Source organism: Haloactinomyces albus (assembly GCF_031458135.1).
Classification (GTDB): Bacteria; Actinomycetota; Actinomycetes; order Mycobacteriales; family Pseudonocardiaceae; genus Haloactinomyces; species Haloactinomyces albus.
On sequence record NZ_JAVDXW010000001.1, the window covers coordinates 4,519,939 to 4,635,281 of the forward strand.

85 protein-coding genes and 6 pseudogenes (1 of these 91 running past the window's edge) are annotated in these 115,343 nt (G+C 67.3%); 37 read left to right on the forward strand and 54 right to left on the reverse strand.

All coding sequences use genetic code 11. The annotated features are described in order from the left end of the window. On the forward strand, positions 1-1,029 hold the 3' portion of the coding sequence (locus JOF55_RS21265) for a LacI family DNA-binding transcriptional regulator (protein WP_374727320.1). 114 nt of this gene lie to the left of the window's left edge; 1,029 of the gene's 1,143 nt are visible here — the last part of the coding sequence; its start codon lies off the left edge, out of view; its stop codon occupies positions 1,027-1,029. On the opposite strand, the pseudogene JOF55_RS21270 reads toward JOF55_RS21265, so the two are convergent. The 8 genes and pseudogenes from JOF55_RS21270 to JOF55_RS21305 form a co-directional block, all read right to left on the reverse strand. Further along, positions 973-1,599 (reverse strand): annotated as a pseudogene (locus JOF55_RS21270) (sulfite exporter TauE/SafE family protein); the annotation flags it as partial. The gene JOF55_RS21265 and the pseudogene JOF55_RS21270 overlap by 57 nt on opposite strands. 2 nt (positions 1,600-1,601) lie before the next feature. Further along, positions 1,602-2,993 (reverse strand): amidohydrolase family protein, encoded by a 1,392-nt coding sequence (locus JOF55_RS21275; RefSeq protein ID WP_310277315.1) that lies wholly within the window; start codon positions 2,991-2,993, stop codon positions 1,602-1,604. Further along, the gene (locus JOF55_RS21280) at positions 2,990-4,276 is read right to left on the reverse strand and encodes a uracil-xanthine permease family protein (RefSeq protein WP_374727574.1); all 1,287 of its coding nucleotides are present in this window, start codon (positions 4,274-4,276) and stop codon (positions 2,990-2,992) included. The genes JOF55_RS21275 and JOF55_RS21280 overlap by 4 nt, the downstream gene beginning before the upstream one ends. Before the next feature lie 377 nt (positions 4,277-4,653). Continuing rightward, a complete protein-coding gene (locus tag JOF55_RS21285; RefSeq protein WP_310277321.1) occupies positions 4,654-5,769 on the reverse strand; it encodes an NAD(P)-dependent alcohol dehydrogenase in 1,116 nt (371 codons plus the stop codon). Between the two features lie 96 nt (positions 5,770-5,865). Then, positions 5,866-7,056, reverse strand: a complete 1,191-nt coding sequence (locus tag JOF55_RS21290) for a DUF1015 family protein (RefSeq protein WP_310277324.1) — start codon at positions 7,054-7,056, stop codon at positions 5,866-5,868. Further along, positions 7,053-8,123, reverse strand: coding sequence for a 3-phosphoglycerate dehydrogenase (locus JOF55_RS21295; RefSeq protein ID WP_310277327.1), 1,071 nt, complete (start codon positions 8,121-8,123; stop codon positions 7,053-7,055). The genes JOF55_RS21290 and JOF55_RS21295 overlap by 4 nt, the downstream gene beginning before the upstream one ends. 329 nt (positions 8,124-8,452) lie before the next feature. After that, on the reverse strand, positions 8,453-9,313 hold the full coding sequence (locus tag JOF55_RS21300) for an NAD(P)-dependent oxidoreductase (RefSeq protein WP_310277330.1): 861 nt from the start codon (positions 9,311-9,313) through the stop codon (positions 8,453-8,455). A gap of 69 nt (positions 9,314-9,382) precedes the next feature. Continuing rightward, a complete protein-coding gene (locus tag JOF55_RS21305; RefSeq protein ID WP_310277333.1) occupies positions 9,383-9,610 on the reverse strand; it encodes a hypothetical protein in 228 nt (75 codons plus the stop codon). A 153-nt stretch (positions 9,611-9,763) separates the two neighbouring features. On the opposite strand from JOF55_RS21305, the gene JOF55_RS21310 reads away from it, so the two are divergent. Beyond that, the gene (locus tag JOF55_RS21310; protein ID WP_310277336.1) at positions 9,764-10,192 is read left to right on the forward strand and encodes a PPOX class F420-dependent oxidoreductase; all 429 of its coding nucleotides are present in this window, start codon (positions 9,764-9,766) and stop codon (positions 10,190-10,192) included. A gap of 90 nt (positions 10,193-10,282) precedes the next feature. Beyond that, positions 10,283-11,011, forward strand: a complete 729-nt coding sequence (locus JOF55_RS21315) for a GPR1/FUN34/YaaH family transporter (RefSeq protein WP_310277339.1) — start codon at positions 10,283-10,285, stop codon at positions 11,009-11,011. Between the two features lie 168 nt (positions 11,012-11,179). Here JOF55_RS21315 and JOF55_RS21320 read toward each other — a convergent pair whose 3' ends face one another. Beyond that, complete coding sequence (locus JOF55_RS21320; protein ID WP_310277342.1) at positions 11,180-13,789, reverse strand: plasma-membrane proton-efflux P-type ATPase; 2,610 nt, start codon at positions 13,787-13,789, stop codon at positions 11,180-11,182. Between the two features lie 190 nt (positions 13,790-13,979). On the opposite strand from JOF55_RS21320, the gene JOF55_RS21325 reads away from it, so the two are divergent. From JOF55_RS21325 to JOF55_RS21335, 3 genes are all read left to right on the forward strand, one after another. Beyond that, positions 13,980-14,948 (forward strand): NAD(P)H-dependent flavin oxidoreductase, encoded by a 969-nt coding sequence (locus JOF55_RS21325; RefSeq protein WP_310277344.1) that lies wholly within the window; start codon positions 13,980-13,982, stop codon positions 14,946-14,948. A gap of 97 nt (positions 14,949-15,045) precedes the next feature. Next, complete coding sequence (locus JOF55_RS21330) at positions 15,046-15,492, forward strand: hypothetical protein (protein WP_310277349.1); 447 nt, start codon at positions 15,046-15,048, stop codon at positions 15,490-15,492. A gap of 142 nt (positions 15,493-15,634) precedes the next feature. Next, positions 15,635-19,846: a cation-translocating P-type ATPase gene (locus JOF55_RS21335; RefSeq protein ID WP_310277352.1), complete on the forward strand. Its 4,212-nt coding sequence runs from the start codon at positions 15,635-15,637 to the stop codon at positions 19,844-19,846. 66 nt (positions 19,847-19,912) lie between these two features. Here JOF55_RS21335 and JOF55_RS21340 read toward each other — a convergent pair whose 3' ends face one another. The 6 genes from JOF55_RS21340 to JOF55_RS21365 all read right to left on the reverse strand — a co-directional run bounded on the left by JOF55_RS21340 (position 19,913) and on the right by JOF55_RS21365 (position 26,136). Next, positions 19,913-20,470: a DnaJ family domain-containing protein gene (locus JOF55_RS21340; RefSeq protein ID WP_310277355.1), complete on the reverse strand. Its 558-nt coding sequence runs from the start codon at positions 20,468-20,470 to the stop codon at positions 19,913-19,915. A 125-nt stretch (positions 20,471-20,595) separates the two neighbouring features. Beyond that, complete coding sequence (locus tag JOF55_RS21345; protein WP_310277358.1) at positions 20,596-21,450, reverse strand: SMP-30/gluconolactonase/LRE family protein; 855 nt, start codon at positions 21,448-21,450, stop codon at positions 20,596-20,598. Continuing rightward, positions 21,447-22,934, reverse strand: a complete 1,488-nt coding sequence (locus tag JOF55_RS21350; protein ID WP_310277361.1) for an aldehyde dehydrogenase (NADP(+)) — start codon at positions 22,932-22,934, stop codon at positions 21,447-21,449. The genes JOF55_RS21345 and JOF55_RS21350 overlap by 4 nt, the downstream gene beginning before the upstream one ends. A gap of 64 nt (positions 22,935-22,998) precedes the next feature. Next, complete coding sequence (locus JOF55_RS21355; RefSeq protein WP_310277363.1) at positions 22,999-24,024, reverse strand: zinc-dependent alcohol dehydrogenase; 1,026 nt, start codon at positions 24,022-24,024, stop codon at positions 22,999-23,001. Then, positions 24,021-25,178, reverse strand: a complete 1,158-nt coding sequence (locus JOF55_RS21360; RefSeq protein ID WP_310277367.1) for a mandelate racemase/muconate lactonizing enzyme family protein — start codon at positions 25,176-25,178, stop codon at positions 24,021-24,023. Before JOF55_RS21360 ends, JOF55_RS21355 begins: the two co-directional genes overlap by 4 nt. Before the next feature lie 25 nt (positions 25,179-25,203). Further along, the gene (locus JOF55_RS21365) at positions 25,204-26,136 is read right to left on the reverse strand and encodes a U32 family peptidase (protein WP_310277370.1); all 933 of its coding nucleotides are present in this window, start codon (positions 26,134-26,136) and stop codon (positions 25,204-25,206) included. Positions 26,137-26,303: 167 nt separating this feature from the next. Between JOF55_RS21365 and JOF55_RS21370 the strand changes: the two genes are divergently transcribed. After that, positions 26,304-27,071: an IclR family transcriptional regulator gene (locus tag JOF55_RS21370; RefSeq protein ID WP_374727575.1), complete on the forward strand. Its 768-nt coding sequence runs from the start codon at positions 26,304-26,306 to the stop codon at positions 27,069-27,071. Positions 27,072-27,095: 24 nt separating this feature from the next. On the opposite strand, the gene JOF55_RS21375 is transcribed toward JOF55_RS21370, so the two are convergent. The 3 genes from JOF55_RS21375 to JOF55_RS21385 form a co-directional block, all read right to left on the reverse strand. Further along, positions 27,096-28,151 (reverse strand): aldose 1-epimerase family protein, encoded by a 1,056-nt coding sequence (locus JOF55_RS21375; protein WP_310277375.1) that lies wholly within the window; start codon positions 28,149-28,151, stop codon positions 27,096-27,098. Positions 28,152-28,266: 115 nt separating this feature from the next. Then, positions 28,267-28,566: a hypothetical protein gene (locus JOF55_RS21380; protein WP_310277377.1), complete on the reverse strand. Its 300-nt coding sequence runs from the start codon at positions 28,564-28,566 to the stop codon at positions 28,267-28,269. A gap of 46 nt (positions 28,567-28,612) precedes the next feature. Beyond that, positions 28,613-30,280 (reverse strand): sodium:solute symporter family protein, encoded by a 1,668-nt coding sequence (locus JOF55_RS21385; RefSeq protein WP_374727576.1) that lies wholly within the window; start codon positions 30,278-30,280, stop codon positions 28,613-28,615. Positions 30,281-30,674: 394 nt separating this feature from the next. Between JOF55_RS21385 and JOF55_RS21390 the strand changes: the two genes are divergently transcribed. From JOF55_RS21390 to JOF55_RS21400, 3 genes are all read left to right on the forward strand, one after another. Continuing rightward, positions 30,675-33,236, forward strand: coding sequence for an alpha-L-arabinofuranosidase family protein (locus JOF55_RS21390; protein ID WP_310277382.1), 2,562 nt, complete (start codon positions 30,675-30,677; stop codon positions 33,234-33,236). 114 nt (positions 33,237-33,350) lie between these two features. After that, entirely contained in the window at positions 33,351-34,334 is a 984-nt protein-coding gene (locus JOF55_RS21395; RefSeq protein WP_310277385.1) for an arabinan endo-1,5-alpha-L-arabinosidase, read from the forward strand. A gap of 83 nt (positions 34,335-34,417) precedes the next feature. Continuing rightward, on the forward strand, positions 34,418-35,902 hold the full coding sequence (locus JOF55_RS21400) for a family 43 glycosylhydrolase (RefSeq protein ID WP_310277388.1): 1,485 nt from the start codon (positions 34,418-34,420) through the stop codon (positions 35,900-35,902). A 104-nt stretch (positions 35,903-36,006) separates the two neighbouring features. Here the strand turns inward: JOF55_RS21400 and JOF55_RS21405 are convergent, their stop codons facing one another. Continuing rightward, positions 36,007-36,888, reverse strand: coding sequence for a DUF72 domain-containing protein (locus JOF55_RS21405; RefSeq protein WP_310277391.1), 882 nt, complete (start codon positions 36,886-36,888; stop codon positions 36,007-36,009). A 92-nt stretch (positions 36,889-36,980) separates the two neighbouring features. Then, positions 36,981-37,649: a GntR family transcriptional regulator gene (locus tag JOF55_RS21410; RefSeq protein ID WP_310277394.1), complete on the reverse strand. Its 669-nt coding sequence runs from the start codon at positions 37,647-37,649 to the stop codon at positions 36,981-36,983. Positions 37,650-37,805: 156 nt separating this feature from the next. On the opposite strand from JOF55_RS21410, the gene JOF55_RS21415 reads away from it, so the two are divergent. The 9 genes from JOF55_RS21415 (at position 37,806) to JOF55_RS21455 (ending at position 47,283) form a co-directional block, all read left to right on the forward strand. Further along, positions 37,806-38,618: a sugar phosphate isomerase/epimerase family protein gene (locus JOF55_RS21415; protein WP_310277397.1), complete on the forward strand. Its 813-nt coding sequence runs from the start codon at positions 37,806-37,808 to the stop codon at positions 38,616-38,618. Between the two features lie 61 nt (positions 38,619-38,679). Then, on the forward strand, positions 38,680-39,447 hold the full coding sequence (locus tag JOF55_RS21420) for an SDR family NAD(P)-dependent oxidoreductase (protein WP_310277400.1): 768 nt from the start codon (positions 38,680-38,682) through the stop codon (positions 39,445-39,447). Between the two features lie 132 nt (positions 39,448-39,579). Further along, positions 39,580-40,917 carry a GntP family permease gene (locus tag JOF55_RS21425; protein ID WP_310277404.1) on the forward strand — a complete coding sequence of 446 codons (1,338 nt, stop codon included), beginning with the start codon at positions 39,580-39,582 and terminating at the stop codon, positions 40,915-40,917. 40 nt (positions 40,918-40,957) lie between these two features. Then, the gene (locus JOF55_RS21430) at positions 40,958-42,676 is read left to right on the forward strand and encodes a dihydroxyacetone kinase family protein (protein WP_310277407.1); all 1,719 of its coding nucleotides are present in this window, start codon (positions 40,958-40,960) and stop codon (positions 42,674-42,676) included. Beyond that, the gene (locus JOF55_RS21435; RefSeq protein WP_310277410.1) at positions 42,669-43,142 is read left to right on the forward strand and encodes a ribose-5-phosphate isomerase; all 474 of its coding nucleotides are present in this window, start codon (positions 42,669-42,671) and stop codon (positions 43,140-43,142) included. Before JOF55_RS21430 ends, JOF55_RS21435 begins: the two co-directional genes overlap by 8 nt. Before the next feature lie 186 nt (positions 43,143-43,328). After that, entirely contained in the window at positions 43,329-44,117 is a 789-nt protein-coding gene (locus tag JOF55_RS21440; RefSeq protein ID WP_374727577.1) for a transketolase, read from the forward strand. Next, positions 44,114-45,097 carry a transketolase family protein gene (locus JOF55_RS21445; protein WP_310277416.1) on the forward strand — a complete coding sequence of 328 codons (984 nt, stop codon included), beginning with the start codon at positions 44,114-44,116 and terminating at the stop codon, positions 45,095-45,097. Before JOF55_RS21440 ends, JOF55_RS21445 begins: the two co-directional genes overlap by 4 nt. 244 nt (positions 45,098-45,341) lie before the next feature. Next, a complete protein-coding gene (locus JOF55_RS21450) occupies positions 45,342-45,710 on the forward strand; it encodes a hypothetical protein (protein ID WP_310277418.1) in 369 nt (122 codons plus the stop codon). A 94-nt stretch (positions 45,711-45,804) separates the two neighbouring features. Then, positions 45,805-47,283, forward strand: a complete 1,479-nt coding sequence (locus tag JOF55_RS21455; RefSeq protein WP_310277421.1) for an SDR family oxidoreductase — start codon at positions 45,805-45,807, stop codon at positions 47,281-47,283. Between the two features lie 163 nt (positions 47,284-47,446). Here the strand turns inward: JOF55_RS21455 and JOF55_RS21460 are convergent, their stop codons facing one another. The 4 genes from JOF55_RS21460 to JOF55_RS21475 all read right to left on the reverse strand — a co-directional run bounded on the left by JOF55_RS21460 (position 47,447) and on the right by JOF55_RS21475 (position 51,746). After that, positions 47,447-47,851 (reverse strand): OsmC family protein, encoded by a 405-nt coding sequence (locus JOF55_RS21460; RefSeq protein WP_310277424.1) that lies wholly within the window; start codon positions 47,849-47,851, stop codon positions 47,447-47,449. 138 nt (positions 47,852-47,989) lie between these two features. Then, positions 47,990-48,766, reverse strand: a complete 777-nt coding sequence (locus tag JOF55_RS21465) for an SDR family NAD(P)-dependent oxidoreductase (protein ID WP_310277427.1) — start codon at positions 48,764-48,766, stop codon at positions 47,990-47,992. 37 nt (positions 48,767-48,803) lie between these two features. Then, positions 48,804-50,588 carry an FAD-dependent oxidoreductase gene (locus JOF55_RS21470; protein ID WP_310277430.1) on the reverse strand — a complete coding sequence of 595 codons (1,785 nt, stop codon included), beginning with the start codon at positions 50,586-50,588 and terminating at the stop codon, positions 48,804-48,806. Positions 50,589-50,681: 93 nt separating this feature from the next. After that, positions 50,682-51,746, reverse strand: a complete 1,065-nt coding sequence (locus JOF55_RS21475; RefSeq protein WP_310277432.1) for a Gfo/Idh/MocA family protein — start codon at positions 51,744-51,746, stop codon at positions 50,682-50,684. 177 nt (positions 51,747-51,923) lie between these two features. Between JOF55_RS21475 and JOF55_RS24590 the strand changes: the two are divergent. From JOF55_RS24590 to JOF55_RS21490, 3 genes and pseudogenes are all read left to right on the forward strand, one after another. Then, positions 51,924-52,067, forward strand: a pseudogene (locus JOF55_RS24590) (zinc ribbon domain-containing protein); the annotation flags it as partial. A 30-nt stretch (positions 52,068-52,097) separates the two neighbouring features. Next, positions 52,098-53,849, forward strand: a complete 1,752-nt coding sequence (gene fxlM / locus JOF55_RS21485) for a methyltransferase, FxLD system (protein ID WP_374727578.1) — start codon at positions 52,098-52,100, stop codon at positions 53,847-53,849. Between the two features lie 4 nt (positions 53,850-53,853). Next, the gene (locus JOF55_RS21490; protein ID WP_310277434.1) at positions 53,854-54,963 is read left to right on the forward strand and encodes a hypothetical protein; all 1,110 of its coding nucleotides are present in this window, start codon (positions 53,854-53,856) and stop codon (positions 54,961-54,963) included. 139 nt (positions 54,964-55,102) lie between these two features. Here JOF55_RS21490 and JOF55_RS21495 read toward each other — a convergent pair whose 3' ends face one another. From JOF55_RS21495 to JOF55_RS21505, 3 genes and pseudogenes are all read right to left on the reverse strand, one after another. After that, positions 55,103-55,819, reverse strand: a complete 717-nt coding sequence (locus tag JOF55_RS21495; RefSeq protein WP_310277437.1) for a sulfite exporter TauE/SafE family protein — start codon at positions 55,817-55,819, stop codon at positions 55,103-55,105. Positions 55,820-55,911: 92 nt separating this feature from the next. Continuing rightward, positions 55,912-56,172 (reverse strand): annotated as a pseudogene (locus JOF55_RS21500) (DUF6444 domain-containing protein); the annotation flags it as partial. A gap of 234 nt (positions 56,173-56,406) precedes the next feature. Then, a protein-coding gene (locus tag JOF55_RS21505) for an IS5 family transposase (RefSeq protein WP_374727321.1) occupies positions 56,407-57,232 on the reverse strand; the annotation gives its coding sequence in 2 pieces (ribosomal slippage) (positions 56,407-56,860 and positions 56,859-57,232; 828 coding nt in all). A 619-nt stretch (positions 57,233-57,851) separates the two neighbouring features. Between JOF55_RS21505 and JOF55_RS24595 the strand changes: the two are divergent. The 3 genes and pseudogenes from JOF55_RS24595 to JOF55_RS24600 all read left to right on the forward strand — a co-directional run. Next, positions 57,852-58,127, forward strand: a pseudogene (locus JOF55_RS24595) (transposase family protein); the annotation flags it as partial. 192 nt (positions 58,128-58,319) lie between these two features. Beyond that, on the forward strand, positions 58,320-58,631 hold the full coding sequence (locus JOF55_RS21515; RefSeq protein WP_310277440.1) for a hypothetical protein: 312 nt from the start codon (positions 58,320-58,322) through the stop codon (positions 58,629-58,631). A 239-nt stretch (positions 58,632-58,870) separates the two neighbouring features. Then, positions 58,871-58,978, forward strand: a pseudogene (locus tag JOF55_RS24600) (IS5/IS1182 family transposase); the annotation flags it as partial. A 104-nt stretch (positions 58,979-59,082) separates the two neighbouring features. On the opposite strand, the gene gabT reads toward JOF55_RS24600, so the two are convergent. Further along, a complete protein-coding gene (gene gabT / locus JOF55_RS21520) occupies positions 59,083-60,429 on the reverse strand; it encodes a 4-aminobutyrate--2-oxoglutarate transaminase (protein WP_310277442.1) in 1,347 nt (448 codons plus the stop codon). A gap of 139 nt (positions 60,430-60,568) precedes the next feature. Here gabT and JOF55_RS21525 point away from each other — a divergent pair, with 139 nt between their 5' ends. The 8 genes and pseudogenes from JOF55_RS21525 to JOF55_RS21560 all read left to right on the forward strand — a co-directional run. Next, positions 60,569-62,086 (forward strand): PucR family transcriptional regulator, encoded by a 1,518-nt coding sequence (locus JOF55_RS21525; RefSeq protein WP_310277445.1) that lies wholly within the window; start codon positions 60,569-60,571, stop codon positions 62,084-62,086. A gap of 26 nt (positions 62,087-62,112) precedes the next feature. Then, on the forward strand, positions 62,113-63,534 hold the full coding sequence (locus JOF55_RS21530; protein WP_310277448.1) for a PucR family transcriptional regulator: 1,422 nt from the start codon (positions 62,113-62,115) through the stop codon (positions 63,532-63,534). Between the two features lie 173 nt (positions 63,535-63,707). Beyond that, the gene (locus JOF55_RS21535) at positions 63,708-65,216 is read left to right on the forward strand and encodes a purine-cytosine permease family protein (RefSeq protein ID WP_310277451.1); all 1,509 of its coding nucleotides are present in this window, start codon (positions 63,708-63,710) and stop codon (positions 65,214-65,216) included. A gap of 63 nt (positions 65,217-65,279) precedes the next feature. Beyond that, the gene (locus JOF55_RS21540) at positions 65,280-66,569 is read left to right on the forward strand and encodes a flavin monoamine oxidase family protein (RefSeq protein WP_310277454.1); all 1,290 of its coding nucleotides are present in this window, start codon (positions 65,280-65,282) and stop codon (positions 66,567-66,569) included. A 23-nt stretch (positions 66,570-66,592) separates the two neighbouring features. Beyond that, complete coding sequence (gene speB, locus JOF55_RS21545; protein WP_310277457.1) at positions 66,593-67,537, forward strand: agmatinase; 945 nt, start codon at positions 66,593-66,595, stop codon at positions 67,535-67,537. Then, a complete protein-coding gene (locus JOF55_RS21550; RefSeq protein ID WP_310277459.1) occupies positions 67,537-68,961 on the forward strand; it encodes an aminobutyraldehyde dehydrogenase in 1,425 nt (474 codons plus the stop codon). The genes speB and JOF55_RS21550 overlap by 1 nt, the downstream gene beginning before the upstream one ends. A gap of 211 nt (positions 68,962-69,172) precedes the next feature. Next, positions 69,173-70,612: an aldehyde dehydrogenase family protein gene (locus tag JOF55_RS21555; protein ID WP_310277462.1), complete on the forward strand. Its 1,440-nt coding sequence runs from the start codon at positions 69,173-69,175 to the stop codon at positions 70,610-70,612. Between the two features lie 956 nt (positions 70,613-71,568). After that, positions 71,569-71,882, forward strand: a pseudogene (locus JOF55_RS21560) (heavy metal translocating P-type ATPase); the annotation flags it as partial. Between the two features lie 18 nt (positions 71,883-71,900). Here the strand turns inward: JOF55_RS21560 and JOF55_RS21565 are convergent. From JOF55_RS21565 to JOF55_RS21655, 19 genes are all read right to left on the reverse strand, one after another. Then, entirely contained in the window at positions 71,901-72,908 is a 1,008-nt protein-coding gene (locus JOF55_RS21565) for a sugar phosphate isomerase/epimerase family protein (RefSeq protein WP_310277467.1), read from the reverse strand. 31 nt (positions 72,909-72,939) lie between these two features. Beyond that, positions 72,940-74,352, reverse strand: coding sequence for an alkaline phosphatase family protein (locus tag JOF55_RS21570; protein ID WP_310277470.1), 1,413 nt, complete (start codon positions 74,350-74,352; stop codon positions 72,940-72,942). Beyond that, entirely contained in the window at positions 74,349-75,518 is a 1,170-nt protein-coding gene (gene eboE, locus JOF55_RS21575) for a metabolite traffic protein EboE (RefSeq protein ID WP_310277473.1), read from the reverse strand. Before eboE ends, JOF55_RS21570 begins: the two co-directional genes overlap by 4 nt. A 4-nt stretch (positions 75,519-75,522) precedes the next feature. Next, positions 75,523-76,395 (reverse strand): TatD family hydrolase, encoded by an 873-nt coding sequence (locus tag JOF55_RS21580; RefSeq protein ID WP_374727579.1) that lies wholly within the window; start codon positions 76,393-76,395, stop codon positions 75,523-75,525. After that, positions 76,395-77,075, reverse strand: coding sequence for an EboA domain-containing protein (locus tag JOF55_RS21585; RefSeq protein WP_310277479.1), 681 nt, complete (start codon positions 77,073-77,075; stop codon positions 76,395-76,397). The genes JOF55_RS21580 and JOF55_RS21585 overlap by 1 nt, the downstream gene beginning before the upstream one ends. Next, positions 77,072-77,992, reverse strand: coding sequence for a sugar phosphate isomerase/epimerase family protein (locus tag JOF55_RS21590; RefSeq protein ID WP_310277482.1), 921 nt, complete (start codon positions 77,990-77,992; stop codon positions 77,072-77,074). Before JOF55_RS21590 ends, JOF55_RS21585 begins: the two co-directional genes overlap by 4 nt. Next, positions 77,989-78,867: an SCO3242 family prenyltransferase gene (locus tag JOF55_RS21595; protein ID WP_310278497.1), complete on the reverse strand. Its 879-nt coding sequence runs from the start codon at positions 78,865-78,867 to the stop codon at positions 77,989-77,991. The genes JOF55_RS21590 and JOF55_RS21595 overlap by 4 nt, the downstream gene beginning before the upstream one ends. After that, complete coding sequence (locus tag JOF55_RS21600) at positions 78,867-80,054, reverse strand: inositol-3-phosphate synthase (RefSeq protein ID WP_310277485.1); 1,188 nt, start codon at positions 80,052-80,054, stop codon at positions 78,867-78,869. Before JOF55_RS21600 ends, JOF55_RS21595 begins: the two co-directional genes overlap by 1 nt. Before the next feature lie 129 nt (positions 80,055-80,183). Beyond that, the gene (locus JOF55_RS21605; RefSeq protein WP_310277489.1) at positions 80,184-80,849 is read right to left on the reverse strand and encodes a 3-keto-disaccharide hydrolase; all 666 of its coding nucleotides are present in this window, start codon (positions 80,847-80,849) and stop codon (positions 80,184-80,186) included. An 84-nt stretch (positions 80,850-80,933) separates the two neighbouring features. Further along, a complete protein-coding gene (locus JOF55_RS21610; protein WP_445352017.1) occupies positions 80,934-82,460 on the reverse strand; it encodes an OmpL47-type beta-barrel domain-containing protein in 1,527 nt (508 codons plus the stop codon). Between the two features lie 299 nt (positions 82,461-82,759). Continuing rightward, positions 82,760-85,747, reverse strand: a complete 2,988-nt coding sequence (locus tag JOF55_RS21615; RefSeq protein ID WP_310277494.1) for a ThuA domain-containing protein — start codon at positions 85,745-85,747, stop codon at positions 82,760-82,762. 134 nt (positions 85,748-85,881) lie between these two features. Then, complete coding sequence (locus JOF55_RS21620; RefSeq protein ID WP_310277497.1) at positions 85,882-86,892, reverse strand: multicopper oxidase domain-containing protein; 1,011 nt, start codon at positions 86,890-86,892, stop codon at positions 85,882-85,884. Positions 86,893-87,083: 191 nt separating this feature from the next. Continuing rightward, positions 87,084-91,421, reverse strand: a complete 4,338-nt coding sequence (locus tag JOF55_RS21625) for a ThuA domain-containing protein (protein WP_310277500.1) — start codon at positions 91,419-91,421, stop codon at positions 87,084-87,086. Positions 91,422-91,670: 249 nt separating this feature from the next. Further along, complete coding sequence (locus JOF55_RS21630) at positions 91,671-92,540, reverse strand: sugar phosphate isomerase/epimerase family protein (RefSeq protein ID WP_310277503.1); 870 nt, start codon at positions 92,538-92,540, stop codon at positions 91,671-91,673. Positions 92,541-92,582: 42 nt separating this feature from the next. Then, the gene (locus JOF55_RS21635) at positions 92,583-93,737 is read right to left on the reverse strand and encodes a Gfo/Idh/MocA family protein (RefSeq protein ID WP_310277506.1); all 1,155 of its coding nucleotides are present in this window, start codon (positions 93,735-93,737) and stop codon (positions 92,583-92,585) included. Between the two features lie 60 nt (positions 93,738-93,797). Next, positions 93,798-94,871, reverse strand: coding sequence for a substrate-binding domain-containing protein (locus JOF55_RS21640; protein WP_310277510.1), 1,074 nt, complete (start codon positions 94,869-94,871; stop codon positions 93,798-93,800). A 55-nt stretch (positions 94,872-94,926) separates the two neighbouring features. Then, positions 94,927-95,961 (reverse strand): ABC transporter permease, encoded by a 1,035-nt coding sequence (locus JOF55_RS21645; RefSeq protein ID WP_310277513.1) that lies wholly within the window; start codon positions 95,959-95,961, stop codon positions 94,927-94,929. Beyond that, on the reverse strand, positions 95,958-97,469 hold the full coding sequence (locus tag JOF55_RS21650) for a sugar ABC transporter ATP-binding protein (protein WP_310277516.1): 1,512 nt from the start codon (positions 97,467-97,469) through the stop codon (positions 95,958-95,960). The genes JOF55_RS21645 and JOF55_RS21650 overlap by 4 nt, the downstream gene beginning before the upstream one ends. Positions 97,470-97,477: 8 nt before the next feature. Continuing rightward, on the reverse strand, positions 97,478-98,677 hold the full coding sequence (locus JOF55_RS21655; RefSeq protein WP_310277521.1) for an ROK family transcriptional regulator: 1,200 nt from the start codon (positions 98,675-98,677) through the stop codon (positions 97,478-97,480). Between the two features lie 746 nt (positions 98,678-99,423). On the opposite strand from JOF55_RS21655, the gene rox reads away from it, so the two are divergent. Next, positions 99,424-100,851 (forward strand): rifampin monooxygenase, encoded by a 1,428-nt coding sequence (gene rox / locus JOF55_RS21660; protein WP_310277524.1) that lies wholly within the window; start codon positions 99,424-99,426, stop codon positions 100,849-100,851. 372 nt (positions 100,852-101,223) lie between these two features. Here rox and JOF55_RS21665 read toward each other — a convergent pair whose 3' ends face one another. From JOF55_RS21665 to JOF55_RS21675, 3 genes are all read right to left on the reverse strand, one after another. After that, on the reverse strand, positions 101,224-102,486 hold the full coding sequence (locus tag JOF55_RS21665) for a cation:proton antiporter domain-containing protein (protein WP_310277527.1): 1,263 nt from the start codon (positions 102,484-102,486) through the stop codon (positions 101,224-101,226). A gap of 171 nt (positions 102,487-102,657) precedes the next feature. Then, entirely contained in the window at positions 102,658-103,062 is a 405-nt protein-coding gene (locus tag JOF55_RS21670) for a PepSY domain-containing protein (RefSeq protein WP_310278500.1), read from the reverse strand. Between the two features lie 100 nt (positions 103,063-103,162). Beyond that, a complete protein-coding gene (locus JOF55_RS21675) occupies positions 103,163-104,536 on the reverse strand; it encodes an MFS transporter (RefSeq protein WP_310277530.1) in 1,374 nt (457 codons plus the stop codon). Between the two features lie 306 nt (positions 104,537-104,842). Here JOF55_RS21675 and JOF55_RS21680 point away from each other — a divergent pair, with 306 nt between their 5' ends. After that, entirely contained in the window at positions 104,843-106,219 is a 1,377-nt protein-coding gene (locus JOF55_RS21680; RefSeq protein WP_374727580.1) for an SLC13 family permease, read from the forward strand. A gap of 31 nt (positions 106,220-106,250) precedes the next feature. Here JOF55_RS21680 and JOF55_RS21685 read toward each other — a convergent pair whose 3' ends face one another. Then, positions 106,251-106,955 carry a FadR/GntR family transcriptional regulator gene (locus JOF55_RS21685; RefSeq protein WP_374727581.1) on the reverse strand — a complete coding sequence of 235 codons (705 nt, stop codon included), beginning with the start codon at positions 106,953-106,955 and terminating at the stop codon, positions 106,251-106,253. A 176-nt stretch (positions 106,956-107,131) separates the two neighbouring features. Between JOF55_RS21685 and JOF55_RS21690 the strand changes: the two genes are divergently transcribed. Further along, positions 107,132-108,358 carry a CaiB/BaiF CoA transferase family protein gene (locus tag JOF55_RS21690; protein WP_310277539.1) on the forward strand — a complete coding sequence of 409 codons (1,227 nt, stop codon included), beginning with the start codon at positions 107,132-107,134 and terminating at the stop codon, positions 108,356-108,358. Next, positions 108,355-109,113, forward strand: coding sequence for an enoyl-CoA hydratase/isomerase family protein (locus JOF55_RS21695; protein WP_310277542.1), 759 nt, complete (start codon positions 108,355-108,357; stop codon positions 109,111-109,113). Before JOF55_RS21690 ends, JOF55_RS21695 begins: the two co-directional genes overlap by 4 nt. A 21-nt stretch (positions 109,114-109,134) precedes the next feature. Here JOF55_RS21695 and JOF55_RS21700 read toward each other — a convergent pair whose 3' ends face one another. The 3 genes from JOF55_RS21700 to JOF55_RS21710 form a co-directional block, all read right to left on the reverse strand. Next, positions 109,135-111,978, reverse strand: coding sequence for a TIR domain-containing protein (locus JOF55_RS21700; RefSeq protein WP_310277544.1), 2,844 nt, complete (start codon positions 111,976-111,978; stop codon positions 109,135-109,137). A 142-nt stretch (positions 111,979-112,120) separates the two neighbouring features. Then, a complete protein-coding gene (locus JOF55_RS21705; RefSeq protein ID WP_310277547.1) occupies positions 112,121-113,020 on the reverse strand; it encodes a DUF4231 domain-containing protein in 900 nt (299 codons plus the stop codon). A gap of 89 nt (positions 113,021-113,109) precedes the next feature. Continuing rightward, positions 113,110-115,257, reverse strand: coding sequence for a UvrD-helicase domain-containing protein (locus tag JOF55_RS21710; RefSeq protein WP_310277550.1), 2,148 nt, complete (start codon positions 115,255-115,257; stop codon positions 113,110-113,112). Positions 115,258-115,343 lie beyond the last annotated feature (86 nt).

The following is a 115,343-nucleotide window of genomic DNA, read 5'->3' on the forward strand; positions in this document are numbered from 1 at the left end:
CAGCGGGTGCAGGACGTGGCTGCCGAGCTGGGATACCGGCCGAGTCTGCGGGCACAGCGGCTGCGCCGCGGTGAGGCACGCACGATCGGCTTGGTCTCGTCCATGCCCTTCGCGGTTGCCGGCGGCCCCTCGCGACTGGGCTTTTTCATGGAGGTCGCCGCCGCCGCTGCCGAGTCGGCGCTGCTGCACGGCTTCGGATTGGTGCTGGTCCCGCCCCTGGAGTCGGATCCGCCGCTGGACTCGCTGGACATCGACGGTGCGATCGTGGTGGAACCGGAGGAGAACGACCGCACCACCGGGCGCTTGCAGGCTCGTGGACTGCCGGTGGTGGCTCTGGGCAGGCAACCGGAAGCCGAGTTGGCCCATGTGGACCTGGATGCTCCTTGGGTGGGACGGTTGCTGCTGCGGCATCTGCACGAGCAAGGGGCGCGGCACATCGCCCTGCTCATCGGCAACAGCCGTCGTCATTCCTATGTGGACATGGAATCGACTTACCGGGATTTCGTGGTGCGGCACGACATGCCCGCTGTCGTGCTGCGGGCGGAGGAGGCCGGTGGTGAGGCAGCCGGGTACTCGTCCGGTATGGAATTGCTGTCGCAGTACCCGGAGGTGGATGCCGTCTGTGCCACGGTGGATGCGTTCGCCGTCGGAGTCGTGCGAGCCCTGCGCGAGCGGGGTTGTCGTGTTCCCGACGACGTGCTCGTGGCCACCCGCTACGACGGTCTCCGTGCTCGTACGTGTGACCCGCCGCTGACTGCGGTCGATCTGCACCTGGATCAGGCAGCGGCGAGTGCGGTGGAACTCCTGCTGGAGCGGTTGCGGGGCGACTCGAGCCGGGAGACGATCGCCCCTCCGGAACCGGTGCTGGTGGCCAGGAAGTCCTCGGGAGCCGGATCATCCGGCGAAGAGCAGGGTCAGTCCCGACACGAGCGCGAAGGCCAGGACGACGCGCCGCATCCAGGCACCGTCGAGACGGTGATGGACATAGCGGCTCAGCACAGCACCCACCACGAGCGCGGGCAGCAGTAGTGCGGCGCTTCGAAGCTGCTGAGCCTGCACCGTGCCGGTGGCCAGGAGCAGGCTCAGCGAGATCACTTCACCGGCGACGAAACAGATCGCCACGGTCGAGCGCAGCACGGGCGCGGGCCGGTGCTGGTACACCAGTGCCAGCGGAGGCCCGCCGACGCCGGTCGCGGTTTCGGCCACACCGGTGATCGCTCCGGCCGTGACGAACGCACGCCTGCCCGGTGTGAACGCCGGCGCCAGCAGCGTGATCAGTACGGCGAGCACGGTTGCCGTACCGATGAGCAGGTTCAGTTTGCCCATCGGAATCACGGCCAGGACCCACAGGCCACCGAATGTGCCGACGAACCGCCCGCCGGTGACCCAGCCGGCGCCGCTGGTGTCGAGAGAACCGCGCTCGCGCCAGGCGATGTAGGCGTTGAGCGGGATCATCAGCATCAGCAAGAACACCGGGAGCAGATTCGGCTGCAGAATGCCGATGACCGGAGCCAGGATCAGGGCGAATCCCAGCCCGGTGGTGCCTTGCACGAAGGAGGCGACGGTGACGGCAACCGCCGCCACGGCCAGAGCGGCCATGCTCACCTGTCACACCCCCGGCCGTTGCTTGTCCGCCGGTGTTCGACCGATGTGGAATGGACGCGTTGCAGGGGGGCTTGTTCGAGCACTTTCCCTCCGATGTCGGCGGCATGTTCGACGAAGGCGGGGCCGTCCCAGTCCGGTGGCCACCCCTTCCACAGGCGGAGTTGTCCACCGATGACCACGGCGGTGATCTGATCCCGGTTGGCCAGCCGGACCAGTTCCCAGGGCAGGTCCCGGGACGGCTGCAGTTCGGGGACGTTCGTATCGACGAGGAGGAAATCGGCGGCCTTGCCGGTGGCGATCTCACCGGTGAGTTCCTGCAGGCCCACGGCGGCGGCGCTGCCTGCGGTGGCGTGCTCCAGCCAGGACCAGCCGCCACCACAGGACGAATCGCCCGTGTCCAGGCCGTATGCGAGGCGCTGGGCGAATTCGGCGGCGTCGGCAAGCCGGAATCCGTCGCCGCGCGTGCCGTCGGTGCCGAGACCGAACCGCACGCCCAGTGTGGCCAGCATGTGTGCCGGTGCGACCGCATTGCCCTTCCAGGCGCTGGCGACCGGGTTGTAACTGATCGCGGCGCCGCTGTCGGCCAGCAGCCGCATCTCCGGCGGTGTGAGCAAGGTGGTGTGGGCGGCCAGCGTGTGCGGACCGAGGGCTCCGATGTCGTGGAGATGCTCCAGCGGTCGGCGTCCGTGCCGCTCCAGGGAACGTTCGACAGCGGCGAGATGCTCGTTGACGTGGATCTGGAACACCGTTCCGGCATCGGCGCACAGTCGCGCGGTGTCCCGCAGTGTCTCCGCGGTGGCGATCTCCGGGATGGGGATCGCCAGGGAGGGGTGGATCAGCGTGGCATCGTCCCAGCGTGCCAGATGCTGCTCGCCGTGATCGGGTTCCTCGTGGCAGACCATCCCGAGTACACATCGGATACCGGTGTCCTGGGTCGCTGCCGCGACCGTGGCGACGTCGACGGGAGCTCTCGTGCCTGCTTCGGTCACGGTGGTGAATCCGCCGCGCAGTGCCTCCAGGGCGGCGAGTTTCGCGGCGACGTAGGCTGTTTCCTCGTCGAGACTGTGCTCCAGCGGAATCCAGATCCGCCGGAAGATTTCCGAGGGTTCGCCGAATCCTGCGGCCTTGCCGAAGCTCTGCGTGAGGTGGTGGTGGGCGTCGATGAAGCCCGGCATGAGGATGTGGCCGGGCAGGCGAACCGGTTCGAGGTCGCTGCGCGCGGCGAGGACTTCCCGGGCCGGCCCGACGTGCTGGAAGATTCCGTCGGCGATAACCACGGCGTACTCGTGTGCGGGACCTTCGGGCAGGAGGAGCGCCTCCGGCAGGAGAAGCAACTCATCGTGGGCGAACAGGTGCTGCATGGTCTCGCTTTTCGGTGATGGGGTCATGATGCGGCTGCCGTCTCGGTGTTTTCGCGTGGGGAGGGGGCCCGGAGATGGTGAAACACGACGTTGAGAACCGCGGCGACGAAGGCACCGACGGCGACGCCGCTGTCGAGCAGGATGCGCACGTTGGCCGGGAACTGATCGTAGATGCCGGGAACCAGGATCGGTAGCAGTCCGAGGGCGAGCGCGACCGCGCAGATCACGATGTTGGTGTGATCGGACAGATCGACCTGGCGCAGCATCTGGATACCGAGCACGGTGATCACGGCGAACACGACCAGGGCCGTACCCCCGACGACCGCGGCGGGAATACCGGCCATGAGCTGTGCGATCGGGGTGAACAGGCCGATCAGCACCAGCACGATCCCGGCGATGACGGTGACGAACCGGCTACGCACCCCGGTGACCCGGACGATGCCCACGTTCTCCCCGCTGGTGACCATCAGCGACGTGCCGAAGAGACCGCCGCACAGTGAGACGAGGGCATCCCCCCGGATCGTTTTCGGAGCGTCCCGGCGAGTGTCGATGTCCTTGCCGACGATCTCGCCGTTGAGCACGGTCTGCCCGGTGGCCTCGGCCATCGACGCGAGCGCGAAGAGCATCAGCGGAACGGCGGCGATGAGACTGAATTCGGGCGGACCGAAGGGCAGCGGTTCGGGCAATGCGAACAACGGGCCCGTGCCGACCTCGTCGAAGTGGGTCGCTCCCAGCAGTGCGGCCAGCACGGTGCCCGCAACGAGCCCGAGCACGACTGCGAGCTGGCGCAGCATGCCGGTCAGCAGGCGGAAGAACAGGACCGTGCAGCCGATCGTGGCCAGTCCGAGCAGGAGAGCGCGGGGATCTCCGAATCCCGGTGTCCCCGGCTTGCCGGTGACCAGCAGGCCGCCGACCTTGATCAGATTCACGCCGATGATCACGATCATCGTGCCGATCACGACAGTGGGGAAGAACTTCAGCAGTCGGGTGAACAGCGGAAGCGCCACCAGGTAGAAGACCGCTGTCAGGATCACCGCTCCCGACGCCGTGGGCAGACCGTGTTCCTGGGCGATGGCCACGAACAGCACGATCGGTGCTCCACCGGGCAGCATCACGAACGGCAGCCGGACGCCGATCCTGCCGGGTCCCAGGGACTGCACCAGGGTGCCCACGCCGGAGAACACGAAGGCTGCCGCAAGCAGCTTGACCGTCAGGTCCTCGGACAGGCCGAGGGTCTTGCTCACCAGGAACACGCTCGAAATCGGGGTCGCTGCCATCACCAGCACGTGCTGGAGGCCGAACGGAATCATCCTGGCGATCGGCCGATATTGGTCCACCGGGTGTCGCTCTGTCGATACGGACACAACAAGCCTCCTCGCTGTGAGGTCGGCGAAGGGCCACTCGTGGCCCCGTGACGGACGTGCTCGGGCTGCTGTTCGCAGCAGAGCGCTCGCCCCAACCCGAGGTCGGGGACCGACTCGATCCGGAAGGCCTCGCGCTGTGGACGCGGTAGCCAGCGGACAAATCGATTTGCCCGTGTATATTGTGACGCCGATCTCCCGATGTCAAGAGCTTGTCGAGACCGCGGGTGGACAATCCGCCTTACCGCGTGCGGCAGGCTCGCGTGTCCCGTGCGGGATGCCGCACACTCGGTTCGGAAGAGCAGTGCGCCCTCGACGCCGGTGTTTCAGCCGGACTCGAAGGTGAGGACCGGTTTGAGGGTGCTGCCGTCCTTGACCGCCGCGGCCGCCTCGTTGATGGCGGTGAACTCGTAGGTCCGAACCAGCTTCTGCAGGGGGAACCGGCCTTGTCCGATCAGGTCGACCAGGGCGGGCAGGAAGATCTGTGGTGTCGAATCACCTTCGGTGACGCCGATGACCCGTCGACCGTTGAGCAGAAAGTTCACATCGACCTCGACGGTGCTGCCCGCCGGTGGCGCGCCGATGGCGGCGCAGACGCCCAGGGGTGCGAGTGCGTGGACGGCGGTGTGCAGCACCCCGGTGTTGCCGGTGCTGTCGATGGCGTAGTCGATGCCCCTGCCGCCGGTGATCTCCGCCAGGGCGGCGGCGACATCGGTCTCGCGGGAGTTCACCGTCGCGGTGGCTCCCAGCTCGTGGGCCAGTTCCAGACGGTCGGCGACGAGGTCGACCGCCACGATGTTCGTGGTGCCCGACAGCGCTGCTGCCATGATCGCGGACAGCCCCACCGCCCCGGCGCCGAACACGGCCAGGACCGATCCGGGCTCGGGCTTGAGGGAGTTCCACACCGCTCCGGCGCCGGTCTGGACTCCACAGCCCAAGGGGGCGAGCAGGGACAGGTCGGCATGCGGATCGACCTTGGTCACTCCGCGCTCGTCGGCCAGTGCGCAGGTGGCGAAGGAGGATTGGGCGAAGAAGTGTCCGTGCAGTTCACCGGACGGGCCGGAGAGGGTGGTGCTGCCATCGGCTCGCTGCCCGCCGAGCAGGTTGCGGGACAGGAACGTCTCGCAGTACGCGGGATGGCCCGTTCGGCAGTTTCGGCACGATCCGCAACTGGTGAACGACAGCAATACCTGGTCGCCGGGCTGCACGGAATCGACTGTGGCACCGACGCGTTCGACCACTCCTGCTCCCTCGTGGCCGAGGACACCGGGAAGAGGAAACGGGATATGGCCTTCCTGCACGCCGACATCGGTGCCGCAGAGGCCGGTGGCGACCATGCGCACGAGCACTTCGTCGGGGCGGGGCTCGTCGAGGGAGACCTCCCGGAGCTCGAAGTCCTCGCCCACGCCGGAGAGCACGGCAGCTGTTGCGGTGATGCTCATCGCTGGAGCTCCTCCATCCTCGCCCCGCCCTCTCGACATCGAGGGCCGGTTTCCCTCGCCGGTGCCCATCGTGCCGGTCGACGGCGGCCGCAGGCTTCAGCCGGCACGAGTGCGGCCGGAAGAGACCGAACACAGTTCCCGTGCGAACAATCCCGCGCTGGCTTTGGGATCGAACCACGTTGACTTCGGCGGCATGAGCAGACCGGCGTCCGAAACGGCCATGACCTGCTCGACGCTGGGCGGGTGCGGGAAGAAGGAGAGTGCCTCCCGCTCGGCGCACCAGCATCCGGTGCCGCCCGCGCCGCCGCCGTGCGTCGGTGTGGCCCGGTCCCCGGAGTCGGCGCCTGCCATGTCGAGCACCGCGGGAAGGAGCTTCTCGTCGAGCGCGACAGCGTCGAGTGAAGCGCGAACCTGGTCGGCATCCCACGGGGCACGCAGCCACAGCCGGTAGCATCGCCCATCGACGCGCACGCCGACGACTCCGGGTGCGGGTTGTGCCGCTTGAGCGGAGTCGCATTCCTCGATGCGCGCCGTCACGGGGTGTGCGGCCAGTACCTCGAGTACGTCCGCAGCGGAGGTACCCTCCGGCATGGGCAGGCAGCGGTGATAGCCGAGGATGCGCATCTCGCTGCTGGGAAAAAGGGCAGCCAGTGTGAACGCGTGGGCGTGCTCCCCGTTGAGGCGGCTTCGCCTGCGCGCATTGCGTTCCGCGGCCACCATCCGGTGGTGTCCGTCGGCGATGTACAGCGTCTCGATATCGCCGATCTCGTCCTGGACTGTTTCCGCCAGCTCGGCATCGTGACGAATCCAGACGGTGTGCGTGATTCCGTCGGCCGAGTTCAGACGCACATCGGGTTCGTCCACCGTGATCCCGTCGAGCAGTTCACGCAGCCGGGGCCGGTCCGGATGAGCAAGTGTCACCGGCATCTGCTCGATACCGCCGCCCACCGTGAGCTGCTCGATTCGACGCTCGCGCTCGGGACTGGTGGCCTCGTGGCAGCGAATGCGCCTGTTGCGGTAATCGTCGATCGACACCTCGACCACGACCCCGGTTTGCCGGTGCCTGCCGGCTTCCAGCCGGTACACCACCACGGCCGGTACGGAGGGGCGCGTGTATCCGCCCGCGTCGAGGAGTCGGCGCACCCGTGTCGGGTCGATGGTCCCGTCCACCGTCTCGGTCCGCCGTGGGTCGATGACCAGCACCTCCGGCGGACGTACCGTGATGCCCGCGGGATGCCCGGAGAGCTCGCGTGCGGGGGTGGTTTGCTGTGCTTGCGAGCCGTTCATGAGCCACCGCCGGAACGGAGCGGCGTCGCGAACCCGGTGGGCTGTGTTTCGGGCTGCGTTTCGGGCTGGGACCCGGGTTGCGTTTGCTGTGTCGGCAGCACGGTGTCGAGGTTCACGCAGTGCACCACGTTGCCCGCATCGAAGGCATCGATCATCCGTACGACCTCGGCGGCGACTGCGTGCTGCGCCTGCTCGGTCGAGGCTCCGATGTGATGGGTGCCGTAGACGTTCGGGTGTTTGGCCAGCGGGGAGTCGATGCTGCCGGTGCTCGTGTCCGGTTCGTCCGCGCACACGTCGATGCCCGCGCGCACGTCCTTGGCTTCCATCGCTTCGATGAGCGCGTCCTCGTCGACGAGCTCTCCGCGCGAGGTGTTCAGGATGATCGTGCCGGGTTGTACGTGGGCGAGCAGGTCACGGTTGAGCAAGTGCCGGGTGGATTCGGTCGCCGGTACGTGCAGTGACAGGACATCGCAGGTCCGTGCGAGTGTCTCCAGGCTGTCGACGAAGTGTACCCCGATGGCGTGGGCACGGTCCCGTGTCTGTTGATCGCGCTGTGTATTGGCCACGGCGTGTACTCGGGCGCCGAATGCCGCGGCCCGCTCGGCGAATTCGAGTCCGATTTGCCCCAGCCCGATCACGCCGACTCGGCGACCGTGAATTCCTCGTGCCCGGGCGTAGCGTTTCTTGTCCCAGTGGCCCGCGCGCAGGTCGATGACGTTGTCGGCGATGTTGCGGTCCAGCGCCAGCAGCAGACCGAAAGCGAGCTCGGCCACTGCGACCGAGTTGCGTCCCGGCACGTTGCAAACGTGGATTCCTCGCTCGGAGGCTGCTTCGCAGTCGATGGTGTTGGTCCCGGAACCCGCACGGATCACCAGACGTAGCGCATCGGCTTCCGCGAGGACCGAGGCGGGGACCTTGGTACTTCGTACGACGAGAACGTCGCATCCCGCAAGCTCGCCGGAAAGCTGCTCGGTGGTCGTGTCCGGCTTGTGAATACAGTCGTGGCCGAGTTCGGCCATCTCGGTCAGGGACGATTCCGGGAAAGCATCGGCGACAAGGACCCTCATCGGCCACTCCCTTGCGCTCGGTGGGCCCGCCCCGGCAGTCCCCTCCGCATGCCGCACGTCGGTGTCCGGGGCGAGCCGCGATCGTTCCTCGCGCGGCACCATGAACAATAGATCGACTGTTGCTCATTACGCATATGATTGCTTATGGCGCAATAGTGACGTCGTCGTCGGAGGACGTCAACAAGCCACGTTGAGTGGACGGCCGAACTCGCTCGACAGCGTGAAGATCACCTCCCATACTGTATACTGTGCGCTCGCCACGGTGCTTGCCTCTCCGGTCGAGCGGTCGGTGCCGAGTTACTCGACCAACTCGGCACACCGCGCGGACGTCAGTGCTGCAGAGCGTGTATCACCGCAGCCATGTCCTCCGCGCCGTGCCCTGCATCGGCTGCTGCCTGGAACTGCCGATGCAGTGCCTGCATCAGTTGTTCGTCGGTGCCACCGGTGCGCATCGCCTCGGCGATCAGCGCGGTGTCCTTGACCGCCCCGCCGAGGGTGAACGCGGGCGGGAACTCCTCTGCGATCATCGCCTTGCCTTTGATTTGGGCATAGGCACAGTCGAGCGGCCCTCCGGAGATGGCATCCAGAAACAGTTGCGGATCGAGCCCCACATTGTCGGCCAGCCCGACGGCCTGGGCCGTGGCGCCGACGACCGAGAGCACCCAGGAGTTGGCGGCCAGCTTGAGCCGGTGCCCGTCACCGGGTTGCTCTCCCACCCACACCGTGCGCGAGCCGATCGCCTCGAAGACCGGCGTGACGGTGTCGCGCAGTTGTGCTGAACCACCGGCGAGCACGATGAGCGACCCCTGCTCGGCAGGCTGTTTCGTGCCCAGCACCGGTGCATCGACGAATCCGACACTGTGCTGCTCGGCCAGGTCGGCGAGCCGGGCGGTGCCACCGAGCCCGACCGTGCTGGTCTGCACCCAGATCGCCTCCGAGTCGGTGGCGGGCAGAGCACACTCCATCACCTGGGCGACGGCGTCGACGTCGAACAGCATGGTGATGACCACGTCCGCGCCCGACACGGCGCGGGAGAGATCCTCGGCGACGGTGGCGCCCGCCTCCGCGAGCGGGCGCGCCTTTTCCACGCTGCGATTCCACACCGTCACGTCGAGTCCGGCACCGGCCAGGTTCCGGGCCATTCCGGCTCCCATCAGCCCGGTCCCCAGTACGGTCACAGCTTGCGCCACGGCGTCCTCCGATCCTTGCGGCTTCCCGGAAACACCCGGTTACCCGATCACGGAAGCAATCATGCTCGGTCATCGGAATGGGCAACCGGAGTGCTCGACGAGATCGCGTGGGCGGCGAGCCTCGCGCTGCTGTCTGCCGAGCAGCACTCGGACATCGGCCGAGAGCCGTACGGTGCGCTCGTCGACGACCTCGGCACGGGTGCGGTGATCGATGTTGAAGTGGGTGCCGGTCGGATGTGGCGCGGTCCAGCGGATCTGCTCGTCGAACGCCTGGCGCTCGGACTTTTTCCGATGCACGGCTGGCGCGATGATCCTTTCTGCGGGTCGCGAGTGATTCCGCCGGAGTGGATGGCCGGAAGTCACCGAGGAAGCAGATCCTGCACATGTGCGGTATGACTGACTCCGGACGGCTTTGTTCGCGAGGATGCGACGCACGGAGGGAGAGCAGCGATGGCGGACACGAAGAACGGTCCGGATTTGCACCCGGTGACCGAGGAATTGGCAACCGGAAAGAATTTCGCCTCGATTTCGACCCTGCTGCCCAACGGCGCGATCCAGACCCAATTCATCTGGGTGCATGCCCAGGACGGCAAGATCGTCCTGAACACCGAAACCCATCGCACGAAGTACCGGAACATCACAAGTGATCCGCGGATCACCGTCCTGATCCGCGACGAGAACGACCCGTACCGGTATGCCGAGGTCCGCGGCGAGGTCACGGCGACGACCACGGGCCCGCAAGCACGCGAGCAGATCGACGAGTTGGCCCGGAAGTACCTCGGCAAGCAGTATCCGCCGGAAGGTATCAAGTCCGAGCGTGTCATCCTGTGGATCACGCCCGCCCGGCAGACCATCGTCGAGCAGAACAAGAGCACGTAAGAGGTACTTGCACTGCGGTGAGTCCACACGCGAGAACCCGGCCCGTGCCTCGCATTCGCCTGCAGGAATGGGACTCTCCAGGATTGCGGCGTGGGAGCGCTCGTACGCTTCGACGGGCACGAGGACGGGTATGCACAGAGGATGGCCTCCACGCCCCCGCAGCAGTCGTTCAGTCACATTTCCTTGCGTCCCTACGGAAACCCGCTCCCGCTCGGATTGTTCTCCTTCGGCATCGGCATGGTGCTGCTCGCCGGGATCGCCTTCCAATGGATGCACGGTATGGAAGTACGAGCAGCCGGGATCCTGATGGCTGCCTTTGTCTTTCCGCTGGAACTGCTGGCTGCAGTGCTCGCCTTCCTGGCCAGGGACACCGGCGCCGCCAGTGCGCTGGGTCTCTTCGCGACGTCGTGGCTGGCGCTGGGCCTGTTGCACGTCGTCTTCCCGACGATGCGGACCAGCTTCGCGGCGGGCCTGTTCCTGGCGGCGTTCGCGGTCATGCTGATCCCGCTGGCGGTTGCGGCGAGCCTGGGCAAGCGTCTCCTCGCGCTCGTTCTCTCCGTGTCGACAATCCGTGCAGGATTGGCTGCCGCCTATCAGTTGGGGGCCCCGCACGCTGTCGCTCTGGCTGACGGGGCCGCTGCGCTTGCGTTGTCCGTGCTATCGCTGTACGGGGGAACCGCTTTTCTTCTTGAGGATATCCGGCAACGAACGCTGCTTCCGGTGCTGCGCAGTGGGTCCGGCCTGCGAGCGATCAACGCCGAGCTCGGAGACCAGTTCAGACGGCTACCGCAGGAGCCCGGTATTCGACAGCAACTTTAGAGGCTCCGGCAGCAGGAACTGTCGGGCTCGCGGCGCCCGGGCGGCACCTCGCGGCGTTGTCGTGGAGTCGACGTGGCTCCGCCACGCCTCCTTCCTCCTAGCAAGACCCGATGCGAGGCATCCACCTGGCCACCGCTCCCTGATCCAACGCCCCACCGCCGGAGCCTCTTAGCCACGTTCCTGCGTGCGGTGCGAAGAGGGGTCCTGAGCGCGGTCGGTGCCGGCTTCGGTATTTCCCGGATCCTGATCCGTTGCCAACCGTCGATTGAGGAGTACTTTGGTCGCGTCGATGGCGAACAGCCAGATGACGGACCATCCCCAGGCGAGCCCGACCTGCGACCAGCCGATGGACGGCATGAGAAAGCCGGTCAGCGCGATGGTGGTGGCCAGGATCTGGGTACCGATCACAGCAGCCAGGACGATCGCAGTGGGCCAGGAGGACCAGAAGGGGCCGCGGGTGCGCGCCGCGAAGTAGGTCAGATGGCCCGCCACGGACAGCTTGAGGTAGACCAGCGTGGTGATGGCGGGGCCGGTGATGCCGAGCGGGCCCTGGGCGAGCACGACCAGCACGAATGAGGACACCACGCCGACGAGCCCGAGTGCGGAACCCACGCCCAGCACTTGGCGCATCCGCCATCGTGCGGGTTTGCTTGCCGGTTCGGCTCGGTCATAGGCGATGGACAGGATGGCCAGGTCGTTGAGCAGCGCCAGCAGGATCACCTGAATCGGGTTGATCGGGAAGATGCCGAGCGCTGCGATGGCCACCGTGACGAACACGACGATGCGGATCGTTTCGCTGATGCGGTAGATGGTGTAGTTGGTCATTCGCCGGAACGTCTCCCGGCTGCGGCGCAGCGCCTCGACGATGACCGACAGTCCGGGCTCGGTGAGTACGACCTCGGAGGCCGCTCGGGCGGCATCGGTCGACCCCGCCACGGCGATGCCGACCTCGGCGCGCCGCAGCGCGGGGGTGTCGTTGACGCCATCGCCGGTCATGCCCACGATCTGATCGCGGTCCTGCAAGGCGGCGGCTATGCGGTACTTGTCCTCGGGCACCACCTGGGCAAAGCCGCTGACCGTGTCCACCTGCTCGGCGAGTTCGCGTTCGTCGGCGGCATCCCGGACGGCTTCGGCTTGTCGGACGTCATCGCCCAAGCCGACCTCGCCTGCCACCTGCTTGCCGATCTCCACTCGGTCACCGGTGAGCATGCGCACCTGCAGACCGAGATCGGCTGCCTGTTCCAGTGTCTCGGCGGCGTCCGCGCGCGGTGGGTTACGCAAGGCCAGTACTCCGAGGAAGCGCCAGTCGCCGTCGTCGTCGGCGCGCGCGACGGCCAGCGTGCGCATGCCCTGCTCGCCGAATCCGCGTGCCTGCTCCTCGACCTGTTGACGCAGATCGCTGCCCGCCTCGGCCAGGTCGGTGATCGCCTGCACAGCCCCTTTGGCCACATGGAATTCGTGACCGTCCGGCCCTCGCGCGCGGCCCCGGGTGCGTTTGAGTTGCGGGTCGAACGGTGTGAAGTCGAGCAGTTCGTACCTGGCCAGCCATTCCTCCTCGGTTGCGTCGAAGATGGCCAGATCGATGGGGTCCCTACCGTCCTGCTGGGAGGCGAGCGCGGCGGCGAGCAGGATCTCGTCCGAGCCGGCGGCATCCCCGCTTCCGGTGTCCACACCGACCGCATCGTGGACGGTGATTTCGTTGCGGGTGATCGTGCCGGTCTTGTCGACCAGCAGGATCTGCATCCCGGCCAGTTCCTCCAGTGCGGGCAGTCGGCTGACGATGGCTTTCCTGCGGGCGAGTGCGCGAGCACCGGCGGCCATCGTCACCGACAGCACCGTGGGCAGCGCCACCGGCACCGAGGCGATCGTGACGACCAGAGCGAGCTCGAGGGTTGTGGCCAGCGGATTGCCGCGCAGCAACGACACGGTGATAATCACGGTGACCAGCACCAACGACAGCGCGATGAGGTAGCGACCGATCCGCAGCACCGCCTGCCGGAAGTGCGACGGTGGTGCCTCGCCCTGCACCAGTTCGGCGGTGTGTCCGAAGCGTGTGCGCAGCCCGGTGGCGGTCACCCGCACATGCGCATCCCCGCGCGATGTCGATGACCCGGAATACACCGCATCGCCCGGTTCTTTGCCGACCGGCAGGGATTCACCGGTCAGTGCCGACTCGTCCGCGGAGATACCGCCGGCCAGCAGCCGCCCGTCAGCCGGGACGATCTGGTCCACACCCACGTGCGCGAGGTCCCCCGGGACCACCTCCCGCGCGGGGATCTCGTGCCAATCGCGGCCTCGTTTGACCCGGGCGTGCACGGCCACCTGCTGCTTGAGTGCTTCGATCGCCCTACCGGCCTGGTGCTCCTGCCAGAAGCCCACCACACCGTTGATCAGCAGCAGCACCAGGATGACCGCCAGATCCGGCCACTTCCCGCTGGCGGCGGAGAGCACGGCGGCCGCCTCGATCATCCACGGGATCGGCCCCCAGAAGTGCCGGAGAAACTCCACGATCGTGGAACGGTTTTGCTCGCCGAGCTCGTTCGCGCCGTAACGCTCGAACCGCCGGGCCGCCTCGTCGCCGGACAGGCCCTCCTCGGAGCCGAGACCCTCGTCGGCACGCCGGTCCTCATCGTGCCGCGCGTCGGGCGGCCCTTCGCTCTGCTCCTGGTCATGCTGCTCCTGGCCGGTGTCACCGTCCTGCTGCTCGGGGGTGTCCGCATGATCGACCCCGTGCGTCCGAGAGCGAGCCGTGCTCTTCGAGTCGCGGTGCTCGCTCATGAACGCTCGGTCTTTCTCCGTGATGTGTCGAGAAAAGCCACTACCCGGGTGTACCCGTCATCATCCGGCACACACTCGTACGTCGTGCGCTTGCGATCCCGACCACGATCGCAAGCGCACGGGTGTGGGCGTGGTCGGGTCGGCGATAGGCTCGGCCGGTACCCGCAAAGAAGGTGGTGAGGGAGTCCGGATGCCGATCACGACGCGAGCGACCGAGCTTCTCGGTATCGAGCACCCGATCGTGCTGGCTCCCATGGACGACGTCGCCGGTGGTGAACTGGCAGCGGCCGTCAGCCGCGCAGGCGGGCTCGGCATGATCGGGGGAGGCTACGGCGATGCGGATTGGTTGTCCGGTCAGTTCGATGCCGCCGACGGTGTCCGTGTGGGCTGTGGGTTCATCACCTGGTCTCTGGCGCGGCAACCGGCCCTGCTCGATCGTGCTCTGCAGCGCAGCCCGGCAGCTGTCATGCTCTCGTTCGGTGATCCGGTGCCGTTCGCGGAGCGGATCAAAGCCTCCGGCGCGCTGCTGCTGTGCCAGGTTCAAAACCGTGAGCACGCCGAACGCGCGCTTGAGGCGGGAGCCGACCTTCTCGTGGCACAGGGTAATGAGGCCGGCGGCCACGGGTACGGATCTCGCACCACGCTGACACTGGTCCCGGAGATCGCCGATCTGGTCGCCCGGCGCGGCCTCGATGTCGCTGTTCTGGCCGCGGGAGGGATCGCCGACGGCCGAGGAATGGCGGCCGCGCTGACCTTGGGGGCTTCCGGTGTCCTGGTCGGCACCCGCTTTTACGCGGCCGCGGAAGCCTTGAGCACTCCACAGGCGCGCGACCGCGCGGTGGCCGCCGCGGGAGAGGACGTGCGCCGGACCACGGTCTACGACATCGTGCGAGGTCATCCTTGGCCGGACGGGCATACCATCAGCGTGCTCGGCAATGACTTCGTGTCCCGGTGGCACGGTGCCGAGCCCGAGCTCCACCGCAACCTCGAATCCGCCACCGCGGACTACCGGAGCGCCGTCGACAACCGCGACTACACCGTCGCCAATGTCACCGTCGGTCAAGCGACGGGTCTCGTCGACTCCGTCCTGCCCGCCGCCGACATCGTCACCGCCATGGCCGAGCACGCCGGCACGACGCTGAGCGTGCTCGCTCGGTAAGGTTAGCGGCCCGCTGCGGGTGCTTTCAGCGCTCATAACTCGGTTGACCGTCGTACACTGGTGATTTCAGTCGTACCAGCGGACTTGAGGAGGGCTCGTGGCTACGGCGAGGAAGACGCAATCCGGGAAGGCACAGTCCGGGAAAGCACAATCCGGCGGTGCCCGGTCCACGGGTTCGGCGCGCGGCTCGCAGGCGAAGACGACGAGTCCCGCGGCCGAGTCCGATTCTTCGGCGACGACGGTGCACCTGCCCTACGTCACGGCCGAATTCCACCGCCCCGAAATGCCCGAGATCCACGTTCCCGACCGGACGGAGATCTCCGGGGCTCTCGAGACCGTTCGGGAGAACATGCCGTCGCGGGAACAAATGGCCTACTTCGCGGGATTGGGGATGCTGGTCGGGTTCTCGGTGATCGAGTGGCCGGTGGCCGCGGCGATCGGCGTGGGAACGGTGGTGGCCCAGCGTGCGGCCGGTGGCTCCTCGTCCGGATCCGATACATCGAGGGGGCAGGACCGGTCGCGGTCGGGCTCGGCGAGCGCTTGATCCCGCGATGCTGTCGAAACTGGGTGCAGTTGTCTCGCAGCTGTTGGCGCCGGTAGCGGGCGCGGTTCGTACGGTCGCCCGGCACGGTGGTTCCCGAGCCACCTGGTCGTCGAACGGTCGAACCCACATCGCGGTGCGCGGAGTGCATGATCCCCGGAACGCGGAGCAGGGCGGGCTCGTCTCCGAGCACCTGCAGGGCCTCGCCGGGGTGCGGCGGGCGGAAGTCAATGCGGCACTGGGGTGCGTGGTCGTCAGTCACGACTCGGAGTGGATCGACGTAGCCGAGCTGATCGATGCGGTGGACAAGGTCGAGGACGCCGGCGGGTTGGCGGACGAGCCCTATGCCGAGGCCAGTGCCATCCACCCGGCGAATCCCGGCAACGCTCTCGGTCACGCCGTCGTGATCGGAGCGAATATCAGCGGACTCGGTTATGCGGCGGTCACCCGCGCACTGCCGGTACCGGCCCTGCCCGAGTCGATTCCCGCCATGCTGACCACGGCCGATTCGTCACCGAAGGTTCGCGGGACGTTGGAGTCGCACCTGGGGAGAGCCGGAACCGACCTGTTGTTCAGTCTGGGTAATGCCGCGGCCCACACGCTGGCCCAGCAGCCGACGAGCCTGGTGACCGATTCCGCATTCCGGTTCTGCCTGCTGCGCGAGTCCCAGGCTGCGCAGCGCAGCTGGGTGCGGTGGGACAAGGAGTTCGGTGCCCATACCGACGCGTATCGCAACGCAGCCCAGCACGTGGAGGACCGCCCTGGCTCGCTGCCTTCCGGGCCGGTCGAGCGCGCCGCCCACAGCTCGCTGCTGGCCGGGCCCGCCGCTTTCGCCGCTGCGCTCGGTGCGACGTGGAATCTCCAACGTGCGCAGGGTTTTCTGGTGGCGGCCGCACCGCGTCCGGCACAGCTCGGCAGGGATGCGTTCGCCGCGCAACTGGGATTCGGACTCGCCGAAAGAGGTGCGCTCGTCCTGGATCCGCGTGCTCTGCGCACACTGGACCGGATCGACACGGTGGTGATCGACGCCGCCTCGCTGCCAACCGGGCGACGGGCCGTACAGGATCTGGTTGCGCTGACCGACGACGTCGACAGCGCGGAGTTGTGGGAACGCGCGCACGCGCTCATCGGTGCCGAGGAGGAAAATGCCCCCTCGCCCGACGGCTGGACCATCCACACCGTGCGCAGCCGCTCCGACCTGCCGGAACACTGGCGGGACAGTCTCCGGCTGCCCGCCACACCGGGTGGACAGGTCGTCGCGCTGAACCGGAACGCCGACACGGTCGCCGTGCTCGAAGTGGTGGATGAGCTGGATCCGCTCACCGACGAGCTGGTGGCTGCGTCCCGTGCGGTCGGATCGGTGCGGATCGCGGGGCGCGGAAGTCGCCTGGCCGAACGGCTCGATGTGGAAGACGCGGTCCCCGGGGGAACACACCTGGCGTGGTCCGTGCGCGAGTTGCAGGCCGAAGGCAGAGGTGTCGCCGTCGTCTCGTCGCACGGAGGCACGGGCCTTGCCGCCGCCGATCTGGGCATCGGGATCGCGCGAGGGACGGCCCCGCCGTGGGGGTCGCACGTGTTCAGCGGACCCGGCATGGGAGAAAGCTGCGCTTTACTCCGCTTGATTCCGTTCGCGCGCACGGTGAGCCTGCGTAGTGCCCAGTTCGCGACCGCGGCCTCGGTCGGTGGGGCGCTGCTGGCTCTGCTCGGGCCGGCCTCGCGAAGTCAGGCACGAGCCGGGATTCCCGTCTCCACCGCGAGTGTGCTCGCCCTCGGTGCGGGCACGTGGTGGGGTATCCAGGCCGCGCGGCGTCCGGTCCCGCATGTCGCCCCGCGCACTCCCTGGCACGCCATGTCCTCCTCCAAGGTGCTGGAGCGTTTGGACAGTTCCCCGGCGGGACTGTCCGATGAGCAGGCACGGCATCGCATCGCGGACCGGGGAGAACGGCCGGAGCACCAGCGGGTGGGATTGCTCCACGCGAGCCTGGAAGAACTGGAAGGACCGTTGACTCCGGCATTGGCAGGCGGTGCCGCGCTCTCGGCGGGTATCGGGGCCATCACGGACGCCGCCGTGATCGGTGCGGTCCTGGGCATGAATGCCCTGATCGGCGGCGTTCAGCGACTCAAGGCCGACCGTGCGCTGGGTGAACTCCTCCAAGCGAGCACGATTCCCGTTGCGCTACGCCGTAACGGCACCCAGGCCGACGTGGCCGCGGACGAGCTGGTGCCCGGCGATGTGGTCGATCTGGTTTCCGGAGACTCCGTACCGGCCGATTGCCGGCTGCTCGAGGCCGAGGGAATCGAGGTCGACGAGTCCAGTCTCACCGGGGAATCACAACTGGTCACCAAGACCGAGGCCGCGACACCCGCTGCGGCGGTGGCGGATCGGCGCAGCATGCTGTACCAGGGCACGGCCGTCGCCGCTGGGCAGGCGAGTGCGGTGGTGGTGGCGATCGGCTCGGACACCGAGGCCGGCCGGGCGGTGGGCACCGAGGACGGCCGAACTCGAACCGGCGGCGTGGCGGCACGGCTGCGCTCGCTGGCCAAGACCACGGTGCCGCTGTGCGCGGGCGCCGGAGTCGTGCTGCTGATCGCGGACCTGCTGCGTGGCCGAGCCATGGGAGTGGCGGTGGGGCGCGCGGTGAGTTTGGCCGTCGCCGCGGTCCCGGAGGGGCTGCCGTTCGTGGCCACCGCCGCGGAGTTGGCCTCGGCGCAGCGGCTGTCCCAGCGCGGGGCCCTGGTGCGCAACTCCTCGACCATCGAGGCTTTGGGGCGCGCCCAGGCGTTGTGCTTCGACAAGACCGGCACGTTGACCGAAGGGCGGATCTCGCTGCGCTACGTCTCGGACGGCACCCACAGCCTGCCCGTCGAAGAAGCGGAGGAGGCACAGCGCACCGTGGTCGGTGCGGCGCTGCGGGCCAGCCCGGCAGGGGAAAGCGGGGAAGCTCTGCCGCATCCCACGGATCGCGCCGTGGTCGAGGGAGCTCAGGAGCTCGGTGTGCCGCCGGAGGAGGGCATGCCGGGATGGCGGCGGGTCGAGGAGCTGCCGTTCGAGCCGTCCCGGTCCTACCATGCCGTGCTGGGGTCCTCCGACCAGGGACAGCTGCTCAGCGTCAAGGGTGCCCCCGAAGTCGTGCTGGCCCAATGCACGCACTGGCGCGCCGACGGTGGGCGAGTGCTGCTGGACGATGCCGCCCGACAGTCCATGACGGAGGAAATGGACCGGTTGGCGCGCATGGGTTTTCGGGTGCTCGCCGTTGCCGAGCGGCCCGCATCCGACCGGCGTGATCTCGACGAATCCCGGATCCGCGACCTGACTCTGTCCGGCATGATCGCCTTGGCGGACACGATTCGGCCCACAGCAGCCGAATCCGTGGCACAACTGCAGCAGGCCGGTGTCCAGATCGTCATGGTCACCGGCGATCACCCCAGTACGGCCCAGGCCATCGCCGCCGATCTGGGCGTGCTCAACGGGCATCGCGTGATCACCGGCCCGGACCTGGATTCCCTCGATGACGGGCAGCTGTCGGAGGTGGTCGGCGATGTGGCCGTGTTCGCGCGTGTCACTCCCGAGCAGAAGGCACGGATCGTCCGAGCATTGCAGAGCATCGATCGCATCGTTGCGGTGACCGGCGACGGTGCCAACGATGCACCCGCGATCCGGCTGGCCGACATCGGCATCGCCCTGGGAGCACACGCCACTCCGGCTGCACGCGAAGCCGCCGACCTCGTGGTCACCGACGATCGCATCGAGACCATCGTCGATGCCATCGTCGAAGGCCGTGCCATGTGGGCCTCCGTGCGTGATTCACTGGCGATCCTGCTCGGCGGCAACCTCGGCGAGATCGGCTACACCGTCATCACCGGACTCGTCACCCCCCAAGGGGGGATGAACGCACGGCAACTGTTGCTGGTCAACGTCCTCACCGATGTCCTGCCCGCGATGGCGATCGCGGTGCGTCCGCCACCCCAGGTCACCCCGCAAATGCTGCTGGCGGAAGGACCGGAGGCATCCCTGGGCTCCGCCCTGACCCGGGACATCTACCGCCGGGGAGCGATCACCGCCGGTGCCGCAACGGCGGCGTGGTTCCTCGGCCGCATGACGGGCACGGCCCGGCACGCCAGCACCGTCGCCCTCGTTGCTCTGATCAGTGCACAGCTCGGCCAGACCCTGGTCATCCGGGGACGTACGCCGCTGGTGATCGGATGCGCACTTGCCTCCGTGGCCGCCCTTGTCGCGGTCGTGCAAACCCCCGGCCTGAGCCAATTCTTCGGTTGCACCCCGATGTGGCCGCACGGCTGGGGCATCGCGCTCGGCGCCACCACTGCTGCGACCCTGGTCAGCTTGGCCTTCCAGTAACCGTGCAACCGGCGGTAGGGGCGCACGGCTTTCGCGGGAAAGCCGGCACCTCCTGCTCGCTTCGGCTCAGCCGGATTTGCGGTGTCGGCGGACGATCCGGTGCCACCAGCGGGTTCGTGGCGAGGATGGCCGTTCCGTCGTTGTCTGCTCGGCAGGTGCCACCGCAGCGACCCCAGGGGCCTCGGAATCCTCCGCTGCCTCAGCGGCAGCGGAGGCAGCGGCCTGCCGATCCGCGCGCCACTGCCGCACCACGTTCTCGGTGTTCACCGGGCCGACCGGTACCTGCGGGCCCGACGGCGCCCGCAGCCAGTCCACGATTCGCAGGTTGAGCTCCTCGGCGACGTCGCGCACCGCCTGCTCGGAAGTCAGCCTGCGGACCGTGTCGGGCAGCCGTTCGATCTCCTTGCGCAGTTGCAGCGGCGTGGGCAGCAGTGCCTCGGTCGACAAGCCCTCACGGTGTGCTTTCTGCTTGATCCACCACAGTTCGTCGTGGGCCTTGTCCAGGTCGGGGAGGGGTTTGCCCGCGCCGGGCAGGTCGTCGAACTCACCACGTTCCGCCGCCTCACGGATCTGCCTGTCGATCCACGTCTCGAAGGTGACGCCGGGTGGCTTGCGGTCTGTCATGGTTCCATTGTCGCGCAGGTGTCGGGCTGTGCCGGTTTTCGGCCAACCTGCACGCCCCTGTGCCCGGGGGAGAGGGTTGAAGTTCTCGGGAGAACTTCAACCCCACCAAGACCAACCGGACAGGCCTACCCCAGGTAGGGGAGCGGGGGCAGACCCGGCACCGTCCGGGAAACCCGGAACACCGCCCCGGCCTCGGGGTGGGCCTTGACGTCGGTGTCGACGCGGGATGTGGTGATGTAGAGCTCGTCGAGCTCGGGGCCGCCGAAAGTGCAGGCCGTGACACGCGGCACGGGAAGCTCGACGATATCGAGCAGCTCGCCCCGGGTGGTGTAGCGATGGAGTGCTCCGCCACCCCACAAAGCAACCCACAGAGCTCCTTCGGAATCCACGGCCAACCCGTCCGGAGCACCGGCTTCGGGATCGATGTGTACCACCGTCCGTCGGCCGGTGAACTCGTCATCGGCGTGGTCGAAGGCGTCGATTCGCTGCGTGGGTGTGTCCACATAGTACGCAGTGGTTCCGTCGGGACTCCACGCCAAACCGTTCGAGATGGTGACGTCGGTGCGGACGGTGTGCACCTCGCCCGCGGGATCCAGGCGGTAGAGAGTCCCGGCGCCCGGCGCGGCATCGTAGGCCATCGACCCACAGTAGAAACTGCCGTTCGGGGAGCAGCCTCCTTCGTTCATCCGGATGCCGGGATCGTTCCACAATTCGCCGAGGGGGCGAATGTCGGTGAGCTCGTCATCGGCGAGGGCGAATCCGCGCTCCAGGGCCAGAACCGCGCCCCCGCCGATGCGTGGCCGCAACGCCGCCACGGCAGTACCCACGTGTCGTCGTCGGACGAGACCCGAGTCGGAGTCGCGGGTCAGGACATCGCCTGCGAGCATGTCCACCCAGCGCAGTCCGCTCCAGTCGGCGTGCCACACGGGGCCTTCACCGTGGTGCGCGCATGGCTCCGTGATCTGCTCGGCAGCGGTCACGAGCGTGGCTCCGGCAGTTCGAGATGGCCGTTGACCCGTCGCGGGATACCGAGCGGGTTCTCGTCGAGCAGTGCTTCGGGAAGGACCGCGCTCGGTGTGTTCTGGTAGCAGACGGGACGCAGGAACCGTTCGATGGCGGCAGTACCGACGGAGGTGTGCGTCGGGGCCGTCGTGGCGGGGTAGGGGCCGCCGTGCTGCATCGCGTGGCTGACGCTGACACCGGTCGGCCACCCGTTCCAGATCAGGCGGCCCGCTCGCTTGCGGAGCTCGGTGAACAACTCCGGCACGATCGCTTCCCCCTCCGCTCCGTGGACGGTGGAGGTCAGCTCTCCCGTGAACAGTCGGACCGCTTCGAGGAGTTCCTGCTCGTCCGAGTAGCCGACGAGGATGGACACGGGGCCGAAGCACTCCTGCGTGAGCGGCTCGCGATGCCGGATCAGCTCCTCGGCACTGGTCCGCAGCAGGGTCGGGGTGGTGCCGTCCTCCGTGCTGTCGCCGGATACGAGGGGACGGATCGACTCGTGTCCGCTGATCGGTTCCAGGGCGTCCCGGAATGCTTGTTCGAGCCCGGCGTTGAGCATCGGCGCGGCCGCCCGCTGCGCCACCCCGGAAACCAGGGTCCGCTCGAAGGCATCGATTGCTTCGGAAGGCACGAACAGCAAGCCCGGCTTGGTGCAGAATTGCCCGACGCCTGCGGTGAAGGAGTCGAGGTAGCCGTGGGCGATGTCCTCGGCACGTTCGGCGGCCGCATCCGGGGTCACGAAAACCGGGTTGACGCTGCCCATCTCGGCGTAGAAGGGGATCGGGTCCGGCCGTGCGGAGGCGAGGTCGAACAGGGCGCGACCGCCGCGTGCGGAACCGGTGAACGCACCCGCGCGCACCCGGGGGTCCGTGATCGCGTCGCGGCCCGCCTCTTCCCCGTGGATGAGCGCGAAGGTGCCGTGCGGAGCTCCGGCACTTGCCAGGGCCGCGGTGATGATCTCACCGGTGCGCTGCGAGAGTTCGGGGTGACCCGGATGTGTCTTGAGGATCACGGGACACCCCGCCGCCAGCGCCGCGGCGGTGTCGCCGCCTGCCACGCTGAATGCGAAGGGGAAGTTACTGGCCGCGAACACCACCACCGGCCCCAGCGGAAGCGACATCCGCCGCATGTCGGGACGGGCGCCGGTGGGCCAGTCCTTCTCGGGCGGGTCGATGGTGACCCCCAGGTAGGCGCCTTCGTCGATGACGTCACCGAACAACCGCAGTTGGAAGGTCGTGCGGACGAGTTCGCCCCGCAGCCGCGATTCGGGCAGGTGGGATTCCCGTCGGGCCGGTTCGATCAGTTCCTCTCCCGCCTTGTCCAGTGCGTCGGCGACCTGGCGGAGGAATTCCGCTCGTTGGGCGGGCCGCAGGTGGGCGAGAGGTTCGGCGGCACGTGCTGCCCCGTCGAGTACCGCTTCGAGCTCTGCGGCACTGGTGGGAGTCTGCTCCGTCGTTGTCATGGGAGTGGGTTTTCCCCTCGTCGGGATGGCGAATTTTCGGAGATGGCCGGTTTCAGGACCGGTTTCAGGGATGCAGCAGGATTTTCACGATTTTGTCCCGCTCTTCGTCGAGCAGCCGCAACGCCTCCGGTGCCTCGTCCAGCTCGAGCTCACGGCTGATGATCAAGCCGGGATCGAGCACGCCGGAGGTGAACGCCCGAACCGCCTGCGTCCAGGCGCGGGGTGGCGCGCCGAAGACCGTGTGCACCGTGATCTGGGAAACCACGAGGTGCGCAGGCGAGGGAGGCTGTCGATCGTGCGGCGGGACGCCGGTGAGCGCCACCCGGCCTCCCGGACGGGTCAGACGGGTGGCCAGGTCGGCGGTACCGGTGGCGCCTGCCGCTTCGAGTACGGCATCGTAGCGGCCGAGGTGTTGCTCGGCCTCCTCGGAAGTGATCAAGGAGGTGGCACCGCACGCGGCGGCGAGGTCCGCCCGGTCGCGGCGAGTGTGCACGAGGGTCAACTCGGCGGGAGACACCGCGGCCAGTAGCTGTGTCGCCAGCAGCCCGAGGCTGCCTCCGCCCACGACCGCCACGCGCTCGCCGGGCACGGTCGCGAGTTTGAGCGTGGCGGCTGCGGTGCAGGCCGCGGGCTCCAGGGCGGCGGCTTTGCGGAGGTCGGCTGCTTCGGGCAGGACGTGCAGCAGGTGGGCGGGCAGGGTGAGGTGGTTCGCCCAGGCCCCGGGCCGGGTGAAGCCGGTTTCGTCGTAGTCCGCCGCGCACAGGTTGTTGTCCCCTCGGCGGCAGGCCGCGCAGGCTCGGCAGGAGCGGAATCCCTCGCCCACGACCGGCTTGCCGATGATCTCAGCCGGAACCCCGGCGCCGACCTCGGCGACCGTGCCGGACCATTCGTGTCCGGGAATGACCGGATAACGCACGAATCCTTCCGGACGGCCGCCGGTGAACACTTCCCGGTCCGATCCGCAGATGCCACTCCAGGCCACCTCGATCAAGGCCTCACCGGGGCCGGGCGCGGAGGGCTCGTCGGGGACCACGCGCAGTTTTCCCGGCTCGTCGATGAGTACCGCGCGTGGTGCTCCTCGTCCTGTCATGCGTCTTCCTTGGTGCCGCGGAACTGCCAGTCGTGGGCGTAGAGGTCGAAGTGGGCCCCTTGGGAAGGGTGCGCGCGGACGAAGTCGACGTCCAGGTCCACCCCGAGGCCGGGGGCTTGGGGCAACGCGAAGTACCCGTCGATGACCTCGGGCAGGCCGGGTGCGGCCTGCTTGACGTGCTCGTCGGCGAAGTCGTTGAAGTGTTCCTGGATCTTGAAGTTGCCGGTCACCGCCGCCAGATGCAGGTTCGCCGCGGTGAGCACGGCTCCGCCGACATTGTGCGGAGCGAGCAGGACGTAGTGGGTTTCCGCGGTGGCGGCGACCTTGCGGGTCTCCAGGATGCCGCCGAAGTGCCCGATGTCCGGTTGGATGACATCGGCCGCCTGCCGGGCGAAGAGCTCGCGGTACTCGATGCGGTCGTGCACCCGTTCGCCGGTGGCCACCGGGATGCCGACCTGCCGGGACACCTTCGACAACGCCTCGAAGTTCTCCGGCGGAACCGGTTCTTCGATCCAGTCCGGTGCGAACTGCTCCAGCTCACCGGCAATGCGGACGGCTTCGGCGGGGGTGAAGCGACCGTGCATCTCGACCAGGATCTCCACATCCGGCCCGACCGCGTCCCGCACTGCCTCGACCAGTTCCACCGAGCGCCGTCGCTCGGCCGGTTCCAGTTCCCACCTGCCCGGCCCGAACGGGTCGAACTTCAGCGCGCGGTAGCCGCGGTCGACGACCGTGCGCGCCGCCGCGTGGAACTCCTCCGCCGTGCGCTCGACGGTGTACCAGCCGTTGGCGTAGGCCTTGATCCGATCGCGGACCTTGCCGCCGAGGAGGCGCCAAACCGGCTGGCCCAGTGCCTTGCCGAGGATGTCCCAGCACGCCATCTCCACACAGGCGATCCCGGACATCGCGATCTCACCGGCGCGTCCGTAGTCGCCGTGTTTCATCCGCCATACCAACGATTCGATGTCGAAGGGGTCGGATCCGACGATGTGGTTCGTGCTCGCTTCGCGCAGATAGCCCAGCAGCGCCTCGGTGTGCCCGAGCATGCGGGTCTCGCCGATGCCCACGAGGCCGTCGTCGGTGTGCAGCCGCACATAGGTGAGGTCTCGCCACGGCGTGCCGAGTACGAAGGTCTCGAGATGGGTGATTTTCATCGTTGATCACGCACCGTTTCTGATCTCAGGAGGATTTCGGCTGCGGAACCGCCAGGCCGGCGGCGGGCAGGGTCGAGTCCTTGGCATCGGGAAAGTACCGCTGAAGCAGGTCGAGACCGATCCGCGCTCGGCGCACGCGTTCGCGTCCCAGGGCCACTGCGGTGGGGGTGAGGTGGGTGCCGCTGGGGTAGATGTTCGGTGCGTTGCGCAGTCCGAACTTGACGTACACCGGCGCGGCCACCCGGACGATCTCCGCGATCTCGTAGTGTCGCACGAAACCGCCGAGGTCGTCGGGGGATTCGATGTAGACGTCCAGGGGGAGATCGGTCGCCGCCCGGATCGCGGCAAGCTGTCCCACTGTGAGGTCGGTCGGGACGTTGTAGGTGTCCGCACCGAGGTCCTCGGCGATGCGCACCGAGACGGGATTGGCCAGTCCCATCTGGACACTGATCTTGAATTGCATGTCCGGTGGCAGTTCACCGGCAGCGCGCATCCGCGCCGCCACGGACAGCACACCCAGGTCGGTGATCAGCACGCTGCGGATTCCGGCCTCGGCGCTGCGGCGGACGTCCTCCAGAACGTGGACCAGTTGCTCGGTGCCGCGTGCCTGAGCGGCGATCGGACCTCCGCCGGAGGCGGTGACCATCGCGCCGGTGTCCCAGGCGGCCACCGGCCGGGCGAACAGGCTCAGCTCGACCGACTGCTTCGCGGCGGTGGTGGCCATCGTCCGCAGTTCGTCGTCGGTCAGCAGCATCCCGCCGCTGCCCTGGGAGACGCGGTGGACGCCGACGGACCGTGCAGCAGACTCGGCGAGCACGGCGTCCAGGACCTCCGGGCCTTCCGTGCTGGGGATCTCCACCCGGTACTGCGCTCCGTCGGGAAACCGTTTCGTGCTGGTGGCAGGGGCGTCCCCGTCGGGAAACTCCTGCGACCTCAGAAATGCTCGTGTTGGCAACACCGGAAAACTCCGTTCGGTATCTCGGACATTGTTCGAGACATTAGACCGAGGTGAGCGGCCAGTCAACCGGGCATCGAGGCCGGTGCTCGGCGACCGTCAGGTACCCTGTTCGAAATACCGGTCAAGCGTTGGACGCGTCGACCGGCCGTGATGACGAGGAGAACCCGGTGGCACGAGCGGTACCTGCCCTGGAGAGGGCGTTCGACATTCTCGAACTGTTCCTGGACGAACCCGAGATGAGCACGCCGGAGATCACCGCGAAGCTGGGTCTGCCTCGCACGACCGTGCACGAGCTTGTCGGCACGTTGCTGGCCCGGGGCTATCTGGCTCCCGCGGGCCGGGACGGGAACCGCTTCCGACTCGGTGTTCGCGGATTCCAGCTCGGCTCGGCCTACGCCGACCGACTGGACGTCGCCCACGAGGGGCAGCTGGTGGCCGGGGAGATCGCCGAGCAGTGCCACGAAACGGTCCATATCGGCGTCCTGGAGGGCACCGACGTCCTCTACATCGCCAAGGTCGACAGCAGCCACCCGGTGCGGATGGTCTCGGCCATCGGCCGCAGGCTTCCGGCCCACTGCACCGCTGTGGGAAAGGCACTGCTGGCCGCCCTGCCGCGAACCAGGTTCAAGGAGCTCTACGCGGACACGACCTTCACCAAGATGACCGAGAACAGTCCCGGAAACCGCACGGTACTGCGCAAGGAGCTCGACCGGATCACGGCCAACGGTGGACTCGCTCGTGAATACTGCGAATCCAACGACGCGGTCGCCTGCGTGGCGGCCCCCGTCTACGATCGGTCGGGTTCGGTCACCGCCGCGATGAGCATCGCGGTACCCACCGTCCGTTGGAGCGACGACGCCGAAATGCGCCTGGGCGAACTCGTGCGCGAGGGCGCGGCGAGGCTTTCCGAACGGCTCGGTCACCGGGCGGGCTGACGCCACCCGGTGACCGGCCGACGGTCATTCGGCAACGCGGTAACCCCAGCTCCCGCGGTGCTGCTGTCCTGGGCGTAGCACGATCACGCCCTCACCGGTGACGAACGCGTTCGGCGGGCACGTCATCGGCTCGACCGTGACTCCCGAGCGTGCCCGCTGCGGCCGTTCGGCACTCGGCGCGTCGTCGGTGTAGACCTGCAGGTAGTCGTGCGTTTCATCGACCCACATCTCGACGTTCTCGCCGCCGGGGCGCCCGAAGCGAACGACGGCGGTGCCGTCCCGCCGCCGGGTGAGGTCGGTGAAGGCCGTGTCCATTGTGGTCGATCCGATCCGCCGAGCGGTCCGGAAGTCGTATTCGGTGCCGTCGACCGGCGAGGTACCGACCGGGATCAACCGGTCATTGGTCCGATAGTACGTGCTCGCGGGAAGTTCGAGCTCCATCGAGTTGATCTTCCCGGCGCTCGCGGCAATGTAGCCGTGTGTGGCAGTACCGAAAGGCGCGCTGGTACTGCCTGCGTTCCGGGCGATCAGCGTGCTCCGCACCCCGTCCCCGGTAACGGCGTACTCTATTTCGAAGGCCAGCGAGAACGGGTAGCCGTAGTGCGGGTACAGCAGAGAGCGCAGCACGACACGGTCCCGAGCGTGCTCGACGAGTTCCCACTCCGCGAAGTTCATCAACCCGTGCAGTGCCGCGTTGCGCTTCGGTTCGTTGACCGGAACCTGCAGCTCCTGGCCGTCGAAGGAATAACGACCCCGGTCGATCCGATTGGGCCAAGGCAGGATGGTCTTGCCCTGGTAGCCTTCGCCCATCTCTTCGGCGGGATGCGTCAACAGCAGTTCGGTACCATCGACCTGCCAGGACAGCAGGGTCGCCGCCACACCGGCGATGACGACACGGTGGCGCCCCGAGCGGATCTCGTGAAGACGTCCGTTGGCGGACCGCTCGCAAGACGTCGGGGACGGGTTCGGCCGCTGTGCGGCGGCACCGGTGGCCGTCGCGGCCAGCACCGTGGACCCCAACACCGCGGTACCCAACGCTCGCCGCGTCCACGCACGCTGGCTGTGCTGCTCACTCGACATGCTCGCTCCCTGTGATGATGGCATTGTGATACACCGCGTGGCGGCCACAGCCGCTGCCGTACTGTGACCGCCACGACGTTGCGGTGTTTTCTCCGCGTGCTCTACACGGCGGTGTTCATGCCGTTTTGTCGACCGCTCGGGGGTTGAGCGGCCGGAGTTTCAACCACAGCAGGAACGCGCCGCTCACGGCCAGCATCGCCAGCCCGGTCCACAGGTTGATGTTGACTCCTTGAGCCTTTTCCAGGCCCTGCTCGGTGGGAAACATTCCCGCACCCGAGAGCAGCAGACCGTAGACCAGGAACAGGCCACCGATCACCATTCGAATGTCGAACAACGTCGCTGCGGTGCGCGACTCCTTTTTCTCGTCGAGGGCATCGGAGGTGCTCGCCGCCGATTCGACAGTCCCGTCCGTCATCTCGAACCTCCTTCTACTGATTGCTCACAGGAAACGTCGCCGGTTTCTAAAAGGAGAACGGGAGATAGCACAGCACGGCCAGCACCATGGCACCCCATCCCAGGAGCGCCGGCCTGCGGTACCAGGCGTCGTCACCCGGCTCGGTCTCACCCTCCGCACGGGCGAGAGTGCGGCTGTAAACGAGACCCTCGAGTTCGGCGTCGGTCTTCGGCCTGGTGGCCAGACTGACCGGGACGGCGACGGCGACGGTCACGGCGAAGGCGATGATCGCCGCTGTCATGTTGGCAGCCTGGGCGGAATTCATCGCTACCATGCCGCTTTGGTACGACACGTAGAAGCAGACCGGCGCGACCGTGCCCAGCAGGAGCCCCCAGAATCCCGCCTGGGCCGTCATCCGCTTCCAGAACAACGCGAGGATGAATGCCGCGAACAGCGGCACGTTGAAGAATGCGAACAGGGTCTGCAGGTAGTTCATGATGTTGGAGAACGATGCGGCGATGAACGCCGTTCCCATGCCGACCACGACTCCGCCTGCCGTCGCGATCCGACCCACCGACAGGTAGTGCGCATCGGGCATTCTCGGCTTGATGTAGGCCTGCCAGATGTCGTTGGTGAACACCGTGTTGAAGCTGGAGACGTTGGCGGCCACACCCGCCATGAACGCGGCCATCAGACCGGTCACCGCGAGCCCGAGCACCCCGTTGGGCAACAGGCGGCTCATCAGCAGCGGAATGGCCTCGTTGTACTCATAAGCACTGCCGGGACCTCCGATGCTCGGGGCGATGACGAGCGCGATCAGACCGGGCAGCACCACGACGAGCGGAATGAACATCTTCGGGAACGCCGCGATGAGCGGAGTGCGCCGTGCGGCGGAGAGATTCTTCGCCGACATCGATCGCTGCACCTCGGCGAAGTTGGTCGTCCAGTAGCCGAAGGAGATCGCGAAACCCAGGCCGAGTGTGATCGTCAGCCAGTTCGTGCCGAGCGGGTTCTCCTGACCGAATCCGGTGCCGCTCCAGGCGCTGAGGAACTGTGCTCCCTGGCTCGCGGTGACCTTGTCGATCAGCCCGCCGAGACCACCGACACGCACCAGTCCGAGTACGGTCAGCGGCACCAGGGCCGCGACGATGACGAAGAACTGCAGCACCTCGTTGTAGATGGCCGAGGTCAGCCCGCCGATGATGATGTAGGCCAGCACGAATACACCCGCCACCAGGATGGACAGCGCCAGTGGCCAACCGAGCAGCGCGCGCAGGATGATCGCGAACGCGAACAGGTTCACACCCGCGATGAGCACCGAAGCGATCGCGAAGAGGCTTGCACTCAGCAGGTGCGAGGACGAACTGAACCTCTTCAGCAGGAACTCGGGGACGCTGCGCACCTTGGAGTTGTAGTAGAAGGGCATCATGACCAGGCCGAGGAAGACCATGGCCGGGATCGCACCGATGAGATACCAGTGCAGGGTGTAGGCCCCGTACTGTGCGCCGTTGGCCGCCATCCCCAGAATCTCGATGGCTCCCAGATTCGCCGACACGAATGCCAGTCCCGTCACCCACGCGGGTAGGGAACGACCGGACAGGAAGAAGTCCAGACTGCTCTTGACACTGGTCTTCGCCGCCAGGGCGACGCCCAGCACCACGGCGAAGTAAAGGATCAGTATCAGTATGTCCAGCCAGTTCATCGACAGGCGTAGCCCGTCCGCCAAAATGAGCATGGTTCTCGTTCCGTCGTCGTCGTTGGCCAGGTCCGGCCGCGGTCCTACACCCGCGTGGGTGAACGTCGAGTCGATGTTCGACTGGCCGGACATTGTTCGAGACAATAAGTCACGAGTGTGAGGGGGTCAACACTCGGGCGGCGGAGTCCGGGGGAACTGATCATCTTTCGAGTCCTGTGCCGGGTTGACCGCCCGATGACCGAAAGATAACTTTGTTCAACATCACGTTAATCGTTCGGTATTTCAGACACTGTGGATCATGAGGGATCCGGCGAGGTCGCTCGGCGGGTGCTGTCCGAACCAGTGCCACGGCCGAAGCGTCACGGCCGAAGCGGGCATGGCCGCCGGTGACGTACGGGCACTGAAACCACCTTCTGCATAGGAGTGCATCCTGATGAACGATTTCTCCCGGCGCGACGTTTTACGCATCGCCTCCGCATTCGGCGTGACGTCGGCTTTGGCACCGTTGGGAGTTTCGGCCGCCACAGCCGCCGCCGACGCGAGCGGCTACTCACTGAGCATCGATCCCACCCGCAGGGGACCGGCGATCAGCGACACGATGTACGGGATCTTCTTCGAGGACATCAACCGCGCTGCCGACGGTGGGATCTACGCGGAACTCGTCCAGAACCGCTCGTTCGAGTATTCCCCCGTCGACAACTCGTCGTACACGCCGCTGACAGCGTGGACGACCACCTCGATCGGCGGAGCGACCGGCACCGCCGAAGTCATCGACGATGCCGACCGGCTGAACGAGCGCAACCGCCACTACCTGCGGCTGGACCTCGACGGCAACGGTGGTGCTGCAGGGGCCTACGGCGTCACCAACGCAGGCTACAACTCCGGCATGTGCCTGGAGCGGGGGAAGAAGTACGACTTCTCGGTCTGGGCCCGCACCGACCGGGAACGAGGAACACCGCTGACGGTGACCCTGTCGGACGAGTCCGAAGCCTCACTCACCGCCAAGCCGCTGCGGCTCGAGCTCCGCGGCGACCGCTGGGTCAAGTACACCGGAACGTTCGTCGCGCGTGCCTCGAGCACCACGGGCCGGCTCACCGTGGCCGCGGGCGGCGCCGGAACGGTGCGCCTCGACATGGTGTCCCTGTTCCCGCGCGAGACATACCTGAACCGACCGAACGGAATGCGCAAGGACCTGGCCGAAAAGATCGCCGCCCTCGAACCGGCATTCCTCCGGTTCCCGGGCGGCTGCATCGTCAACACCGGCAGCATGTACCCCTACGAGGCACCGGACTGGGAAAGGTACCGCTCCTACCAGTGGAAGGACACCATCGGTCCGGTCGAACAGCGGGCGACCAACGCCAACTTCTGGGGGTACAACCAGTCCTACGGGCTCGGCTACTACGAGTACTTCCGGTTCGCCGAGGACATCGGTGCGATGCCGCTGCCGGTCGTGCCCGCGCTGGTCACCGGATGCGGCGAGAACCACGTCACCGAGGACCCCGAACTCCTGCGGCACTACGTCCAGGACACCCTCGACCTGATCGAGTTCGCCAACGGCCCGGCCACGTCCACCTGGGGCCGCAAGCGGGCCGAGATGGGGCACCCGGAGCCGTTCGGCCTCACCCACATCGGCGTCGGCAACGAGGAGAACCTGCCCGAGGCGTTTTTCGAGCGCTTCACGCAGTTCCGGAAGGCCATCGAGGCCGAGTACCCCGAGATCACCGTGATCAGCAACTCCGGTCCCGACGACAGCGGCCCGATCTTCGAGCGCGCGTGGGAACTGAACCGCTCCGCGAACGTCGACATGGTCGACGAGCACTACTACAACAACCCGCAGTGGTTCCTGGCCAACAACGACCGCTACGACTCCTACGACCGCAACGGTCCGCAGGTCTTCCTCGGCGAGTACGCCTCGAAGGACAACCGTTTCTTCAACTCACTCGCCGAAGCCGCCTACATGACGGGACTCGAGCGCAACGCCGACATCGTCAAGCTCGCCTCCTACGCCCCGTTGCTGGCCAATGTGGACTACGTGCAGTGGCGACCCGACCTGATCTGGTTCGACAACCGGACATCCTGGGGTTCGACCAGCTACGAGACGCAGAAACTGTTCATGACCAACGTCGGCGACGAGGTCGTGCCCAGCGATGCTTCATCGACCCCCGCCCCGGAGACCCCGATCACCGGTGCCATCGGCCTGTCCACCTGGGCGACCAGCGCCGCCTACGACGACGTCACGGTCACCGCCGCGGACGGCCGCACCCTGTTCGACGACGACTTCTCCGGTGGCGACGCGCGGTGGACGAGAGCCACCGGGCGCGGCTCGTGGAGCGTCGAGAACGGTGCCTACATCCAGCACGACACTGCTGCCGAGAACACCATGGTCACTGCGGGCGATCCCACCTGGAGCAACTACGACCTGCATGTGACGGCAACGAAACGCTCGGGCAGCGAGGGATTCCTCGTCGCCTTCGGTGTCACCGACACCGGTAACTACTACTGGTGGAACCTCGGGGGCTGGGGCAACACCCGCTCCGTCGTGGAAAAGGCCACCGGCGGTACCAGGCAGACCCTCGTCGGAGACGACACCCGGATCGAGACCGGCCGCGAGTACGACCTGCGGATCGAGATCCGCGGACGGCAGGTCACCCTCTTCCTCGACGGGAAGAAGTGGGGCGGCTTCACCGACGACAAGGTCGCCGAACCCTTCCGGCAGGTGGTCACGCGCGACCACGACACCGGTGAGCTCATCGTCAAGGTCGTCAACGCCCAGGACTCCCAGGCTCGCACCCGGATCGATCTCGGCAAGCAGGTACGGGTCGCTCCCGTCGCGCGACTGACCACCCTGCAAGGCGATCCCGACGCGGTCAACACCGTCGACGCGCAGCCGATCCGGCCCAGCCAATCGACGCTGCCCGGGGTGAGTAACTCCTTCACCCACACTTTCCCCGCCCACTCGATCACGTTCATGCGCATCAGGGTCAAGTCCGCGTAGCGGTTGCCGCCGGGCGGTTACCGCTTGGAGGTCGCCGACCTCGCTCTCGCCATCGAATCGCGAGGACTCGAAACACGAAAGTGCCGACCAGGTCCACGGGCCGGAGAGTGAACCATGATCCGATTACGTCGACGACTCGTCCACGCCGCCGTGGCCCTGGGCACGGTGTGCGCCACGCTCGGCGCCGCTCACCCCGCCGTCGCCGACTACCCGGGCCCCGGGTATGTCACCGGCGACGTGGCGGCACACGACCCCTCGATGATCCGTACACCGGACGAGTACGTCCTCTACTCCACGCACAACCGCGTAGAAGCACGCACCTCACCGGATCGAATCGACTTCACCCGCGCAGGGTCGGCCCTGAACACCGTGCCCGGCTGGGTGTACCAGTACAACTCCGCAGGGGACGTATGGGCTCCCGACGTCTCCTACCACGGCGGGCGTTACTGGATGTATTACTCCGCGTCGAGCTTCGGTTCCAACCACTCGGCCATCGGTCTGGCCACCAGCCGGACGGGGCGTCCGGGCAGTTGGGTCGATCGGGGCGTCGTCCACAGTTCCGATACCGGAGACGACTACAACGCCATCGATCCCGCCCTGCTCGTCGACAGTCAGGGGAAGTGGTGGCTTTCTTTCGGATCGTTCTGGAGCGGTATCCGGATGATCCGGCTCGACCCGTCGACGGGCAAACTCTCACCACAGGACGACACGCTCTACCACCTGGCCACGCGTCCGGCCGCCCCGCATGCTGTCGAGTCCCCGCACATCGTCGAGCACGGCGGTTACTACTACCTGTTCGTCTCCTTCGGTCTCTGCTGCCGTGGCACGGACAGCACCTACCGGGTGATGGTCGGCCGGTCGCGCAGTCCCACAGGTCCTTATGTGGACAGAAGCGGCACGCGGATGCTTGCGGGCGGTGGCACCGAAATCCTTGCCACGCACGGAACCATCATCGGTCCCGGCGGCCAGAGCGTGCTCGGTGACAGCGATGGTGACCTCCTCGTCTACCACTACTACGACGGTAATGCGGGCGGAGCCCCTCGGCTCGGTCTGAACCGTCTCGGCTGGGACGAGCAGGGGTGGCCGTACGTGTCCTGACCAACAGCCCGAGCAGCACGGGAAATTCCACGTCGTTACTCCATTCTTCCGTTTTCAGCAGCACGTTTCGAGAGGAACCGACCATGAACGATTCCCTGGATCGCCGCAGCCTGCTGCGTCGCGGTGGCCTCGTCGCCGCCGGAGCCGCCACCGCCGCACCGCTGGCCAGTACGGTCGCCACCCCCGCAGCAGCAACGGGCAAGCCCTCGTCTTCCCACGTCACCGAACTCACCACCCGCAACCCGCTCATCGAACAACGGGCAGACCCGTGCATCACCCCGCCGGTCAACGGCATGTACTACATGACCGGGTCCGTGCCGGAGTACGACCGCATCGTCGTGCGGGGCGCCCCGACGATCGACGGCCTGGCCCACACCCGCGAACGCACCATCTGGCGGCGCCCGAAGTCCGGCCGCATGGGCGGCTACATCTGGGCCCCGGAGCTGCACCGCATCGACGGCCGGTGGTATGTCTACTTCGCCGCGGGCGATGCCGACGACAAGTTCCGGATCCGGATGTACGTCCTGGAATCCGCGGCCGCCGACCCGCGCGAGGACGCCTGGAAGTTGCGTGGTCAGGTCACCACCGCGTGGGACACCTTCGCTCTGGACGCCACCACCTTCGAGCACCGCGGGAAGCGCTACTACGTGTGGGCGCAGAGTGAGCCCGGTATCGACACCAACAGCAATCTCTACATCGCCGAGATGAGCTCTCCGCTGGCTATCAAGGGCGATCCGGTCCGCATCGCCGTGCCGACCCGTGACTGGGAGACCCGAGGATTCGCGGTGAACGAGGGCGCGGCGGTGCTCGTCCGCAACGGAAAGGTCTTCATGACGTTCTCGGCCAGTGCGACCGACGCCAACTACTGCATGGGTCTGCTGACCGCCGACGCACGGGCGAACCTGCTCGACCCGAAATCGTGGAGCAAGTCACCGCAGCCGGTGTTCACCACCAACGAGCACACCGGCCGGTTCGGACCGGGGCACAACACGTTCACCGTGGGAGAGGACGGCGAAACCGACGTCCTCGTCTACCACGCGCGCTCCTACCGCCACATCGACGGCGATCCGCTTTTCGACCCCAACCGGCACACCCGGGTACAACGGCTCTACTGGAACGACGACGGCACACCCGGCTTCGGCGTACCGGTGGGCGAGGGCGGGACCGCGGTGCGGCTCTCGCCCATGGACGCGCCCCGCGCGTACGTGCGCCACCACGAGTACGACCTGCGCGTCGACGGCGACGTCCGCCAACTCGCCGATACGCAATTCCGGTTCACGCCGGGATTTCTCGGACCGGATCGAATCGCGCTGCAGTCCGTCGATTTCCCCGATCGCTATATCCGTGTCCGCGGTAATTCCCTGCACATCGCCCCCTACGAGGACAGCGACGATTACGGGAGCACGACCGGCTTCATCCGGACACGGGGGTTGGCGGATCACCGAGGGATATCCCTGCGGCTGTCCAGCGACCCGGATACGTACATCGTCCACGACAACGGGCGGTTGACGACCGGCCGTCCTCGTGGGCGCGCCGAGCGTGAAAGGGCCACCTTCCTGCTCAGTTGATTGCGGTGACCTCGGATGGGGTGAAGTTTTGCCGAAAACTCCACCCCCTCCCAGGGCACAGGGGGTACCCAGCTTGCCGAAAACCGGCACGCCCCTTCTCGAAGTCAATCGGCGTGCAGGAGATCGGCCAGTTCCGCGGCGTTGGTGTGGGCGTGGTCGCGATAGCAGTTGTTCATCACCACGTGCGTCGTCGTGGCCGAATCGGCCAGTTCGCGAAGCTTCGGTGCCCACTCGGCAAGTTCGCGGTGCGAGTATTTGTAGCCGAATCGTTCACCGATGTCGCGGCTGTTCCACTTGTCGGAATGCCCGTGAAACCGTACGACCGCGAGATCGGCGGTGGCGGCGACCACCGGTGGGATTGAACTGGTGTATCCCTGTGGCATGTCCACCACGACATACGGTAGGTCGTGGCTGGACAGGAACTCCAGCGTCTCTGCACGGTTGCGCTCCTGCATCCACGTGTGGTTGCGGAACTCGACGCACACCGGCATCGGTGCCGCGCGGTCGCGGCATTCCAGGACGTACTCCTTGTTGGTTCGGCCGATCGGAAACCACGGTGGGAACTGCAGGAGGATCGCGCCCAGTTTGCCCGCCTCGTGCAGCGGCGTGAGTGTGCCCAGGAATCGTTGCCAGAGTTCATCGACGACGCGCGGATCGAGGTCGTGGAGGTAGACGTTCGATCTGTTGATGTCGTCGGTCGCGGACCGCAGATCCTCGGGCAGCGCGGAGGGCTTGGTCGGGTGCCGGGTGAACAGGCTGAATGCCTTGATGTTGAAGATGAAGTGTGCCGGTGTGCGCTGCGTCCACAACCTCGTGGTCCGCTCCGCGACCAGGCTGTAGTAGGTCGCGTCGACCTCGACCAGTGAGAACGTGTCGGCGTAGAACCCGAGACGTTTGGCCGGGGTGTCGACCCCGGGCGGGTACCAACCCGAGTCGATCAGACTTCTGTCGGTCCAGCCCGCGGTGCCGACCAGGAGCTTGCCCATGCCCGCAGGGTCGCATCATCGTGCGGGCATCGCCTGCCCTGCTGGCTCGCCGCGGGCGCCGCGAGCCCGACAGTTCCTGCTGCCGGAGCCTCCTACTCTTCGAGGAGCGCGACGATCCGCTCGGTGGTTTCCCGCATGTGCGAGCGCACCACGTCGCGAGCGCGGTCGACATCACCGGCTTCGATGGCGTCGACGATGGGGACGTGACGCTTCCAGTCGATGTTGCGCAGGGCCAGTTCCTGGCCGGATCGGCTGATGGTGGCTCTGGTGAGCCCGGAGATGTGCTGCCACGACTGCACCAGTGTTTCGTTGCCCGTGAGCTGACACAGGTGCCGGTGGAAACCGAGGTCGGCTTCGACGAGGTCGGCCAGGTTCTGCTCGGTGTCCCGAAGTTTGTTCAGCGATTCCCGTAATGCCTGCACGACGTCGCCGCGTTCGGGCATCTCGCAGAGCGTCTCCACGGCGAGGGTCTCGAGCGATCGGCGTACCGCGAAGATGTCGCGAATCTCGGAGGGCGTCAGCGCCCGCACCAGAAGCCGTCCCCGTTCGCCGGACACGACCAGCCCTTCCTGGACGAGGTGACGCAAGGCTTCCCGCAGCGTGCCCCGGGACACGGAGAGGGCGTCGCTGAGTTCGGTCTCGATGAGCCGAGTGCCCGGGGCGAGCTGACCACTGCTGATGGCTTCGCGCAGTTTGTGCAGGCTCTGTTCGCGCAGCGTGTTGCGGTCTACGCCATCCAGGGCGGGGACGTCGAGGGCCAACGGATACTCGCCTTTCGTCTCGGACGGAGCGTGCGTCGTTCAGTCTAGCCCACTGCGTCGTTGCCTGTTTTCAGTTGACTGTTGACAGTCAACTGGTGACGGGGTTCACTGTGTGCCACCTAACGAAGGAAGCGCCTGGTGCATGGGAGTCAACTGATGAGTGAACTGGGTTGCTCGACGATCTCGTTCTGTCACAGGCCGCTGCCGGAGGCGTTGGCAGCGATCTCGGCGCTCGGGATGTCGGGCATCGATCTCGGTGGGCTTCCCGGAGTGTGTGAGCACATTCCGACCCCGCTGGACCGAGATCCCGACGACATCGTGGAAGACGTCCGGACCGCACGTCTCGACACCTGGGCCATCAACGTGGACCCGGGGCCGCTGAACGATCCGGCACTCGACGACGAGGCACTCGTGCACACCGGGACGGGACTGGTTTCGCTCGCAGCTCGGCTCGGTGCCGCCCTCATCGTGCCGTGCGGCGCCCCGTCACGAACTCCGTTCGTCGACGAATCCGCCGACCTCGCCCGCATGGCGAACAGGCTGCGGCTGCTGGGCAACGTGGCTGCCGACAGCGATGTCCGCCTGCTTGTGGAGGGCTTGCACCACCACCGGTTCTGCCACAGTGCCGAGCGGGCGCGTGCGCTTCTCGACCTGACTCCCGTCGAGGTGGCCGGGTTCGTCTTCGACGTCAGCCACGTCGTCGCAGGCGAGATCGACGAGGTCGCTCTGGCACGCGAATTCGCCGAGCGCATCGAACACGTACACCTCCGCGATGCGGAGCCCGGCGAGATCAACCTCAGCATCGGTCGCGGCCGTGCCGACTTCGCAGGCGTGGTGCGCGAGTTGAGCGCCCAGGGCTACACGGGCCGCTACGTCCTCGAACTCGAAACCCATGACGTCGACGAGGGCGACCGCGTCGAGGTCGCAGCGCAGGCGCGCGAGACGATCTCGGCCCTGCTTCCCACCTGATGGAACAACGCCTGACGGCACAACGCCCGACGGAACAACGACAGCAGTACAGGAGACGTAGATGTCCGCGAACACGCCACGGACGGCAGTGATCACCGGTGCCGGCTCGGAACGAGGCATCGGCCGAGAAACGGCTCGGCATCTGGCCGCGGCCGGATTCGACATCGCCGTCCTCGATATCGACGGGGCCGCAGCCGAGCACGCCGCGGCCGCTATCGCCAAGGAGCACGAGGTCGAGGCCCAGGGCATCGCCGCCGACGTCACCGAAGCCTCCTCGGTCGACCGGGCGATCGGGGCGATCGAGTCCTCGAGCCTGCCCCCCATCGGTGTGCTGGTGAACAATGCGGGGATCACCCGCCCGACCCGGTTCCTCGACATCGAGAAGGACGAGTGGGAGCTGGTCTTCGATGTCAATGTCACCGGCACCTACCTCGTGACCCGGCGAGTGCTGCCCGGGCTTGCCGAGCGCGGTTACGGCCGTATCGTCAACGTCTCCTCGGTCAGCGGCGAGCGTGGCGGTGGTGTGTTCGGCGGTACGCACTACTCGGCGGCCAAGGCGGCGGTTCTCGGCCTCACCCGTGCGCTGGCCAGGGAAGTCGGTGAGCACGGGGTGGTCGTCAACGCGGTCGCACCGGGGCTCATCGACACCGATATCACCGGTGGGTTGCTGAGCGGGGAGCGCAAGCAGCAGCTCGTCGCCGACATCCCGGTCGGCCGTAACGGGAGTACCGCCGACGTGGCGGCCACGATCACGTTCCTGGCCGGAGAGAGCGTCGGCTACATCACCGGCGCCACTTTCGACATCAACGGCGGCTCGCACATCCACTGAAGGCGGGCGGCCAAGCCCGGCGGAGCCGCACACTCACAATCACGGGCTCCGAGAATTCTCACCGCACTCCAGGAGTGGCGGTGCCACTGTTCACCCCTCCTCAACGATGAGGCCCACGGAAAGACATGTGGTATGCCTGATTCGCTCATCCTGCTGCACACCGCTATCGCGGTGGTCGGCATCGTGCTGCTGATCGTCGTGGCACGCATCAACCCGGTCATCGTCCTGGTGCTGGGCTCGTTGTACCTCGGCCTTGCCACCGGCCTCGGCTTCGAGGACACCACTGCCGCCGTCGCCCAAGGATTCGGCGACCTCATGGCGGAAGTGGGCTTGATCATCGGATTCGGCGTCCTGCTCGGTTCGCTGCTGTCCACGACGGGAACGTTGCAGCGCATCGTCGAGCTGTTCCTCCGGGTGTGTCGACCCGGCAAGTCGCCCTACGTGCTCGGACTGTCCTCCGGCATCGTGTTTCCGGCCATCTACTTCGACGTGGCGCTGGTGATGCTGGCACCGATCGCCAAGTCGGTGGCCGTGCGAACCGGGGTCGGTATCGCCGCGGTCGGCGGTGCCCTGGCCATCGGTCTCGAGGTCGGCCTGCTCATGGTGCTGCCCGGAGCGGCGGCGCTGGCCAGTGCGGGCACCCTGGAAGTTTCCCTGGGCACGATGCTGCTGTTCGGCATCCCGGTGGGCATCGTGTCCATCGTCGTCGGTGTCTTCCTGCACAGCGCCCTGATGCGGCGAACGTGGAAGCCGGCCAAGGACGAAAACACGCTCAACGGTGGCGTGGACGGCATGACCGTGGCGGAGGCCGAGACACCGCGGCGCAGGCTCTCCCTGCCCGTGACCCTGCTGCCGATCCTGGTCCCGCTGGCACTGATCGTCCTCGGCACCTTCGCCGAGACGACGGGGACGAGCAGCGCTGTGCTCGGGTTCCTCTCCGATCCGGTCGTGGCCCTGCTGATCGGCCTGCTGATCGCCGTCGTGGTGACGGTGTACATGCTCTCGCGTGATGCCGTGGAAAAGGCACTGAGCAAGGGCGCGGCCACCAGCGGGACCATCCTGCTGTTCACGGGTGTGGCCGGTTCGCTCGGAGAAGTGATCAGCCGAACCGGGATCGGAGACATCATCTCGGGCCTGTTCCAGGCCAGTTCGTTCTCGCCACTGCTGCTGGCGTGGGTCGTGGCGGCACTGCTGCGGCTGGCACAGGGATCGGGCTCGGTCGCCGCGATCACGGCCTCGACTCTGCTGGCGCCGGTCATGGGAGGACTGGACGCGGCTGCTGTCCTCGTGCTTCTCGCCGCGGCAGCGGGGGCGAGTTTCGGTGGTCACGTCAGCGACAACACGTTCTGGATGTTCCGCACCCTGCTCGGGCTTTCCACGCGAGGAACCTTCCAGGTCTACACCCTGGCCCAGTCGATCATGTCGGTTGTCGCCCTGGGCCTGGTTCTCGGGCTCAGCGTGTTCGTCTGACCATTCGATTCTTTCGACCATGACATTTCTGTGAGCAGCAATGACACTTCTGTACAACGATCCGGCTAACTTCACCGAAGACGCGATGCTGGGATTCTGCGATCTCCATCCGCAGTACGTCCGAGCCGTGGACGGGGGCGTCGTGCGGTCCGCTCCGGGAGCGGACGGCAAGGTGGCCGTGGTGATCGGGGGTGGCTCCGGGCACTATCCGGCGTTTTGCGGCGTGGTCGGCTCCGGGTTCGCCGATGCGGCCGTGGTCGGCAACATCTTCACCGCACCTTCCGCGCAGCAGGCCTACTCCGTGGCCAAGGCCGCGCAGCGCGGCGGCGGTGTCCTGTTCGGCTTCGGCAACTACGCCGGGGACACGATGAATTTCGGTGCCGCGCAGGAACGCCTCCGCACCGAGGGCATCGATTGCCGCACGGTCGTCGTGACCGACGACATCGCCTCGGCCTCCCGGCAGGAAGCGCACAACCGACGGGGTATCGCGGGGGACTTCGCCGTGTTCAAGGTCGCCTCGGCGGCTGCCGAGGAAGGCCGGTCACTCGACGAGGTCGAACGGGTGGCGACCCGCGCCAATGAGCGGACCCGGACTCTCGGTGTCGCCTTCGACGGCTGCACACTGCCCGGACAGCACCATCCCCTGTTCACCGTTCCCGTCGACAAGATGGGCCTGGGCCTGGGCATCCACGGTGAACCGGGTGTCTCCGACGTGGACATGCCGTCCGCGAACGAGCTCGCGGACACCCTCGTGGACGGAGTGCTCGCCGAAGCACCGTCCACGGATTCCGGCCGACTCGCGGTGATCCTCAACGGGCTCGGGACCACCAAATACGAGGAGATGTTCGTCGTGTGGTCCCGCGTGGCCGAGCGGTTCCGCGATGCCGGGTACACGGTGATCGACCCCGAGGTCGGCGAGCTGGTCACGAGCCTGGACATGGCCGGGGTATCACTGACCGTGCTGTGGCTCGACGAGGACCTGGAGCGCTGCTGGCGCGCGCCTGCCGAGACACCGGCTTACCGCAAGGGGCAGGTGAGTCCTGGCGACGCTGCCGGCGAGAGGGAACCGCAACCAGCCGACCGTGCCGGTGCCGAGCTCGCGGGGTATCCGAACGCGAGCAGCGAATCGCGGATGTGTGCCGCCACTGTCGTGGAGGTCCTTGCTGCGGTGCGCCGAGCTGTCGAGGACAACGCCGAGGAACTCGGAAGCATCGACGCCGTCGCCGCCGATGGTGATCACGGTCGCGGCATGGTGAAGGGGGCCACGGCCGCTCAGGAGGCCGCGGCAGTGGCGCTGGATGCCGGTGCGGGAGCACTGTCCGTGCTGGCCGAGGCAGGAGAGGCGTGGGCAACCCGTGCCGGTGGCACCTCGGGTGCCCTGTGGGGTGCCGGTCTGCGCGCCTTCGCCGAGTGCCTGGGCGATGACCGGCGCCCCGGCACCGCGGATCTCGTCGCCGGGGTGGAGGGATTCGCCGCCGCGATCCGGCGGCTCGGCAATGCCGAGATCGGCGACAAGACGATGGTGGACGCGCTCGTTCCCCTCGCGCGCGAGTTCGCCGCCGAGGCGAGCTGGCGAAAGGCGGCACGTGCTGCCCGAGCGGCAGCGGACAGCACAGCCGAGCTCACCCCCAGGACCGGGCGCGCTCGCCCGTTGGCGGAGCGCAGCCTCGGCACCCCCGATGCGGGTGCCGTCTCGCTGGCGCTGATCGCCGAGGCGGTCGCGGAAGTATTGGAAAAGGAGGTACACAGCGATGAATGATCCGCAAGGATGGCGCATCGTCGTCGGTTCCGACGACGCGGGCCTGGAGTACAAGGACGTGTTGAAGACCGACCTCGAAAGCGACCCGCGGGTGAGCTCGGTCATCGACGCCGGGGTGAACCAGGACGAAACGACCGCCTACCCGCACATCGCGACCACTGCCGCCGAGATGGTCTCCCGCGGAGAAGTGGATCGTGCGCTGCTCGTCTGCGGTACGGGTCTGGGGGTGGCCATCAGCGCCAACAAGGTGCATGGCGTGCGGGCCGCCACCGCCCACGACAGCTTCTCCGTGGAGCGCTCGGTGCTGAGCAATGACGCACAGGTGCTCACCTTCGGTCAGCGGGTCGTCGGTCTGGAACTGGCGCGCAGGTTGGCCAAGGAGTGGCTGGACTACCGCTTCGACCCCTCGTCGCCGTCGGCGGCCAAGGTCGAGCTGTTGTCTTCCTACGAAAAGCGTTCCTGCTGAGTCGGCATTGCGGAAAAGAAAGGTCACCACCGGACAGCACCGTTTCTCCGGGAAAAGTCGAATGGAGAATCATTCATGACGGAACAAACCGTTCATCCGGTCCCTCGCGGTGTGCGTGGACACGCGGAACCCGCTCCTGCCTCCTGGCAGGAACGAGTATCCACGGTCGCTGCCTCGGCCCACCGCATGCGGCATCACATCATCGACATGGGGGAGGCCCAGGGGCAAGGCTATGTGGGACAGGCACTCGGCGTGACCGATCTCCTCGCTGCCGTGTACCGCGATCAACTCCGGTATCACCCGGAGGATCCGCACTGGCCCGGGCGGGATCGCTTCCTGCTGTCGATCGGCCACTACGCCATCGCACTGTATGCGGCACTGGCCGAAGCCGGCGTGCTCGAGGTCGAGGAACTCGCCACCTACGGTGCCGATGAGAGCAGACTGCCCATGTCCGGTATGGCCTCCTACACGCCCGGCATGGAGATCTCGGGGGGCTCCCTCGGGCACGGTCTGCCGGTCGCGGTCGGTATGGCCCTGGGCCTGCGGCACCGGGGAAACGACGCACTGGTTTACAACTTCCTCTCCGACGGCGAGCTCAACGAGGGCGCGACCTGGGAGGCCGCGATGGGCGCGGCCCATCACGGCCTCGGCAACCTGGTCGCCGTGGTCGACATCAACGCGCTGCAGGCGGACGGGCCGACCGCATCGGTTCTTTCCGTCGATGCGTTGGTGGAGAAGTGGCAGGCCTTCGGTTGGCACGCTGTCCGCGTCGACGGCAACGACATCGCCGAGCTGCTGCACGCGTTCGACCGGCTGCGGGACTGCGAAGAGCGGCAGCCCCGAGTGCTGCTCTGCGACACGACGATCGGAAAGGGCGTTCCGCTGCTGGAGAACCGGGAAAGGGCCCATTTCATGCGGGTGGACGAGCACGAATGGCAGATCGCTCGGGAGCAACTGGACGGGAGCGCACGATGACGAAGAAGCGACTCACGACATCGGCGATGATCGCCTCCTTTGCCGAGGAGGGGCAACGCACCACCGCAGCCCCGTTCGGGCATGCGCTGTCCGGACTGGCAGCGCAACGCGACGAGATCGTCGGACTGACCGCCGACCTCGGCAAGTACACCGATATGCACATCTTCGCCGAGTCCTTTCCCGCCCGCTACTACCAGATGGGCATGGCCGAGCAGCTTCTCTTCGGAGCGGCGGCCGGTATGGCCGAGGTCGGACTGGTGCCCTTCGCGTCGACCTACTCCGTATTCGCCACGAGAAGAGCCTATGATTCCCTGTGCCTGGACATCGCCGAACCGGGTCTCAACGTCAACATCGTCGGCGGACTGCCGGGACTGACCACCGGATACGGACCGAGCCACCAAGCCACCGAGGATCTCGCGATTCTGCGTGGCGTACCGGGACTCACCATCGTGGACCCGTGTGATTCGGTGGATATCGAGCAGGCCGTGCCCGCCCTCGCCGACTCGGCCGGGCCCACCTATCTCCGGTTGCTGCGAGGTAAGGTTCCCACGGTCCTCGACGAGTACGACTACCGCTTCGAGCTGGGCAAGGCCGCGGAACTGCGCAGCGGAGGCGATGTCGTTCTCGTCTCCAGCGGGCTGATGACGATGCGCGCGCTGGATGCGGCGCAGAAGCTGGCCGAGCACCGGGTCGACACCGCCGTCGTGCACTGTCCGACCATCAAACCACTGGATACGGAGACGATTCTTCGCGTCGCCGATTCCGGCCGGATGCTGGCCACGCTGGAAAATCACAGCGTCGTCGGCGGCCTGGCGGAGTCGGTGGCGAGCACACTGGTCACCAACAATGCCACCAGAGGAGTGGTTCCGATCGGTCTCCCCGACGAGTTCCTCGCCGCCGGTGCCCTGCCGACGCTGCACGACCGCTACGGGCTGTCCACCGACCGCATCGTGAAACGCGTACTCGAAGAACTCGGCTGATACGCCCTGCGGTGCGCAACCTCGGAAAGCGGGGAGGGCGGGGCGGGCCGCTTCGAGCGTGGTACCGATGTGTCGGGCGCGCCGAAGCGGTACCGGCGGAGCTCGACACGGACCGGTTCACCATGACTGTGCTCGGGCGGGCGGTCACGGTTTCGCCTCCTCGGTGATCGGTGGCCGTCCTGACGGGGCGATGTTTGGATGGTGATCGAGCGGGAACTGTCCGCACGGCAAAGGAGTCTTCGACATGAAGTGGTTTCCTCGCCTGCTCGGCGTCGCCACGATCACCTTTGGGCTCGCGGTCACCGTCCGCCCGAAGCTTCTCGCCTCGCCCTGCGGGCTCACCGATGCCCGGGGGAGACTCGCCGGGGACGTTGCGGTGCTGTGCCGTGGGATCGGTATTCGGGATGTGCTGTCCGGCCTGGCGATGACGGCGGCGCACAGTACTCCGGCACTGCGACGGGCGATCGCGGTTCGGATCGCGGCCGATCTCGGGGACGCAGCGCTGTTCGGCACGCTCCTGCCGGATACGCGAGCGCGCGGCAAGGCCGCGGCGGCAGCCATGACGTGGGCGAGCCTGTGTGCGCTCGGCATGGCGGCCGCACGTGGCAGGTAGCGGCCCGATCACGGGCCCGGACGGCCCCTGCGTGCGGTCTCCGCATCCTCCGGAATCGGTCTTCGGAGCATAGCGCGATTGGCGGGAGTGCAGCATGTTGTGTCTGGTCACCGGAGCAAGTGGTTATATCGGTGGCAGGCTGGTGCCACGGCTGCTGGCAGCGGGCCATCGGGTGCGATGCATCGTGCGCGATCCCGATAAGCTCCGCGATGTTCCCTGGCGCGACGAGGTGGAAGTGGTGCGCGGGGATCTCTTGGCGGAGCGCAGCATTGTCGAGGCGTGCAGCGACGGGGACGTGTTGTACTACCTGGTGCACTCGATGGCGCAGTCCGACTTCGCCGCCGTTGACCGCAAGGCTGCCCTGCGGACCTCGCAGGCCGCCCGCGAGGCCGGAATCAAGCGCATTGTTTACCTCGGCGGTGTGCATCCCGACGATGGCGCGTTGTCGGAACACATGGGTTCGCGCGCCGAGGTCGCGGAGATTTTCCTTCGCAGCGGAGTCCCGACGGTGGTGCTGCAGGCCGCGGTCATCATCGGTTCGGGGTCGGCGAGTTTTGAAATGCTTCGATATCTCACGGAGCATCTGCCGGTGATGGTCACCCCCCGATGGGTTCGCAATCGAGTCCAACCGATCGCGGTGCGCGATGTGCTGCACTACCTGGTGGCCGCGGCCGAGCTCCCAGCCGGTTTGAACCGAACTTTCGACATCGGTGGTCCGGAGATACTGACCTACGCGGACATGATGCAGCGCTATGCGGCAGTCGCCGGGCTTCCCCGCCGGGTCATGCTCCCTGTCGGAGTTCTGTCTCCTCGACTGAGCTCCCACTGGATCAACATCGTCACCCCCGTGCCGAAGCGCATCGGTGGTCCACTGATCGAGTCGCTGGTGCACGAGGCGGTGTGCAGTGAGAACGACATCGACGAGTATCTCGCACGGCCACCCGGCGAGCTCACCGATTACGATCGTGCGGTCGAGCTGGCACTGCACAGGATCCGGCATGCCCAGATCGAAACCCGCTGGTCGGATGCCTCGCCGCTCGATACCCCGGCCGATGCGTTGCCCTCGGACCCGAACTGGGCCGGTGGCAGCGCCTATACCGACACGCGGGTACGCACCAGCGCGGTTCCCGCCACCGAAGTGTGGCGCGTGATCGAGGGAATCGGCGGCAGGCACGGCTGGTATTCCTCCCCGCTCGCTTGGGCCGCTCGGGGTTGGGCGGACCGACTGATCGGTGGGGTGGGACTGCGACGCGGACGTCGGGATCCGCACCGGCTGCGGGTCGGTGAAGCTCTCGACTGGTGGCGCGTCGAAGAGCTCGACGAGGGACACCTGCTCCGCCTGCGCGCGGAGATGAAGGTGCCCGGCCGGGCGTGGCTGGAGCTGAGTGTCTCGTCCGCGGCAACACGGGGATCGACGATCTACCACCAGCGTGCGGTTTTCGTCCCGCACGGCCTGGCCGGCCACGTCTACTGGTGGGCTGTGGCGCCCTTCCACGGGCTGATTTTCGGTGGTATGGCTCGTAACGTCCTGCGCACTGCCGAGAAAATGCCCCGTTCCACCTCGAAGGCATAGCGGGCTGCCGAGGGATACTCGCCGAGCGCTGCGCACGGTGCTTTCCCGGTGCAGCCCTTCCGCCGGGTACCAGATGAGCGCCGGAACAATCCGATAAGTACGGAGGAGGCCCCGGCACATACCTCGCACATACCCTGCGGTTGTGCCGCCTGGGCTGGGGCACTCACCGGTCCGATGTGCTGATCTCGACGCCGTTGACGAGCGGGCAGGTTGCCATGGCTTCGGAGCGCACACGTGCTGCCGTGTTCTCGTCGACGTCGGGCAGCTCGATGGTCACCTGGGCCTGCATGCCGAAGCGCTGGCTGCCGTTGTGGGTGAGGTCGACCGTGGCGTGTACCTGGCTGCCGTCCGTGGCGGCCCCGATCTTGGTGGCCTCCACGGCGATGGCCTGATGCAGGCAACTGGCCAGGGAAGCGGCGTAGAGCTGCTCGGGACTCAGTGAGTCGGTCTCCGCGGCATCCGGGGTGCTGACGGTGAACACGAGGTCATCGCGTTCGTCCACACGTACCCGGCCCGGAACGTGCGTGGAGACGGCTCGGCTCGTGGTGACATGGTGAACATCGGTCATGGTGTTCAGCGTGCGTGGCATTCGACCATCGCGCATCTCGTGACCGGTCCGCGAGTGCAGCGCGTACGACGCAGGGGCAGGCCAGTGCAGCTCCCGGGCGCGGGCGCCTTTTCGCCGAACTGGCCGGCCTGGTCGGACTCAGGCTGCGGACCACCCGCCGTCAGCAGGCAGGACGGCGCCGTTGACGAACGAGGACTGCGGGGAAGCCAGGAACAGCGCCACATCCGCTATGGCCTGTGGCTCGGCCTGCTGCTCACCGAGGGCGAGAACCGGCGACAGCCGCCTGATCCCGTCGGTATCGAATGCCGCCCTCCCGTCGTCTCCCGCGACGTTGGTGTTCACCGGGCCGGGACAGATGGCATTGCACCGAATTCCGTCACGAGCGTGCGCCCAGGCGAGATTGCGGGTCAACCCGACCACTCCGTGTTTGGAGGCGGTATAGGCGGCACCGGCCGCGCCGCCTCGGAGGCCCGCTTCGGAGGCTGTGTTGATGACGCAGCCGTACTCATTGGTCAACATGTGGGGGAGTACGGCACGGGTGAGCAGGAACGGACCGGTGAGGTTGATCCGCATAACCCGTTCCCACATCGCGGTCGGGATGTTCTCGGGCAGCGCCATGGTGTCCATGATCCCGGCGTTGTTGCAGAGGACGTCGATGCGCCCGTGGGTGTCGACGACCTCGTGCACGAGTGCGTTGACGGCGGCCTCGTCACCGATGTCGGCAATGGCGGGCATGGCCCGACCACCGTTCTGCTCGATGGTCCGGACGGTTTCCCGCGTGTCGTCGGCTGCGATGTCGGCCACGACAACGGTGGCCCCGGCCGCGGCGAGGGTGGTGGCCATGGCGCGGCCGATCCCCGATCCCGCCCCGGTGACGATGGCTACCTGGTTGGCGAGAGTGGTGGATGTGCTCAATCCGTGTTCCCTGTGGAGGTGAGGCTGCCGAGCATGATCAGTCGTGCTCCACCGTACTCGGCGAGTTGTCGCGTGCGGTGTTCTCGTACTCCTGCACCCCGGCTGCGTGGCGCCCGGCGACGTAGCCGAAGGTCATCGCGGGGCCGATGTTGACGCCGCCGGAGGGGTAGTGTCCGCCCATGACGTTCGACTGGTCGGTGCCCGAGGCGTACAGGCCCTCGATCGGTTCGCCGTCGGCGTTGAGCACGCGCGCGTGTCCATCGGTCCTCAGTCCCGCGAACGTGCCGAAGCTGCCGGGAAAGACCTTGATCGCGTAGAACGGGCCCCTCTCGATGGGGGCCAGCGAGGGGTTCGGCCCGTGCGCGTGGTCACCGGAGCCACGGTTGAACGGGGTGCTGCCGCGGCCGAATTCGGGATCCTCGCCCCGGCGCGCGTGCCGGTTGAATTCCTCGACCGTCCGCCGCAGCCGGGCGCCGTCGATGCCGCAGACCCGGCCCAGCTCCTCGAGGGTGCGCCCGCGCTTGAGGTAGCCGGAGCGCAGATACGGCCACTGCGGGATCGGGAAGGGCTTGGCCATGCCGAAGGGGTAGCGGCGCTGGAAACGGTGATCGCAGATCAGCCAGGAGGCGACCTCGTCCCCCTCGGGGGTCGCATCGATCATCGCGGTGACGTAGTCGTAGTAACCGTCGGCCTCGTTGACGAAGCGACGACCGTCGCGCAGCACACCGATGAGGCCGGGCTTTCCGCGGTCGACGATGTGCGGGAAGGTGCCGACCCGGCCGCTGGGCAGGCGGACGGGGGAAACGGGGCACCAGGCGGCGGGAGAGGCCCCGGAGGTGTCGAGCTGCCCGCCGGCCTGTTCGGCCAGGCTGATTCCGTCACCGGTGGTGGACGACGGGGCCAGCGTCTTGTGGCCCTCGCCGGTACCGCGGGGAAAGTGGGTCCGGCGCCGCTGCTCGTCGTGCGGGAAACCGCCCGCAGCCAGGATCGTGCCGTGCCGGGCCCGGACGGCGACGTCTCCGTTCGGGGTGGACACGACGGCGCCGCGGACGGCATCGCCGTCGGTGATCAGGTGCTTGGCGGGCGAGTTCACGTACATGCCCACACCCAGGTCCTCGGCGGACTTGGCCAGCCGGGCGATCAGCGCGGGACCGTTGACCAACTGCATGCCCCGCTGGTGCGTGAGCAGGTCCAGGACGTGGAAGGCGGTGCGCCATGCGGCGTGGAAGAAGCCTTTGACCGTGGTGTTCGCGTGCAGGAAGGACTGCAGGTCCGGTCCCGCCATGATGCCCATGCCGAGGAAGGAGGTCTCGTACATCTGCGGACGCAGCTTGCGGCGCAGGGACTTGGACAGGCGCCGACCGTTGATGGGCTTCGGGCCGACCTGGCGGCCCCCGCTGACCGCGCCGGGCTGATGGGCCTGGATGTCGGCGATCTTGCCGCCGTTGACGAACTGCAACGCGGTGTGCTCATGGAAGAACCCGACCATGTGCGGAGCGGCTTCGAGGAAGGCGTTGACACGGTCCTCGTCGAAGTTCTCGCCGAGAACGCTCTTCAGATACGCACGCGGCTGATCGATGCTCTCGACGAAGCCCTCGGCTCGGGTGAGGGGATGGCGGGGGGTCCACATCCAGCCGCCGGACCAGGCGGTGGCCCCACCACAGACCTCGTCCTTCTCGACGAGGACGACTTTCCGACCGTGGTGGGCCGCCGCGACCGCGGCGGACAGACCACCCGCGCCGGAACCGACCACCAGCACGTCGCAGTCGATCCGCTTCGCCGCCTGCTCTGCCGCGGACGGGGTCGAGGGGTTCGCACCCATTGCGCTGTCTCCTCTCGCCGGGTTCTCCGGCGTGTTCATCGGCTCTCGTTGTCTGCCGCTGTTCGGGCAGCGGTCGTGCCGCCTTGCCGGCTGTCAGGGCGCACTCGCCACGGCGGGCGGAGACACCGCTTCCGTGGCACCCGATTCCGCCGCACGCCCTGCGGCCTCGATCACCGCGAGGGTCCGCGCGGCATCGGCGATCGGCACGGCCGGTGCCGCCTCGCCACGGACGATCTGCAGAAAGTGCTCGAGCTGGTTGGTGTAGGACTCGCCGGTTCCCTTGGCCTCGTAGCGGAGGCTCAACGGCTGCATCCAGTCGGATGTCCCCGGGTGGTAGTAGTGCGCCAACTGCGGGAAGGACAGCGATCCGGTGGTGCCCGCGATCGAGTAGCAGGAGCTGTCCGGGCGGTACGGGAAGGTCGGATCGTCTTCGGTCGCCTGGTCCCAGCCCCACGGCGCCACCACGCTGTCCGAGATGAGGAACGAGCCCAGCGCCCCGTTGTCGAACTCCACGATGACGCTCGCGGTGTCCTCGACCGCGTATCCTCGCACGCTGTTGCTCGTGCGCGCCTGTACCGAGACGATTTCGCCACACAGGTGGCGCAGCAGGTCGAGATCGTGCACCAGATTGATGAGCAGCACGCCTGCGCCCTTTTCGCGGCGCCAGGACTGTTCGAAGTAGGCGTCGTCCTTCTTCGTCAGCCACAGCCCGTTGACCGCGACCAGGCGGCCGATGCCGCCGCGGATGGTTTCCCGCGCGGCCGCCACCGCCGGGTGGTGACGCCGGTGGTGTCCCACCAGCACGGGCACGCCACTGGAGGCTTCGGCGTCGATGAGCTCGGCCGCCTCCGTGGAGGATGTGGCCACCGGCTTCTCCAGCAGCGCGGGAACGCCCGCCGCGATGCAGTCCAGCGCGGTACTCACGTGCGCCTGGTTCGGATTGGCGATGACGACCCCGTCGATCCCACGCATCGCCAGTAGGTCCCGGTGGCTCGGCACGGAGGGGACGCCGTGCTCCTCGGCCGGCGTGCTGCTGTACGGGTCGGCGATCCCGGCGAGCGTGGCGCCCTCCGCGCGCGCGATGAATCGGGCGTGCTCGGTGCCCATCCGTCCGGCGCCGATGATGCCGAGGCGGAGCGGGCGGTTGCTTTCGGACATGGAAGTCCTGTTCTCTCCGATGTCTCTGCGTGCGTGCTTGTCTCTCGGCGTCTTCTCGGCGTCTCGGGATCGAGCTCCACTGGGCTCGCCCATGAATGACTACGTAGTCATCATGTTGCGTAGCAAGTTAGCGATCCGGGAGGAAGTCGTCAAGGACCGCAGGTCGCCCGCTGCACGGGCACCCACATCGTGAAGATCCCCGCTGCGTACACGTCTCAGACGTGCTCGGCATGCCGTGCTGTGGCCCCGAAGCCGCGTGAGAGCCAAGCGCGGTTCCGGGGCACCCGGTGCGGCCATGCCGAGCACACCGACGTGAACGCCGCGAAGAACATCCTCGCCGCCGGGCAGGCGGTGACAGCCTGTGGAGACCTCCCCGATGGGCGGTCTGCGAAGCAGGAATCAGCGTTCCCGCAGGGTGAAGCGCACCAGCCAGCGCTAGAGCTGGTTGGAATCCCCGGCTTTAACCGTGGGGAGGACGTCAACAGCGCATTGCAGCAGGGCGCGGGCCTGGACTGGTACGAGAAAGGCGACGTGTGGGCGAAATTCGCCTGCCACCGCCAACCCGGTACTCAGGTTCTCTCCGGTGAGCAGCAGCGCCGGAAGATGTACCGACTGCTGGCCACCGACCCGATGTGGCTTGCAGACAACGGACCGCTCAGCCCGGTCCGACAATGGGTCCACGCGTACGCCTCAGCAGGCAAGGATCTCGCCGAACTCGCCCACCACGGGCGGTTGGACCGAGGATTGCGTGCTGTCCTGGCCCACCACGTCCTTTTCGCGTGGAACCGCCTGGGCCTGCCCTACCAGGACCAGAAAACACTGTCCGAACTCGCACGAGAGGTTGTGTTCACAGACCCCATGACCACCGACCAGACCACCACCGCCACCAGCGATGCCGGCAGCACGGATGACGAGGCCCGGCGACGGCGCAACGGGCTCGTGGATCAGCTCCGCGAGCAGGGTCGCATCAGCGACGACCGGGTCGAGCAGGCGGTACGGGAGACGCCGCGTCACCTGTTCGTCCCGAACACCCCCTTGACCGAGGCGTACACCAACGATGCCGTCTACACCAAACACGACGACACCGGCGCGATCAGCGCCGCGTCGCAACCCGGCATCGTGACCATGATGCTCGAACAGCTCCATGTCACAGAAGGTCGGCAGGTCCTGGAGATCGGTGCGGGAACCGGCTACAACGCCGCCCTGCTGGCCCATCTGGCGGGCCCGGACGGGCATGTCACCACCATCGACGTCGACGACGACCTTGTGACCGACGCCCGCACCCACCTCGCGAACGCCGAGGTCGACAACGTCGAGGTCATTCTCGGAGACGGCGCCTTGGGGCATCCGGACGGCGCACCGTATGACCGTGTTATCGCCACGGTCGGTGCCGCGGGCCTGCCCGAGGCGTGGCGGAACCAGACAGCCCACTCCGGCCGCCTCGTCGTTCCGGTCCGGATCGCGGGCAGCGTGGCGAGGTCCATTGCCTTCGAGCGCTGCGGAGACCATTGGACCTCCGTCGACAGTCAGTTGTGCGGGTTCATGCCGCTACGGGCCGGCGTGGCCGACGACCCTCGTCGAATTCTGGAGATCACCGAAGACGCCTCGGTGCAGCTGTATGCTCACTGTGAGCAGGACATCGATGCCCGTGCTCTGGCCGGCGTGCTGGATACCCCGGCTCAGGAGGTATGGACGGGGGTGGAGTTCGTCAAGGCTGAGCCCTTGGACCCGGTGTGGCTGTGGCTGGCCTGCGCACTGCCCAACTCGCTGTCCCGGATGCCGGTACACCCCAACGCCATCGACTCGGGTCTGGTCAGCCCCATGCTGGGATGGGGCTCCATGGCCACGGTCGACGGCAGCAGCCTGGCCTACCTCACCATGCGGGTCGACCAAGGCCGTCACGAGATCGGAGCGATCGGGCACGGGCCCGCCGGTACGTCCCTGGCCGAAACCATGGCCCACGAAATCGCGACGTGGAGCCAATATCGATCGAGATCGCTCGGGTTCGCATTCCATTCCCGCGGCACGGCACCCGAACCGGGGCCAGGCCAGCATGTGATCACCCGCCCCTCCGGCAGCTTCACCGTCACCTGGCAGGCATAGCACGGTGGATATCGAGCGGGTCGCTTCCCGGTTCCCGCTGGCCCCTCGGACTCGCCCGGCCGGGAAGCGACTCAGCGAACGCGTGGACGATCTCGCCGCGACCGCACGAAACCTGGAGACCGATACCCGACCGGGCACCCTCGCTGCGGCGTCACGGGTGCACAACCAGGCGGCATTGATCGCCAGCGACGCCGGACTGCACGCACGAGCGCATCGCCTGTGCTGGGATCAGGCTGAGCTCTATCGGAAGGTACTGCCGTTGGATACGAGCACGGCACGTCTGGCCCTGGAACCTATCGTGAACCTGGCCCGGCTGTTGATCCGTAGCGGCGATGGCGCTGCTGCTTCCCGCCTGCTCGACACGCTCTACGAGGCGGTGAGCTCAGCCGCGTCCGTCGTGATCGACGGGCGCGAGTTGCGACTGGACCATCTCACCGCCACTGACGCCGACCAACAGGAAATCGCCCGGTGGGTCTGGAACGTTCGCCTGGCGGATGGTGTGCGTGCCTTGGCCGCTGCAGGTCAGTGGAACAGGGCCGCCACCCAGGCCCAACGCTGCGGCGGAGTTGGCCGGCGACTGCTCGACGGGCGACAAGCCATCGTCCTCGCCCGGTTGGTGTCCGGGCACAGCGAGGCAGCCCTGGACATGGTGCAACGCAGCGCCTCCTCGGAACCGTGGGAGCAGGCGGTGCAGTCCTGCCTGGACCTGCTCTGCCGCCTCGCCGGCGGTATGCCCACCAGGAACGAATCCGAGGAGGTGCTTTACCGCTACCACGGGATGCCTGACCAGCTCGGACTGATCGTTTTCCACACAAGGCTCGGGTTGACCGCCGTGGACCTCGCTGACGCCGCCGGGAATGCCGAGAGCGACCGACTGGTCACCCGGTTGGCCGACCGGGCAACGGCTGCCGCCGATGGCTACGCTGCACGCGAGATTCTGTTCGGCCACCGGAACAGGTTGCCCAGCAGGCAGACAACGGCGCTGGAGTCCGTGGTGCAAGCGTCCGGGTTGGATGCGGGCACGATCCCCGACACGCTCATGACAGAGATCATCACAGCACTGGAGACCAGTAGGCACACGATGACGCAGATTCTCGGCACCAGAGGTACGTGATCACTACATTGTCGGCGGGATTCCGGAACGCGTGCAGTCCGCGCAGTGAGCACAGGTAGGTGCGGCCGTGGTCGGCTGTCATCGGGTGGTGCTCGTCTGCGCGGGCGAGCTCATCACGTACTGATGGATCGCGATATGTCTAGAGTGCTGCCTTGAGCAGTAGGACCAGGGCACTCAGGCCGGCCACGATCAGCAGCGCGGGCCTGGTGCGGCCCGCATCGAGCAGATGGCGCAGGGGACCGGAGATCAGGAAACCGACCAGGGCGAACGGGAGCAGGATCACTGCCGCGAGCAGTTGGTCACCATGGATCTGGCCGCCCAGTGCGAGTCCCAGAATCGACAGCACCGAGCCCGCGGCGAAGTAGGCTCCCAGCGTGGAACGCACCGCCGGACCGGCGGTGTGCTGGTAGACCAGGGCGATCGGAGGGCCCCCGATCGCGGCGGCGGTACCGAAGGTGCCGCTGGCCATCCCCGCGGTGAACAGCGCAGGTCGCGTCGGCCTGGGGCGCCAGGCCAGCAGGGACAGCGCCACCGACACGAGCACCACCACACCGATCAGGATCGCCACCCACCGCGCCGGAAGCAGCGCCAGCGCCGCCACTCCCAGCGCCGTACCGGGCACCCGGCCGAACAGGCCCCAGCGCACACCGCGCCAGTCCGTGTGCCCTCGCTCGCGCAGCACGGGCAGCAGTGCGAATGCCGAGGCAACCAACAACAGCGGTACGGGTACCAGGGTCGGATCGGCGATCGCCAGCAGCGGTGCCGCGATGAGATTCATGCCGAATCCCACGGAGCCCTGCACGACCGCGCCGGTCAGCACGATCATCCCGGCGAGCAGCAGCATCCACACGGTCACGATTCTCCTCGACTGGTGCCTGCCTCGACCGGGTTCGGACATTACTGCCGTCGGCTGCGCGGCCACCCGCGCCGGTGCCGGAGCGCACGTGCTCACCCCGCAACCGCCGCAGGAGTCCGGCTCATGCCGAGCCACCTCGTCGGGATCGGCGACCTGTTCCCATGTCGCACCCGGGTGCCCGGCCTACCCACCGACTTCCGCGTGCTCTGGCCTCGCTGTAACTTCGGCACTGGTTTGACCAGCTCATCCGACGACGGCGGCCTCGACGAGTTGCCCGAATTCTGCCCCAGCTGCCGCCGCAACTCCGCGTTCTCCGCAGCCAGCCGCGCATTCTCCGCCTCAAGTGCCGCTACCGCGCCGTCAACTGCTCAATGACCGAAGCCTGACGCTCCACCAGCGCAGTAAGCTCCTCATAGGACAGAGACCGGTCAGCAGGCACGATCTTATGATCCACATAACGTTCACGAGATTAATTTGCCACGCCGACCACCATCTGACCAGTTACTCAATGAGGTTTTCCTGGTAGTGGAGTACTGAGTGGCTGGCGACCCGGGAATGGAAGGGCGTAGGTCCCCTTAGAGCGTGTCTCATGTGGCGAGTTTTTTGTAGCAGGTGAGGGCGGCGGCGAGGGTGAGAAAGGCGCTGAAGAGGTCGGCTCGGCGTTCGTAACGGGTGGTCAGGCGGCGATAGCCGGACAACCAGGCCAGGCTGCGTTCGACCATCCACCGATAGCGACCGAGTCTTTCGCTGGAGTCGATGCCTTTGCGGGCGATGCGTGGGGTGATTCCTTGCTGCCGCAGCCAGCAGCGCAGCTGGTCGTAGTCGTAGCCTTTGTCGGCGTGCAGTTTGGAGGGCTTGCCCCGCCGTGGTCCCCGTCGGGAGCGGATTTTCGGAATGGCCTTGACCAAGGGCTTCAGGCCGTGGCTGTCATGGGTATTGGCTGCCGAGATCGCCACCGCCAGCGGCAACCCGGCCTGGTCGGCCAGCAGATGGATCTTCGAGCCGGCCTTGCCGCGATCGACCGGGCTGGGGCCGGTCATGGCCCCCCTTTTTGGCGCGCACCGTGGCCGCATCGACCACTGCACGAGTCCACTCGATCTCACCCTGAGCACCGAGCTCATCCAGCACGGCCTGGTGCAGCGTGCGCCACAGTCCCGCTTCGGTCCACTGTTGAAACCTCCGATGCGCCGTGGGAACGGTGACCCCGAACGAGGGCGGCAAGTCCCGCCACGCGCACCCACTGGTGAGCACGTACACGATCGCGGTGAACACCGCACGATCATCGGCCGGAGCCGTGCCTCCACCCTGCCGACGCTGCTGAAACTGCGGGATCAGCGGTGCCACCAGCTCCCACAGCTCGTCCGGCACCAATCGCTGCGACAACCGATCAACCACAACCCCCGAGCATGCCATCACCACACAACCACATGAGACACGCTCTTAGTAGGACTGGATTTGTGAAGATCAACTCCGAACCAAAAGGCTCTACGTGGTTACCGATCTGTTGCCACGCTCGATGTGCCCCGCAACGTGCCTGGTCCCTGGCCCGCCTGCTGGGTACTGACCAGCGCGAATGCGGTACCCGCAAGGGGCGCAGGGCGTTGACGGTGTTCTGGCATGCGATGCTGACGCTGCGCTGGTTCCGTGACGGCACGCGGTTGGCATAACTGGCCGTCGATACCGGAAATCGGGATCTTCACCGCCTACCGTTATCTGCACGAGCCCATCGATGTGTAGGCAACGCGAGCACCCGATCTCCCCGACGTGCTCGACGAGTGCCTGTAGGAGGGCATGCCCAGTGTGGTGCAGGATGGCAAGTTCGTTGCCAGCAATCGCGTGGCCGTCCGCACCGATGGTGGCCACTATCGGCGATACTCCGGTCAGCACCACCAGTCCGGCGGGAATATGCAGTTTCTGGCCCGTCCGGACGGGTTTTCCCTCTGGAGTTCGTCGGTATGGCCCGACTCGGCGATGGATTTGCCCGCCGCCACCAGCGAGGCACCCGGTGCCCTCTATCGTGCCGCCTGTCAGGGGGCTTGCCACCTTGGCCGACACGGGATACCAAGGCGCCGGAATCGGCATCCACACTCCGGTCAAAAACCCCCGCAGTGGCCATCACCTCGACGTCGACAACTGCTGCTACAACATGCTTTTGACGCGCCTCCGGTGCCTCGGCGAATGCGCCATGGTCATGCTGATCACTCGCTGGAAAGCCCTGCACCGCATCACACTGTGCCCCTGGCACATCGGCGACATCGTCCGCGCTGCACTCGTACTCACCCACACCGAGCACGGAAAACCCTACTGAGAAAACCTCAATAGGTACGCTCAAACGTAGCAACCTATGCCGCTAGGAGAGTAGAAGCTACGTGGCGAGTCGGGCTGGGATGCTTCCATATCGCGCAGCGATCCTATACGGTACCCTAAAGTAAATGGGCCAGCTCGAACCTCGGAGGGATAGCAATACAGCTAACGCCGGTTCGATTCCGGATTCGAGCACGTGGACAAACAAAAAGAAAATCGATTGATAGCCGCATATAAAGAATATCGAAAGATATCAGAAAGGCAGGAACAGACAGCTGCAAGCAAAAGAAGAAAAGCGGAATTGGTTCAGATTTTGCAGAAAATCACCAAAGAAGTCAACCGCAAAGATGCTATCCGGGTGGCGCATCAGTATGCTACCACACAGATTCCAACAGAGAGAAGAAAGAAAGACAGGCGGGCTAAGAATAATAACCCTAAACGCGCTGCGCCCATAAAAATAACCAGTGTGGTTGTTAATCCAATCGAAAATGGAAAAAATAGCCGGTGAGGTTTTCTCGGCAGTGAATCGCTGTTGTATGCTAAACAAGCGTGAAACCTCTGGTGCGGATTGTTCCGACCAAGGATCAACCCGATACACCAGAGGATTCACGTGATTACTGATCTACTGCCAAGCTCGATGTGCTCCGGGAACTGGTCTGGTAACTGGGCCGCTGCGTGCTGAACAGTGGTAACGCGGCACCCGGGAGGGATGCCAGGTGTTGATGGTGTTCTGACAGGCGGTGCTGGCCGCTGCGCTGGTTCCGCGAGAGCACGTGTGTGGAACAACTGGTCGTGGATACCGGGGTCGGACTCTCCACCGCCTACCGTTACCTGCACGAGGCCATCGACGTGTTGACAGTGTAAAGGCCCGAAACCCCGCCTACTGAGAAAACCTCATTTTCCTCTTGTTTCCCGGTGGTTTACCGAGTGGCCGTGCGGTCACTGTCGCGCCACCGGTGTCAGCGCGCGTGCTCGTCGACGGCCGCCTCGAGGACCCGAATGCCCTCGTCGAGCAGCGTGTGGCCGATGACCAGTGGCGGAAGTAGACGGATGACGTTTCCGTGGGTGCCACAGGTGAGCACGACAACGCCCTGTTCGTGGCACCGTCGAGCGATCCGGGCGGTCAGCTCGGGATCCGGGTCGCTGCTGCCGGGCCGGACGAACTCGATGGCCAGCATCGCTCCGCGCCCTCGGACGTCGAAGACCACGTCGGTGCGGTCGGCCAGTGCGCGCAGCCGCGGTCGTACGAGAGCCTCGATCTCCTGCGCCGCCCCGGCGAGGTCTCGCTCGCGCATCGCCTCGATCGTGGCCAGCGCGGCCGCGCAGGCCACGGGATTGCCTCCGTAGGTGCCGCCGAGGCCACCGCCGTGGACGGCGTCCATCGCCTCGGCGCGGCCGGTCACGGCGGCCAGCGGCATGCCCCCGGCGATGCCCTTGGCAGTGGTGATGAGGTCGGGAACCACGTTCTCGTGCTCGGAGGCGAACCAGGCTCCGGTCCGGCAGAAGCCGGTTTGGATCTCGTCGGCCACCAGCAGTGCGCCACTGTCGCGGCACCACTCGGCGATGCCGGGCAGGAATCCGGGAGCGGGCTCGATGAAGCCGCCTTCGCCCTGGATCGGCTCGATCACCACGGCGGCGACGGAATCGGCGCCGAGCTGCTTGTCGATCCGGGACAGGGCGTGGTGTGCGGCCTGGGGGCCGGTGAGCCCGTCGCGGGCCGGATACGACATCGGAACCCGGTAGACCTCCGGGGCGAACGGCCCGAATCCGTGCTTGTAGGGCATGGCCTTCGCGGTCAGTGCCATGGTGAGGTTGGTGCGGCCGTGGTAGGCGTGCTCGAAGGCGACCACGGCGTGGCGCCCGGTGGCGTGGCGGGCTATCTTGACGGCGTTTTCCACCGCTTCGGCGCCGGAGTTGAACAGGACGCTGCGTTTGTCGTGCGTGCCCGGTGTCAGCTCGGCCAGTTCCTCGCACACCCGCAGGTAGTTCTCGTACGGCGTGGTCATGAAGCAGGTGTGGGTGAAGTCGGCGACCTGCTGCCGCACGGCGTCGACGACCTCGGGGGCGCTGTTGCCGACGTTGGTCACCGCGATTCCGGAGCCGAGGTCGATCAGCGAGTTGCCGTCGACGTCGACGAGGACACCGCCCGAAGCCCGGGTCACGTAGACCGGCAGTACGCTGCCCACACCACCGGCCACCGTCGCGGCGCGGCGCTGTTGCAGGTCGCGGGAGTGCGGGCCGGGGATCTCGGTGTGCAGCCTGCGGGCCTGCTCGACGGGCCGGGTGGGGTCTGCGGTGGTGGTCATACGGGCCTCCTGTCGGGGACGGAATGGGGTTCCTCGGTTTCTGTCGGGCATCAGCCTGCGGCCTCTTCCCCGTCCCGGTGCAGTGGCCAATATGGTGCGTGTGCCATCCGACGATGGACATTGTGGCAGGGAGTGGACGATGCCGTTGACGTTGCGCGACCTTGTCGCCGATCCGGAACTGCGGTTGACCGCGCATGCTGCGCAGGACGTGCTGCATCATCCGATCACCTGGGTGCACACCAGTGAGCTCGATGATCCGACTCCGTTCCTGGAAGGCGGTGAGGTCCTGTTGACCACGGGATTGGGACTCTCCCCCGATCCGGAGGCCTGTCAGGATTACGTCGATCGGCTTGCCGCCGCAGGGGTGGCCGGACTCGGATTCGGCGTCGGGATCAACCATCGGGAGATACCGCGGCCGCTCGTCGACGCGGCCTGCCGAACGGGCCTTCCGCTGCTGGAAGTTCCCCGGGAGGTCCCGTTCATCGCCATCAGCAAGTCGGTCTCGCGTGCCCTGGCCGCCGAGGAGTACGCGGAACTGCGCCACACCGGCCGCGCCCAGCACGAACTGGCCAGGGCCGCCAGTGGTGCCCACGGGTTGCCTGCGCTGATCGACAAGCTCGCCGGGCTCGTCGGCGGATGGGCTCTGCTCCTCGATCCCGCGGGTATGCCGCGACACGCCAGTCCGCAGGCGGCGGCGAGCGCGTCCGAGGAGCTCGGCCCGGAGGTCGCCCGGCTGCTTCGCAAGCGGGGACTGGCCACCTCCGTGGTCTCCCTGCGCGGTGCGGAGATCAGCCTCCAGGTGCTGGGCACCCGGGCACGAGGAGTGCTCGCGGTGGGACGTGCCGAGCCGTGGACCACCACGGAGCACCACATCGTCAACTCGGCCGCCTCGCTGCTGACGCTGGCGCTGGAACAGCAGCACGTCGTCGGCGACGCACGTCGCCGCCTGCGTGCCGGAACCTTCGAACTCCTGCTGCGCAACGCGGGCGAACTCGCCCGCAGGCCACCGAGTGAACTGCTCACGGAGTTTCCGGTGGGAGAACTGCGCGTATTCAGCGTGGCCGGTACCGCCGATACCGACACGGTCCTGGACATGCTGGAAGCCGAGACCGCTGCGCTGGCTCACCCGCCCTTCCTGGCCGACCACGACGGTCGCGTGGTCGCCGTGGCCGCCGATGCGAGCCAGGGTGCCGACTGGCTGACCGGTCTGCCGCAGCGGGACGCGAGCCTGCGGGTGGGCATCTCCGAACCGTGCACTCTGGACGGTCTTGCCACGGCGTACCGGCAGGCGGTGGATGCCGCTCGCCACGCCACGGGCGCGGCGGTTCGTTTCTCCGAGCTCGCCGGGCACGGTCTGCTGCGTCTGGTGCCCACCGAGGACGCCCGTGCCTTCGCCGGATCGCTGCTGGCGCCGTTGCGGGAGCACGACGCCGGTACGCGTCGTGGTGGGGCGGGTGATGGTCTGATGAGTTCCCTGCGGGAATGGTTGGCCCAGCACGGGCAGTGGGACCCGGCGGCGAGCAGGCTGGGCGTGCATCGTCATACCCTGCGCAATCGCATTCGCAAGGTAGAGGGACTGCTCGGGCGCAGTCTCGATCAGCCGGGAGTGCGCGCCGAACTGTGGTTGGCATTGCAGGTCATCGAGCAGGACACGTGATCACGTGCCCGTGAGGAGGTGTGGTCGTGCTCGTGGAGGACATGGTCGCCGACCCGGCGTTGTCGCTGGATCTGCGGGTCCGGGGACGGTTGGACCGGCCCATCCGGTGGGTGCACACGATCGAGATTCCCCGGCCGGGTCGTTTCCTGCGTGGGGGTGAGGTCGTGCTCACCGCCGGGGTATGGCGCAACGCGGGCACCAGGCCGGAGTCCTTCATGGCCGATCTCGCCGATGCCGACGTGGCCGCGGTCGGATTCGGCCTGGTGCCGCCGGAAATCGAGGTCCCCGAGGCGTTCGTCGACGCCGCACGCACGTACGGGCTGACCTGTTTCGTCGTCCCCGTGGAGGTGGCCTTCATCCAGATCGTGGAGTCCTTCGTCAGCTCCAAGCGCCGGGAGTGGGAGAAGCCGCTGCGGCGGCATCTCGGCCAGCATGACGCGATCGTGGCAGCACTGCGCGTCCGCCGGGGTGTCGACAGCGTGCTCGACGTACTCACCGGGCAGCTCGGTCTGCCTGTGGCGGTGCGGGCCGCGGGCGGACTCGTGGAGGGCACCGTGCCGGACCCCGCCCACCCCCTCCCGCTGATGGGCGAGGGGATCGCCGATGCGGAGCTCGTGTTGCCGCACCCGATGGAGGAGCTCGACGTCGAGCAGCATGCCGCCGTCGTCCAGGCGATGCCGTTCATCGCCCTGGAGATCGAGCGCAGCCGTGCGCTCCGCGCCACGGAGCTGCGGTATGCGGGGGAGTTGTTCGAGTGGGTCTATGGCGGAAGTGCCGGGATCGCCGCGCTGCGCACGCGTCTGCACGCGCTGAGTCTGCCTCCGGAGGGACCGTTGGCCGGGGTTGTTCTGCGCACGCCACGGCCGGAGACCGCCGCCGTGCGGCTGAGTGCGCTGTTGGGTACCGACGGGGTCGCGGTCGAGCGAGGTGGCACGGCGGTCGCTTTCGCCCGGATCCGGCACAGCGCCGCCGAGTGCGCGCGGCGCGTGCACGCGGAGTTCAACCGGGAAGGCAGCGCGGCGACGTATGTCGGCGTGGGTGAGCCCGGTTCGGTGGCGGAGCTGCGGGTGAGCCTGTTGCAGGCCGCGCATGCGGCCGAGGCGGTCTCGGCGCAGAGCTCCAGTGGGTGGATGACCCACGATCAGCTCAGCAGCCCGACCCTGTTGCTGTCGACGCAGGACCCCGAGCTGCTGGCTGCGACCTCGCGCGCGCTGCTCGGTCCCGTGCTGGAACACGACGAGCGGCGCGGCAGCGAGCTGCTGCCCTCCCTGGAGGTCTTTTTGGACACGGGTGGGCGCTGGCGTGAGTCCGCCCAGCGGCTGCACGTGCACATCAACACACTGCGGCACAGGATGAGCAGGGTGGAGGACCTGACCGGCCGCAGCCTCGCGCACACCCCCGACCGGGTGGATCTCTTCCTCGCCTTGCGAGCGCTGCGCGCGGGCTGATTCGTGCCGCCTGCACTACGGCGTTGTTCGATCCTCCAACGGTGGTTGTGTTCGTTGGAGGATCGGTGACTGACGTTCGTACGGTGACGGCGACCACCCTGGGGCGGACCGCGCGGAAGAAGTCTTCCCACGCCGGAGCCACCCGGCCCGGCACGCAGCCAAGGAGGTCACCGATGACCCCGCAACCGCCGCCGACGGCCTCCGCGTCCGAAGGGGCTGTCGGTATCGAGACGCACGGGGTGGACACGATCCCCGAACCCGACCGCACCGGCCGACCCCGGGATGTGGTGACCATCCTGATCGGCTCGAATCTGGCCCTCGGCGTCGTGATCTTCGGCTGGCTCCCGGTCTCGTTCGGACTGGGATTCTGGGCCGCCGCCAGTTCGATGGTGGCCGGGACCGTGCTGGGGACACTGCTGGTCGCTCCCCTGGCCCTGGTCTCGTGGCGGACCGGGACGAACCTGTCCACCAGCAGCGGCGGCCATTTCGGCGTGCGCGGCCGGTTGGTCGGCTCGGCGATCGGGCTGCTGCTGTCGCTGGGCTACGCGGCACTGACGTTGTGGACCGGGGGTGCGGCGGTGGTCGGGCCGCTGCATCGATTGCTGGGGCTGCCCAGCGGCGCGGTCAGCTACACCGTGGTCTACACACTGCTGGCGGTGTTGACCGTGTTCGCCGCGATCTTCGGCTACCAGTTGCTGACCCGCATGACGCGGTGGCTGGCCATCGGGATGAGCGTGCTGATGCTGACCGGCGTGCTCGCCTACGCCGATCAATTCACCACCAGCCCCATCGTGGACAGCTACCTGCTCGGTGACTTCTGGACCACGTGGGCGCTGTCCACCGTCGCGGCGGGGTTGAGCGGGCCGATGGCCTTCATCACCCTGCTCGGCGACTACACCCGCTACGTCTCACCACGGAGCCACTCGTCCGGGCGGGTCGTGCTCGGCGCGGCGGGCGGCATGATGCTGGGCCTGCTGATTCCGCAGCTGTTCGGAACGTTCACGGCCTTCGCCTCCGGAGCCGACGAGGACTACGTCGGTTCCCTGGTCGCGGCCGCGCCGCTGTGGTTCCTGCTGCCGCTGCTGATCAACGGAATGTTCGGCACGGTCGGCAACGCCGGGATCCTCATCTACAGCATGGGCCTCGACCTGGACGCGATCGTGCCGCGACTGTCCCGCCTGCAGGCCACCGCCCTGGTCTCGGTGGTCTCGACCGTGCTGGTCTTCCTCGGCTATTTCGTCTGGGATGCCCAGAACGCGGTGACGGCTTTCGTCCTGCTGCTCACCGCGGTCGGAACGCCGTGGGCGGTGATCACGCTGATCGGCTTCGTGCGCTGCGGTGGTCGTTACGACCCGGATGCGCTGCAGGTCTTCAACCGGCGTGCCCGGGGCGGCATCTACTGGTATCGCGGCGGCTGGAGTATCGCGGCGACCGCGGCGTGGGCGGTCGGCTCGGGTGTGGGGCTGCTGTCGGTGGACACCGCGCTGTACCGGGGGCCGCTGCTGAGCTTCACCGGCGGCATCGACCTGAGTTTCGTCCTCGCCGCCGCCACGACGGCCGTGGCGTACCTGCTGTTCACCCGGGGAAGCCGTCAGCCCATGCCCGAGGACGCCGCCCGTGGCACCCCCGAGGCACGAGCGGCCGCACGGCCGCGGAACTCCGCGGCGACCACGGGCACATGATTCCGCGCGGGATGCCCGACCGCTGCCTGTCCAAGCACAGTATCGAGAGGAAAAGCTTCGATCATGGAAACCTACGACGTCGTCGTCATCGGTGCCGGATTCGCCGGCCTGACCGCAGCCAGGGACCTGCGCGCGGCGGGCAGCAGTGTCCTGGTGCTGGAGGCGCGTGAGCGCATCGGCGGTTCCACCTGGTACCAACCGGACGCCTTCGACGGTTTCGGCCTGGAGATGGGCGGCACGTGGATCGTTCCGCAGCAGAGCCACGTGTTCGCCGAAGTGCGGCGCTACGGTATCTCCGTCACCGACAGCGAACTGCCGGACCGCATGACGTGGTCCGACCACGGCGAGGTCCTGGATACCCTGCTGCCCGTGTCGCCGCAGGAGTACGGCGAGCTCGAACACGCCCTGCGGGCGCTGGTCGCCGCAGGTGAACGGATCGATCCGCTGCGCCCGCTGACCGAACAGGACCTGGCCGATCTCGACGTGCCCATCAGGCAGTGGGCCACCGAGGCCGGACTCGGCGGCAACGCCCGCGAACTGCTGATCTCGTGGTTCTGCGGCTGCGCCAACGCCCACGAGGACACCGCATCGGCGCTGGACGTCATCCGGTGGCTGGCGGCCATGGACAACTCCCTGTGGGGGATGGTGCAGGCCAGCGTCCTCGGCTACACCTTCACGCACGGCACCGCCTCGCTGGCGCGGGCGATCGCCGAGGACAGCGGCGCGGAGATCCGGCTGTCCAGCCCCGTCGAGAAGGTGCACGCCGAGGACGACGGCGCCACGATCTCCTACCGGGACGGCCGGGTGCGGGCCGGGCGCGTGCTGGTGACGGTGCCGATCGGGGTGCTGCGCGACATCGACTTCACCCCGCGGTTGCCCGCGGACAAGCTCGCGATCTCCGCGGAGAACCACGCCGGGCAGGGACAGAAGATCTGGGCGCTGGCCCGCAACGTCCCCGAGGACCTCAGCGGATTCGGCTGGGGAACCGACTTCGACTACGTCGGGGCGATGGGCACCATCGAGCGCGGCGTGGTGCTGGTGTGCTTCGCCCCGGAGCACGACCGTGTGGACGCCGATGACCTGGCCGACGTCCAGCGCGCGGTGCGCGAATTCGCTCCGCACGCCGAGGTCGTCGACGCGCACACGCACCCCTGGGTCCACGACGAGTACTCGAAAGGCACCTGGGCGACCTTCCGTGCCGGGCAGTTCGCCAAGTACGAGCTGGCCGTCGGACGCCCCGAGGGGCGAGTGCACTTCGCGGGCTCGCACACGGCGCGGCGCTGGCGCGCCTTCATCGACGGCGCCATCGAATCCGGAAAGCGCGCGGCCGCCGAAATCCTCGCCGAGGCTTGACGACCGTTTTTCGAGGAGAGGACATGAACGACCCGATCGGACCGGTGGATTCGACCCGGATTCCCCGGTATGGCGGCGACACCACCTTCGCCCGCCTGCCACGGCTGGCCGAGGTGACCGATGCCGACACGCTCGTGTGGGGCGTCCCGTTCGACACCGGCGTCAGCTACCGTCCCGGTGCGCGGTTCGGACCCAACCACGTCCGGCAGAGTTCCCGGTTGCTGCGGCCCTACAATCCGGCGCTGGCCACCGAGCCCTTCGCCACCCAGCAGGTCGCCGACGCCGGTGACGTGGGCGTGAACCCGTTCGACCTGAACGAGGCCATTTCGGCCATCGAATCCGGCGCCCGCGAGCTTTCGGGCACCCGACGCAGGCTGGTCACCCTCGGTGGTGACCACACCATCGCCCTACCGCTGCTGCGCGTCCAGCACGAACGGCACGGTCCTGTCGCGCTGCTGCACTTCGATGCCCACCTGGACACCTGGGACACCTATTTCGGATCGCCCTACACCCACGGCACCCCGTTCCGGCGGGCCACCGAGGAGGGGCTGATCGACGGCGAGCACTCCATGCACGTGGGCATCCGCGGGCCGCTGTACGCCCGGGTGGATCTGGACGAGAGCGAGAAGATGGGTTTCGCCGCCGTGCACTCCCGCGACTTCGCCCGCAGCCCGATCGACGACATCATCGAGCGCATGCGGGCGCGGCTGGGCGATCGGCCGGTCTACGCCTCGATCGACATCGACGTGCTCGATCCGGGCTTCGCGCCCGGCACCGGCACTCCCGAGTCCGGGGGACTGTCCAGCAGGGAACTGCTGGAACTGCTGCGCGGACTGAACGGGCTCAACGTGGTCGGCGCCGACGTGGTCGAGGTGGCCCCCGCCTACGACCACGCCGAGATCACCGGCATCGCCGCAAGCCATGCCCTGTACGAACTGCTGAGCATCCTGCCGTCGGGAGGTCGCTGATGCACACGGTGAGCAACGTCGTCGGCGGGAAGCCGGTCGAGGCCGCCGACGGGCACACCACGGAACTGGTCGACCCCTGCACCGGCGAGGTGTTCGGGACCGCCCCGCTGTCGTCGGCCGTGGATGTCGAGGCCGCCTATCGGGCGGCCGAGGAGGCCTTCGAGACCTGGTCGGCGACCACCCCGGCCGAGCGGCAGCGTGCCCTGTTGCGGCTGGCCGACGAGCTGGAACGCCGCGGCGAGGAATTCGTCGCCGCCGAAGCGCACAACACCGGCAAACCACTGGCCGCCACGCGCGGCGAGGAAGTCGCCGCCTCGGTGGACCAGATCCGCTTCTTCGCAGGCGCTGCCCGGATGCTGGAGGGAGCGGCGGCCGGTGAGTACGCCACCGGACACACCTCCTACGTTCGCCGCGAGCCGGTGGGTGTCATCGGCCAGATCGCGCCCTGGAACTACCCGCTGATGATGGCGGTCTGGAAGATCGCCCCGGCCATCGCGGCGGGAAACGCGGTGGTGCTCAAACCCGCCGACACCACCCCGGTGACCGCGGCGATGCTCGCCGAGCTGGCCGCGGACTGCCTGCCGCCCGGCGTGCTCAACGTGGTCTGCGGCGATCGCGACACCGGGCGGGCGGTGGTGGCGCACCCGACTGCGGCGATGGTCTCGATCACCGGGTCCACGCGGGCCGGTCAGCAGGTGGCCACCGATGCGGCAGGCGACCTCAAGCGCGTGCACCTCGAACTCGGAGGCAAGGCGCCTGCACTGGTGTTCGCCGATGCCGACCTCGGTGCCGCCGCCGAGGCTGTGGCGGGTGCGGGCTTCTTCAACGCCGGGCAGGACTGCACCGCCGCAACCCGGGTCCTGGTCGAGGAGTCCGTGGCCGAGGAGTTCCTCCGTGAACTCGTCGCGCGGGCCGAGGAGACTCGCTGCGGCCCACCGTCCGATGAGCAAGCCGTCTTCGGGCCGTTGAACAGTGCCGATCACCTGGCCGGGGTGCAGGGCGTGATACGGGACCTTCCCGAGCACGCCAGGGTGCTCACCGGGGGAGTGAGGGTGGGTGAGCGGGGATTCTTCTTCGCACCCACCGTCGTCAGCGGGCTGCACCAGGAGGATGCCGCGGTCCAGCAGGAGACGTTCGGTCCCATCCTGACGGTGCAGACGTTCGCCGACGAGGCCGAGGCGCTGCGGCTGGCCAACGGCGTCGACTACGCCCTGGCCTCCAGTGTGTGGACGACCGACCACGGTCGTGCGCACCGGGCCGCGGCCCGGCTGGACTTCGGGTGCGTGTGGGTCAACACGCACATGGTGCTTCTCGCCGAGATGCCCCACGGCGGGTTCAAGCACTCCGGCTACGGCAAGGATCTGTCCCGCTACGGGTTCGAGGACTACACCCGCCTCAAGCACGTGACCCACCGGTTCGACTGAGCCGTGGGAAGCCCGGACACGTGGGTGGCTCCTGTCCATCGGTGCCGCTGTCCGTCGATGCCGTCGCGCGGGCGGTGCCGCATGGGTGTCGACCGCAGCGTGGCCAACGTGCCAGAACGGCGATGTGGGCGGGTCGATCGCGCCGGATTGGCAGGATCGTGTGACCGGGTGCGTGCCTATCCTGCCCGTACAAGCAGCTTTTGGAGGTTCGATGGAATCGGTGGTCGAGTACTGGATCGCGGGCCGGGCGGCGACGAGCACGGCGACGTTCGAGGTGCGCAACCCGTACGACTCGTCGATGGTCGCCACGGCGTGCTACGCCACCGCAGACGACGTGGAACAGGCCGTGGCGGCAGCGGATGCCTGCCGGAAAGACATGGCCGCGCTGCCTGCGCACGCCCGTGCCGCGGCGCTGGACCACGTCAGCAGGCGTCTGGCCGAACGCGGCGAGGAGATCGCGGAGCTCATCGTCGCCGAGAACGGCAAGCCGATCACCTGGGCGCGTGCCGAGGTGAACCGGTCGGTGTCGACGTTCCGGTGGGCCGCCGAGGAGGCCCGCCGTTTCTCCGGTGAGTTGCAGCGGCTGGACACCGAGCCGGGGCCGTCACGGTTGGCGCTGCTGCGCCGAGCCCCGCGTGGTCCTGTGCTGGGGATCGCACCGTTCAACTTCCCGCTGAATCTGGTGGCGCACAAGGTCGCGCCCGCGCTGGCCGCCGGGGCACCGATCGTGCTCAAACCGGCACCGAAGACACCGCTGTCGGCGCTGCTGCTCGGCGAGCTCCTCGCCGAGACCGACCTGCCCGCCGGGGCGTGGTCGGTGCTGCCGACCACCGACGAGCAGGCCGCCGACCTCGTTGCCGACCCGCGACTGCCGGTGGTGTCGTTCACCGGATCCGGCCCGGTCGGCTGGAGGATCCTGGACTCCGTGCCGCGCAAGCACGTGACCCTGGAACTCGGCGGCGATGCTGCCGTGGTGGTGTGCCCGGACTACGCCGACGAGGCCGACCTCGAGCACGCCGCCCAGCGCATCGCCACCTTCGCGATGTATCAGGCGGGCCAGTCGTGCGTGTCGGTGCAGCGGGTCTACGCCCACCGCGAGGTCTACGACCAGCTGGCGGCCCGGGTGGTCAAGGCCGTGGAATCCCTGGGAACCGGTGACCCGCGCGACGAGTCCACCATGGTCGGGCCGCTGATCGAGCCCGGGGCCGCAGACCGCGTCGAGGAGTGGGTGCACGAGGCGATCGCCGCCGGAGCCGAGCTGCTCACCGGCGGCGATCGGGACGGCAACAGCTGTGCCCCCACGGTGCTGGCCGGGGTGCCACAGCAGGCCCGCATCAGCCACGAAGAGGTATTCGGACCGGTCGTGCTGCTGGAGGAGGTCGAGGAGACCCAGCAGGCCTTCGACCGGGTCAACGAGTCCCGCTACGGACTGCAGGCCGGCGTGTTCACCCACGACCTGCAGACGGCCTTCCACGCCTCGGCGACGCTGGACGTCGGTGGCGTGATCGTCGGTGACGTGCCCAGCTACCGGGCCGACCAGATGCCCTACGGAGGAGTGAAGGAATCCGGCGTCGGCCGGGAAGGCGTGCGCTCGGCCATGCACGACCTCACCGAGGAACGAGTCACCGTTTTGACCGGCATCGAGATGTAGACAGTGCCGGTTGCCCGCGGATGAGGCCGAGCCCGGTCGGTGGGTGACGGCCTCACCCGTCGGGGGCGCGTATTACCGAAGTGCGTCGAAGAAAAGCCGTATCGCTGTATTGCCCGCTCGGCGAGTTCAATCCCGTTTATGCCCCTTTATGGGGAAAGTCAGGCTGTATCGGCTGCCGTAGAATGTGGATTGAGATTGACCGATGACGACAGTGTCGAACCCCGCCAAGGACGGGTTCGTGTCGACAACGGGGTGAGCGAAACTTCACCGTGAGCAGGGCGAACGCCATTGTGCGCACCAGTCGTGCAATACGTGGCAAGCCGATTTCAAAAAGCTGCTGACCTGTTACTTTCTTCGGATACGCTTGGTATGCCGACGGAGTTCGGGACAACGGAACAGGGGAGGACACTATGCTGACCGTCTTCGCTGTCATGTTCGTTGCCGCTAGTTTGACCCTTCTTGTCACCTGCTTCGGTCTCCTCGAACTCGTCGAGGCCGCATCGGCCGCTCGGATCGCGATAGGGGTGCGTCGATCATGAGTGAACTTCTCGGTTTCACCGGCGAAAGCACCGCTCCGGCTTTGTGCGTGTGGTGTCGACAATCTTTGGGCACTTCACCATCGGACGACTTCTGCTCGGAGAGCTGTCAACAGTCGTGGCATGCTGCCCACGAGGCCGACGTGGCCATCACGAGAGACCGACGCCCGGCCGCGTAGCGTGCAGCTTTGCAGCCCACCACACCGAGGGCGGCGCTTGCCGCCGGCGCGTTCGCCGCTGCGGCTCGTCGCCGGCCGTCCTGCTGTGGGTACCCGGCCGAGGCGGTTTCTCACCGCTCGCTGCGCCCGGTGCCGACGGCGACGTAGGCACCGCATTCGCGGCGCGCTCGCGCGGTCGCATCCTGCTCGGTCATCGAGGTCGTCCCGGCGGGTCGGCTTCGGTGGCCGTGTGGTGTCGGGACAGTCCGACGTGGGCATCGCCGCAGGCGGCGGCACCGACATCGCCGTGGAATCCGCCGACATCGTGTTGCTGCGCGAGGAGGTCACCGCCGTGCTCGGCGCCCGCGAGATCAGCCGGCGCTCCTACCACCGCACCCGCGTCAACGTGGCATCGGCGTTCACCTTCAACGGCATCGGCATCCCGCTGGCCACCACCGGTCTCGTCTATCCGGTGTGGGCCGTGGTGGCCATGGCCGCCTCGGTGACGGCCATCTTCCTCAATTCCCTCGGCCCCGGCCCGCACTGCTGATTCAAGCCATCAGCAGTGCGGGGCGCGGGTGCGTAGTTCCCGGATCAGTTGCCGGAGCTGAAGGCGGCGTCGAAGGCCGCCGACGGCGGGGAGAAGTTGAGTTTGCGGACGAACTCGAGCGCCTCGGGGGCGCCGGTCAGCCGGTCCATGCCCGCGTCCTCCCACTCGATCGAGATGGGGCCGTCGTAGCCGATCGCGTTCAGGGTGCGAAAGCAGTCCTGCCAGGGCACGTGCCCATGGCCGGTGGAGACGAAGTCCCAGCCGCGCCGAGGGTCGCCCCACGGCAGATGTGACCCGAGGACTCCGCTGCGCCCGTTGCCCATCTGCAACCGGGCTTCCTTGCAGTCCACGTGCAGGATTCGATCCTGGAAGTCCCACAGGAAGGTCACCGGGTCGAAGCCCTGCCACACGTAGTGCGAGGGGTCGAAGTTGAGCCCGAACGCCTCGCGGTGACCGATCGCCTCCAGCGTGCGCACCGTCGTCCAGTAGTCGTAGGCGATCTCGGTGGGGTGCACCTCGAGGGCGAACCGCACGCCGCTCTCGTCGAACACGTCGAGGATGGGGTTCCACCGGTCGGCGAACTCCCGGTAGCCGCGCTCGATCATGGTATCCGGGGTGGGCGGGAACATCGCCACGGTGTACCAGATGGGCGAGCCGGTGAAGCCCACGACGGTGTCCACCCCGAACTTCGCCGCGGCTCGCGCGGTGTTCTGCATTTCCTCGGCGGCCCGCTGCCGGACACCGTCCGGGTCGCCGTCCCCCCAGATCCGCGGCGGCAGGATCGCCTGGTGGCGCTCGTCGATGGGGTGGTCGCAGGTGGCCTGGCCGACCAGGTGGTTGGACAGGATCCACGAGTTCAGGTTGTACTTGTCAAGCACCTCGCGCTTGCGCTGGACATACGTGTCGTCCTCGAGTGCCTTGTCGACCTCGAAGTGATCACCCCAGCAGGCGATCTCCAGGCCGTCGTAGCCCCATTCCGACGCCAATCGGGCGACTTCCTCGAAGGGGAGGTCGGCCCATTGTCCGGTGAACAGGGTGATCGGTCGTACCATGATCGTTCCTCCAACGGGTTCAGGGGAATCTTCAGCAGGTGGTCGCCGCCGGTTGTTGCAGCCCGGACAGCCGCAGCAGCAGGTCTTTGACCTCGGTCGCGTGGTAGCGCTCCCGTCCGGGATCGGGGTCGGAGCACAGGAGTACGGGGCCGTCGGCCGCCCGGTCGGGAAGCCGCCCGTGGGTGCCGCGCACCGGGGCGGGGTCGAGCGGGACGACGTTCATGCGGTAGCGGAACCCGAGCTTCTTGCGGGCCAGCGCGGCCGCCGCGCGGAGTCGGACCGTGCGGTCGTTCGGGTCCATGAACAGCTCGGCGGGGTCGTAGCCGGGCTTGCGGTGGATCTCCACGTGCGTGGCGAAGTCGGGTGCCCGGTCGTCGTCGAGCCAGTAGTAGTAGGTGAACCACGCCCCGGGCTCGGCGACCGCGACCAGGTCTCCGGCGCGCTCGTGGTCGATGCCGTAGCGGGCCTTGCCCTCGACGTCGAGCACCTCGTCGACGCCGGGCAGCGCAGCGATCAGGTCACGGACGCGCCTGCGGTCGGCCGGATCGCGGACGTAGACGTGCGCGGCCTGGTGGTCGGCCACGGCGAAGGCTCGCGAGGTCCACGGGTCGAGGTATTCCATGCCCTCCTGGGTGTGGACGTGCAGCAACCGTTCCCGGCGCAGCGCGCGGTTGATGTCGACCGGGCGGCTCGCCGGCGTGATGCCGTACTCCGACAGCGCCACCACGGTCGCGCCCTCGGCCCGGGCTTGATCGAGCAGCGGGCCGAGAGCGGCGTCCACGTCGCGGGCAGCGGTGACGGCCTGCGGGCTGTCCGGCCCGTGGCGCTGCAGGTCGTAGTCGAGGTGCGGGACGTAGGCCATCGTGAGGTCGGGGCGGCGAGTGACGAGCAGGTGGCGGGTGGCGCCTGCGATCCACTGCGATGAGGCGATCGATGCGGTCGGGCCCCAGTAGTTGAACAGCGGGAACGTCCCGAACTTGCCGGTGAGCTCGTCGTGCAGGTCGGCGGGGTAGGTGTAGCAGTCCGGGGACTTGCGCCCGTCGGCGTGGTAGATCGGCCGGGGAGTGACGGTCTCGTCGGTGGTCATCCCCATCGCGTACCACCAGCAGACGTTGGTGGTCCGGTAGTCGGGTGCGCTCTCGCGGGCGGTCTCCCAGATCTTTTCGCCCGCCACGAGACGGTTGTGCTGGCGCCACAGGTGGACTTCACCGAGGTCGCGGAAGTACCACCCGTTGCCGACGATGCCGTGCCCGCCCGGGTAGCGGCCGGTGAGCAGACTCGACTGCACCGAGCAGGTCACAGCGGGAAACACCGTGCCCAGCTCGGCCTGGAAACCTTGCTCGGCGACACGCCGGAGATTCGGCATGTGCGCCAGCAGCCGCGGGGTCATGCCGACCACGTCGAGCAGCAGGACCGGCGTGCGCGCGGCAGGGGGAGCGTTCATCGGGTGACCTCCGTGAGTCCGAGTGCGAGCAGGTGGCGGCGGGTCCAGTCGAGTTCGGCCGCGATGCCCTCCACGAGACCTCCTTGCGGGCGTTGCCGTTCGGGGAGCACGTCCCAGGTGTAGGTCTCCACCTCGACGTGCCGGGTCCGCGCCGTCTCGCCGCCCAGCAGCGTGTCGAGAGAGGACACCAGCACCGGGCGGGTGGTGGCCAGTGGCGGGGGCGGGTCGGCGTGCAGCGGCACGTGGAAGTGCACGCGCCAGGGCTGGTAGCCGGGCAGGCCCTCGGCGGTGCCCAGCGCGGCGTCGAGGTCGTCGACCCCGTGGGGACGTCCGTTCGTGGCCTCCCGCGTCTGGTGCAGGAAACGCGGCTCGGCGAAGGACTCCAGCGCGGCCCGGGCCTCGGGCTGGTGGGGATCCGGGACTTCCAACGCGCAGGAGGCCTGTGCCTTGACCACGGGCAGACCGGCCGCGGTCAGGTCGTGCAGGGCCTGCCGCGGGTTCTCGAACGCGACGGCGAGGTGGCAGGTGTCGAGGCAAACGCCGAGGTGGTCGGCGTCCACGCCCGCCAGGTGGGTGATGGCCTCGCCGGTCGTCTCGATGACACAGCCCGGTTCCGGCTCCACGCCCACGCGCACCGTGCGACCTTCCTCGGCGGCGATCTTGACCAGGCCGCGAGCGAGCTCGTCGAGCCGGTCACGCGCAGCCTGCTGCTGATCGCGGTGCCAGGGCTGCCGCCATCCCAGCGGCAGCGTCGAGACGCTGCCCTGGTCGACATCGTCGGGAAGCAACCGGGTCAGCAGCCGCGCGAGGTCGAGCGTGTAGTCCAGCCGGGCCCGTTCGGTCCAGTCCGGGCGGTAGACGGCGTGCTTGACCACCGGCTGCTGGAAACCGCGGTAGGGAAACCCGTTGAGGGTGACCACGTCGAGGCCGCGCGCGGCGAGTTCGGCGCGCAGCCGCGCCTGCGCGGTATCGTCCTCGGTCAGGGTGGTCGCGACGTCGCGCGCGAGCCACAGGCCGAGCCCGAGCCGGTCGGTGCCGAGGCGTTCGCGGATCGGCACGGCGTACCGGTCGAGCTGGGCGATGATCCCGTCGAGGTCCTCGGCGGGATGGACGTTCGTGCAGTAGGCGAGGTGGACGGTCGAGCCGTCGGGATGCCGGAATCGCATGGGCTCAGCTCTCCGGCCGCGCGCCGCGCAGGATGGAGTTGCCCGCGAAGGTCGCGCCCTGGTCCACAGGGGTGTCCGTGTTGTCGTCGAGTTCGAGCTTGCCGCTCTGGGCGTAGAAGTCGATCGGGTTGCGCCAGAGCACCGTGTCGACGTCGTCCTCGCCGAATCCCGCATCCAACATCGCCCGGGCGGTCTTGGCCGTCTTCAGTGGATCGCTCTTGCCCCAGTCGGCCGCGGAGTTCACCAGCATGCCCTCGGTGCCGTACTCCTGCAGGATCGCCACCATCCGATCCTCGTCCATTTTCGTGTCGGGATAGATGGAAAAGCCCATCCAACAGCCGGAACCGGCCACCAGGTCGACGGTCACCTCGTTGAGGTGATCGACCACGACACGTTCGGCGGCGATGCCGGACTCGCGGACGACGTCGAGAGTGCGGCGGGTGCCCGCGACCTTGTCGCGGTGCGGAGTGTGGACCAGGACGGGGAGATCGTGCTCGACGGCCAGGGCGAGCTGGGCGGCGAAGACCATGTCCTCCTCGGCGGTCATCGCGTCGTAGCCGAGTTCACCGACGGCGACGACGCCGTCCTTGGCCAGGTAGCGCGGCAGGATGTCGAGCACGTCACGGCAACGCGGGTCGTTGGCCTCCTTCGGATTGAGCCCGATGGTGCAGTGGTGGCGGATGCCGTACTGGGCGGCCCGAAAGGGTTCCCACCCCACGAGCCCGTCGAAGTAGTCGACGAAGGTCGCCACGGAGGTGCGGGGCTGGCCCATCCAGAACGAGGGCTCCACCAGCGCCCGCACGCCCGCGTGGTGCATCGCGGCGTAGTCGTCGGTCGTCCGCGATGTCATGTGGATGTGCGGATCGAAAATGCGCATCATGTCTCCCTGGACGGGTTGATGTCGTTCGGGTCGACGAGCCCGAACACGTCGGCGGGGATGTCGCGCCCGGCGGCTCGGCGCTCGTGGGCGTAGTCGGCGAGCATCCGGGCGAGTTCGGCGTCGGCGCGCTCGGCGAGTCCGCTGATGTCGGCCAGCGGGATGCCGAGGAAGACGCACTTGAGTACGCCCTGGCGATACCCTGCCGGTTCCAGGTGCCGGGCACCGTAGGCGGCCAGGGCGGCGGCGATGAGCCGGGTGTCGTTGGTGCGCAGGCCATCGTGAACCAGCGGCAGCGCGTGGTCGCCGAGCTTGTCGCCGGTGTCGAGCGGTCCCAGTCCGCGCAGCACCCCGCGTTTCTCCGCGGCGTCGCCGTACCGGTACAGCGCTGCCACCTCCTCGCCGAGGTCGGCACCGGACAGCGGCAGCGCCGCCATCATGAGCGTGCGCGCGGCGTCATCGACGGTCCATCCGCGCTCCTCGCTCCCCGATGCGGGGGCCTGCGGGCCGTGGAGGGGACCACGGCCACAGCGCCGCCCGGCCGCGGGAAACAGGGCTCCGATGGCCGTGCGGTCCCCGCCGATCCGGTCCAGCGCGTCGGCCAGCCACCGCCTGCCCTGCCCGGACAATCGGGCATCGAGCAGGACGCGCAACTCTTCCGGAGGCGTATTCCGGGTCATACGGGCACCTTTCGCCAGGCATGCTCCAGGAAGCGGATCGAACGCTGCGAGACGACCGGAGCGGCGTGACTGTGCCGGGGCAGTTCGACGGCGACGAGTCCGGAGTAGTCGACCTCGGCCAGGGCCGCGAGCACGGGGGGAAAGTCGATCTCGCCCTCGCCGAACTCCAGGTGCTCGTGCACGCCGCGACACATGTCGTCGATCTGGACGTTGACCAGCCGGGGGCCCGCGCGGCGTACGCAGTCGGGCACGCTGTCCGGCTCGAGACAACGGCAGTGTCCGATGTCGAGAGTCAGCCCCAACAACGGTGGTTGTCCGAGCCTGTGCACCAATTCCTCGTAGCCGTCGAGGGTGTCGACGAACATGCCCGGCTCGGGTTCGAAACCGAGCACGACACCGTGCTCGGCGGCAGTGTCCAGCACGGCCGAACACCCGTCGGTCAGGCGCCGCCATGCCTCCTCGTCGCCGAGTTCCGGTGGCTTTGCGCCGCTCCAGAAGGACACCGCCTCGGCACCCAGCTGTGCTGCGAGGCGCACGGCCCGGCGGAGAAAGTCGATCCGGTGCCGGCGCCCGGAATCCGACAGCAGCGTGGGGTGGTGCTTGTGCCGGGGATCGAGCAGGTAGCGGGCCCCGGTTTCGACGACGACGCCCAGACCGAGCCGGTCGAGTCGACGGCGGACCCGCGCCACCTGTGTGGACACGGCCGGGGAGAAGGGATCGAGGTGCGCGTGATCCAGTGTGAGCGCCACACCGGCGTATCCCTGGCCCGCGAGGATGTCGAGGGCGTCGTCCAGGCGATGATTGGCGAAGCCGTTCGTGCCGTAGCCGAAGCGCAGGGTCTGCCCGGAGCGTGCCGCTGTCGGGGTCTCCACTGCGGCCGCTGCCGGGGAAGCGGAAGAGAACATCGGATCATTCATGTCGGCGACACCCGCCTGGAAAGCCGCCGTGCCAAGGGGAAGGCCGCCATGACGGCGGCGGCGCAGCGGTGAGCCCCGCGGCTCGCGACGAGCGCGGACTGCAGCGGAATCATCCCGAGAATTCCCGCACCGACCGCGCGCTGCAGGTATCGCGGGCTGGGTTCGCGGACGGCGTCGAGCTGGGCACGCCCGACGCTGGTGGCATACGCGGCCAGCGGAGCGAGACTCGCCGCGACGCGCAGGGCATCGCGGCGGCCTCCGGAACGGGATCTCGTCGCGGACCCGGCGACCGCGGCCGTGACCCCGGTGGTCGCGGCGAGCGTGACCGCGGGCAGGCGCCGACCCGATCCGGTGACTTCGGCCCGGCTCAGCGTGGTGACCGCGAGCGTGTGGGCCCCCATCGTCATCGCCGCGGGGACGGCCGCGCGCAGCCTGCCCGCGCCTGCCCCCAGCAGCACGTCCAGGGCTCGAGCGGTCGCCATCGTCGCGGGACCGGCGAGGGTGTTCTTCAGTCCCAGGTCGTAGCCCCACACCGTTGCCGCCAGCGGTGCCGCGACCGCGAGAGCACGCCGGCCACCCGCCAGCGCGGCCGTTGCCAGGCCCGCCGCGGTGAGCCCACCGGCCAAGCCCAGCGCGAAGCGGGCACCGACCTGCCCGGACGGAATCGGTCGGCTCGGCCGTTCGACCGCGTCGATGTCGCGATCGGCGTAGTCGTTGAGTGCCATCCCGGCCCAGTACAGGAAGCAGGACGAAGCAGCCAGCGCCGGCGTGGCCGCGCCGAACGACCGGCCGGTCGCCGCGCCCGCGAGGACGTCGCCCGGCACGGACAGAGCCGCCGGGGCGCGAACCAGTCGAACCACCGCTTTCGGTTCCATCACCGTGTCCTCCCCAGCGAATTCGCGAAGGAGCGCAGCATCTCGTACTGCGGGATCAGCCGGTGTTCCTCGACGCCGAGCGGATCCTTGAAGAAAAAGGCGAGATCTTCGACAGCGCCCGTGTGCCCGGTCTCGTGGGCGCGGGCGAGCAGCCGCGCGAGGTCGAGAACGAGCGGGGCGGCGAGGGAGGAGTCGCATCCCTGCCAGGTGAACTGCATGGACATTCTGGCTCCGAGGAAACCTTCGAAGGAGATGTGATCCCAGGCGGTCTTCCACTCGCCGAGATCGGGAACGTAGTCGATGTGCACGTCCCCGTCCACGGGATAGCCCAGTGATTCGCCGATCGCACGTTGCTTCGAGGCCGTCTTGCTCGTCACGTTCGTCGGGTCGGCGAGGTTCTCCCCGTCGCCGCCGCCGAGCAGGTTGGTGCCGGACCAGGACAGGACACGAAGCTGCCGGGCGGCGAACATCGGCAGCAGGGCGGATTTCACCAGCGTCTCGCCGGTCTTGCCGTCACTGCCAGCGTAGGGCAGCCGCTGTCGGCGGGCGAGCTCGTCGAGGGCGGGCAGGCGTGCTCCCAGGGAGGGCGTGAAGTCGACGTAGGAGCAACCGGCCTGCAGTGCTGCGTAGGCATATAGTGAGCTCGCCGGAAGGATGTTCTGTCCATTGGTGACCGTGTCACCCAGTGCCTGTTCCAGTGCCGACAGTTCCGCGTGTTCGGGACGTGAATCCGGCTGTGGTTCCGTCGATGACACGTTGATGACGACGACGCGGGCGAGCTCATGACGTTCGCGGAAGGATCGCAGGTCTCGGGCGAGGATCGTGGCGATCTCGCGCTGGCTGCGGTCCGCTTCGATTGCCGGAGTTCCGGGGCATATCTCCGCGTCGGCCGCCGTGAGATCGTCCTGCACCAGGTCGGGTAGCTGCCTCGGCACGACACCCGCGTGAGCGAGCTGCTCGGCGCGCTTGGGCAGTGACGTCTCGGCGACATCGTGGCCACCGAAGACCAGATCCCCGAACGCGGGCAGTGCGGCTGCGGCGAAGTCCGGGCTCTCGGTCACGCATCCGGTCGTCGGGGTGATCCGGTCACGCACTCCCGCGGCTCCCATGATCGCGGTTGTCGCGACCGAGCCGCGAGCGCCGACGAGCCAGACTCCGGTCCGGTACGGGGTTCGGGTGTTCGTCATGGGTTTCCCTCCGGGCGCCTTCGGCAACCTGTGGCCCTGGTGCGGGCGGCGAGGTCGGTTTTCGCCGCCCGCACTGGGACGAATTCGCGATTGCGGTCGTATCGACCGCCGTACTCGATTGCTATTCGATCAGTGACAGCTCTCGTGAACACGGGCATGACGGAACTGCACCGATGTAGGCGGATGATTCTGCAGGCCGATGTAGCCCTCGGACAGGTCCACGCGCGGATCGTCGTCGACCCAGTGATTGACCTGCGTGCCGTTCAGGTGCACCGTGATCGCGTCGTCACGGACGACGATCTTGTAGTGGTTCCACTCGCCGATCGGGTTGGACGCCCGTGTCGCCGCAGGCTTCTCGTTGTAGACGGCGCCTGTTTTCTGCGGGTCGCCGCCCGGATTGTCGTTGATCTGGATTTCCTCGCCCTCGGTCACCGCGACCCACGGGTCGTCACCGGGGTCGGGGAAGCCGACGAACACACCGGAGTTGTTGCTCTCGTCGAGCAGCCGGAAATCGAGGTGCAGCGTGTACTCCTCGAATTTCTCCGCCTCGTACCACAGAAGTCCCATTCCGCCCTGGGTCTCGATGACCCCGTGCTCTTCCACGGAGAAGGAGCCGGGTCCTGCCATGTGCCATCCCTGCATCGGGTTGGCACCGTCGAGCAGCTTGACCGGTTTGGCGCACTGGCTCTTACCGCTCTCCTGGGATGCCGCTTGCTCTTCGGCTACCGCCACGCCGCCCGTAAGCGGCAGGGCCAGGGCAGCCGACAGTGTCAGCGCTTTGGCTAGTGTCCGCAATGTACTCGGTCCTCCTTGGAGCGTGTCGATCGGTAAAACTCCGTTTCCGGGTTCCGCGCTTGCGCGGAACCCGGAGCCCTGGGCTTACTTGCCGATGTCGGAGCGGCCGGCGGCGCGCATGATGCGGCCCTTCTCCTTTCCGGTGATGAGACCGTCCGCCTTGAGCTTGTCGGTGACCTGGCCGGTGTGACTGACGAAGGCGCCGTGGTTGGGGTAAGTGGCGTCTTCGGCGATCAGGTCGTTGATCGTGCAGCCGTCGCCGGTGTCGGCGTTGTCCACGCCGGTGTCATGCTCACCGATGATCACCGTGTCGCGGGTGTCCGAGTCGGGGCAGGAATCTTCGGGAGCCGACTCGACCACGGTGAACGACACCGACTTCGGTGTGGAGGTGTTGCCTGCGCTGTCGGTGGCCCGGTAGCTCACCGTGTGCGCACCCGGCTGGTTCACCACGACAGGATCGGTGTAGATAGCGTAGGGAGCCTCATCCACCGAGTACTCGATGTCGGCAAGGCCCGACTGCGCATCCTGGGCCGATACCATCACGGTCGCGCTGCCCACGTAGTTGCCGTCGGCGTTCTGATTTCCGGAGATTGTCGCCGAGGTCTGCGGTGCGGTGGTGTCCTGTGGAGGTGGTTCGACCACGGTGAATGACACCGATGTCGCTTGTGAGGTGTTGCCTGCGGTGTCGGTGGCTCGGTACTGCACTGTGTGCTCACCCGGCTCGTTCACCGTCACGGGGCCCGAATACTGCGTATACGAGGTTCCGTCCAGTGCGTACTCGACCGTGGCCACCCCGGATTCGCTGTCAGTTGCGGAGACGGTCACCGTCGCGCTGCCCACATAGGCACCGTCCGTGTTCCGGTCTCCCGATACCGATGCGGACAGATCAGGGGCCGTGGTGTCCTCGGGAGCCGACTCGACCACGGTGAACGACACCGAGCCCAGCTGCGAGACGTTCCCTGCGGCGTCCGTGGCGCGGTACTGCACCGAGTGATCACCTGGATCGTCGACCGTCACCGGGCCCGAGTACGGCTGGAATCCGGTGTCGTCGATCTCGTACTCCACCGAGTCCACTCCGGACCCCGAGTCGTTCGCCGAGACCGTCACGGTCGCGCTGCCCACGTAGTTGCCGTCCGCATCCTGCTTCCCGGATACGTTTCCGGAGACCTGCGGCGCCGTCGTGTCCCCGCCACCGTCGTCGGTGACCACGAGTTCACCGCTCATCGTGTGGCCGTTGATCTTGCAGAAGTAGTAGTACGTCCCCGGTGTGAGGTCGGCTTGGACCTCGTAGCGCCCTCCGTTGGAGTCGAAGGGGTTGGCCAGGATGTCGACGTCGACATCGTGGTTGTAGCCGGGCTTGGAGATGTCGAAGGTCAGGGTGTGCGACATCCCCATGGTATTGCCGGTCTCCGTGCTGTTTTCGAACACGAGTGTCGCCGGTCCTGCCGTCGCCGTCGTCGGCGCGGAAACGTACTCGGAGATGCTGTTGCCTGCGGTCCAGGTGAGTACCTGTTCCTGAGCCTGCTTCGCCTGTGCCTGTGCCTGTGCTTGTGCCTGGGCGGCGACCGGTATCGGTACCAGCCACAACGCCGTTAGCGCCGCGCCCAGCATCGCCGCAGCCACACGACGCGCCGTGGGAGGTCTGTGCATCCTCCGTCGACGACCGCTCGGCATGGCGGAAAGAAACTGTTCGAACATGGAAGTGCTGCACCTCTCGTGATTTCCGGGGGCTCCGGGAAGGCACCACGCTGCTGATGGAACCGGCCCGGCCGAGCGGGTGCCCGGGGCTGGCCCCGACACCCGCACCGGCCGACTGCCGGGTTATGGCTCCCGTATCCGAATGTTGCGGAACTTGATCAGTGTGTTGTCGCCGTGGTTCTGCAGACCCACGAAACCGCTGCTGAGCCGGGTCACCTCGGCCCGGTCCCGGCTCGCCCGGTGTTGTCCTTCTTACCGATGTCGGACCTCCCCGCTGCGCGAGAGAGCATTCCCCTCTCACGGCCGCTGATGACGCCGTCCGTCTTCAATCGGTCGGCCAGCTTGCCCACGTAGCGCACGAACGTGCCGTGGTCGGACCAGTCGCTCTCGTCGTCGATCAGGTCGTTGATCGTGCAGCCGCCACCGAGCTGGTGGTTGGCCACGCCCGTGTCGGTGCCGCGCAGCCGGACCGTCGGCCGGGTGTCGGGTGCTGCGCATTCGACGTTGACCTCGGTTTTCGTGGTCGCTGTCGCACCGTCGGAGTAGGTCACCGTTAGCGTTGCGGTGTAGGTACCGCCGCTGGTGTAGGTGTGCGTCGGGTTGGCTTTGGTTGATGTGGCACCGTCACCGAAGTCCCATGTGTAGGAGACGCCACCGGACTTCTCACCCGTGAACGCCATCTTCATCGGGGTGTTCTGTGCGGCGGGCGTTGCCGAGGCTGCCGGTGCCGGCGTGGCCGGACCACCTTCATAGGTGATGCGGATCAGCTTCTGGTTGTCGCTGAGACTGAAAAAGCCGCCGCCGTAGTCGATCATGTAGAGCGCGCCGTCCGGCCCGAACTTGGAATCCATCATCCAGTTCTGAAGCTGATCGTCGCCGCCACCTGCCGGGATGATCCTGCGCAGGCTCTCGGCGAAGGCCGGCGGATCCTGCTCGGTGACACTGTCCGGACCGAGGGTCACCGCGATGCGATTGTTGGGATTGGACTGGTCACCGATGAACCACTTGTCTTCCCAGTACGACGGCCAGGCGACACCGCTGTCGGTGTTGACCTGGGATCGGTGGTAGGTCGGCCCCGACATGATCGACTGGCCGCCACCTTTGAGGTAGGGCTGGGTGTAGGTTGCGTCCTCCTGCTTGTAGGTGGGGACGTCGCTGCCCTCGCGGTCCGGGAAAACGGGGCCGCCACCTCCCGGCGAGTACCAGATCATGTTGTCGCGGGCATCGGGAATGTTGACGAGGCCGGTGTTGCGCGGCGAGGTGTTCTTCAGGTTGTCGCAGTCGTACCAGTTGGTCAGAATGCCGGCGTCGGTGTTGCTGCGGTTGCGATAGGGCTGCTTGTTGCCCATGCAGTAGGGCCAGCCCTGGTTGCCCGCGGAGGTGATGATCGTCGCGGTCTCGTACTTGGCCGGACCCAGTTTCGGACTCGGGGTGAACGCGTCCGGGCCGACCCAGGCGGCCTTCAACCAACCGGTCTCCGCGTCGATGGAGAGCGTCGAGATATTGCGGACACCCATCACATAGATTTCCGGGCGGGTCTTGTCGCCGGAGTACTCGTCCGGGGGGAAGAGGTTGTCCTCGGGGATCGTGTAGGTCGAACCGATGCCCAGGGGAGGCTGCTCGCCATCCGGGATCGGTAGCGGGTTGATACGCAGGATCTTGCCGTTGAGGTTATTCGTGTTGCCTGCGGTACGGCGGGCGTCCTGGAAGGAGAGGCCCTTGTAGGCCTTGGTCCAGTTGTTCCCGGAGTAACCGCTGGAGCCGCGGGAGGAGTTGTTGTCACCGGAGCCGATGTAGAGGTTGCCCTCGTCGTCGAAGTCCATGCCTCCGCCGACGTGGCAGCAACTGTGGATCTGGGCGTTCCACTGCAGGATGTCCACGCGGCTGCTCTTGTCGATCGAGTTCGTGGCGAAGTCGTAGGTCAGCCGCGAGACCGTCCGCTTGCCGATGTGCTTGTCGCGATCGATGGAGTCGTGCGGCATCCAGTAGATGTAGATCCGCCCGTTGTCGGCGAAGTCGGGATCGAGGGTGATGCCCACGAGGCCGTTCTCGCTTTTGACCAGCTCACCACCGCTGCCTCGGTTGCCGAACACGTCCAGTGTCGTCAGCAGTTTGACCTTTTTGGTCTCCGGGTCCCACTGGTGGATGGTGCCGCAGCCGAGACCGACATCGGGGTTGTCCCAGTCGGGGACCGGTCCGGACGGGCAGGCCGCCTTGCCGATGTAGAAGACCGTGCCGTCGGGGGCGATGTCCATGCCGTGCATCTCGCCGTGCTGGTCGAGTTGTCCCGGCTTGTTCTCACCGGTCAGCCGCTCCACCTCGTAGTTCGATGCGATGGTCGCCTGGCAGTCACCACGGACCATGCCGGTCGTCCACTGGATGGCGCCGAGCAGGTGGCTGCGGAACTTCCCCTCGGTGTAGCCGGCCTCGGTGGCGCCCATGCCGGTGTAGAACGACCGGCCGCCGTCGTAGTCGCGGCACCACGAGATCGGGTGGAACGGACCGTTGGACCCCTTGCCCGGGTCGTATTCCTTCTCCTTGACCTGGGCGACGGTGTGGACCTTGCCGATCGGATTGGGGGCCCAGTTGAGCCATTGGTCGGAGCGGGTCCAGGTCAGCGGCAGCCCCTGGTTGGCCGGGTGCTGTCGGTCGACGAGGCTGACCACGGCCTTCTGCACATTCGTCGGACTGGGCCCTGGACGAGTGCCGATCAGGCCGGTGAACCAGTCGGAGTCGGCTTCTGCACGTGCGGCATCGTGGACGCCGAGGAATCCGCCGCCATCCTGGATGTAGTTCCGGAACGCGGCTTCCTGGTCGGCGTTGAGTGTCACGCCCTTGGCGGACAGGAACACCACGCCCCGGTACTGCTCCAGGTTCTCGGTGGTGAACACGCCCGGGTCCGTGGACGCGTCGACGGTGAAGCCGTTCTTCTCGCCCAGCTCCTCGATCGTCGTCGTGGCTTGCGCGACCGGATCGCCTTGCTTGGCTGCCGGGCCGTGGAACACCAGCACGTTCACCGGAGTCTTCGGCTTCCCGGGTTTCTCGGGTGTGCCCGGATTTTTCGGCTTGCCTGTGTTTCCCGGTTTCCCGGGACTTCCCGGCTTGCCGGGCTGTGCCGGCTTGCCGGGGTTTCCGGGTGCGGCAGAGGTGGGGATCGCGGAGAGCCCCAGAGCCAGCGCAGCGCTGGTTATCAGAACCATCGCGCGTCGCCATCTCTTCGACCGTGCATGTTTCTTCTGCGATGAGAGTAGATGAGATCTTCGATCCATGACTGCTCCCTCACTCGTGGTTCGACTGGGCAGAGTGGTGGGTTGTCGGTTCGATGAGGTCTCTCCTAGCCGCCGCCGCGGTAACGCTCCAAGGCGGCCTGTGCGCCGTCGGGCACGCTGCCGTCCTCGTTGAGGACGAGGAAGATCCCGGCCATCCCTTGATCGGAGTGGAACTGCACGTGGCAGTGGTACATCCACGCTCCCGGTCCGACGCCTTCGCCGGCGATCACCTGGAAGCCGAACGAGTCACCGGGGTTGAGGTCCTTGTTGTCGATTGCCGGGCTCGGGTCGTTCGGGCCTTCGAGCATGCCGGTGCGGTTGTCCACCCAGCGGTGGGCGTGCATGTGAAACGTGTGGAAGGTATTGCCGTGCCCGATCGCGATGAACTCCACTCGCTCACCGAGCCGTGCCTTGTACAGTGGCGCGTCCGGGGCCATTCGGTTGTTGACCGTCATGTCGTTGAACACGACCGTGAACTGCCGGTCGGGCGTGATGTCGCCCTTACGTCGGACGATCAGTGCACCGTAGAGACCTTTACGGATTCCCTCGGTGCCATGTGGGGTGCCCATGGCGTGGTCGTGGTAGTGCCAGTACCCCGCACTGCCGGGCATCCACCTGCCGCCCGTGGCCTTGTACGAGCCGTGCGAGCGCCACACGTACGTGCGCCGCTCGCCGGGTTCGTTGAAGGAGTCATTGAGCGGGCTGCCGTCGGAGTCGACGCTGTAGTCCACTCCGTGCGGGTGGATCGACAGCCGCTGGTCGGTGTTGTTGACCAGTTCGATTTCGAGAGTGTCCCCTTCCCACATTTCCAGGACCGGGCCCGGCACCGTGGCTTCTCCGGGGGCGAGCCCGTAGCCGATCATGCCTCCGGAGACTTCCTCGGCGTACATCGTGATCTGTCGGGTCTGCCCACGGTTCGGGTTGCCACGGCCGTTGCCGGGGGCGGCAGTGGCGGGTGGGGCACCCACGGTGGTGGCGGCGACGGGAACGGCAGCGCTCGCCGCGGCACCGGCCAGCATGGAGCGGCGGGACATCTGCCGTCCGATCGGGCCGGTCGGAGGCTGCTTGCTGGTCATGGGTCTCCCTTCGGTCCCCCGGGCACAGGCACGGGGGTGCTGAGGGCGTCGGTGCTTGAGAGGTGTGGTCGTCGAATTCGTGCGGTTCGGTGAGGCAAGCGGATCCGTGCGGTCCTCCCGGTTCCGGGCGGTTCCTTTCCCGGGGCCGGGTCCCCGGCAGCGGTGCCGGGGACCCGGGTGCCGGGATGGAATTACTTGCCGATGTCGGAGCGGCCGGCGGCCCGCATGATGCGGCCCTTCTCCTTTCCGGTGAGGACGCCGTCGGCCACGAGCGTGTCGGTGAGCTGGTCGACATGGTCGACGAAGGCGCCGTGGTTGGAGTAGGTGGCGTTTTCGTCGATCAGGTCGTTGACCGTGCAGCCATCACCGGTGTCCACATTGCTCACACCGGTGTCCTCGTCACCGATGATCACGGTCTTGCGGAGGTCCGAGCCGGGACAGGCATCCGGCATGATCTCGAAACCGACCTTCGCGGCCTTCGAGGTATTGCCGGCCTTGTCGGTGGCTCGATAGGTCACGGTGTGCTGCCCGGCGGTCTCGACGGTCAGCGGCTCGGTGTAGGCCTTCCACGGACCGTCGTCGAGCTTGTACGCCACCGAGTCCACACCCGAGCCGTCACCGTCCTCGGCCGACAGCGAGGTCGTCACCGGGGAGTTGTAGGTTCCCTCGTACTTGCCGTACGGATCACCGTTGGGCTTCGCCGGATCCAGCTGTGCCGACACCGCCGGCGCCACCACGTCGATGGTCGTGTCGATCCGGACGTTGCGGAAGGACACGTTGTCGCTGTCACCGTGGTTCTGCAGGCCGATGTAGCCCTGGGTCAGATCGACGTTCGGGTCGTCGTCGACCCAGTGGTTGACCTTCGTGCCGTTGAGGAAGACGGTGATCGCCTTCTTCGTCACGATGATCTCGTAGGTGTTCCACTCACCGTCCGACTTCAGCGCCTGCTGGACCTTCTCCTGGTCGGGGGCCTGCTCGTCGTAGACGGCACCCGTCCGGTTGGCCGGGTCGTCGGTCGGATCGATCTGGATCTCTTCACCCTTCTCGACCGCGACCCACGGGTCGTTACCCGGGTTCGGAGAGCCCACGAAGATACCGGAGTTGTCGTCACCGGGTTTCTTCCAGTCCAGTTTCAACGAGTACGGCGCCTGGAACTTCTCGGCGGAGTACCAATGCAGGCCCATGCCGCCGACCGACCGCAGGGTGCAGTTCTCGGTGTGCTCGAAGCGACCCGGCCCGGCCTGCGACCAGTTCTGCCTGCTGTCGGCCGTGCCGTTGAAGAGGCTGGTGTAGCCCTTCTCCGGCTGTGTCGGCTCACAGGTTTGCGGTGGTTCGCCTGCTCCGTGGAAGGTGAACGAGTCGACGTCGAACAAACCGCCGGAACCGCTGCCTCGGAAGACCAGGAACAGCTTGTTCGTACCGCCCGGATCCGTCACGGGGACGGGGCCGGTGTCGGCGTAGTTCGTCCAGCCACCGGTGTTGGACACCTCGGCGGTGGCCACCAGTGGTCCGTCGGGAGCCCCGGAGCGCACCTCGATGGTGCCGCCGTTGCCGCCCGAGGACACCCGGAAGCTCATCGAGGTCACCCCTGCGAGGTGGTACGGCCGGAAGGAGAGCCAGTCACCGGATTCGATGTAGCCGACTCGGGCACCGGCCTGTGCGCCCGCGTCGTCCTCGACGATCTGCACACCGTTGCTGTCGCCGAAGAATTCCGCCTGCTTGGTGGCGGGTTGGAGGGTGATCTCGGCTTCCCCGGTCAACGCGGGGGCTTTCCCGCTCGGTGAGCTGTCGGTGTACTCGGCGTGCAGCACGCCGTAGATGTCGGCGCCCTGGTGGCCGTCGGTGTTCGCCGTCTCGATCGTGCCCTCGCAGCCGGTGGCCTGGCTCAGCGGGTGGCCGTGGGCGTCGTTGCCGGTGGAGTGGCCGAGGATGTACTCGACCTGCACCTTCGAGCAGTCGACCTTGGTCCCGTCCGGATCCGATACCGAGACCTTGTACGGAACGGTGTCCCCGAAGCTGAAGACACGGCCGTTGCCCGGCTGCTGGAACGTCAGCGTGGGTGCGGTGTTGCCCACCACGATGGCCTCGGTGGCCGTGCCGGTCTTTCCGGTTTCATCGGTCACGGTCAGCGTCGCGGTGTGCTCACCGTTGCCGGTGTAGGTGTGCGTGGGGTTCGGCTCCGTGGCGTCGGTCCTGCCGTCGCCGTCGAAGTCCCACGCGTAGGTGATCGAACTGCCCGGGTCCGGGTCTCCGGAGCCCTTGGCGGAGAAGCTCACCTTCAGCGGCGCCTGCCCGGAGGTCGGCTCGGCGGAGACCTCCGCGTTCGGTGCCCGGTCGCCCTTGACGTAGTCGATCCGGTACAGCGCCGAGTCCTCGGCACCGCCGAAGTAACCACTGCCGTAGTCGAGCACGTACAGCGAACCGTTCGGGCCGAACTCGATGTCCATCGGTCGGGTCAGCGTCATCGACGGGAAGAACGGGTCGATCTCGGCCGGTTGCCCGTTTTCACCCATGGAGATGGTCTTGATCCAGCCGCGACCCCACTCGTAGGCGAAGAACTTGCCGCTGTAGTGGGCGGGCAGCTTCGTCGTCGAGGTGCTGTCCGCATCGTGGCGGTAGACCGGTCCGCCCATCGGGGACTCGCTGCCGCTGCCGAACTCGGGGACGGAGCCGTCGTTGTAGGGCAGCCACGCGGGCTTGGCCGGTGGTAGCTGGGTCAACCCGTCGTTGTTCGGCGACTCGTTGACCGGGTTCGCGCAGTCGAAGGCGGGACCCGATTCACCGGTGGCGAAGTCGTAGCTGTGGTAGGCCTTGTTCTTGCCCACGCAGTACGGCCAGCCGTAGAAGCCCGGCTCGGTGATCCGGTCGAACTCCACGATGCCCGCGGGCCCGCGCTGCGGGTCGGCCGTTGCCGCGTCCGGACCGTAGTTGCCGACGTAGACAGCACCGGTCTTCTGGTCCACGGAGATCCGGTACGGGTTGCGAAAGCCCATCGCGTAGATCTCGCCGCGGGTTTTGTCGCTGCTGTCCCCGGAGAACATGTTGCCGTCCGGAATGGAGTACGACCCGTCGGCCTGCATGGTGATCCGCAGGACCTTGCCGCGCAGGTCGTTGGTGTTGGCCGAGGTCCGCTGTGCGTCGAAGGCGGGGTTGCGGTTGCCGCGCTCGTCGATCGGGGTGTAGCCGCTCGACTGGAACGGGTTCGAGTCGTCACCGGTGGACAGGTAGAGGTTGCCCTTCGGCCCGAAGGCGATGTCGCCGCCGACGTGGCAGCACATACCGCGCGTGGCGTCGACCCGCATGATCTGCTGCTCGGATGCCATGTCCAGCTTTCCGTCGGTGAACTTGAAGCGGGAGAGCTGGTTGTGGCCCTGCCACTTCTCGAACACCGCCGGGTCCTGGGCGCTTTCCGGCGCGTCGCCCGAGGGAGTGTTCAACGGTGGGGCGTAGTAGACGTAGACCCAGCGGTTCTGCGCGAAGTTCGGGTCGATCGCGATGGATTGCAGGCCCTCTTCGTCATGGGTGTAGACGGGGATGTCCGCCGCGACGCTGGTCTCGCCCGCTGCGGTGGTGTAGGACAGGGTGCCCTGCCGCTCGCTGTGCAGCACACCGCCGTCCGGCAGCACCGCCATGCCCATGGGCTCGCCGACCTCGTCGGGGCCTTGGGCGAGGGTCACCTGGTCGAAGTTCGACCAGTTCGTGGCGCCGCAGTCGGCATTCACGGCACCCGAGGCGGTTCGGATGCCACCCAGCATGTGCTCGCGAAATTTCTGATCGCCGTACGACGCCGTGGTGTGGCCCATCCCGGTGTACCACGCACGTCCGCCCTGGTGGAGCTGGCACCAGGAGATCGGGTGGTCGGCACCCATGGCACCGCCGTCGTAGGTCGACTCGTCCAGAGCGGCCAGGACGTGCACGTCACCGCGGGGATTGGTGGCGTAGTTGTACCACTCGTCGGTGCGGGTCCAGGACTTCGGCAACGACTTCGTCGAGGGATGCACCCGGTCGGTGACCTTCACCGTGGCTTCCTGAATGGACGGGTGGGACTCGAAGTACGCGCCCGTCAGCTTGCCGTAGAACGGCCAGTCGTACTCGGTGTCGGCGGCGGCGTGGATGCCGACATATCCGCCGCCGCCTTTGATGTAGCGCTCGAACGCGGCCTGCTGAGCCTCGTTGAGCACATTGCCGGTCGTGGACAGCCAGATGACGGCCTCGTATTGCTCGAGGTTCTCGTCGGTGAAGGCCCCGGCATCCTCGGTGGCATCGACGCCGAAGTGGTGCTGGGCGCCGAGCTCCTTGATCGCGGCGATCCCGTCCGGAATCGAGGCGTGCCGGTAACCGGCGGTCTTGGAAAAGACCAGGACATCGAATTCTTCGTGTTGGGCTTCGGGACCCTGTTTCGCGGCGATGGCTGCGCGGGCCGCCGGGGCGATCCGGCCCTGGGCCGGCGCGGCGAAGACGACCAGGGTTCCCAGAACGAGTAATGCGCTGAATACTGATCCGACTGTTCTTTGTAATGTTATTGGCACGGCGTCTCCCCTGAGGACAACAATCAAGTCGGGGTGTGCGGGTCGGTGCCGGGGCCGCGATCACCCGTGGAAGGTGATCGCGGCCTTTCGAGCGTACTGTGTTCGGGTGGAATTCGATTCGTCGACAGAAGTGTTCTGCGAAATTTCCCGATGTGCTACCGGGTTGAATTACGCTGTGCTGATCGGGGCGAAAAAGGCACCGGTCGACACTGCGGCTCGGTCGCCCTCGAGAAATCTCTCAGAATGGAATCAGAATGTCAATTGACGGAGGTGGCGGTAACTGTCCTCGGCGGTTTCCCGGGGATGCGGGAGGTCGTCGCGTTCGACGAAGTAGTGGTGCATGCCCGCACGCTCCTTCTCGGCGAAGATGCGTCCGTAGTCGAGGACGCCTTCTCCCACGTCGGCGAAGGAACCGTCGGCGGCCATGCCCTTGATGTGGCTGAGCGGGAAGCGCCCCGGTGCGTGATCGAACAGCTCGACCGGGTCCACGCCCGCCTTGATCGCCCAGTAGACGTCGAGCTCGAAGTCGACGAGATGCGGATCGGTCTCGCGCAGCAGGACGTCGTACGGACGTGTCCCGCCGAGGGAGTCGAACTCGTGGGCGTGGTTGTGGTAGCCGACGCGGAGGCCGTGCTTGCGGGCGGCTTCGCCTGCCCAGTTGAGGCGCTCGGCGAGCTGGTGATACCCCGCCAGGTCGTCGGCGGCGAAGTAGGGGAGCACGATCCAGCGCTGCCCCAGCGTGCGGGCCTGCTCCAGAAGCTGCTCCAACTGGTCCCGATTGGACGGAATGCTGTCGTGGCTCGAGGGTGCCCGGAGCTTGAGGTGCTGCAGCAGATCGCGCATGCGCTCGGGGCTGTAGCCGTGCAGGCCCGCGAATTCGACTTCCGCGTAGCCGACGCGGGAGAGGAAGGTGAGTGTGTCCTCCACGGACTCGCTCATCAGATTGCGCATCGTGTAGAGCTGGATGCCGATCTTGCTCGGGGGCAGGTGACGGCCACGGGCCGGGGGCGTACCGGCGACGGCGGTTCCCATCCATGCGGCCGAGGCTCCCGCCGCGATGGCCGTTCCCGTCGCGGTGCGCAGAAAACCACGTCGGCTGTGTTCGGTGGATCTGTCCATGGTCGATCGTTCTCCGTTTCTCGTGGTACGGATCGGGGATCCTCAGGAGGGGCTTACTTCCGTCCAGCAGCTGCGGTCGGCAGCGCTGCGCTCGACGGCGTCGAGTACCTGCTGCACCGCGAGGCCGTCGGCGAACGACGGCGCGGGATCGGTTCCGGTCGCGATCGCGTCGACCAGGTCGCGCATCTCGTGCGTGAAGGTGTGCTCGTAGCCGAGGCCGTGGCCCGGTGGCCACCACGCTTCCACGTACGGGTGTGAGGGCTCGGTCGCCAGGATTCTGCGGAATCCGCCGGTGTCGGGGCTTTCGGTGTGGTCGTGAAAGTGCAGTTCGTTCATCGACTCGAAGTCGAAGGCGATGCTGCCTGCCGAGCCGTTGATCTCGAGCCGCATCGCGTTCTTGCGCCCGGTGGCGAAGCGGGTGGCCTCGAAGGTGGCGATTCCTCCGCCGGTCAGGCGGGCGAGAAAGATCGCCGCATCGTCGACCGTCACGGGGGCGTACTGTCCACTGCCGTCATCCAGGGGGCGTTCGGGTACGAACGTGGCGGTCAGGCCGGATACGCCCGCGATCCGCTCGCCGGTGACGAACTGCGTGAGATCGACGATGTGGGCTCCGACGTCGCCGAGAGCCCCCGAGCCGGCACGGTCGCGGTCGAGGCGCCACATCATGGGCAGTTGCGGATCGGCGATGAAATCCTGCAGATACTGTGCGCGGACGTGGCGGACCGTGCCGATGCGCCCGTCGGCGACCATCCTGCGTGCCAGGGACAGGGCGGGAACCCGCCGGTAGTTGAACCCGACCATGCTGCGCACGCCCCGCTGCCGGGCTCGCTGGGCGGCTTCGGTCATCGCTGTGGCGGCGGCGACCGAATTGGCCAGTGGTTTCTCGCAAAGCACGTGCTTGCCTGCCTCGAGCGCGGCGATCGCGATCTCGGAGTGGCTGTCACCGGGAGTGCAGATGTCGATGAGGTGGACGTCGTCCCGGCGGATCAGCTCTTTCCAGTCGGTTTCGACCGCTGCCCATCCGAGCTTGTCCGCTGCCGCGGTGGTGTTGCTCGCGCGGCGGCCGCACAGCACGGCCATCGAGGGACGCATCGGCAGGTCGAAGACCCGGCCGACGGTGCGCCAGGCCTGCGAGTGGGCGGCGCCCATGAAGGCGTGGCCCACCATGCCGACGCCGAGCAGTTGCCTGTCTGTCATTGATCTACGGCCACCTTCCTGTGGGCCTGTACGTGGTTCGAGGGGATGCGGAGGCGGCCGTCAGAATCCGATGTCGAGGTACTGGTCGACGTTGTCCTTGGTCACGGTCGCCGAGTGGAGCGTGATCTCACTGGGAACCGCGGGTTCGACGAGGTCCGCCATGCTGCGCTCCTGCGCGATGAGCCGGGCGATGTTGATCGCCGAGGCGGACATGGTCGGCGGGTAGAGGACGGTGGCGACCATGGGGCCGTCCGCGGACTTGATGTGCTCCATCATGTTCTTCGAGCCCGCCCCGCCGACCATGAAGAACTCGCCGGAGCGGTTGGCCTGATTGATCGCCGCGAGCACGCCCACGCCCTGGTTGTCGTCGTGGTTCCACACGGCATCGATCGAATCCTGCGACTGCAGGACATTGCCCATGACCGTGCGCCCGGACTGAGGAGTGAATTCGGCTGCCTGACGTACCGTCACCGTGAACCCGTGGGACTCGAGCGCTTCGGAGAAGCCCGAGCTCCGCTCTTGCGTCAGCGGCAGATTGTCGATGCCCGCTATCTCGACGATGTTCGGATTGTTCGTCTTGCCCTGCTCTTTGAGCCTGCTCGCGATGAAGTTGCCCGCGCTGACGCCCATGCCGTAGTTGTCGCCACCGACCCAGGTGCGGTAGGCGATTTTGGAGGCGAAGACCCGATCGATGTTGACCACGGGGATTCCGGCCTGCATGGCTTTCTGCGCCACGGCTGTGAGCGACTCGCCGTTGAAGGGCAGGATCGCCAGGACGTCCACCTTCTTGTTGATCAGGGTCTGGACCTGCGATATCTGCTGGTTGACGTCGTTGGTGCCTTCCGTGGCCTCGAGCTTGACGTCGGAGAGACTCTCCGCCTGGGCGACGGCATTGTCGCCGATGGCCCCCATCCACCCGTGGTCGTCGGAGGGGATGGACAGGCCGATCGTCACCGTCTTGCCGGGTTTGGTGTTGGCGCCCTGCTGTTGCTGCTGACCGACGAGATCACTGGTACCGCCCGCCTCGCTGTTGCCACTGCCCGTACAACCGGCCAGGAGGGCGCCCGCGCCGACGGCGGCTCCGCCGAACAGGAAGCGGCGGCGGTGGGTGGCTCCGCTGGTGGCTTGCGACATGGTTGTTGCTCCTTCGTCTCGGGAAGTTTCAGGGAAAACCGTGCTCACCACCCGCCTAGGTGGCCGCCTCTTTGTTCGCACGCCGTTGGAGCAGCACGGCGGCGACGATGATCACGCCCTTGGCGATCTGCTGGATGGGTGTGGACAGATTGTTCAGGACGAAGATGTTGGTGACCGTCGTGAACACGAGGACACCGAGAATGGAGCCGATCAGCGTCCCGCGGCCGCCGGAGAGCAGGGTGCCGCCCAGGATGACGGCGGCGATGGCGTCGAGCTCGTAGAAGGTGCCGTGGGTGCTGGCCCCGGTGGCCGTCCGCGCGGTCAGCATGATCGCCGCGATACCGCAGCACACGCCCGAGAGCACGAACACGGTGGCCCGCACCCGCCGGACGTCGATGCCTGCGAGCCGGGCGGCTTCGGGATTACCGCCGATGGCGAAGACGTGCCGTCCGAACGTCGTCCGGTTGAGCAGCAGCCAGCCGATTCCGACGACGGCGGCGAAGATGTAGACGAGCAGCGGGATGCCGAGGATGTCGGTCGTCGCGATCGCGCTGAAACCCGGGGTCTCCACGATCTGGGGCCGTCCTCCGGAGATGAGCGTGGCCAGACCGCGGAAGGCGGCCATCCCGGCGATCGTCACGATGAGCGAGACGAGCCCCCCGTAGGCGATGAGCCCGCCGTTGACGAGGCCGCAGACGGTGGCGACGGCGATCGCGGTGAACAGCATGCCCGCCGTTCCGAATTCCTGCGTCGCACCCGTGGTGGCCCACACCGAGGCGAGCGCGATGATCGCTCCCACCGACAGGTCGATGCCGCCGCTGATGATGACGAAGGTCATGCCGATGGACACGACCCCGATGATCGAGGCCTGGGTGAGCAGCAGGACGAAGTTGGAGACCTGGAAGAAGTTCTCCGTGGTGATGCCTCCGACCGTGGCGAGGATGGCCAGTACCGCCACGAGCCCGAGGACCTGCCGCTGATTGGTACCCGCGAGCCGCAGGCGAGCAGCGGGACCGCCTGAGCGGGAGCTGGCCGTACTGGTTTCCGGCGCCGTTTCGGGCACCGTTTCGGCGTGGGGCTGGTCGGTCACGCCGCACTCCCTTCCATGAAGAGGTCGAGTACCTGGGACTCGTCGATGTCGCCGGCGTCGGCCTCGCCGACGACGCGGCCCTCGCGGAGGACGAGGACGCGGTCGGCCAGGCCGAGCACTTCGGGGATTTCGCTGGAGACCAGCACCACGCCGACGCCCGAGTCGGCGAGCCGGCGCACCAGTGCATAGATCTCGGCGCGGGCGCCGACGTCGACGCCGCGGGTGGGCTCATCGAGCAGCAGCAGTCGGCAATTCGCGAGCAGCCATCGTGCGACGACCGCTTTCTGCTGGTTCCCTCCGGACAGGACACGCACCGGGCGCCGGGTGTCGGCGGGCTGCAGCTGCAACGCGCCGGTCGCCTCCTCGGCGGCGGTGTGCTCGCTCCCACGGTTGACCCAGCCCAGGCGGGAGTACCGCCCGAGCGAGGCCAGGGAGACGTTGCGGGCGATCGATTCGTACTGCACGAGCGCCTGGCTCTTGCGCTCCTCCGGGGCGAGGCCCATCCCCGCGCGCACGGCCGCCCGGACACTTCCCGGCCGCAGGCGTGTGCCGTTCAGCAGGACCTGTCCGGTCGTGGGTTTGCTCGCGCCGTAGATCGCCTGCAGGATCTCGGAGCGCCCGGATCCCACGAGACCGGCGAGTCCGACGATCTCTCCTGCCCGCACGGTGAAGGAGACGTCGTCGAACTCCCGGGGGCGCGAGAGATGCTCCACCCGCAGCAGCTCGGGGCGCTGCTCGTGGGTACTCGCCTCCGGGCGTTCCGGGAAGGCGTACTCCACGGTGCGGCCGGTCATCAGCGAGACGACCTGCCCGGTCGGCGTTTCCTTCGCCGGGAGTCCGTCGGCGACCGTCCGGCCGTCCTTCAACACGGTGACGCGGTCACCGATCTCGCGGATCTCCTCCAACCGGTGGGAAATGTAGACCACGGCGATGCCCTGCTCGGTGAGCTGGCCGATGACCCGGAAGAGCCCGTTGATCTCGTCATGGGCGAGCACGGCGGACGGCTCGTCCATGATGATCAGCCGGGCCTCGTGGGACAGGGCGCGGGCCATGCTGACGATCTGCTTGGTGGCCGACGGCAGCCCACCGACTTCCCGGGCGGGGTCCAGCTCACCGTGCCCGAGGCGTTCGAGCAGCTTCCGCGCGGAGTGGAGCATCTCGGCGCGCCGGGAGAATCCCAGCCGGGAACGTTCGTGTCCGAGGTGGATGTTCTCGGCGATGGACAGGCCGTCGACGAGGTCGAGTTCCTGGTGGATCGTGGCGATGCCCAGTTTCATCGCCGCCGACGGGGTGCGCAGCGATACCGGCGCGTCCTGCCAGGTGATCGTTCCCTCGTCGGCCTGGTGGGCGCCGGACAGGATCTTGATCAGGGTCGACTTGCCCGCGCCGTTCTGGCCGAGCAGGCAGTGCACCTCGCCGGAACGCACCTCGAGGTCGACACCGTCGAGTGCCCGCACCCCGGGAAACGACTTGCCGATGCCGCGCATCTCGAGCAGGGACGTGGCCATCTCTCCTCCTAACGCTCCTCGGTTCCGCGGGGGACGGAGAAAACGTGGTCGCTGATCAGTCGGGTGCCGCCGACGGCACCCGCCGCGTCCGCCAGTTCGGACAGGACGATGGGCAGGTTTCCCGTCGCCAGCGGTAGCGAGCGGCGGTAGACGACGCTGCGGATCTCCGCCAGCAGCGAGTGCCCGGCGCTGGCCACGCCGCCGGCGATGACCACCAGGCCGGGGTTGAAGAAGCTCACCAGGCTGGCCAGCACCTGACCGACGCGGTGTCCGCTGCCGCGCAACATCTGTACGGCGACCGGGTCTCCCGCTGCCACGGCGGCCGTGATGTCGACAGCGGACAGTGCTCCCGACTTCTCGAGCCGCTCGGCGAGGTAGGCGGAGCGACCGGCACGGGCGGCTGCCGTCGCGTCGCGGGCGAGGGCGGTTCCGCTGGCGTAGGCCTCCAGGCAGCCGATGTTTCCGCAGGTGCAGATCGGGCCGTCGTCGTCGATCTGGATGTGGCCGATGTCGCCGGCGCTGCCGGACACGCCCCGGTACACGTCACCGTCGACGACGATGCCGCAGCCGATTCCGGTACCGATCTTGACCAGGAGGAAATCGTCGATCGACCGGGCCACGCCCGCGTGGTGCTCGCCGAGGGCCATCAGGTTCACGTCGTTGTCGACCAGCACGGGCGCCCCGAACTCCTGGCTCATCGTCTCCCGCACCGGGTACTGGTCCCAGCCCGGCATGATCGGTGGCACCACCGGAACCCCGTCGCGGAAACTCACCGGTCCGGGAATGCCGATGCCCGCGCCGTGAACGTCGGTGGCCACCCCCTCGGCACGCAGCTTTTCGACCAGCTCGATCGCTTTGCCCAGCACGGTGGTCGGTCCTTCGTGCACCGCGACCTCCGCGGAGGTGTGGCCGAGCACGTCGAGCTCACCGTTCGTGACGGCGACGTCGACCGAGGTCGCCCCGATGTCGATGCCGACGAACCGGAGCTTGCTGGACAGTCGCACGATCGACGAGCGGCGCCCGCCCCGCGAGGCGGCGAACCCACCACTTTCGACGAATCCCTGCTCGGCGAGCCGGTCGACTTCGAGTGCGAGTTTCGAGCGTGAGAGGCGGATGGCCTCGCCCAGCTCCGCGCGGGAGTGGGGACCGTTCCCGCGCAGCAGACGCAGTATTCGCGCTTGCTGCGCGTTCTCCGGTCGTAGCGACATCCGTTTCACTGCCTCGCCTCCGGGCTCGATCTCCGTGAGTTGAGGCGAGACGTTAATCACTTTCGGGTCGGACGTAAATACCTATCGGCGCTACTGACGGAACTTCTGCCGATCAGAGAACAAAGCGTGTGGGCCGAATGGTGCAGTGGGGTACGGCGAAATAGCGGTAATCGATTACGCCATATGGCGGTACGGTTTCGACTCTCCATCAAGGACAAGGGGCGTTACCCAGCGTGTTTCCGGAAGGGACTGCTCCGTTCAGGTGGTTGTTGCTCGCGATCTCTCCGCTGTGCCTCGACGTGCGCCCTCTCGGGCGACGGCATCGGCCTTGCTGCCGGTGTCGCAGTCCCGGCCAGACCCGGTGCGACTCGCGGAATCGAACCTGTGGCCGGGACCGGCCGCGCCACTGGATCGGCATTTTCCGAGGAGTGCGGAAAGCAACCCGGCGATGTGCGCAGGGACCGTGCGAAGGAAGAGCCCGGGAGATCGCGACAGATGCCGGGATGGCTGCGACGACGGTACGCACCGTGTTACTCGCCGGTGCCTCCGATGTGCTCGTGGCGGCCTCGCGATCGGAGTTTCGCACTGTGGTCGAAGCCCGGCGGTGGCCGGCCCGCGATGCCGGAAAGGAAAGTATCGCTTCCCGCCACTTTCAACGTATAGCGCACCGGGGGACTTGTGGCAAGACCCGGGTCGTGCCGCAGGCTTGTCGGCCGAAGCCGGAACCGGAGGAAATGGGGGTTCTCATGATTGACGTGATCGTGGTCGGCGGCGGACCGACCGGCCTGATGCTGGCCGGCGAATTGCGGCTGCACGGCGTGCGCGCGCTCGTGCTGGAGAAGGAGGCGGAGCCGACCGGGCAGGCCCGTGCGCTGGGCCTGCACGCACGCAGCGTGGAGGTGATGGATCAGCGCGGTCTGCTGGAGCGGTTCCTCGCGCACGGCGAGCAGGTCGTGGCCGGCGGTTTCTTCGCCGGCATCGGCAAGCGGTGGCCCGAGCGGCTGGACACCGCGCACTCCTATGTCCTGGCCATCCCGCAGAGCATCACCGAGCGCCTGCTGGCCGAGCGCGCCACCGAACTCGGCGCCGAGATCCGGCGCGGCTGCGAACTGGTCGGGCTGAGCCAGGACGAGCACGGGGTGAGCGTCGAGCTGGCCGACGGCACGCGGCTGCGTTCGCGCTACCTCGTCGGCTGCGACGGCGGCCGCAGCACGGTGCGCAGGCTGCTCGGCGTCGGCTTCCCCGGCGAGCCCAGCAGGGTCGAGACGCTGCTGGGCGAGATGGAGATGGCGGAGGACCCGGCGACGGTTGCCGCCATCGTCTCCGAAGTCCGCAAGACCCAATACCGGTTCGGCACCATGCCCCTCGGGGACGGGGTGTATCGCCTCGTCGTGCCAGCCGAGGGGGTGGCCGAGGACCGCACGGCATCGCCGACCCTCGAGGAGTTCCGGCAGCAGCTGCGGGCCGTCGCGGGCACCGACTTCGGCGTGCACTCGCCGCGCTGGCTGTCCCGCTTCGGCGACGCCACCCGGCTGGCCGAGCGCTATCGGACCGACCGGGTGCTGCTGGCCGGCGACGCGGCCCACATCCACCCACCGACCGGCGGGCAGGGCCTCAACCTCGGCATCCAGGACGCGTTCAACCTCGGCTGGAAACTGGCCGCCGAGGTCGACGGCCGGGCCCCGGAGGGGCTGCTGGACAGCTACCACACCGAACGGCACCCGGTGGCCGCCGACGTGCTGGACAACACCCGCGCGCAGACCGAACTGCTGTCCACCGAGCCGGGTCCCCGGGCGGTGCGCCGGCTGGTGTCGGAACTGATGGACTTCGAGGAGGTGAACCGGTACCTGATCGAGAAGATCACCGCCATCGGAGTCCGCTACGACTTCGGCGAGGGACATGAACTGCTCGGCCAACGAATGCGCGACATCGGCTTGAAGCGGGGGAGCCTCTACGAGCAGATGCACGACGGCCGCGGGCTGCTGCTCGACCAGACCGGCCGGCTTTCGGTTGCGGGGTGGGCGGACCGGGTCGATCACGTCGTCGACGTCAGCGAGGAACTGGACGTGCCCGCCGTGCTGCTGCGGCCGGACGGTCACGTGGCGTGGGCCGGGGACGACCAGCAGGATCTGCTCGGTCGGCTGCCCACGTGGTTCGGCGCCGCCGTCAGCTGAGCGCGCGATACCCGGACGGCGGAATCGTCGGACACGCCAGGTCGGTTACCAGATCACCCCGGCGGCAAGCGTGGCCAGCACAAGGCCTCCTACGACCGGGAGGAAGAGCTTGCGTGCAAGCTCGATCACCGACACACCGGTGACCCCGGCAACCGCAATGGACAGCCTCGCTCTCGCCGGCGTCGGTGCTGCCTTCCGGAGCTCCCGCCAGGCCCACCCGCCATGGCCTGCATGGGCGCGTGCACTGTGCCGGATTGGGTGATCGCGCTTCGCACCGTCATAAAGTAGGCGGCGACAAGCGCGACCGTCCTCACGACGAGGGCGATCACCAGCGCCCGGTCCGCGATGGCACTTGCGGGAGCACCGCGCCGGTCACGAGGGAGTGAGCAGCTTGGTGCGCAGCCAGGATGCGGTGGCACCGTGGATCACGATCGAGGCCGCGACCACGGCCACCGCCGTCCACGTCACCGTGGCCGTTTCGGCCGGGGACAGGATGCCCATCACGATGATGACGCCGACGTAGTAGAGCGAGGCGACGCCCTTGACACCGAACCAGGCCAGGAAAAGCCGATCCCGCAGGGGCAACCGCACTCCGGTGAGGGCGAGCAGGACGGCGAGCGGACGGATCACGAACAGCAGCACGGGCACCAGCAGCCACCCGGTGACGCCGGGCTGCGCGAGGCCGGAAAAGTTCACCATGCTCGCGAAGAGCAGGATGGTGCCGAGTTCGGCGAAGTTGCGCGCCACGTCCGCGGCATCATGCACCCGCCGCGTGTAGCGACCGCGCTCGAAGCGCCGGAACGCGACACCTCCCACGAACGCGGCGATGAAACCGTAGCTGCCCGCGGCCTGCGCGGCACCGAAGATCACGAACGCGGCGCCGATCGCGACCCAGCCGTCGAGTTCGCGCGCCACGAGCCCACGCTCGCGCAACCACGACGTGAGCGCCGCGATGCCGTAGCCGCCGATCGCGCCGATCACCACGGCGATCCCGATCCCGTAGAGGACATCGGCCAGCACCCACTGGGAAAGCCAGCCCGCTCCGTCACGATGGGCGAGGAACACGCCCAGCAGGATGAACGGGGCCGCGATGCCGTCGTTGACACCGGACTCCATGCTCAGACAGACCGGTGCGTCCCGCTGTTCATCCTCGGCTTCGAGGGGCGGGAGAGCGCCGAGGCCTCCCGCCAGTACCGGATCGGTCGGCGCGAGGATTCCGCCGAGAATGATCGCGGCACTCAGCGAGAGCCCCATCACCAGGCCGGCGAACGCCGCGACGGCGGCGACCGTTGCCGTCATCACGACCCCGAGCAGCAGCAGCACCGTCCACGATCGGGTGGGGGTGATCCGGGCGATGCGCAGGCCGGTGGCAAACAGCGCGAACACCAGGGTGAGTTCGGCGAAGCGCTGCAGCATGTGCGGATCCTGCAGCAGGTCGAACCACGGCAGGGCGAGCACGTCGATCACACCAGCCGCGGCCAGACCCACGACCAGATAAATCATCGCGGAGGAGAACGGGCGCTCGTGCTCGTGCGTGAGTGCGCCGATCGCGACGAAGACGATCGCGCCCACCAGCAGGGCGACGAGCGCGGGGGTCGACGCGAACGAAAAACTCGTGCCCAGAGCTACCGCCATCCGTACGACGTTAAGGGCGATCTCCGTCGCGCGCACGACCGGTGACGGCGTGCCGGACCGCCCACAGGTGGGCGCTCGCCGTTGCGCAGACCCGAGCTGATGGAGGTCATCGGTTCCGCGTGGTGGTGGGAGTGCGGGCGGCCCGGACGATTCGCTCGGTGACCAGGTGGATCAGGAAGGAGCCCCCCCAGCACGGGCAGCAGCACCACGAGGGCGCCGAAGCCGAGCAACTAGTGGGAGAGGCACCGTGCGCAGCAGCGGGCCCATGGTGGGCCGGGTGTCCGGAGCGCCTGCCGGGCGGCGCAGCCACCACATGCGGTATCCGGCGAGGACGAGCGCGATCAGCGCGAGGGCCAGCAGGGTCAGGCCGATCCGGTTGGCCGGGCCGAACAGGTCGGCTTCGTGGTGGGCGATGCCGAGAGTGGTGGCTTTGGCCAGTAGCGCGTAGTCGCTCCAGTCCACCCGGTCGGTGATCTGCCCGGTGTGTTCCCCGCCGGGCGCTTCCGGCGCCGCTGCTGTGCTCGGATGCCACGGTCCGCCTCCCGCTTGCTGCAGCCTGCTTTGCTGCTGAACCAGTCGTGCGGGGACCGTCCCGGGTTCCTGCGCCCGGTGGTCATATGGTGTGGATCACTTTGGCGGGCAAGCAGGGGCACGCCCTTTCGTGCAGCGCCGTTCGTCACCTCGCCGGTATCCGGGAGAGCAGCAGGTGGCGGCCGAGCATGATGATCCCCACGGCGATCAGCAGCAGGGCGCCCGCGGTCAGCCAGGCCCAGGTGTATCCCGCGTGGGCAGCCACCAGTCCGAAGGTGAGCGGCCCCAGACATGCACCCGCGCTCGCACCCGCCTGCGTGATCCCGCTGGCCCGGCCCGGCCTGGACGGGTGCGTGGACACGATCGCGTAGCTGAACAGTCCGCCCCAGCCCGAGCCGAGACCGTAGCCGAGGAGAAGCGCGGCGGCGAACGCCCAGGAGTGCTGCGTGGCCAGCAGGGCGATGCCGAGTCCTCCGGCCGCGCTCATCGCCGCCACGAGCGACAGACCGCTGCCTGCCATCCGGTCGGCGAAGACACCACCCGAGACCCGGACCGATATGCTCGCCAGCGAGCCGGCCACCACCAGCACACCCGCCGTGGTGTGCGAGTATCCGGCCTGGATCGACCCGAGCACGAAGAACGAGCCCATCGCGTTCGATCCGGCCGAGGCCAGCGCCCAGCCGACCGCGAGCACGATCAGCGGCATCCGGGACAACGGCGGCGCAGCTTTCCCGGGTTCATCCACTGTGGCCGGATTCGCCGTGGTTGCCGTGGTTGCCGTGGTTGCCGTGGGCACGGCCACCGTGCTGCCTTGCGGAACGCGGATGAGCGCCGCGAGTACCAGCGCGATCACGGCCCCCGCGAGGTAGATCGCGCGCCAACCGGTGAGGAAGACGGCCACCGGCGTGGCCAGCCCTCCTGCCAGCATCGCCGCCGGGATGGCCGACTGCTTGATTCCGAAGGCCAGCCCTTGGCGGTGGTGCGGAACCAGTCGGCCCAGGTAGCGATTGGCGGCGGGTTGGATGGCGCCGTTGGCCACTCCGGCACAGCACAGAACCACCGCCAGGCTTGCCTTGCTGTCCACGATGGCTCCGATGCCTGCCAGGCAGCTCGCAGACAGGATCAGTGCCAGACGCATCATCCGGACGCTGCCGAGTCGATCGACAAGGCGCCCGCACAGGGGCGCCGACAGGCTGCTGGAGGCGAAGAACAGCGCGGTGAGAATCCCCAGGAGGGCCGCGGTCACTCCCAGGTCCCGGTGGAGCAGCGGCGCCAGGGACGAGGTGAGAAACACCGCCAGCAGACCGGACGTGGTGGCCAGGATCGCCCCGGCCACAGCCTGCGGAAACGCCATTCGGGAATCGCCGGAATGATCGGAATTACCGGCCTTGCCGGACCTGTCGGAATCACCGTATTCGCCGGAATCACCGGACTTGCCGTATTCGTTGGGTTCGCCGTCTTCGGCAATGTCGATTCGGTCCACAGGCGCCACCCGGTCGTCGTCTCGGTGCGTTCTCATCGTGTCTTTTCGTGCGTGGTTGTTCGTGTGCAGTGCCGAGTCGGGGACACTGAGCGGATGACCGCACGGACCCGGGAAGGAGCCTAGACCAGGAGGTACGCACCGGTTCGGTGTTCGTGACGTCACCCACCTTCCTCGTCGGAGGTCGGTGGGGCGGGAGCGGTGTCGTTGTCAGCGGATACAGCACCTGCGGTTCATCCGGTGGTCCACTCTTGACGTACTCGCGAGGTACGACGAAACTGGCTCATCCAGTGATCCAATGTGTTGCAGATCATGCTGCCAAACGGTGTAGTGGAGTGAGGCATGGTGTCACCCGAACTGATCTCCGTCCTGGCGTTGATAGCCGCCTTCGTCGTGGCTACGACACTGTCGGTCAACATGGGCATGCTGATGCTGACCATGGCGTTTCTGGTGGGTATGACCGCGGGTGGGCTGTCCGAAGAGGAGATATTCGCGGGTTTTCCCGGTGATCTCTTCGTCGTCCTGGTCGGAGTGACCTATCTGTTCGCGATCGCCCGGGCCAACGGCACGACCGACTGGTTGGTCCATCGCGCGGTACGCCTGCTCGGTGGGCGCATCGCGCTGATTCCGTGGGTCATGTTCGGTATCGGCGCGCTGCTGACGGCGATCGGGGCCGTCAGTCCGGCTGCCTGTGCCATCGTCGCGCCCATTGCGATGAGCATGGCAGTGCGCTACAGGATCAACCCATTGCTGATGGGTGTGATGGTCGTGCACGGTACTCAGGCGGGGAGTTTCTCCCCGATCAGCATTTACGGCACCATCGTCAACGGCGTGGTGACCAGAGGTGGTTTGCCCACCGGACCGATCGTGCTGTTCCTGGGCGCGTTGGTGGTCAATACGGTGATCGCGGCGATCGTGTTCGTGACGTTCGGTGGCCTGCGTCTGGTCGGGGCCGGTTCCGTGTCGGCGAAATCGGCCGTGCCCGCTGCTGCGTCGGCGCAGCCTGCCTTGTCCGCTGCGGGCACGGGGAGAGTCCCCGGCTTGAGCGCGGGATCGGCAGGTGAATCCGGCGCGAGCGCCGAACCGGCGGAGTCCGCCTCCACCGGTGACGAACCGATCGAGACGTTGAACCGAGATCGTTGGCTGACACTGATCGGCTTGGTCGGGCTGGTGGTCAGCACGCTCGGGTTCGGCCTCGACGTGGGGCTGGTCGCGGTCACCATCGCCGTGGTGCTGAGCATGATCTCGCCGAAAATCGCCCGCAACGCGCCCTCGGAAGTGGCATGGCCGACCGTGTTGCTGATCTGCGGTGTGCTGACCTACGTCGGTGTTCTCCGGGAGATGGGCACCATCGATTATGCCGGGGAGGCGGTCGCAGGCATCGGCATTCCCCTGGTGGTCGCGCTCCTGCTGTGCTACGTCGGTGCGCTCGTGTCGGCCTTTGCCTCCTCGGTCGGCATCATGGGGGCTCTGATCCCGCTGGCGGTGCCCTTCCTGCTGCAGGGCGAGATCGGAGCGGTGGGGATGATCACCGCACTGGCGGTGGCATCGACCGTGGTCGACGTCAGTCCGTTCTCCACCAACGGCGCGATCGTGCTGGCCAACTCCGGCGACTTCGACAAGGATGTGCTGTTTCGCAAGCTGCTGATCTACGGTGTCGTGGTGGTCACGGCCGCACCACTGCTGACCTGGCTGGTGTTCGTGGTGCTCACCCCGGGCTGACCAGCAGACTGACCGGCGTGCGGCCACGTGGTCAGGCGTCGTCCGGTGTCCAGTTCAGCAGGCGCACTCGACTGACCGTCACCAGGTGCGCGCGCATCGCTTCCCGGGCAGCTTGCGTGTCCTGGGCACGGATGGCCTCGGCGATGCGCTCGTGCTGGGTGAGTGATTGGGCCGGGCGATCGGGTTGCTGCAAGGATTCGTGGCGGCTCTCGGCGATCTGCTCGGCGATGTTGTCCATGAACTCGGCGAGCAGCGTGCTGTGCGCGGAGGTGGTGACCGCAGCGTGGAAGCGACGGTCACCGTCTTCGCCGAGCCGATCTTCCTCGACCTCGGCCCGCATCGCCGCCAGCGCGGCGTCGATCTCGGCGAGGTCCTGCTCGGTGCGGCGCAGCGCCGCCAGTTCGGCGAGCTTGGTCTCCATCGCCTCGCGGGCGTCCAGCACGTCGGGAAGCCGGCGCTGGCGCTCCACCAGCGTCGCGACCGGCTCCACCGCCAGGGTGTCGGTGCGCAGGTAGGTGCCACCACCGTGGCGGATCTCCACCAGTCCTTGCACCTCGAGGACGAGGATCGCCTGCTTGATCGAGGCTCGGCTGACACCGAGGCGTTCCGCCAGCTCCCGCTCCGACGGGAGCCGGTCGCCGCTGCCGAGTCCGGCGGATTCCACGTGTTCGCGGAGCTGGCTGACAACCTGCTCGTACAGGCGTGTGCGGGGCACTGGCCGCAGCGAGTCGGACACGAGCACGAACCCCCTTGACAGAATCGACCACAGGGTAGCAGTTGCCGGTTCACTGAGCCACTGGACGAGTGGTTCATCCAGTTGCTATGTTGCTGTCCACTCCGTTCGACAGGAACGGAAAACAAGCTGTTAACTGGATGAGCCACCTTTCCACTATTGTCGGAGGAGGTTGCGGGATGAGCGTCTCGGAGCAGGACTCGCCGTGGCGGCAGCACGATGGCACCCTGGGCGGGCTGCGCGTCCTCGACCTGTCGCGGATCCTGTCCGGCCCGTTTTGCACCATGATCCTGGCCGATCTGGGTGCCGACGTGATCAAGGTCGAGGACACCGGCAGCGGCGATGACACCCGAAGTTGGGGACCACCCTTCCAGGGCGAGGACGCCGCGTACTTCCTGAGTGTCAACCGCAACAAGCGCGGCATTTCCGTCGACCTCAAGGAGCCCGACTGTCGTGACCTGGTGCGGCGGCTGGCCGACACGGCCGACGTGATCGTGGAGAACTTCCGTCCGGGCACTGCCGAGCGCCTCGGGCTCGGGTACAAGCAGGTCTCCCAGGACAATCCGGGCGTGGTGTACGCGTCGATCAGTGGTTACGGCCAGACGGGGCCGTTTCGGGACGAACCCGGCTATGACGCGATCGCCCAGGCACTGTCGGGCATGATGAGCGTGACCGGTGAGCAGCACGGCCCGCCCGTGCGTTTCGGCGTCGCCGGTGCCGATCTGGCCGCGGGAATGTGGAGCACCATCGGCATCACCGCTGCCCTGCGCCAACGTGAGCACAGTGGATGTGGGCAGTGGGTGGACGTTTCGCTGCTGGACGGCCAGGTTTCCTGGCTGACCTATGTCGCCGCCGGCTACTTCGCGACCGGCGATACTCCGCGGCGCCACGGTTCCGCGCACCCGACCATCGTTCCTTACCAGGCCTTTCCCACCGCGGACGGACACATCATGGTCGCCGCGGGCAATGACGGACTGTGGCAGCGCTTCGCCCACGCGGTGGGGCTCGGGGAATTGGTGCACGACCCGAGGTTCGCGACGAACCCCGACCGAGTGCGCAACCGCGACGAACTCCTGCCGCTGATCGAACAGCGGCTGGCCACCCGGACCGCGGACGAGTGGGACACCCTGCTCACCGAAGCCGCCGTTCCGGTCGGTCGGATCAACACGGTGGACCAGGCACTCGCGCATCCGCAGGTTCGCGACCGCGGCATGGTGACCGAGGTCGAGCACCCCACCGCCGGAACCATCCGCTCGGTCGGCCCGCCGCTGAAGTTCTCCGAGAGCTCCCCACACGTGCGCGAGGCACCACCGGAGCACGGCCAGCACACGGACGAGGTGTTGGCGGCCTTGGGCGTGGACGGTGCCGGACTGCAGGAGCTGCGGACACGAGGAGCGGTGCGATGAGTGCCGAACCGAGCTCTGCCGGAGAACTGCTCACCGTGCGCCTGCACACGCCGATCGCGGAGATCACCATCGGCAACGGAACCAAGCGAAACGCGCTGCCCGGTGCGGAGTGGACTCGGCTCCAGCACAGCATCCAGGAGCTCGCCGAGGGCGGCACCACGCGTGCGATCGTGCTGCGCGGGCACTCCGGCACATTCTGCGCGGGCTCGGACATGACCGAATGGGTCGGTGCGGGCGCGGAGACCGTCGAGGATTCGTTCGCGCGCATGGAAGCCGCGTTTCGCGCGATCGAGAAATGCCCGATTCCTGTCGTGGCCGAGATACACGGTGTCGCCGCAGGCGCGGGGTGCCAGCTTGCCCTGGCTTGTGACCTGCGGTTCATGGCCGACTCGGCGCGGATCGGAATGCCCATTGCCCGCCTGGGAATCCAGACCAGCCCCGCGTTCGCAGCCCGCATGGTCGCTCTCGCCGGACCGTCACTGACCCGGCAGCTGCTCTACACCGGGCGCCTGCTCGACGCTTCCGCGGCTGTGCACGCCGGACTGGCCGAGCACCATCTTCCCGAAGCTGAGCTGGGTGAGCACACCGCCCGAGTGCTGACCGCGATCACCGAGCAACCGCCTGCCGCCGTGCGCGCGGCGAAACGCGCCGTGGCGGCGACGCTGGCTCCGACCCGGGAAGCCACCCGGCACAATGACCAGACCGCCGTTGCTCTGACCGATTTCCGCAACACCATGGCGACCTTGTTCCCCTGAGTGAAGTGTTCCCGACTGTGTTTACCGACGACAAGTGAGGTCATCGGGTGCTGTGGTGCCGACGATGTCGCGCCATTCACTCGCTGCGAGATCGCGGCTTGCCGTTGCGCAGGCGATCTGTACCCACGCGGTCTCGTCGAATCGCCAGCGGACGAGCTTGCCGCCGGATGTGGCGGTCAGCAGGTCACCACCGGATGTCGAGGTCAACCTCGTTGCGGTCCATGGGTTGGCCAGAGAGCCCCGCGTCATCGGCGGTAGGGGGAAAGTGCCCAGTACCTTTCCGGATACGAGGTTGACGATGACCGTGGTGCCGTCGGCCCGCAGCCGTGCGACCAGGTTGGTCCCCGTGATCGGAGCGAGGGAGCGTGTGTATCCGGTATCGCCCGGAAAGGAACGAAGCTTGGTCGTTCCGCGGAGGTCCCACACTTCCAGTGTTCCATTGCCGCGCTGGACAAGAAGTTTCTTGTTGCTGAAGGCGACGGCACTCGCATGTTGCCCTGGCAGCCGATGCGACTGCCCCGTCTCGGTGTCGATCAAGGCGACGAAGCGGCCTGTACCGCCCTCCGGGGCGGCACCATTTCCGCGACCTCGTATGACGGCGACCAGACGGGCGTCTTCGCTCACCGCCGCGAGACCTTGTCGACTGGTCGGTATTCCTGCGGTCTTCGGTTCACCGGCAACAGTGCGTATCAACCGTCCGTCCTCGACTGCCCGGACTTGAACACCACCCCGGTAAGTAGCCATGACGATGCACTTCTCGTCAGTGGAGAAACCCGCGGCGATGATCGGACTGTCCCCGACAGCCTGCCACCGTGCGGTGACCCGCCCCTCGGTGACGACTGTCGCGGCGCCTCCCTTGCCGATGAGGAACAAGCGGGAGCCATCGGCGTTCCACACCGGGAAAAGGTCGCGCCCCTCGACATCCAGTTTCCTACGTTGAGGTTCTGCAGCGCTCAGATTGTGGGCAGCAGGCCGGTCACCGTCGCCGGAGACCACGGCTATGCGCTCCGCATCGGAGGTCACAGCGAGCCGTGGTGGCCCGCCCGCGTTGCTGGTCGACGGCATGTCCGGAGTCGGTCCCCGACTCAGGCGAGACCACTGGTGCGGGTTCCACAGGGTCAGAGTTTCAGCGGCGGCTGATACGAGCTGGGGGCCATTGCCCAGGAAGGTGACCGCGTCCACGTGCCCGTGACCGGTGAGTGCCGTGTCAACGTGCACGTGTCCGGTCTGTGCTAATTCGTACGTATTCTCCCGTATCTCGATGAGGTGGAATGCTCCGCCTCCGGCGGCCGCAGCGTAGGTTCCGTCCTTGCTGAGGACGAGGTGCTCCGGTTCCGGGACCGGAACGTTGACGGTGTCCGTGAGACCGTCCTCGGGCGTGCCGCGAGTGGCGGTCGTGGTGATGCCGCCGTATTTGATGTAGCCGAACCTGCCGGCATCCTGGGAAAATCCCCAGACGAAGTGGCCTGCTGGCGTGAACGCCGGGCTCTCCGAGCGTGCTGACTCCTGTAGGCTTTCCGTGGAGAAACGGCGCCATTGCCCGCTGGGCCCGACAAGAACCAGCGTCGAACCGTCGGGCATGCCCAGCGCGTCCTCACCGGGTCCGTACGAGCTCCATCCGACCTTTTTCCGGTGCAACTGCTTTCCGGTCCGAGTGTCCACCAGGGAGAGGACGGAAGACCTGGAGAATTGTCGACTCCCACCGGAGTCCGACTGCGTGGCCAGGAGTTCGCCGGAAGGTGAGAGAGCAACTGACCGGGCCGCGATATCGAGGAGACGAGTGGGCTTTTCTTCGGCGGTGACGTCCCACAGGACGGTTGTGGACCCGTCCGCGGCGGTGATTGTTTGCCCGTCGGTATCGACGGCGATGTCCACGATTGCTTTATCACCGGCAGTGACCTCGGTGGAAGTGTTTCGGTTGATATCCCAGCGCACCAGTCGTCCCGTGCTTGTTCCTGCCACCACGATGTTGCCGTCACGCGAACTCGCCAGGGCCGTGACCGGCGCGTTGACAGGGTGCTGGCGCACCAGATGGGGGCTGGCTGTGACTGCCTGGAACAATGCGGAACGGCTCTGCGCGCTACGGTCCAATCGGTACGCTTCAACGGCAAGTAACTGAGCCAGCCCCAGCTGCGTGTCCAAGTTGGCCACTGCGGTGGCGGCAAGCTGTCTGGCTGTGGCGATCCTGGCCTGGGTGCGCGCTTCGTTGCGCTGCACTATTGCGATTCCCCAGGCGACGAGGGCGAGCACCAGAAATATCGCGAGTGCCGTAACCCCGGACCATGCAGTCCACATGGTCGCGCGGTGGTGTCGAATGTGCTTGCCCACGATCTCGTCCTTCGCGACACCACGGACGGCTGCTGCGATGTCGGCGACGCAATCCCGCACCGCCGGGTTGGATCGGTCTGCCTGTTCGGCGTTGCGCAGGGATCGCATGTCGACCCAGCGCGGCTCCTCGTCGAGTGCGCCGTGCAGTGCAGGAGGCACTGCTGTGCTGAGGTCTCGGTCCACGTCCCGGCCCTGCTCGTCCCACACGAACTCGCCACTGGTCACAACGAGAAGTATTCGTCGCGGGGAGCGATTCGCGAGCCACCACGAGACCTCGTGGTTGACCCAGGGAGACTGTGCTGCCTCCGGTGAGGCCATCAGCACCAGCCACGTGGAGCCGGCCAGGGCGCTCTCGATCGACGACCACAGCCCCGGGCTGGCCGACAGGCTGACGTTGTCCCGGAAGACACGGAGAGCGCGCATCCGATACCACGGTTTCGCGAACCGTTCCAGCTCTTGTTGGATCGTGGGTGCCAGCTTTCCGTCCAGAGCATGGCTGTAGGAAATGAACGCGTCATATCCTGCTGCCTCGGCCACGGATGCCCCCAGGGATCACTCGACTCGAACAGGAGTACCGAGCATAATGATCTTCATCGAGAGGCGGAAGACCCCATGAGAGTGCAGGGTCTGCGCCGATCGCTCTGATCCCCCCGTTGCCGTTTCGCGGCGGTCGTTCTGCTCATTCACCGTGCGAGGAGCGCCATGTGCTGTGCTCGCGGCTGATCGCTGCTTCGGCGTCGGCGACGGCGTTGGCCCACTGGTGCTCGTCGGTGCAGTGCCGGAGACGTTCCCGTGCCAGAGCAAGGTCGTGGCTGGCGACGATGTAGGCATCGGCGGTGGTGGTGTGCTGCCGGGTTGCCGACCAGGCCGCGAATGCCGCCAAGACGGCGGCGATGATTCCGGACAGGTCGAAGGAGATCACGCCGAAAGCCTTGGCGAGCGCGCCGGCAACACCGGCGACTTCGAAACTCAGTACGAGCGCCTGGTAGGTGTTGGCGCGACGTTGATGGAACACGGCCTTGTCGGCGTACCAGGATTGCTGCTCCTGGATACGCCCGATGAGATACAGTTCCTGGCGTTCCGGTAAGGAAGTCGCCCGCAGCTCTCGCATGCGCTCGCTGAGCACAGCGGCTCGCGTCGGGAGCAGTCGCACAGCTGCCAGGTCGCGGTGGAGCGCCCCCAAACGTTCCGTGAACATCTGGTCGGTATCTGCCGTACTCAGCGACCGGGGAAACGGTGTTCCCCCGGACACGTACCGCCACGTGAGGCTCTTCGTCGATTCCGCCAGGGCGCGGCCTTGGTACCAGATTTCATTGGGCTTGCCGCGCAACACCAGCACGTCGACGCCGAGCGCGCTGACGAAGAACAGCGCGGTGCCCACTGCCGCAATGTCGGCCACACCGATGGTGATCGTGATCGCCGCCGAGGTCGCCGCGAGTACCGACAGGATGAGACGTGCTCGAACGGCTCGCAGGTAGCTGTATTGGCCGCGCAGCGATGCCGCGTCCGCAGCTTGGAACAGTCCCGGGTAGTCGTGGTGATCCAGTGCTGGTGTTGTGGACGGCTCGGTTGTACTCATTGCTGATGTGGTCTTTCGTGCAGAGGTCGGGCATCAGGTGCGGAAAGTCGAGGGACTCGCATTGCTGTGGTGAGAACTCCTGACGATCGCTACCCGACGTCCAGCACCGGCCGCAGGAACTCGCTGGGCTGTCCGTGCCAGGACACGCACAGCAAGTCGCGGGCACGGGTGCAGGCGACGAACAGCAGGTTGCGCTCGGACTGCAGATCCTGCTGGTGCTGCTGGGGATCGACCGATTCGTCGGTGATCGCGCTGGGCATGGGTACGACGCGCGCACCCACGTCGGCGACGATGACGCAGCGGAACTCCAGCCCCTTCATCTTGTGCATCGTGCCGATCCGGACTCCGGCCTGACCGGCATCGCCGCCGAGTTGGGCCGTGTCGATTCCCGCGGCTTCCAGGCCCTTGGCGATGTCCTTGCCGAATTGGCCGGTGCGCGAGGAAATCCCGATGGTCTCGGCGGATACACCGGTGGCCAGCCAGCCGCGGACACGGTCGACGATGCCCGCGATCTCGGCGGGTTTATCGGTGAAGGATGCGGTCTCGGGAGGCTCGCCGCGGAAGCTGGACCGGTATCCGGTGAGGTTCTCCTCGCCTTCGTCCATGTCGTCGACGCGTTCGCCCAGCAGTAGGGCAGTGCTCCACAGCAGGATCTCGCGGGAGGTGCGGTAGTTGATGCGCAGCTTCGCCGACCGCCCGGACACGTGGATGCCGAGACTGCGCAGCGAGGCCTTGTTGTCGTAGATCCGCTGGTGGGTGTCACCGGCGATGAACAGGTCGTCCGCACCCCGGTCGACGATGGCGCGCAGCATGCGCCAGCGGGACGGGTGCAGGTCCTGGGCTTCGTCGACGACGAGGTGCCGGTACGGCTTGTCGGGCTGTGCTCGTAAGGAGTGTGCCGCGGCGTCGGCGACCTCCTCGAACGTCCGGTATCCCTCCGCGCGCAGTTGTGCCGTGAATTCCTCGAACACGGCCCACAGCTTGTCCTTCAGCGTGGGGGCGAGTGCTTTGCCGCGTCCCCTGCGGTCGGCTGCGCGGTACTGCTCGGCCGTGGTGACTTCCTGGGCGAGCACCACCTGGCGCCACTCCTGGTCCAGGAACGACTCGGGGAGGTCGAGATCGTGCTGGCGGATCAACCGCCGCCAGCGCACGAGCCGGTCGGTGCGGTCGATGATCGTGGAAGACTTGCCGTGCTGCTGCGGGAAGTGGCGCCGGGCGATCACATCGACGTTGGTGACCTCGATACGGGCTCGCACCACCGGGTCACCGATGAGGACGTCGAGGTTGCGGGAGAGTTCCTCGGCGAGGTTCTTGGTGAACGTCGTCAGCAGGATGGAACTCTCGGGCAGGGCCGGGTTCCGGGCGAGGTGGTGGGCTCGGTGCAGGGCCACCACCGTCTTGCCCGTGCCCGCACCGCCGGTGATGCGTGCGGGGCCGTTGTAGGGGGCGTGCTCGGCGATGCGCCGCTGCGTCGGGTGCAGGAACACGCGCCACAGGTCGAAGGGCCATTCGAGGATGTCGGCCAGTTCCTCCGAGTCGTTGACCACGGCGATGTATCCCTGGGAACGCTTCATCGCCGCGGCGAGCTCGTCGGTGTCCGCGCTCTCCGCTGTCGAGGCGCGGGGTTCCTCGGCAGGGAGGTGGTTGTGGGCGAGTTCCTGCCAGACCGCCTCCGGGGTCATTCCGGCGGCGAGTCCGGCGAGCGCGTCGTACTGCGTTTCCGGGATGAGGTTTCCGAGCGCGTCGAGTTCGTCGGTGCTGCGCAGGAGCCGGCACACGGTGCGGATGTCGTCGTCGATGCCGAGCCGCCCCAGGTCGGCATCGGAGACGTGCTCGAACAGTTTCGGAGACGAGGCCGAGGGAGCCGAGTCGAGCCTGCGGAAGTTGTTCGTCGCGGTGGCGAGTGCGACGTCGTTGCGCACCTCGATACCCCCGCTGAGCTTGTTCTCGGTGACGCGGCGGTTGCGCGCCCACTCGGTGGCCTTGTCGTGCGGCAGTACGTTGAGCAGCAGGTAGCTGCTGCCGGAGTCGTGTGCGGCGACCACGCCGCGCCAGAAACCGGTGATGCGGATGGTCCGGATCCGCGAGTCCTTCGCCCCGGTGACCTTCTCCAGGTGGACCCCGGCGTGGGTGTGGGCGGCGAACTTCGCGAAGACCTCGTCGACTCGGTCTCGTACGGTTTTCTCGAGTTTGGCGTACTGGGGGAGGAACTCCCGGTGCAGACCGAGGGTGGCCACGCGTGGCTCCTTTCAGGCAGTGACAACTCGACCACGACAGTGACATAGATGATCACCTGTGTGGTTGATCCTGTGCGACTCATCCG

Excerpts from the sequence above, each read along its gene's own strand:
- JOF55_RS21285 (WP_310277321.1), bottom strand. The coding sequence starts at position 5,769 with ATGAGCATCACCGCAACAGCTGCCGTGCTCTCCGGCGTGGGCGAGGAC.
- eboE (WP_310277473.1), bottom strand. The coding sequence starts at position 75,518 with ATGCGATTCCGGCATCCCGACGGCTCGACCGTCCACCTCGCCTACTGC.
- JOF55_RS21350 (WP_310277361.1), bottom strand. The coding sequence starts at position 22,934 with ATGACAACGACGGAGCAGACTCCCACCAGTGCCGCAGAGCTCGAAGCG.
- JOF55_RS21580 (WP_374727579.1), bottom strand. The coding sequence starts at position 76,395 with ATGCGCATTTTCGATCCGCACATCCACATGACATCGCGGACGACCGAC.
- JOF55_RS21445 (WP_310277416.1), top strand. The coding sequence starts at position 44,114 with ATGACGAAGAAGCGACTCACGACATCGGCGATGATCGCCTCCTTTGCC.
- JOF55_RS21425 (WP_310277404.1), top strand. The coding sequence starts at position 39,580 with ATGCCTGATTCGCTCATCCTGCTGCACACCGCTATCGCGGTGGTCGGC.
- JOF55_RS21430 (WP_310277407.1), top strand. The coding sequence starts at position 40,958 with ATGACACTTCTGTACAACGATCCGGCTAACTTCACCGAAGACGCGATG.
- JOF55_RS21615 (WP_310277494.1), bottom strand. The coding sequence starts at position 85,747 with ATGGTTCTGATAACCAGCGCTGCGCTGGCTCTGGGGCTCTCCGCGATC.
- JOF55_RS21450 (WP_310277418.1), top strand. The coding sequence starts at position 45,342 with ATGAAGTGGTTTCCTCGCCTGCTCGGCGTCGCCACGATCACCTTTGGG.
- JOF55_RS21630 (WP_310277503.1), bottom strand. The coding sequence starts at position 92,540 with ATGGACAGATCCACCGAACACAGCCGACGTGGTTTTCTGCGCACCGCG.
- JOF55_RS21340 (WP_310277355.1), bottom strand. The coding sequence starts at position 20,470 with ATGACAGACCGCAAGCCACCCGGCGTCACCTTCGAGACGTGGATCGAC.
- JOF55_RS21585 (WP_310277479.1), bottom strand. The coding sequence starts at position 77,075 with ATGACCCGGAATACGCCTCCGGAAGAGTTGCGCGTCCTGCTCGATGCC.
- JOF55_RS21320 (WP_310277342.1), bottom strand. The coding sequence starts at position 13,789 with ATGAGCGAGCACCGCGACTCGAAGAGCACGGCTCGCTCTCGGACGCAC.
- JOF55_RS21390 (WP_310277382.1), top strand. The coding sequence starts at position 30,675 with ATGAACGATTTCTCCCGGCGCGACGTTTTACGCATCGCCTCCGCATTC.
- JOF55_RS21705 (WP_310277547.1), bottom strand. The coding sequence starts at position 113,020 with ATGAGTACAACCGAGCCGTCCACAACACCAGCACTGGATCACCACGAC.
- JOF55_RS21555 (WP_310277462.1), top strand. The coding sequence starts at position 69,173 with ATGGAATCGGTGGTCGAGTACTGGATCGCGGGCCGGGCGGCGACGAGC.
- JOF55_RS21355 (WP_310277363.1), bottom strand. The coding sequence starts at position 24,024 with ATGACAGGACGAGGAGCACCACGCGCGGTACTCATCGACGAGCCGGGA.
- JOF55_RS21360 (WP_310277367.1), bottom strand. The coding sequence starts at position 25,178 with ATGAAAATCACCCATCTCGAGACCTTCGTACTCGGCACGCCGTGGCGA.
- JOF55_RS21540 (WP_310277454.1), top strand. The coding sequence starts at position 65,280 with ATGGAAACCTACGACGTCGTCGTCATCGGTGCCGGATTCGCCGGCCTG.
- JOF55_RS21570 (WP_310277470.1), bottom strand. The coding sequence starts at position 74,352 with ATGAACGCTCCCCCTGCCGCGCGCACGCCGGTCCTGCTGCTCGACGTG.
- JOF55_RS21325 (WP_310277344.1), top strand. The coding sequence starts at position 13,980 with ATGCCGATCACGACGCGAGCGACCGAGCTTCTCGGTATCGAGCACCCG.
- JOF55_RS21620 (WP_310277497.1), bottom strand. The coding sequence starts at position 86,892 with ATGACCAGCAAGCAGCCTCCGACCGGCCCGATCGGACGGCAGATGTCC.
- JOF55_RS21275 (WP_310277315.1), bottom strand. The coding sequence starts at position 2,993 with ATGACCCCATCACCGAAAAGCGAGACCATGCAGCACCTGTTCGCCCAC.
- JOF55_RS21405 (WP_310277391.1), bottom strand. The coding sequence starts at position 36,888 with ATGGGCAAGCTCCTGGTCGGCACCGCGGGCTGGACCGACAGAAGTCTG.
- JOF55_RS21535 (WP_310277451.1), top strand. The coding sequence starts at position 63,708 with ATGACCCCGCAACCGCCGCCGACGGCCTCCGCGTCCGAAGGGGCTGTC.
- speB (WP_310277457.1), top strand. The coding sequence starts at position 66,593 with ATGAACGACCCGATCGGACCGGTGGATTCGACCCGGATTCCCCGGTAT.
- JOF55_RS21635 (WP_310277506.1), bottom strand. The coding sequence starts at position 93,737 with ATGACAGACAGGCAACTGCTCGGCGTCGGCATGGTGGGCCACGCCTTC.
- JOF55_RS21290 (WP_310277324.1), bottom strand. The coding sequence starts at position 7,056 with ATGAACGGCTCGCAAGCACAGCAAACCACCCCCGCACGCGAGCTCTCC.
- JOF55_RS21440 (WP_374727577.1), top strand. The coding sequence starts at position 43,329 with ATGCGGCATCACATCATCGACATGGGGGAGGCCCAGGGGCAAGGCTAT.
- JOF55_RS21435 (WP_310277410.1), top strand. The coding sequence starts at position 42,669 with ATGAATGATCCGCAAGGATGGCGCATCGTCGTCGGTTCCGACGACGCG.
- JOF55_RS21650 (WP_310277516.1), bottom strand. The coding sequence starts at position 97,469 with ATGGCCACGTCCCTGCTCGAGATGCGCGGCATCGGCAAGTCGTTTCCC.
- JOF55_RS21460 (WP_310277424.1), bottom strand. The coding sequence starts at position 47,851 with ATGACCGATGTTCACCATGTCACCACGAGCCGAGCCGTCTCCACGCAC.
- JOF55_RS21695 (WP_310277542.1), top strand. The coding sequence starts at position 108,355 with ATGAGTGCCGAACCGAGCTCTGCCGGAGAACTGCTCACCGTGCGCCTG.
- JOF55_RS21595 (WP_310278497.1), bottom strand. The coding sequence starts at position 78,867 with ATGGAACCGAAAGCGGTGGTTCGACTGGTTCGCGCCCCGGCGGCTCTG.
- JOF55_RS21280 (WP_374727574.1), bottom strand. The coding sequence starts at position 4,276 with ATGATTCCGTTCGGCCTCCAGCACGTGCTGGTGATGGCAGCGACCCCG.
- JOF55_RS21590 (WP_310277482.1), bottom strand. The coding sequence starts at position 77,992 with ATGAATGATCCGATGTTCTCTTCCGCTTCCCCGGCAGCGGCCGCAGTG.
- JOF55_RS21525 (WP_310277445.1), top strand. The coding sequence starts at position 60,569 with ATGCCGTTGACGTTGCGCGACCTTGTCGCCGATCCGGAACTGCGGTTG.
- JOF55_RS21395 (WP_310277385.1), top strand. The coding sequence starts at position 33,351 with ATGATCCGATTACGTCGACGACTCGTCCACGCCGCCGTGGCCCTGGGC.
- JOF55_RS21470 (WP_310277430.1), bottom strand. The coding sequence starts at position 50,588 with ATGGGTGCGAACCCCTCGACCCCGTCCGCGGCAGAGCAGGCGGCGAAG.
- JOF55_RS21665 (WP_310277527.1), bottom strand. The coding sequence starts at position 102,486 with ATGGCGGTAGCTCTGGGCACGAGTTTTTCGTTCGCGTCGACCCCCGCG.
- JOF55_RS21400 (WP_310277388.1), top strand. The coding sequence starts at position 34,418 with ATGAACGATTCCCTGGATCGCCGCAGCCTGCTGCGTCGCGGTGGCCTC.
- JOF55_RS21690 (WP_310277539.1), top strand. The coding sequence starts at position 107,132 with ATGAGCGTCTCGGAGCAGGACTCGCCGTGGCGGCAGCACGATGGCACC.
- JOF55_RS21600 (WP_310277485.1), bottom strand. The coding sequence starts at position 80,054 with ATGACGAACACCCGAACCCCGTACCGGACCGGAGTCTGGCTCGTCGGC.
- JOF55_RS21380 (WP_310277377.1), bottom strand. The coding sequence starts at position 28,566 with ATGACGGACGGGACTGTCGAATCGGCGGCGAGCACCTCCGATGCCCTC.
- JOF55_RS21640 (WP_310277510.1), bottom strand. The coding sequence starts at position 94,871 with ATGTCGCAAGCCACCAGCGGAGCCACCCACCGCCGCCGCTTCCTGTTC.
- JOF55_RS21420 (WP_310277400.1), top strand. The coding sequence starts at position 38,680 with ATGTCCGCGAACACGCCACGGACGGCAGTGATCACCGGTGCCGGCTCG.
- gabT (WP_310277442.1), bottom strand. The coding sequence starts at position 60,429 with ATGACCACCACCGCAGACCCCACCCGGCCCGTCGAGCAGGCCCGCAGG.
- JOF55_RS21655 (WP_310277521.1), bottom strand. The coding sequence starts at position 98,677 with ATGTCGCTACGACCGGAGAACGCGCAGCAAGCGCGAATACTGCGTCTG.
- JOF55_RS21610 (WP_445352017.1), bottom strand. The coding sequence starts at position 82,460 with ATGCTGGGCGCGGCGCTAACGGCGTTGTGGCTGGTACCGATACCGGTC.
- rox (WP_310277524.1), top strand. The coding sequence starts at position 99,424 with ATGATTGACGTGATCGTGGTCGGCGGCGGACCGACCGGCCTGATGCTG.
- JOF55_RS21675 (WP_310277530.1), bottom strand. The coding sequence starts at position 104,536 with ATGAGAACGCACCGAGACGACGACCGGGTGGCGCCTGTGGACCGAATC.
- JOF55_RS21385 (WP_374727576.1), bottom strand. The coding sequence starts at position 30,280 with ATGCTCATTTTGGCGGACGGGCTACGCCTGTCGATGAACTGGCTGGAC.
- JOF55_RS21310 (WP_310277336.1), top strand. The coding sequence starts at position 9,764 with ATGGCGGACACGAAGAACGGTCCGGATTTGCACCCGGTGACCGAGGAA.
- JOF55_RS21295 (WP_310277327.1), bottom strand. The coding sequence starts at position 8,123 with ATGAGGGTCCTTGTCGCCGATGCTTTCCCGGAATCGTCCCTGACCGAG.
- JOF55_RS21550 (WP_310277459.1), top strand. The coding sequence starts at position 67,537 with ATGCACACGGTGAGCAACGTCGTCGGCGGGAAGCCGGTCGAGGCCGCC.
- JOF55_RS21475 (WP_310277432.1), bottom strand. The coding sequence starts at position 51,746 with ATGTCCGAAAGCAACCGCCCGCTCCGCCTCGGCATCATCGGCGCCGGA.
- JOF55_RS21375 (WP_310277375.1), bottom strand. The coding sequence starts at position 28,151 with ATGTCGAGTGAGCAGCACAGCCAGCGTGCGTGGACGCGGCGAGCGTTG.
- JOF55_RS21455 (WP_310277421.1), top strand. The coding sequence starts at position 45,805 with ATGTTGTGTCTGGTCACCGGAGCAAGTGGTTATATCGGTGGCAGGCTG.
- JOF55_RS21565 (WP_310277467.1), bottom strand. The coding sequence starts at position 72,908 with ATGGTACGACCGATCACCCTGTTCACCGGACAATGGGCCGACCTCCCC.
- JOF55_RS21415 (WP_310277397.1), top strand. The coding sequence starts at position 37,806 with ATGAGTGAACTGGGTTGCTCGACGATCTCGTTCTGTCACAGGCCGCTG.